The sequence below is a fragment of the Helicobacter pylori Shi112 genome, from assembly GCF_000277405.1.
In the GTDB taxonomy this organism is placed as follows: Bacteria; Campylobacterota; Campylobacteria; order Campylobacterales; family Helicobacteraceae; genus Helicobacter; species Helicobacter pylori_C.
The window spans coordinates 172,568-287,910 of the sequence record NC_017741.1; the positions used below are offsets into that span (position 1 = coordinate 172,568).

95 protein-coding genes, 1 tRNA gene and 12 pseudogenes (2 of these 108 running past the window's edge) are annotated in these 115,343 nt (G+C 36.7%); 69 read left to right on the top strand and 39 right to left on the bottom strand.

Features of this window, described 5'->3' with window-relative positions:
- The 3 genes in view from pseI to HPSH112_RS00885 are tightly spaced (at most 3 nt apart) and all read right to left on the bottom strand, a layout consistent with a single transcriptional unit that may run on beyond the window.
- Window positions 1–112 carry the start of a pseudaminic acid synthase gene (gene pseI / locus HPSH112_RS00875; protein WP_000941829.1) on the bottom strand. 917 nt of this gene lie to the left of the window's left edge, so 112 of the gene's 1,029 nt are visible here — the first part of the coding sequence; its start codon is at window positions 110–112; its stop codon lies beyond the left edge, outside the window.
- 3 nt (window positions 113–115) lie between these two features.
- The gene (locus tag HPSH112_RS00880) at window positions 116–757 is read right to left on the bottom strand and encodes an ABC transporter ATP-binding protein (protein WP_000588227.1); all 642 of its coding nucleotides are present in this window, start codon (window positions 755–757) and stop codon (window positions 116–118) included.
- Window positions 757–2,031 carry an apolipoprotein N-acyltransferase gene (locus HPSH112_RS00885; RefSeq protein ID WP_001236920.1) on the bottom strand — a complete coding sequence of 425 codons (1,275 nt, stop codon included), beginning with the start codon at window positions 2,029–2,031 and terminating at the stop codon, window positions 757–759. Before HPSH112_RS00885 ends, HPSH112_RS00880 begins: the two co-directional genes overlap by 1 nt.
- Window positions 2,032–2,280: 249 nt before the next feature.
- On the opposite strand from HPSH112_RS00885, the gene HPSH112_RS00890 reads away from it, so the two are divergent.
- The 6 genes from HPSH112_RS00890 (at window position 2,281) to HPSH112_RS08555 (ending at window position 7,509) form a co-directional block, all read left to right on the top strand.
- Window positions 2,281–2,982 (top strand): CvpA family protein, encoded by a 702-nt coding sequence (locus HPSH112_RS00890; protein ID WP_001106302.1) that lies wholly within the window; start codon window positions 2,281–2,283, stop codon window positions 2,980–2,982.
- A gap of 9 nt (window positions 2,983–2,991) precedes the next feature.
- A complete protein-coding gene (gene lysS, locus HPSH112_RS00895) occupies window positions 2,992–4,497 on the top strand; it encodes a lysine--tRNA ligase (protein WP_000492522.1) in 1,506 nt (501 codons plus the stop codon).
- Window positions 4,497–5,747, top strand: coding sequence for a serine hydroxymethyltransferase (locus HPSH112_RS00900; protein WP_000323095.1), 1,251 nt, complete (start codon window positions 4,497–4,499; stop codon window positions 5,745–5,747). The genes lysS and HPSH112_RS00900 overlap by 1 nt, the downstream gene beginning before the upstream one ends.
- Window positions 5,748–5,757: 10 nt before the next feature.
- Window positions 5,758–6,300, top strand: a complete 543-nt coding sequence (locus HPSH112_RS00905; RefSeq protein WP_000138085.1) for a DUF1882 domain-containing protein — start codon at window positions 5,758–5,760, stop codon at window positions 6,298–6,300.
- Window positions 6,301–6,321: 21 nt separating this feature from the next.
- Window positions 6,322–7,119, top strand: coding sequence for a hypothetical protein (locus tag HPSH112_RS00910; protein ID WP_001290452.1), 798 nt, complete (start codon window positions 6,322–6,324; stop codon window positions 7,117–7,119).
- A 225-nt stretch (window positions 7,120–7,344) separates the two neighbouring features.
- Window positions 7,345–7,509 carry a hypothetical protein gene (locus tag HPSH112_RS08555; RefSeq protein WP_228839890.1) on the top strand — a complete coding sequence of 55 codons (165 nt, stop codon included), beginning with the start codon at window positions 7,345–7,347 and terminating at the stop codon, window positions 7,507–7,509.
- On the opposite strand, the pseudogene HPSH112_RS00915 reads toward HPSH112_RS08555, so the two are convergent.
- Window positions 7,506–9,201 (bottom strand): annotated as a pseudogene (locus tag HPSH112_RS00915) (DUF262 domain-containing protein). The gene HPSH112_RS08555 and the pseudogene HPSH112_RS00915 overlap by 4 nt on opposite strands.
- Before the next feature lie 163 nt (window positions 9,202–9,364).
- Here HPSH112_RS00915 and HPSH112_RS00925 point away from each other — a divergent pair.
- The gene (locus tag HPSH112_RS00925) at window positions 9,365–9,898 is read left to right on the top strand and encodes a TIGR00645 family protein (RefSeq protein ID WP_000890445.1); all 534 of its coding nucleotides are present in this window, start codon (window positions 9,365–9,367) and stop codon (window positions 9,896–9,898) included.
- A gap of 5 nt (window positions 9,899–9,903) precedes the next feature.
- Here the strand turns inward: HPSH112_RS00925 and clsC are convergent, their stop codons facing one another.
- From clsC to HPSH112_RS00945, 4 genes are read right to left on the bottom strand one after another with little or no spacing between them, the layout of a single operon-like run.
- On the bottom strand, window positions 9,904–11,412 hold the full coding sequence (gene clsC, locus HPSH112_RS00930) for a cardiolipin synthase ClsC (RefSeq protein ID WP_000689085.1): 1,509 nt from the start codon (window positions 11,410–11,412) through the stop codon (window positions 9,904–9,906).
- 21 nt (window positions 11,413–11,433) lie between these two features.
- A complete protein-coding gene (locus tag HPSH112_RS00935; RefSeq protein ID WP_001282387.1) occupies window positions 11,434–12,171 on the bottom strand; it encodes a fumarate reductase iron-sulfur subunit in 738 nt (245 codons plus the stop codon).
- Window positions 12,164–14,308 carry a fumarate reductase flavoprotein subunit gene (locus tag HPSH112_RS00940; RefSeq protein ID WP_000705988.1) on the bottom strand — a complete coding sequence of 715 codons (2,145 nt, stop codon included), beginning with the start codon at window positions 14,306–14,308 and terminating at the stop codon, window positions 12,164–12,166. The genes HPSH112_RS00935 and HPSH112_RS00940 overlap by 8 nt, the downstream gene beginning before the upstream one ends.
- A gap of 9 nt (window positions 14,309–14,317) precedes the next feature.
- Window positions 14,318–15,085, bottom strand: coding sequence for a fumarate reductase cytochrome b subunit (locus HPSH112_RS00945; protein WP_001183659.1), 768 nt, complete (start codon window positions 15,083–15,085; stop codon window positions 14,318–14,320).
- 213 nt (window positions 15,086–15,298) lie between these two features.
- Here HPSH112_RS00945 and HPSH112_RS00950 point away from each other — a divergent pair, with 213 nt between their 5' ends.
- The 5 genes from HPSH112_RS00950 (at window position 15,299) to HPSH112_RS00970 (ending at window position 20,319) form a co-directional block, all read left to right on the top strand.
- On the top strand, window positions 15,299–16,003 hold the full coding sequence (locus tag HPSH112_RS00950) for a triose-phosphate isomerase (protein ID WP_000160975.1): 705 nt from the start codon (window positions 15,299–15,301) through the stop codon (window positions 16,001–16,003).
- 9 nt (window positions 16,004–16,012) lie between these two features.
- Window positions 16,013–16,840: an enoyl-ACP reductase FabI gene (gene fabI / locus HPSH112_RS00955; protein WP_000506179.1), complete on the top strand. Its 828-nt coding sequence runs from the start codon at window positions 16,013–16,015 to the stop codon at window positions 16,838–16,840.
- A gap of 9 nt (window positions 16,841–16,849) precedes the next feature.
- Entirely contained in the window at window positions 16,850–17,860 is a 1,011-nt protein-coding gene (gene lpxD / locus HPSH112_RS00960; protein ID WP_000777056.1) for a UDP-3-O-(3-hydroxymyristoyl)glucosamine N-acyltransferase, read from the top strand.
- A 571-nt stretch (window positions 17,861–18,431) separates the two neighbouring features.
- Window positions 18,432–19,085 carry an IS607-like element IS607 family transposase gene (locus tag HPSH112_RS00965; protein WP_001042542.1) on the top strand — a complete coding sequence of 218 codons (654 nt, stop codon included), beginning with the start codon at window positions 18,432–18,434 and terminating at the stop codon, window positions 19,083–19,085.
- Window positions 19,060–20,319 (top strand): RNA-guided endonuclease InsQ/TnpB family protein, encoded by a 1,260-nt coding sequence (locus HPSH112_RS00970; RefSeq protein ID WP_001274344.1) that lies wholly within the window; start codon window positions 19,060–19,062, stop codon window positions 20,317–20,319. The genes HPSH112_RS00965 and HPSH112_RS00970 overlap by 26 nt, the downstream gene beginning before the upstream one ends.
- A gap of 22 nt (window positions 20,320–20,341) precedes the next feature.
- Here the strand turns inward: HPSH112_RS00970 and HPSH112_RS00975 are convergent, their stop codons facing one another.
- From HPSH112_RS00975 to HPSH112_RS01020, 12 genes and pseudogenes are all read right to left on the bottom strand, one after another.
- Window positions 20,342–22,150 (bottom strand): hypothetical protein, encoded by a 1,809-nt coding sequence (locus tag HPSH112_RS00975; RefSeq protein WP_014662189.1) that lies wholly within the window; start codon window positions 22,148–22,150, stop codon window positions 20,342–20,344.
- 77 nt (window positions 22,151–22,227) lie between these two features.
- Window positions 22,228–23,880 carry a hypothetical protein gene (locus HPSH112_RS00980; protein ID WP_000118378.1) on the bottom strand — a complete coding sequence of 551 codons (1,653 nt, stop codon included), beginning with the start codon at window positions 23,878–23,880 and terminating at the stop codon, window positions 22,228–22,230.
- A 3-nt stretch (window positions 23,881–23,883) separates the two neighbouring features.
- On the bottom strand, window positions 23,884–25,455 hold the full coding sequence (dnaG, locus tag HPSH112_RS00985; protein ID WP_000705261.1) for a DNA primase: 1,572 nt from the start codon (window positions 25,453–25,455) through the stop codon (window positions 23,884–23,886).
- The gene (locus HPSH112_RS00990; RefSeq protein ID WP_000429246.1) at window positions 25,452–26,627 is read right to left on the bottom strand and encodes an RAD55 family ATPase; all 1,176 of its coding nucleotides are present in this window, start codon (window positions 26,625–26,627) and stop codon (window positions 25,452–25,454) included. The genes dnaG and HPSH112_RS00990 overlap by 4 nt, the downstream gene beginning before the upstream one ends.
- 10 nt (window positions 26,628–26,637) lie before the next feature.
- A complete protein-coding gene (locus HPSH112_RS00995; RefSeq protein ID WP_228839891.1) occupies window positions 26,638–26,817 on the bottom strand; it encodes a hypothetical protein in 180 nt (59 codons plus the stop codon).
- Window positions 26,735–27,091, bottom strand: coding sequence for a hypothetical protein (locus tag HPSH112_RS08685; RefSeq protein WP_228921618.1), 357 nt, complete (start codon window positions 27,089–27,091; stop codon window positions 26,735–26,737). The genes HPSH112_RS00995 and HPSH112_RS08685 overlap by 83 nt, the downstream gene beginning before the upstream one ends.
- Before the next feature lie 4 nt (window positions 27,092–27,095).
- The gene (locus HPSH112_RS01000) at window positions 27,096–28,046 is read right to left on the bottom strand and encodes a helix-turn-helix domain-containing protein (protein ID WP_001106767.1); all 951 of its coding nucleotides are present in this window, start codon (window positions 28,044–28,046) and stop codon (window positions 27,096–27,098) included.
- Window positions 28,043–28,351, bottom strand: a complete 309-nt coding sequence (locus HPSH112_RS01005) for a hypothetical protein (RefSeq protein ID WP_000191219.1) — start codon at window positions 28,349–28,351, stop codon at window positions 28,043–28,045. Before HPSH112_RS01005 ends, HPSH112_RS01000 begins: the two co-directional genes overlap by 4 nt.
- Before the next feature lie 2 nt (window positions 28,352–28,353).
- Entirely contained in the window at window positions 28,354–28,560 is a 207-nt protein-coding gene (locus HPSH112_RS01010; RefSeq protein ID WP_000037340.1) for a hypothetical protein, read from the bottom strand.
- Window positions 28,557–29,706, bottom strand: a pseudogene (locus tag HPSH112_RS01015) (site-specific integrase). The gene HPSH112_RS01010 and the pseudogene HPSH112_RS01015 overlap by 4 nt, the downstream one beginning before the upstream one ends.
- Window positions 29,700–29,828: a hypothetical protein gene (locus tag HPSH112_RS08860; RefSeq protein WP_000917456.1), complete on the bottom strand. Its 129-nt coding sequence runs from the start codon at window positions 29,826–29,828 to the stop codon at window positions 29,700–29,702. The pseudogene HPSH112_RS01015 and the gene HPSH112_RS08860 overlap by 7 nt, the downstream one beginning before the upstream one ends.
- Window positions 29,815–30,114: a hypothetical protein gene (locus HPSH112_RS01020; RefSeq protein WP_001249252.1), complete on the bottom strand. Its 300-nt coding sequence runs from the start codon at window positions 30,112–30,114 to the stop codon at window positions 29,815–29,817. The genes HPSH112_RS08860 and HPSH112_RS01020 overlap by 14 nt, the downstream gene beginning before the upstream one ends.
- Before the next feature lie 298 nt (window positions 30,115–30,412).
- Between HPSH112_RS01020 and metK the strand changes: the two genes are divergently transcribed.
- The 7 genes from metK (at window position 30,413) to HPSH112_RS01055 (ending at window position 35,023) form a co-directional block, all read left to right on the top strand.
- Window positions 30,413–31,570, top strand: coding sequence for a methionine adenosyltransferase (gene metK, locus HPSH112_RS01025; RefSeq protein ID WP_000655143.1), 1,158 nt, complete (start codon window positions 30,413–30,415; stop codon window positions 31,568–31,570).
- Between the two features lie 66 nt (window positions 31,571–31,636).
- Complete coding sequence (gene ndk / locus HPSH112_RS01030; protein WP_000813725.1) at window positions 31,637–32,050, top strand: nucleoside-diphosphate kinase; 414 nt, start codon at window positions 31,637–31,639, stop codon at window positions 32,048–32,050.
- 24 nt (window positions 32,051–32,074) lie between these two features.
- On the top strand, window positions 32,075–32,431 hold the full coding sequence (locus tag HPSH112_RS01035; protein WP_001159237.1) for a DUF177 domain-containing protein: 357 nt from the start codon (window positions 32,075–32,077) through the stop codon (window positions 32,429–32,431).
- A 15-nt stretch (window positions 32,432–32,446) separates the two neighbouring features.
- Window positions 32,447–32,593 carry a 50S ribosomal protein L32 gene (rpmF, locus tag HPSH112_RS01040; RefSeq protein WP_000290428.1) on the top strand — a complete coding sequence of 49 codons (147 nt, stop codon included), beginning with the start codon at window positions 32,447–32,449 and terminating at the stop codon, window positions 32,591–32,593.
- A gap of 67 nt (window positions 32,594–32,660) precedes the next feature.
- Window positions 32,661–33,680, top strand: coding sequence for a phosphate acyltransferase PlsX (plsX, locus tag HPSH112_RS01045; RefSeq protein WP_014662192.1), 1,020 nt, complete (start codon window positions 32,661–32,663; stop codon window positions 33,678–33,680).
- A 23-nt stretch (window positions 33,681–33,703) separates the two neighbouring features.
- Window positions 33,704–34,699 (top strand): ketoacyl-ACP synthase III, encoded by a 996-nt coding sequence (gene fabH, locus HPSH112_RS01050; RefSeq protein ID WP_000397790.1) that lies wholly within the window; start codon window positions 33,704–33,706, stop codon window positions 34,697–34,699.
- Between the two features lie 21 nt (window positions 34,700–34,720).
- Window positions 34,721–35,023, top strand: a complete 303-nt coding sequence (locus HPSH112_RS01055) for a hypothetical protein (protein WP_012443284.1) — start codon at window positions 34,721–34,723, stop codon at window positions 35,021–35,023.
- A gap of 296 nt (window positions 35,024–35,319) precedes the next feature.
- On the opposite strand, the gene HPSH112_RS01060 is transcribed toward HPSH112_RS01055, so the two are convergent.
- Both HPSH112_RS01060 and HPSH112_RS01065 read right to left on the bottom strand, forming a co-directional pair.
- Window positions 35,320–35,703 carry a hypothetical protein gene (locus HPSH112_RS01060; RefSeq protein ID WP_000473927.1) on the bottom strand — a complete coding sequence of 128 codons (384 nt, stop codon included), beginning with the start codon at window positions 35,701–35,703 and terminating at the stop codon, window positions 35,320–35,322.
- Between the two features lie 45 nt (window positions 35,704–35,748).
- Window positions 35,749–38,875 (bottom strand): annotated as a pseudogene (locus tag HPSH112_RS01065) (AAA family ATPase).
- Between HPSH112_RS01065 and HPSH112_RS01070 the strand changes: the two are divergent.
- Complete coding sequence (locus tag HPSH112_RS01070) at window positions 38,840–40,081, top strand: Mrp/NBP35 family ATP-binding protein (protein ID WP_000249696.1); 1,242 nt, start codon at window positions 38,840–38,842, stop codon at window positions 40,079–40,081. The pseudogene HPSH112_RS01065 and the gene HPSH112_RS01070 overlap by 36 nt on opposite strands.
- 15 nt (window positions 40,082–40,096) lie before the next feature.
- On the opposite strand, the gene HPSH112_RS01075 is transcribed toward HPSH112_RS01070, so the two are convergent.
- Window positions 40,097–41,089 carry a glycosyltransferase family 8 protein gene (locus HPSH112_RS01075; protein ID WP_324185934.1) on the bottom strand — a complete coding sequence of 331 codons (993 nt, stop codon included), beginning with the start codon at window positions 41,087–41,089 and terminating at the stop codon, window positions 40,097–40,099.
- Between the two features lie 50 nt (window positions 41,090–41,139).
- Window positions 41,140–41,259, bottom strand: coding sequence for a glycosyltransferase family 8 protein (locus HPSH112_RS08690; RefSeq protein WP_001156401.1), 120 nt, complete (start codon window positions 41,257–41,259; stop codon window positions 41,140–41,142).
- Window positions 41,260–41,416: 157 nt separating this feature from the next.
- Here HPSH112_RS08690 and hofA point away from each other — a divergent pair, with 157 nt between their 5' ends.
- Together hofA and htpG are read left to right on the top strand one after the other, a co-directional pair.
- Window positions 41,417–42,769 (top strand): outer membrane beta-barrel protein HofA, encoded by a 1,353-nt coding sequence (gene hofA / locus HPSH112_RS01085; protein ID WP_014662194.1) that lies wholly within the window; start codon window positions 41,417–41,419, stop codon window positions 42,767–42,769.
- A 51-nt stretch (window positions 42,770–42,820) separates the two neighbouring features.
- Complete coding sequence (gene htpG / locus HPSH112_RS01090) at window positions 42,821–44,686, top strand: molecular chaperone HtpG (protein ID WP_000070505.1); 1,866 nt, start codon at window positions 42,821–42,823, stop codon at window positions 44,684–44,686.
- A gap of 190 nt (window positions 44,687–44,876) precedes the next feature.
- Here the strand turns inward: htpG and hcpA are convergent, their stop codons facing one another.
- From hcpA to mnmG, 3 genes are all read right to left on the bottom strand, one after another.
- On the bottom strand, window positions 44,877–45,635 hold the full coding sequence (gene hcpA, locus HPSH112_RS01095; protein ID WP_000901629.1) for a Sel1-like repeat protein HcpA: 759 nt from the start codon (window positions 45,633–45,635) through the stop codon (window positions 44,877–44,879).
- A gap of 85 nt (window positions 45,636–45,720) precedes the next feature.
- Window positions 45,721–46,902, bottom strand: a complete 1,182-nt coding sequence (gene dapE / locus HPSH112_RS01100; protein WP_000339204.1) for a succinyl-diaminopimelate desuccinylase — start codon at window positions 46,900–46,902, stop codon at window positions 45,721–45,723.
- A gap of 10 nt (window positions 46,903–46,912) precedes the next feature.
- Window positions 46,913–48,778, bottom strand: a complete 1,866-nt coding sequence (mnmG, locus tag HPSH112_RS01105) for a tRNA uridine-5-carboxymethylaminomethyl(34) synthesis enzyme MnmG (RefSeq protein ID WP_000238020.1) — start codon at window positions 48,776–48,778, stop codon at window positions 46,913–46,915.
- A 95-nt stretch (window positions 48,779–48,873) separates the two neighbouring features.
- On the opposite strand from mnmG, the gene HPSH112_RS01110 reads away from it, so the two are divergent.
- From HPSH112_RS01110 to HPSH112_RS01130, 5 genes are read left to right on the top strand one after another with little or no spacing between them, the layout of a single operon-like run.
- Complete coding sequence (locus HPSH112_RS01110) at window positions 48,874–50,532, top strand: SLC13 family permease (RefSeq protein WP_000427541.1); 1,659 nt, start codon at window positions 48,874–48,876, stop codon at window positions 50,530–50,532.
- 12 nt (window positions 50,533–50,544) lie between these two features.
- Window positions 50,545–51,345 carry a phosphatidate cytidylyltransferase gene (locus tag HPSH112_RS01115; protein WP_000656910.1) on the top strand — a complete coding sequence of 267 codons (801 nt, stop codon included), beginning with the start codon at window positions 50,545–50,547 and terminating at the stop codon, window positions 51,343–51,345.
- Window positions 51,346–52,452 carry a 1-deoxy-D-xylulose-5-phosphate reductoisomerase gene (gene dxr / locus HPSH112_RS01120; protein WP_000260815.1) on the top strand — a complete coding sequence of 369 codons (1,107 nt, stop codon included), beginning with the start codon at window positions 51,346–51,348 and terminating at the stop codon, window positions 52,450–52,452.
- A gap of 50 nt (window positions 52,453–52,502) precedes the next feature.
- Window positions 52,503–52,802 carry a hypothetical protein gene (locus HPSH112_RS01125; protein WP_000523438.1) on the top strand — a complete coding sequence of 100 codons (300 nt, stop codon included), beginning with the start codon at window positions 52,503–52,505 and terminating at the stop codon, window positions 52,800–52,802.
- Window positions 52,803–52,813: 11 nt separating this feature from the next.
- Complete coding sequence (locus tag HPSH112_RS01130) at window positions 52,814–53,644, top strand: beta-1,4-N-acetylgalactosamyltransferase (protein ID WP_041199786.1); 831 nt, start codon at window positions 52,814–52,816, stop codon at window positions 53,642–53,644.
- 15 nt (window positions 53,645–53,659) lie between these two features.
- Here HPSH112_RS01130 and HPSH112_RS01135 read toward each other — a convergent pair whose 3' ends face one another.
- Window positions 53,660–54,211, bottom strand: a complete 552-nt coding sequence (locus tag HPSH112_RS01135; RefSeq protein WP_000846558.1) for a YbhB/YbcL family Raf kinase inhibitor-like protein — start codon at window positions 54,209–54,211, stop codon at window positions 53,660–53,662.
- A 144-nt stretch (window positions 54,212–54,355) separates the two neighbouring features.
- Here HPSH112_RS01135 and HPSH112_RS01140 point away from each other — a divergent pair, with 144 nt between their 5' ends.
- The 16 genes and pseudogenes from HPSH112_RS01140 to HPSH112_RS01215 form a co-directional block, all read left to right on the top strand.
- Window positions 54,356–54,817, top strand: coding sequence for a helix-turn-helix domain-containing protein (locus HPSH112_RS01140; RefSeq protein ID WP_014662195.1), 462 nt, complete (start codon window positions 54,356–54,358; stop codon window positions 54,815–54,817).
- Between the two features lie 172 nt (window positions 54,818–54,989).
- Window positions 54,990–56,153: a NifS family cysteine desulfurase gene (locus HPSH112_RS01145; RefSeq protein ID WP_000941704.1), complete on the top strand. Its 1,164-nt coding sequence runs from the start codon at window positions 54,990–54,992 to the stop codon at window positions 56,151–56,153.
- A 21-nt stretch (window positions 56,154–56,174) separates the two neighbouring features.
- Entirely contained in the window at window positions 56,175–57,155 is a 981-nt protein-coding gene (locus HPSH112_RS01150; RefSeq protein WP_001051963.1) for an iron-sulfur cluster assembly scaffold protein NifU, read from the top strand.
- A gap of 155 nt (window positions 57,156–57,310) precedes the next feature.
- A complete protein-coding gene (locus HPSH112_RS01155) occupies window positions 57,311–57,544 on the top strand; it encodes a ribbon-helix-helix domain-containing protein (RefSeq protein ID WP_000450342.1) in 234 nt (77 codons plus the stop codon).
- A gap of 112 nt (window positions 57,545–57,656) precedes the next feature.
- Window positions 57,657–59,003, top strand: a complete 1,347-nt coding sequence (radA, locus tag HPSH112_RS01160; RefSeq protein ID WP_014662196.1) for a DNA repair protein RadA — start codon at window positions 57,657–57,659, stop codon at window positions 59,001–59,003.
- A 122-nt stretch (window positions 59,004–59,125) separates the two neighbouring features.
- Window positions 59,126–60,205: a peptide-methionine (R)-S-oxide reductase MsrB gene (gene msrB, locus HPSH112_RS01165; RefSeq protein ID WP_000866564.1), complete on the top strand. Its 1,080-nt coding sequence runs from the start codon at window positions 59,126–59,128 to the stop codon at window positions 60,203–60,205.
- A 152-nt stretch (window positions 60,206–60,357) separates the two neighbouring features.
- A complete protein-coding gene (locus HPSH112_RS01170; RefSeq protein ID WP_001140588.1) occupies window positions 60,358–61,146 on the top strand; it encodes a hypothetical protein in 789 nt (262 codons plus the stop codon).
- A gap of 2 nt (window positions 61,147–61,148) precedes the next feature.
- Window positions 61,149–61,373 carry a hypothetical protein gene (locus HPSH112_RS01175; RefSeq protein WP_000188956.1) on the top strand — a complete coding sequence of 75 codons (225 nt, stop codon included), beginning with the start codon at window positions 61,149–61,151 and terminating at the stop codon, window positions 61,371–61,373.
- On the top strand, window positions 61,370–61,849 hold the full coding sequence (locus HPSH112_RS01180; RefSeq protein ID WP_000571647.1) for a hypothetical protein: 480 nt from the start codon (window positions 61,370–61,372) through the stop codon (window positions 61,847–61,849). The genes HPSH112_RS01175 and HPSH112_RS01180 overlap by 4 nt, the downstream gene beginning before the upstream one ends.
- Window positions 61,846–62,136 (top strand): TrbC/VirB2 family protein, encoded by a 291-nt coding sequence (locus HPSH112_RS01185; protein WP_000736104.1) that lies wholly within the window; start codon window positions 61,846–61,848, stop codon window positions 62,134–62,136. Before HPSH112_RS01180 ends, HPSH112_RS01185 begins: the two co-directional genes overlap by 4 nt.
- Before the next feature lie 9 nt (window positions 62,137–62,145).
- Entirely contained in the window at window positions 62,146–62,409 is a 264-nt protein-coding gene (locus tag HPSH112_RS01190; RefSeq protein ID WP_001177721.1) for a hypothetical protein, read from the top strand.
- Between the two features lie 11 nt (window positions 62,410–62,420).
- Complete coding sequence (locus tag HPSH112_RS01195) at window positions 62,421–62,657, top strand: hypothetical protein (RefSeq protein WP_000806906.1); 237 nt, start codon at window positions 62,421–62,423, stop codon at window positions 62,655–62,657.
- Window positions 62,657–63,540: pseudogene (locus HPSH112_RS01200) on the top strand (VirB4 family type IV secretion/conjugal transfer ATPase); the annotation flags it as partial. The gene HPSH112_RS01195 and the pseudogene HPSH112_RS01200, both read left to right, overlap by 1 nt.
- Before the next feature lie 189 nt (window positions 63,541–63,729).
- Window positions 63,730–64,167 carry an IS200/IS605 family transposase gene (gene tnpA, locus HPSH112_RS01205; protein WP_041199789.1) on the top strand — a complete coding sequence of 146 codons (438 nt, stop codon included), beginning with the start codon at window positions 63,730–63,732 and terminating at the stop codon, window positions 64,165–64,167.
- Window positions 64,130–65,277, top strand: a pseudogene (locus tag HPSH112_RS01210) (RNA-guided endonuclease InsQ/TnpB family protein). Before tnpA ends, HPSH112_RS01210 begins: the two are co-directional and overlap by 38 nt.
- A gap of 75 nt (window positions 65,278–65,352) precedes the next feature.
- Window positions 65,353–66,081 (top strand): annotated as a pseudogene (locus HPSH112_RS01215) (VirB4 family type IV secretion/conjugal transfer ATPase); the annotation flags it as partial.
- A 45-nt stretch (window positions 66,082–66,126) separates the two neighbouring features.
- Here HPSH112_RS01215 and HPSH112_RS01220 read toward each other — a convergent pair.
- A complete protein-coding gene (locus HPSH112_RS01220) occupies window positions 66,127–67,386 on the bottom strand; it encodes an RNA-guided endonuclease InsQ/TnpB family protein (protein ID WP_001274344.1) in 1,260 nt (419 codons plus the stop codon).
- Window positions 67,361–68,014, bottom strand: coding sequence for an IS607-like element IS607 family transposase (locus HPSH112_RS01225; protein ID WP_001042542.1), 654 nt, complete (start codon window positions 68,012–68,014; stop codon window positions 67,361–67,363). Before HPSH112_RS01225 ends, HPSH112_RS01220 begins: the two co-directional genes overlap by 26 nt.
- An 85-nt stretch (window positions 68,015–68,099) precedes the next feature.
- On the opposite strand from HPSH112_RS01225, the pseudogene HPSH112_RS01230 reads away from it, so the two are divergent.
- The 16 genes and pseudogenes from HPSH112_RS01230 to HPSH112_RS01300 form a co-directional block, all read left to right on the top strand.
- A pseudogene (locus HPSH112_RS01230) lies at window positions 68,100–69,062 on the top strand (TraM recognition domain-containing protein); the annotation flags it as partial.
- A 1-nt stretch (window position 69,063) separates the two neighbouring features.
- Window positions 69,064–69,198 carry a type IV secretion system protein VirB7 gene (locus HPSH112_RS08695; RefSeq protein ID WP_080024685.1) on the top strand — a complete coding sequence of 45 codons (135 nt, stop codon included), beginning with the start codon at window positions 69,064–69,066 and terminating at the stop codon, window positions 69,196–69,198.
- Entirely contained in the window at window positions 69,191–70,357 is a 1,167-nt protein-coding gene (locus HPSH112_RS01235) for a VirB8/TrbF family protein (RefSeq protein WP_000067669.1), read from the top strand. The genes HPSH112_RS08695 and HPSH112_RS01235 overlap by 8 nt, the downstream gene beginning before the upstream one ends.
- Window positions 70,354–71,991: a TrbG/VirB9 family P-type conjugative transfer protein gene (locus tag HPSH112_RS01240; RefSeq protein ID WP_000198989.1), complete on the top strand. Its 1,638-nt coding sequence runs from the start codon at window positions 70,354–70,356 to the stop codon at window positions 71,989–71,991. The genes HPSH112_RS01235 and HPSH112_RS01240 overlap by 4 nt, the downstream gene beginning before the upstream one ends.
- Window positions 71,988–73,186, top strand: a pseudogene (locus tag HPSH112_RS01245) (DNA type IV secretion system protein ComB10). The gene HPSH112_RS01240 and the pseudogene HPSH112_RS01245 overlap by 4 nt, the downstream one beginning before the upstream one ends.
- Window positions 73,170–75,368: a hypothetical protein gene (locus HPSH112_RS01250; protein WP_000730445.1), complete on the top strand. Its 2,199-nt coding sequence runs from the start codon at window positions 73,170–73,172 to the stop codon at window positions 75,366–75,368. Before HPSH112_RS01245 ends, HPSH112_RS01250 begins: the two are co-directional and overlap by 17 nt.
- 12 nt (window positions 75,369–75,380) lie before the next feature.
- The gene (locus tag HPSH112_RS01255) at window positions 75,381–76,322 is read left to right on the top strand and encodes a hypothetical protein (protein WP_000366896.1); all 942 of its coding nucleotides are present in this window, start codon (window positions 75,381–75,383) and stop codon (window positions 76,320–76,322) included.
- 17 nt (window positions 76,323–76,339) lie between these two features.
- The gene (locus tag HPSH112_RS01260; RefSeq protein ID WP_000883382.1) at window positions 76,340–76,615 is read left to right on the top strand and encodes a hypothetical protein; all 276 of its coding nucleotides are present in this window, start codon (window positions 76,340–76,342) and stop codon (window positions 76,613–76,615) included.
- 4 nt (window positions 76,616–76,619) lie between these two features.
- Window positions 76,620–77,564 (top strand): CpaF/VirB11 family protein, encoded by a 945-nt coding sequence (locus tag HPSH112_RS01265; protein WP_000365304.1) that lies wholly within the window; start codon window positions 76,620–76,622, stop codon window positions 77,562–77,564.
- Window positions 77,561–78,079, top strand: a complete 519-nt coding sequence (locus HPSH112_RS01270; protein ID WP_000760569.1) for a hypothetical protein — start codon at window positions 77,561–77,563, stop codon at window positions 78,077–78,079. The genes HPSH112_RS01265 and HPSH112_RS01270 overlap by 4 nt, the downstream gene beginning before the upstream one ends.
- Window positions 78,076–80,217: a type IV secretory system conjugative DNA transfer family protein gene (locus tag HPSH112_RS01275; RefSeq protein ID WP_000783796.1), complete on the top strand. Its 2,142-nt coding sequence runs from the start codon at window positions 78,076–78,078 to the stop codon at window positions 80,215–80,217. The genes HPSH112_RS01270 and HPSH112_RS01275 overlap by 4 nt, the downstream gene beginning before the upstream one ends.
- A 100-nt stretch (window positions 80,218–80,317) precedes the next feature.
- Window positions 80,318–88,243 (top strand): SNF2-related protein, encoded by a 7,926-nt coding sequence (locus HPSH112_RS01280; RefSeq protein ID WP_411155630.1) that lies wholly within the window; start codon window positions 80,318–80,320, stop codon window positions 88,241–88,243.
- A 122-nt stretch (window positions 88,244–88,365) separates the two neighbouring features.
- Entirely contained in the window at window positions 88,366–88,614 is a 249-nt protein-coding gene (locus HPSH112_RS01285; protein ID WP_001105118.1) for a hypothetical protein, read from the top strand.
- A gap of 3 nt (window positions 88,615–88,617) precedes the next feature.
- Window positions 88,618–90,678: a type IA DNA topoisomerase gene (locus HPSH112_RS01290; RefSeq protein ID WP_000655368.1), complete on the top strand. Its 2,061-nt coding sequence runs from the start codon at window positions 88,618–88,620 to the stop codon at window positions 90,676–90,678.
- Window positions 90,679–90,732: 54 nt separating this feature from the next.
- On the top strand, window positions 90,733–91,200 hold the full coding sequence (locus HPSH112_RS01295; protein WP_000965782.1) for a hypothetical protein: 468 nt from the start codon (window positions 90,733–90,735) through the stop codon (window positions 91,198–91,200).
- Window positions 91,170–91,961, top strand: a complete 792-nt coding sequence (locus HPSH112_RS01300) for a nucleotidyl transferase AbiEii/AbiGii toxin family protein (RefSeq protein ID WP_000377513.1) — start codon at window positions 91,170–91,172, stop codon at window positions 91,959–91,961. The genes HPSH112_RS01295 and HPSH112_RS01300 overlap by 31 nt, the downstream gene beginning before the upstream one ends.
- 292 nt (window positions 91,962–92,253) lie before the next feature.
- Here the strand turns inward: HPSH112_RS01300 and HPSH112_RS01305 are convergent, their stop codons facing one another.
- Window positions 92,254–92,622 (bottom strand): hypothetical protein, encoded by a 369-nt coding sequence (locus tag HPSH112_RS01305; protein WP_000365690.1) that lies wholly within the window; start codon window positions 92,620–92,622, stop codon window positions 92,254–92,256.
- A gap of 40 nt (window positions 92,623–92,662) precedes the next feature.
- On the bottom strand, window positions 92,663–93,331 hold the full coding sequence (locus HPSH112_RS01310; protein ID WP_000150792.1) for a ParA family protein: 669 nt from the start codon (window positions 93,329–93,331) through the stop codon (window positions 92,663–92,665).
- Window positions 93,332–94,139: 808 nt separating this feature from the next.
- On the opposite strand from HPSH112_RS01310, the gene HPSH112_RS08560 reads away from it, so the two are divergent.
- From HPSH112_RS08560 to HPSH112_RS01335, 6 genes and pseudogenes are all read left to right on the top strand, one after another.
- Window positions 94,140–94,310 (top strand): hypothetical protein, encoded by a 171-nt coding sequence (locus tag HPSH112_RS08560; protein WP_000046010.1) that lies wholly within the window; start codon window positions 94,140–94,142, stop codon window positions 94,308–94,310.
- Window positions 94,307–95,350: an ArdC family protein gene (locus HPSH112_RS01315; protein ID WP_000649249.1), complete on the top strand. Its 1,044-nt coding sequence runs from the start codon at window positions 94,307–94,309 to the stop codon at window positions 95,348–95,350. Before HPSH112_RS08560 ends, HPSH112_RS01315 begins: the two co-directional genes overlap by 4 nt.
- Window positions 95,350–97,175: pseudogene (locus tag HPSH112_RS01320) on the top strand (hypothetical protein). The gene HPSH112_RS01315 and the pseudogene HPSH112_RS01320 overlap by 1 nt, the downstream one beginning before the upstream one ends.
- A gap of 9 nt (window positions 97,176–97,184) precedes the next feature.
- Complete coding sequence (locus tag HPSH112_RS01325) at window positions 97,185–98,618, top strand: hypothetical protein (RefSeq protein ID WP_000323426.1); 1,434 nt, start codon at window positions 97,185–97,187, stop codon at window positions 98,616–98,618.
- Window positions 98,618–99,874, top strand: a complete 1,257-nt coding sequence (locus HPSH112_RS01330; protein ID WP_001161914.1) for a type IV secretion system protein — start codon at window positions 98,618–98,620, stop codon at window positions 99,872–99,874. The genes HPSH112_RS01325 and HPSH112_RS01330 overlap by 1 nt, the downstream gene beginning before the upstream one ends.
- Before the next feature lie 11 nt (window positions 99,875–99,885).
- Window positions 99,886–101,137, top strand: a pseudogene (locus HPSH112_RS01335) (hypothetical protein).
- Between the two features lie 3 nt (window positions 101,138–101,140).
- Here HPSH112_RS01335 and HPSH112_RS01340 read toward each other — a convergent pair.
- Window positions 101,141–101,791, bottom strand: a complete 651-nt coding sequence (locus tag HPSH112_RS01340; protein WP_000636430.1) for a hypothetical protein — start codon at window positions 101,789–101,791, stop codon at window positions 101,141–101,143.
- Between the two features lie 220 nt (window positions 101,792–102,011).
- Here HPSH112_RS01340 and HPSH112_RS01345 point away from each other — a divergent pair.
- Both HPSH112_RS01345 and HPSH112_RS01350 read left to right on the top strand, forming a co-directional pair.
- Window positions 102,012–102,695, top strand: a pseudogene (locus HPSH112_RS01345) (CAAX protease).
- Window positions 102,696–102,815: 120 nt separating this feature from the next.
- A complete protein-coding gene (locus HPSH112_RS01350; protein WP_014662200.1) occupies window positions 102,816–103,604 on the top strand; it encodes a Fic family protein in 789 nt (262 codons plus the stop codon).
- Between the two features lie 287 nt (window positions 103,605–103,891).
- On the opposite strand, the gene HPSH112_RS01355 is transcribed toward HPSH112_RS01350, so the two are convergent.
- Both HPSH112_RS01355 and HPSH112_RS01360 read right to left on the bottom strand, forming a co-directional pair.
- Window positions 103,892–104,959, bottom strand: coding sequence for a tyrosine-type recombinase/integrase (locus tag HPSH112_RS01355; protein WP_000933814.1), 1,068 nt, complete (start codon window positions 104,957–104,959; stop codon window positions 103,892–103,894).
- 958 nt (window positions 104,960–105,917) lie between these two features.
- A pseudogene (locus tag HPSH112_RS01360) lies at window positions 105,918–107,957 on the bottom strand (relaxase/mobilization nuclease domain-containing protein).
- An 862-nt stretch (window positions 107,958–108,819) separates the two neighbouring features.
- Here HPSH112_RS01360 and HPSH112_RS01365 point away from each other — a divergent pair.
- Window positions 108,820–109,101 (top strand): DUF3519 domain-containing protein, encoded by a 282-nt coding sequence (locus HPSH112_RS01365; RefSeq protein ID WP_000776551.1) that lies wholly within the window; start codon window positions 108,820–108,822, stop codon window positions 109,099–109,101.
- Between the two features lie 121 nt (window positions 109,102–109,222).
- Here HPSH112_RS01365 and HPSH112_RS01370 read toward each other — a convergent pair whose 3' ends face one another.
- Both HPSH112_RS01370 and sabA read right to left on the bottom strand, forming a co-directional pair.
- Window positions 109,223–110,056 carry a sulfite exporter TauE/SafE family protein gene (locus tag HPSH112_RS01370; protein ID WP_000392956.1) on the bottom strand — a complete coding sequence of 278 codons (834 nt, stop codon included), beginning with the start codon at window positions 110,054–110,056 and terminating at the stop codon, window positions 109,223–109,225.
- Window positions 110,057–110,262: 206 nt separating this feature from the next.
- On the bottom strand, window positions 110,263–112,350 hold the full coding sequence (gene sabA / locus HPSH112_RS01380; RefSeq protein WP_000694349.1) for a Hop family adhesin SabA/HopD: 2,088 nt from the start codon (window positions 112,348–112,350) through the stop codon (window positions 110,263–110,265).
- A gap of 253 nt (window positions 112,351–112,603) precedes the next feature.
- Here sabA and HPSH112_RS01385 point away from each other — a divergent pair, with 253 nt between their 5' ends.
- Window positions 112,604–113,761 (top strand): SulP family inorganic anion transporter, encoded by a 1,158-nt coding sequence (locus tag HPSH112_RS01385; RefSeq protein WP_014534196.1) that lies wholly within the window; start codon window positions 112,604–112,606, stop codon window positions 113,759–113,761.
- Window positions 113,762–113,795: 34 nt separating this feature from the next.
- On the opposite strand, the gene HPSH112_RS01390 is transcribed toward HPSH112_RS01385, so the two are convergent.
- Window positions 113,796–113,870: transfer RNA gene (locus tag HPSH112_RS01390), tRNA-Asn, on the bottom strand.
- Between the two features lie 130 nt (window positions 113,871–114,000).
- Window positions 114,001–115,343 carry the 3' portion of a porin HopA gene (gene hopA, locus HPSH112_RS01395; RefSeq protein ID WP_000751101.1) on the bottom strand. The gene runs 109 nt beyond the window's last position, so only the last 1,343 of its 1,452 coding nucleotides appear in the window; the start codon falls outside the window, past its right edge; it ends in the stop codon at window positions 114,001–114,003.

Genomic DNA, 115,343 nt, shown 5'->3' on the forward strand with positions numbered 1-115,343 from the left:
TGACAAAATCCGCCCCGCTTTCCTTAATGGCATGAAGGCTTTCTTTAGCGAGGTTTAAATCCTGGTTATGATTAGCGCTCAATTCGGCGACAATTTTAGGGCGTTGTAACATTTCTTATTTTTCCTTAATCAAAACTTCTTTTTCTAAGCGATAGACTTGAGAGCAAGTGAAAGCCAAATGCTCATCATGCGTGGCTAAAACTAACGCCCCTTCTTTTTCTGTAATGTAATTTTGCAGCATGCTGATGACTTGATTAGCGCTAGTGGTGTCTAAATTCCCGGTGGGTTCATCAGCGATAATGATTTTAGGTTTTTTAGAAAGCACTCTGGCGATACTTAAGCGTTGTTGCTGGCCACCGCTCAATTCACCCACGCCTTGTTTTAGGGTGTGGGCTATGCCTAATTGTTCTAAAAGGGAATGATCGATTTCTTGCTTGGCTAGGATGGAAGCGACTTGCAGGTTTTCTAAAGCGCTAAAACCCTTAAAAAGGTAATGCGATTGGAAGACTATACCCACTTTTAAGCGCCGTAATTCCAAAAGCTTTTTGGAATTTAAAGCATAAATATCTTGGTGTTCTAACAAACTAATTGTTCCGCTATTGGGTTTTAACATGGTGGCTAAATGGCTTAAAAGCGTGCTTTTACCGCTCCCGCTCACGCCTAAAATCGCCAGGCTTTCTTTGGGCTTGATGTGCAAATTCACGCCGTTATAAAGGGGCTTTTCAAAAGCATGAGAAATATTAATCGCTTTAATCATTATCGTTTCCTAAAAAGAATATCGCCTAATAAACTAGGGTTTAAAATGTAAGAAGTTGAAAAGTTCGCGCTGTGCAAGATGATTTTATCATAACGCCTTGCATAGTATTTTAAAAGCGTTTTTTGCAAAGTGGGTTCAATGCTTGGGCTAAACCATGCGTTATTGCTCATCACGATAAAAATTTTTGAAGAGCTGTTTGAGTAAGCGGGTTTGGAAGTGCCTTCATAGCAAATCAGGGGGCGAAAAGTAAAATCGTCTAATGTAAAATCGCTGAAATTGGAAGCGTTGCGGTATAAATAAGCACTCTCGCCAAAAAAGAGCTTTTCAAGGGGTTTTTGAAGAAACTCCGGTAAAGGCATTGTTTCGCCAAAGGGGGCTAAAACCACTTTATCAGCGATCTGAACGCTTTCTTTAGAAAATAAAAACGAGCTGTTATAAAGGCTATAGCCTTGAGTCCGTAATGTCCCTATTAAAATAGCAATATTACCGCTTAAATCTTCTAGCTTAGCTTTAAAGGGGGAGTTTTCTAAAGCGATGGGGTAGGCAGTCTCTGGAAAAACGATCAAGGTTTTTTGCTTGCTTTGAGCGAGCTTGATTTCTTTGAGAATGTTGTTTTCAATATTGTTAAGGTAGTTTGAGTCAAATTTCAAATCTTGGGGTGTTTTTGTAGAGATTAATTCAATATTTCCAACCTTTTTTAAATCGCTCGTTTTAAAACCATTAAAATCCAACGCACTCAGTAACAATAAAACCGCTATGATCCTGTATTTTTTGAATTGTTTAGCGCTCAAAAAAATGCAAGCCAAAAAAACAAGCCCTAGCGATAATTTATCCACCCTAAACACACTATAAGAAAAAAAGCTATCCGGGACTAACCAATCAAATCCAAAGGGGTGGATAAAACTAGAGCCTAAAAAACTCAAAAGCCTGAAGTAGGGGTTTTCAAAATAGAGCAACAAATAAAATAAAACCCCATAAACTAACGCTATTAAAACAATGATTAAGGGTAATAAATAAGTGAAATCCGAGTAGCGGAAGCTTAAAGCGCACCAATAAAACAATAGCACCCCCACAAAAAACCCCAAAGCAAAAGCACTATTCTTTGGGGTTTTTAAAAACGCTAGCATGCTTAAAGGGGCTAATAGGCTTGTGAGTGTGATAGAAACATAGGGGTTTTCAACCGCATAAGCGTCTAAAACAGCGTTCGCATACACGCTTGAAACAAACGCGCACGCTAATAAAAAAGCGTTTTGATTGAATAGAATAAGACGCATGGCTAAATTTTGAAACCTTGAGATTGTTTTAGTGTATTATAGCTATATTTTAATTTAAGAATTTTAGATTGATTTTTTTAAGGGTAGTTTTTTTTAAGTTGTGTTATTATTTTCAAATTTCAAGTCTAAAGAGCGTGGATTGATAGCGTTAAAAATCATGAGCGTTTTTTTTTGGGGTGTTTTTGGGGCGTTTTTGAACGCTCGCTATCTTTATGCGAGATATATGAGAGAAAGGTTTGGGTTTAGGGTTTGAATTATATTGATTTGGCGTTACTTGTGGTGGTGGTAGCCTTTGGGATTAGGGGATTTTATCATGGCTTCGTGAGTGAAGTGGCGGGGACTTTAGGGATTGTGCTTGGCGTGTATTTAGCGTCTCGCTATTCTGTGGCTGTTGGGCATTTATTTTCAGAGCATTTGTATGATTTAAGAAATGAAACCATGACGAATCTCATCGGTTTTTTGTTGGTGTTAGCGTCTATTTGGGTGTTTTTTTTAGCTTTTGGAGTGTTGCTAGGCAAGGTGTTAGTCTTTAGCGGGTTAGGCATTATAGACAAAGCGTTAGGGTTTATTTTTTCATGCTTGAAGACTTTTTTAGTGCTTTCTTTCATCCTTTATGCGCTCTCTAAAATGGAAGTGATGAAAGACGCTAACGCCTACTTGCAAGAAAAAAGTGCTTTTTTTTCTACCATGAAAAGCGTTGCTAGTAAGATCATGCGTCTTGATGGCGTCAAACATGTGGAGCAAAACCTTAAAAACAACCTTGAAGAAATGAGCGATGGAGTCAAAAATAAAGAATCCCTCAATAAAACTAAAGAGTCTTTTGATAAAGCGATAGATAAGGGCATGGAAGCTTTAAAAGAAAAGGCTAAAGACTTGCCTAAAAACATGCTAGATCCAAAAGCTAACCAAACCCCACCAAACCACACCCCATCCAATAAAGAACCCCTATAAAGGCATAACATGTTTTCTAACCAATACATCCAACAACGCATCCATAAAGCCAACAGCTTGAGAGAAGAAGGGAAAAACCCTTATAAAAACGGCTTGAAACGAAGCCTTACAAACGCCGCTTTTTTAGAAAAATACGCTTATGTTAAGGGTTTAGAAGAGCCTAAAGACAAGGAAAAATGCGAAAGTATTGTAGGGAGGGTCAAGCTTTTGCGTTTAATGGGTAAGGCTTGTTTTATTAAAATTGAAGATGAAAGCGCGATTTTGCAAGCTTATGTTTCGCAAAATGAATTGAACGATGAATTTAAAAGCCTGAAAAAGCATTTAGAAGTGGGCGATATTGTGTTGGTGAAAGGTTTCCCTTTTGCTACCAAAACCGGTGAATTGAGCGTTCATGCCCTAGAATTTCATATTTTAAGCAAAACCATTGTGCCTTTACCCGAAAAATTCCATGGACTGAGCGATATAGAATTGCGTTACCGCCAGCGCTACTTGGATTTGATCGTCAATCCTAGCGTTAAAGATGTGTTTAAAAAACGCAGTTTGATTGTTTCTAGCGTGCGGAAATTCTTTGAAACGGAAGGGTTTTTAGAAGTGGAAACCCCCATGATGCACCCCATTCCTGGCGGGGCGAACGCAAGGCCTTTTATCACTTACCATAACGCTTTAGAAATTGAAAGGTATTTAAGAATCGCTCCAGAATTATATCTCAAGCGCTTGATTGTGGGGGGTTTTGAAGCGGTGTTTGAAATCAATCGCAATTTCAGGAATGAGGGCATGGATCACAGCCATAACCCCGAATTTACGATGATTGAGTTTTATTGGGCGTATCACACTTATGAAGATTTGATTGAACTTAGTAAGAGATTATTTGACTACTTGCTAAAGACTTTGAACTTACCTTCAAAAATCATTTATAACGATATGGAAGTGGATTTCAACCAAACGAGCGTGATTTCCTATTTGGACGCTTTAGAAACAATAGGGGGCATTAGTAAGGATATTTTAGAAAAAGAAGACAGGCTTTTGGCTTATTTGTTAGAGCAAAGTATTAAAGTAGAGCCAGATCTCACTTATGGCAAATTGCTCGCTGAAGCGTTTGATCATTTTGTAGAGCACCAGCTCATTAACCCCACTTTTGTAACCCAATACCCCATTGAGATTAGCCCCTTAGCCAGACGCAACGATAGTAACCCTAATATTGCTGACAGGTTTGAATTGTTTATTGCCGGGAAAGAAATCGCTAACGGCTTTAGCGAGTTGAACGATCCTTTAGATCAATTAGAACGCTTTAAAAATCAAGTGGCTGAAAAAGAAAAAGGCGATGAAGAAGCCCAATACATGGATGAAGATTATGTGTGGGCGTTAGCCCATGGAATGCCCCCCACTGCAGGGCAAGGCATAGGCATTGATAGATTAGTGATGCTACTCACTGGAGCTAAAAGCATTAAAGATGTGATTTTATTCCCAGCGATGCGTCCTGTTAAAAACGATTTTAATGTGGAGAGTGAAGAATAATGGCGTATTTTTTAGAACAAACGGACAGTGAAATTTTTGAGCTTATCTTTGAAGAATATAAGCGGCAAAATGAGCATTTAGAAATGATAGCGAGCGAGAATTACACTTTTGCAAGCGTTATGGAGGCTATGGGGAGTGTTTTAACGAATAAATACGCTGAAGGCTATCCTAACAAGCGCTACTATGGAGGCTGTGAAGTGGTGGATAAAATAGAAAGCTTGGCCATAGAAAGGGCTAAAAAGCTTTTTAATTGCCAGTTCGCTAATGTGCAAGCGCACTCAGGTTCACAAGCCAATAACGCTGTCTATCACGCTCTTTTAAAGCCTTATGACAAGATTTTGGGCATGGATTTAAGCTGTGGAGGGCATTTAACGCATGGCGCTAAAGTGAGTTTAACCGGCAAGCATTATCAGAGCTTTTCTTATGGCGTGAATTTAGATGGCTATATTGATTATGAAGAAGCACTAAAAATCGCTCAAAGCGTTAAGCCAGAAATCATTGTGTGTGGGTTTTCAGCCTATCCAAGGGAGATTGATTTTAAGAAATTTAGAGAAATCGCTGATGAAGTGGGAGCGTTACTATTAGGCGATATAGCCCATGTGGCAGGACTTGTGGTAACCGGTGAGCATGCCCATCCTTTCCCGCATTGCCATGTGGTTTCAAGCACCACTCATAAGACCTTAAGAGGGCCTAGAGGGGGGCTTATTTTAACCAATGATGAAGAGATAGCGGCTAAGATTGATAAAGCGATTTTTCCAGGAACTCAAGGCGGGCCTTTGATGCATGCAATTGCTGCTAAAGCGGTGGGGTTTAAAGAGAATCTAAAACCAGAATTTAAAGCTTATGCACAATTAGTGAAATCTAACATGCAAGTTTTGGCTAAAGCGTTACAAGAAAAAAACCATAAGTTAGTGAGTGGTGGCACTTCTAACCATTTGCTTTTAATGGATTTCTTAGACAAGCCTTATAGCGGGAAAGACGCTGATATTGCATTAGGGAATGCCGGAATCACCGTGAATAAAAACACCATTCCTGGCGAAACGCGCAGCCCTTTTGTAACGAGTGGGATAAGGATTGGCTCAGCGGCATTGAGCGCAAGGGGCATGGGAGCTAAGGAATTTGAAATCATAGGGAATAAAATATCAGATATTTTGAATGATATTAATAATGTTAGTTTGCAATTGCATGTGAAAGAAGAATTGAAGGCCATGGCCAGTCAATTCCCTGTGTATCAACAACCTATTTTTTAAGGGAGTCAAGATGACAGAAATGGAATTAAAGCTCATTAAGATAGACACAAGCCATTATTTTGAAAAAAAACCAGGCTTGGGGGAGAGGGTGGATTATGCGGGGCGTTGCTTCTATAATAAATTCCAAAGAGTGAATGCCATGCTCACAAGCTCGCTCATTCAAAAGCATTTGAAAAAAGAAATAGAAATCGCGCACAACCTCATCTTGCGTAACGATAAGGTGGAAAATATTGTGTTTGATTATAACGGGAGGAACCCGGAGCGTTTTTATCATAAGGTGCAGTTATTGCTTCGTGAGGAAGGTTTTATGAATTTTACCGCTTATAACACGAAGACGCCAGGGCATTTGCATTTGTATGTGCATAAAGGGCATACGGAATTAGGCGAGGGTGAAAGGTTGGTTAAAACTTTGTCTATGAAATTAGCGCAAGGGTTGCCTAAAGAATGGAGGGTCTTCCCTAGCAATGAATGGCCTAAGGAATTTAATATTTTAGCTTTACCTTATGAAGTGTTTGCAAAAGAGCGAGGGAGCTTTTGGGCGAAGCATTTATAACAATTTTTGAAAGGATTTTTGATGTCAGAAAAAGAAAGACTGAATGAAGTGATCTTAGAAGAAGAAAATAATGGGGGTGGCACTAAAAAGGTGTTTTTGATCGTGGCTATAGCCATTATCATTTTAGCGGTGCTTTTAATGGTGTTTTGGAAAAGCACGAGAGTCGCTCCTAAAGAGACTTTTTTACAAACCGATAGCGGCATGCAAAAAATAGGCAACACTAAAGACGAGAAAAAAGACGATGCGTTTGAAAACTTGAATTTGGACCTTTCTAAACAAGAAAGCGATCTGGACAAAGTGGCGGATAATGTTAAAAAGCAAGAAAGCGATGCGTTTAACATGCCCACCCAAACCAATCAAACTCAAACGGAGATCAAAACAACAGAAGAAACGCAAGAAGCTAAAAAAGAATTAAAAGCTGTTGAGAACACTCCCATGAGTACTCAAAAAGAATCTCAAGCTGTGGTTAAAAAAGAAACCCCCCATGAAAAGCCTAAAGTAAAAGATAAGGAAGCTCATAAAGATAAAGCTAAGCATGCGGCTAAAGAGCCAAAAGCCAAAAAAGAAGCTCACAAAGAAGTTCCTAAAAAAGCCAATTCTAAAACCACTAAAGGGCATTATTTGCAAGTGGGGGTTTTTGCACACACGCCTAACAAAGCGTTTTTGCAAGCGTTTAACCAATTCCCCCATAAGATTGAAGATAGGGGAGCAACGAAGCGCTATCTCATAGGCCCGTATAAGAGCAAGCAAGAAGCCTTAATGCATGCTGATGAAGTCAGCAAAAAGATGACTAAACCGGTTGTCATAGAAGCGCGCTAGGGGTTTTGAGCTAGAAATTCTTATTTTTTTCTTGGGCAGTTTTTAGCGGATTGCCCAAGCATTAAAACGAGGCAACTTACTCCATCGGCTCGCATAATTTTAACAGAGAGTCAAGATAAGCGGATTTTTTGATCAATATACCTATTTGGTCTTTGAGGAATTCAGATAATCCTTGCGTTTGAATTCAGTCTTAAAGAGCATTCATTCGCTAAAGACATTTGTTTGTTGTTTGAAAACTATGGGGGCTTTAAATCGTATGAAATTATTGTTTGTTGTTTGATAACTCCCCTAACTCTCCAAGAAGAGAGCGGTTTGAAACTAGCCTTATGGGTGGATATGGTGGGGCTAGAAGCAAGAGAGCAAGCGCGCTCACGCTTCTTTAATCCTTAGTGGGTGGCGAAATCCTTAAAAAAGGTGTTGATCAGCCACTCTCGCATTTCATCATTCCTTGCTATCAAGACCTTTTTGCTGAAACCTTTTACATTAAAGCGCCTATTGAAAGGGATCTCACTACTTTTGTAGATTTCATCTTTTCCATACAGATCCTTATCGCTTGCCTTAAGATTGAGCGAATTTTCTAGGGAGATGAGATTGCCGTATGTGTCAATATAGTCTTCAAGATCTTTCTTGCCTTCAAAACCAAGTTTTTGGATCTCAATTTCATTGTCCAATTTTAATAAATTGATGGGGATGATGCGCTCTTTTTCTTGGGAGAGTTGCTTCCCTGGGATCAATTTTTTGAGATCGGCAATCCCCATCTCCTGGCAGTTCTTTTCAAAGAAGATATAGTGGAAGTATTTTGAGTTTGATATGTTTCTCACAAGCTCCTGAGAAGCCGACTCTATATCATTTCTGCATTGGGCGATTATCTTGCTATTCAATCCCTCTTTGCCCTTTTGAAGATACTCCTCAATCAGATTATAAGCCACTGAATCCGATCCTTTGCGACCTTTGGAAAGCAAGATATCGGTTTTGGCAAAGAGTCTCAGCGTTTCATCGTCTAGCTCGTTGTTGATTTTCAGGCGGATGAGCGAATTGAAAAAAAGCGGGTTGATCGTGTTGATGAGCATGACTTTAAAGGTGGTTGGGTTGGTGTCAATCTCGATCAATAGATCAAGGAAAGCCTGATAGAAATTTTTCAAATCGCTGACATAGGATTGGATGAAACTTTTCAATTTTTTGCTTTTTTTGATTTCTTTTAATTCATCTTTGAGTTGTTCGTATGTGTCTTCTGTGCTTGTTCTGTAGTGCCCTAAAAAATCGATCCCATCAAATCTTTGACTCCCTGCGTGGTAGCGGAAGATATCGCCTTCATCTGAGCCTCCAACGCTGGAGATGTGGTTGCTCTTTTTGATCTTGGCAAAGATCTTAAAGATCTCTCCAAAATGATCGTTGATGAACTGGTCTAGCCCCCTTTTCCCATTGCAAAAAGTGTTGGAGTAATAGATGAGAAGGGATTTTAGTTTGTCTAGCAAGAGGAGAGGTACGCCTCTATCATTCACGCTCTGAAAGGTTCTGATAGCTCTTCTTAGGATCGGGCTCTTCAAGCCGCATCAAAACCGTTTCCAACAGTGCCTCCAAACGCTCATTTACTTCTTCTTTATTCAATTTGCTGACTTTGTCCAAGATGGCCTTCAAAACCTCAAAGAGATTTTGCTTACCCTCGGTGTCTGCATCTTTTTCACAATGGCTGATATTCCCCTTTTCTGCCGCTTCCAAGAGCGCTTTGAAGAAGCTTTGGTTTTGAGGAGCGACTTCTAATTTTAATTCCCCCTTTTGGTATAGATATTTTCTTGTCTCTTGCTTGTCTTCCTCATTTTGCTTGTTCGCCAAGACATGCAAGAGCATGAATATGGTGGTCGTTCGTTGCTGGCCGTCAATGATGTCATACAATTTTTTGTTGTCTTCATTCTTAGCGACAACCATGGTGCCTATAAAATGCCCCTGACCCTTGTAATCTATCGCTTCTTCTAGGTCTTCTCACAGATTCCTAAAGTTTTTGTCCTTCCAGGCGTAATCCCTCTGATAGTTGGGGATGCTGTATCCTTCCGCTTGAAAGATCTCTTTTATAGTGGTTTTCATTCGCTTCTCCTTTGTTGCATGCAGCAGTCAAATTTATACCATAAATACCATAAGAATGGCTTGAAATTCCACTCCATCAAGGCATTCTGTTAGCCACTCGGGGGCGTTTATTAGCTATAATCAAGGGTTTAAAAAAGACATAATCCTTAAAAAGAGTTTGAACATGTTAGAAAAATTGATTGAAAGAGTGTTGTTTGCCACTCGTTGGTTGCTAGCCCCTTTATGCATTGCCATGTCGTTAGTGCTGGTGGTTTTAGGCTATGTGTTCATGAAAGAGTTGTGGCACATGCTAAGCCACCTAGACACGATCAGCGAAACGGATTTGGTTTTATCAGCCTTAGGATTAGTGGATTTGTTGTTTATGGCCGGGCTTGTTTTAATGGTGTTGCTCGCCAGTTATGAAAGCTTTGTTTCTAAATTAGACAAGGTGGATGCTAGTGAAATCACTTGGCTAAAGCACACGGATTTTAACGCTTTAAAATTAAAGGTTTCACTCTCCATTGTGGCGATTTCGGCGATTTTCTTGCTCAAACGCTACATGAGCTTAGAAGATGTTTTATCCAGCATTCCTAAGGATACGCCCCTATCGCATAATCCCATTTTTTGGCAAGTGGTGATCCATTTGGTGTTTGTGTGTTCAGCGCTTTTAGCTGCTGTTACCAATAACATCGCTTTTTCGCAAAATAAAGGGCATTAAAAGTTTTAAAGCTCTCTTTCAGGAAGGACTTTAGACCATTCTTTAATCAAGCGTAAAAAGAAGGAAGTATCAGGCGAAGTTTTTTCATGGATTAAAATCCCTTCTTCCACCGCTTCCCAAATAACCCTATGCCGATACACCACCAAATGCCATGATTGTTGGGCATGATCTTTAAGCGACAAACGCACCCTTTTAGCAAAAGACGGGTTGTCAAACAAGACCGCGCTTTCAGTGTTGATGTATGCAGAACGCGGATCAATATTAAAACTCCCTAGAAGCGTCAAATTGTCATCAAAAACAATCGTCTTGCCGTGTAAGGAATGTTTGGTGCTAAAGCGCCCTTTAATCTGGCGGTTGAAAAAATCGTTTCGTATTTCATAAACATTCGCACCCATTCGCACTAATTGGTTGCGATACCTTTCCCACGCCCCATAGACCACTATCGCATCAGTAGATGAAAGGGAATTGGTAAGAATATTCAATTCAATCCCCTTAGAAATTTGATTTTTAAAGATTTTCATCATCTTTTTGCCTGGAATAAAATACGATGAAGCGATAAAAACGGAGTCTTTAGCGTTTTTAAGGGCTTTCTCAAAAGCGATTTTGATAGGCGAATACAAGGGCGTGTCAATTTTTTTGGGTGAATCAGCTAAAAAAATGGCATTCCCATAATAAATGGGGTATTGGTATTTTTGGAAGCGTTCTATAAAATCATTGACTTTTTTTTTAAACTGGTTTTTGTCTTCAGCGCTGATAGGGATTTTTTCATGGAGTTTAGCGATTTCTTTAGCGTTGTTTTTGAGTCTTTTATGGGTTCTTAGTAATGAAACAGGGATAGAGCGGTGGAATCTCCAATAGCGTTCAAAGCTTTCTTTGGCTTTTGAAGCAACCCCCCCAAAAAACAAAGCGTCTAAATCTAAAAAATTCGTGTCTAAATCGTTATCAAAATAATTATCCCCAATATTGCGCCCCCCTATAATGACAGCGAAATTATCCACGATGAAAAGCTTGTTGTGCATGCGTTTTTTAATGCGCTCATAATCCGCAAGCATTTCAAAATAACGCAAGCCTTTATTGCGGATATAGTAGGGGTTAAAAATTTTCACTTCAATATTTTTATGGAAATTTAAGAGCATAATATCTGAAAAATCCGAATACACTCCGTTATCGTCTAAAAGGATGCGCACTTTTACCCCACGATTGGCCGCATTTAAAAGTTCTTTGGCGATCACTTGAGAGGAAAGATCGTTCTTATAAATATAAGTTTGCATGTCAATGCTTTTTTGGCTCATTCTAATAAGTCCCACTCTATGCAACAAGGCGTCAAAGCCGTCTTCTAAAAGAATGGCCGCGCTATGGTTAGGGTTTTCTTTTAATTTTTCAGCATACAAGCTCCCAATGGCGGTAGTGTAGGGATCATAAGAGATAGGGGGGCTTGAAATGGGAGTCTTATAGACTAACCCAAAGCACCCATTAAAAAAAAAGACGCTTAAAAGGACTAAAAAGATTTTCAAAAACGACCCACTAAAAAGAAATTAGCGGCTTTTACCCACTTTCAACATCCTATTACGCAAAGTGGCGATACTGCTTTGCAAGGGTAATTCTTTAGGGCAAGTGTCATGGCAAGCGATCAAGCTCATGCACCCAAAAACACCATCATCATCGCCGACTAACTCATAAAAATCGTCATCGCTTCTTTCATCGTGGCTGTCAATCATGAAACGCATGGCTCTGTTCATGCCAGCAGCTCCAATGAAATTAGGGCGCATGAGTTTAGTCCCGCAAGAAGCGATACAGCACCCGCATTCAATACACCTGTCTAGTTCAAAGACTTCTTGGGCTTCATCAGGCTCAATCCTTTTTTCCGGCTTAGTAATATCCACTTCTTCTTTAGAATGCGCCCAACTCTCCACCCTTTTAGTCATATCGCCAAACCAATCGCCTGTATTCACGCTCAAATCTTTAATGAGCGTAAAACTGGGCATGGGCATAAGCGTAATCATCCCGCTTTCAAAGCTAGAAGTTAGAGTTTTACAAGCCAATCTTGGTCTCCCATTAACCATCATCGCGCAAGAGCCGCAAATCCCAGCGCGGCACACAAAATCAAAGCTCAAATCCGGATCTTGATGCTCTCTGATGAGGTTTAAAGCGATAAAGAGCGTCATGGATGGGGTTTCTTTCAATTGATACTCTTTAAAATGCGGCTTACTCACCGCGCTTTGAGGGTCAAATTTTAGCACTCTGATTACAATCGTTCGTTCATTATCACTCATGGTGTTCTCCTTTTAGGTTAGCGTTGTGTTTGTCTAATAAATCATGGACATTGAAAGAATACAAATGTTCCCCCCTAGCTCTCACTTCTTCATCTTCTAAACGCATGTTCCTAGCCTTGTATTTTTCTTGCAATTCAAAAGGCATGAGCGCATGTTGGACTTCTATTCTGTCTTTCCCAAGCTTTTCTAATTCTAAAATCGTTTTCAAAATCTCAGCGTCGCGCTCTTCTTTTTTGGGGTGGGGAATGAAATTGCCCTTTTTGCCATAGCCCCTAAAATCAGGGCTGATTTCCATTTTCATCACATCTAATTCTTCGTATTCAATCGTGGGCATGTCTTGCTCAGCGCTAGGCCAGCTCGCTAAAGTCCGATTAAGCCATTTTTCATCGTCTCTTTTAGGGTAATCAATCCTAGTGTGAGCCCCTCTGCTTTCAGTGCGCAGTAACGCTCCTTGAGTGATGCAAAGCGCGAGTTTGAGCATTTTTTTGGTGCGGTAAGCGTCTTCTAATTCAGGGTTATTGTGCAAAACCTTGTTTTTCACGCAAATGTTTTTGGAGCGCGCATAAAGCTCTTGCAATTCTTTAAGGGCTTCTTCTAGCCTTTTGCCTTCTCTAAAAACGCCCACTTTTTCATCCATGACTTCTTTCATGCGTTCTTTAATTTCATACACATCTTCCTTGCCTTCATTGTGCAATAAAAAATGCATATAATCTTGGCTTTCTTTAATGAAAGCTTCAACTTTTTGCGTGTTGATTTCAATTTGCGCTTCTAAACAATGCGAAGCGAAATAATCCCCTATGATCATGCCAGCGACCACCGCTTCACTCACGGAATTACCCCCCAAGCGGTTAAACCCATGCAAATCCCAACATGCCGCTTCACCCGCACAAAACAAGCCTTTTAAATGGGTTTCGCCTTTAGGGTTTGTCCTAACCCCACCCATAGAATAGTGTTGCATGGGTTTTATGGGGATCCAGCCTTTTTGCTTAGCCATCGCTTGCCCGTATTCAGGCTCATTTGCGGGCATTCCTTGCATGTTGTCTTTGGTTTGCTCTTCGCTATCAGCCGGATCAATGCCTGCAAAAGTCATGGCAATATCGCGCACATCCCTTAAGTTTTTTTCCACATGGTTACGCCCTAAAATAGCAATATCCAGCCACACATGATCCCCATAGGGCGATTTGGCTCCATAGCCTTTTTGGATATGCTCTAAAATCCGCCTTGAGACCACATCCCTACTTGCAAGCTCTTTTTTCTCCGGCTCATAAGCGGGCATGAAGCGTCTGCCGAACTTGTCTCTTAAAACCCCGCCATCGCCCCTACAGCCTTCGGTCATTAAAATCCCGCTTGGCACTAAAGCGGTAGGGTGGAATTGCACCGCTTCCATGTTGCCTAATTTAGCCACACCAGTTTCTAAAGCGCTCGCCGCCCCGGCTCCATCGCAAATCACGGCGTTAGTGGTGTGTTTATACACGCGCCCATAACCTCCGGTAGCTAAAAGCGTGCCTTTAGAAACATACGCTGAAATTTCGCCTGTGATCAAATCCCTTACCACCGCCCCGTAACATTTATTATCATGATGGATGAAAGCGAGCATGTCTTTTCTGTCTTGAATATCCACTTTGTGGTGTAAGGCTTCATTAGCGACCGCATAAAGCATGGTATGCCCTGTAGCATCAGCCGTAAAACATGTGCGCCATTTTTTAGTGCCGCCAAAATCACGGCTTAGAATATAACCATGCCTGTCATCTCTTTCAGTGATCGTAACATGCTCACCATTGACGACCGCAGGCCTATCGCCCTTTTTAATCCTAGTCCAAGGCACCCCCCAACTGGCCAATTCCCTAATGGCTTTAGGAGCAGTGGTTACAAACATTCTAGCCACTTGCTGATCGCATCCCCAATCGCTCCCCTTAACCGTGTCTAAAAAGTGCAAATCTTCATTATCGCCCTCGCTTTTTTTAGCGTTCGCAAGACTCGCTTGCATGCCCCCTTGAGCGGCTGCAGAGTGCGAACGCCTGACAGGCACTAGGCTTAAAACGATGGTGTTTAAACCCTTTTGTTTGCATGCGATACTAGCCCTTAACCCGGCCAATCCGCCTCCAATAATTAGCGCATCACAATATGTTATTTTCATTTTCTACCCTTATTCTTTGTGGAATTTCCCATCAGCTTCTATGGCTTCTTGCATGGTTTTAATGCCATTGTCCTTATTTTCTAAACCTTTTTTAATGTAAGCCCCATAGGTGCAAAGCCCTAAAACAATAAAAAACACGCTCATCGCCCATTTGACTTTCCTCAAGCCTTGAATGCTCACATTCTTAAACCACCCCCATTTAATCGCTAAGCGATACAACCCAATAGAGCCATGCAATTCTACGGCAAACAATAAGAAAATATACAAAAGCCAAAAGTTTTGCGTTACAAAACGATAGCTTGAGCCATGAGGCCCGATACTTTCAGGCTCTGTGAGCATGACAAATAAGTGGATACTCGCTAAGAAAAACATCGCAAACCCGGTGAGGGCTTGAATAAACCACAAGCTCGTATCGCCATGTTTCATCAAATGCTTATGGGTTTTAAAAACCTTGTATTGCCTGTAATTGATAGGGAATTTCCTTAGCGCCAAAAAAGCATGCACGACTAAAATAAGAATAATCCCTGTTGCAACCACGCTCACAATAGCCGGCTCGCCTGCTTTTAAAAACAAGCTCCCTTCAAAAAATTTTGCCACTTTATACATGGCTTCATCGCTAATCAAGATGCTTGAGACCAAAAACATGTGCACTATCATAAAGAGCGCTAAAATCAATCCCGTAGCGCTCTGTAAAAAATCCAGCTTGGCATAAATACCGCTCTTTTTAAGCCCTTTGCTAGCGCCATAATAACCCTCTATAATCTCTTCTTGTTGCATAAAAACTGCTCCTAAAAACTCTAAAATTAACCTGAATCGCTTGACGCAAAAACACTGCCTTAATTTTACTACATTTGAAATAATTTTTCTTATAAACAAAACCTAAATTGAGAAAAAATGCAATTCAAGGGGGCTATTGTTTAAAATTTACATTTTTTAACGCTATTAGATATAATAAGGGATAGTTACCACCTATAAAATAAGGATCATTCAATGACAAAAATTGCTATGGCTAATTTTAAATCCGCTATGCCTATTTTTAAAAGCCATGCGTATTTAGAAGAATTAGAAAAGACTTTAAAACCGCAGCATTTTGATAGGGTGTTTGTATTCCCTGATTTTTTGGGGTTATTGCCTAATTCGTTTTTGCATTTCACTTTAGGGGCGCAAAACGCTTACCCTAGAGATTGTGGGGCTTTTACCGGTGAAATCACTTCACAGCATTTAGAAGAACTCAAAATCAACACGCTTTTAATAGGGCATAGCGAGAGGCGATTGCTTTTAAAGGAAAGCCCTAGCTTTTTGAAAGAAAAGTTTGATTTTTTTAAAAGTAAAAATTTTAAAATTGTCTATTGCATTGGCGAAGAATTAACGACCAGAGAAAAGGGTTTTAAGGCTGTAAAGGAATTTTTAAACGAGCAATTAGAAAATATTGATCTTAATTATCCTAATTTAGTGGTGGCGTATGAGCCTATTTGGGCGATTGGCACAAAAAAGAGCGCTTCTTTAGAAGAGATTTATCTCACGCATGGTTTTTTAAAGCAAATTTTAAATCAAAAAACGCCCTTGTTGTATGGGGGGAGCGTGAATGCGCAAAACGCTAAAGAAATTTTAGGGATTGATAGCGTGGATGGCTTGTTGATCGGGAGCGCGTCTTTGGAATTAGAAAATTTTAAAACAATCATTTCATTTTTATAAAGGAAAATCATGGGATTTTTAAAAGGTAAAAAAGGGCTTATTGTAGGGGTGGCAAACAATAAATCCATCGCTTATGGGATCGCTCAATCTTGTTTCAATCAAGGGGCTACTTTGGCTTTCACTTATTTGAATGAGAGTTTAGAAAAGCGCGTGAGGCCTATCGCACAGGAATTGAATAGCCCCTATGTGTATGAATTAGATGTGAGCAAAGAAGAGCATTTCAAGCCGCTATATGATAGCGTTAAAAAGGATTTAGGCTCATTGGATTTTATCGTTCATAGCGTGGCCTTTGCCCCTAAAGAGGCTTTAGAGGGGAGTTTGTTAGAAACTTCTAAAAGCGCGTTTAACACCGCTATGGAAATTTCTGTTTATTCTTTAATAGAGCTGACAAACACCCTAAAACCTTTATTGAATAACGGAGCGTCTGTTTTGACTTTAAGCTATTTAGGCAGCACCAAATACATGGTGCATTACAATGTGATGGGGTTGGCTAAAGCGGCCCTAGAGAGTGCGGTGCGTTATTTAGCGGTGGATTTAGGCAAGCATAACATAAGAGTGAATGCCCTATCGGCTGGGCCTATTAGGACGCTCGCTTCTAGCGGGATCGCTGATTTTAGAATGATTTTAAAATGGAATGAAATCAACGCCCCTTTAAGAAAAAATGTGAGTTTAGAAGAAGTGGGCAATGCCGGGATGTATTTGCTTTCTAGCTTGTCTAGTGGGGTGAGTGGGGAAGTGCATTTTGTGGATGCTGGCTATCATGTTATGGGCATGGGGGCTGTGGAAGAAAAAGATAATAAAGCTACGCTATTGTGGGATTTGCATAAAGAACAATAAGGGGTATTGATGAAATTAAGCGAATTGTTAAGCGCCTATTCTATTGAAACGGAATTTTCAAACGATTTTGAAGTGCATGCTTTAGCGGAATTGGATAAGGCCACGCCTAATGATATTAGCTATATTGACCAAGCGCGCTACCTTAAACTTTTAAAAGATTCAAAAGCCGGGGCGGTGTTTATCCGTAAAAAAGAATCTTCTAAAGTGCCAAAACACATGCAAGCTTTAATCGTGGATAACCCGCATCTAGCCTTTGCTAAAGCTTCGCATGCCTTTAAAATCCCTTTTTTTAAAAACCCAGAAAGCGTGAATGAGCCTAAACATTTTAAAAAAGTAACGATCATGCCTAATGTTATAATTGGAGAGGGCGTAGAAATTGGCGAAAACTCTTTGATTTATCCGGGCGTGGTGATCGCTGATGGGGTCAAAATCGGTAAAAATTGTATTTTGTATCCTCGTGTGATTTTGTATCAAAACACGATTTTAGAAGACAATGTTACTATCCATGCAGGCAGTGTGATTGGAGGCGATGGCTTTGGTTATGCACACACCGCTTTAGGAGAGCATGTCAAAATTGAGCATGTGGGGATTGTTAGGATTCAAAAAAATGTAGAAATTGGAGCTAACACGGCGATTGATAGGGCGGTGTTTGGTGAGACTTTGATTAAAGAGGGCGTTAAGGTTGATAACCTGGTTCAAATCGGGCATAATTGCGTTTTAGGCGAGCACAGCATCGTTGTTTCTCAAGTGGGCTTGAGCGGCTCTACAACCACTGGCCGTAATGTGGTTTTTGGCGGGCAAGTGGGCATTGGGGGGCATTTGCATGTGGGCGAATTCACTCAAATTGGAGGTAAAAGCGCGGTGGGTAAAGACTTGCCCCCTAACACTAATTTTGCCGGAGCGATCCCTGCTATGGAAATCCATGAATGGCACCATTTCCTGGCTCATTTAAGAACGAATTTTAGAAAACAGCAAAAAACGAGTTTGTTGCAAAAAGCTAAAGGGTTTTTTAAGTCTTAAAGAATGAAATAAGCTATAACCACGCCATCGCAAAAAAAACACCCACAAGCCCAAAAACACGCTATAAATCTTTTTAGGTTTTTAGCTTTTTGTATGTCTCAAAAAACATATTCTAAAAGAATACTTCAATTATAGTCCTTTTTTGGCTTGCTTGTCAAGTGCCTTTAAACATGCTTAGCAAAGGCGTATATATGTTATAGCGTGCGTTTTGTTTTTCTTTTTGTATGATTTTTAAACATACTTAAATTTTTTAACATTTTAAAAATATTAAAAAAACTTGAATAATTTAACATAAATTAAAAATACACAAAAAAACAAATATTTTTTTTTAAATCGTTTCAAAATCAAAAAACAATTGAAATCAAAAAACAATTGAAATCAAAAAACAATTGAAATCAAAAAACACTAATTGAAATTTAAAAACACTAATTGAAATCAAAAAAATAAGTTTTAAAAATCTTTGTAGAATAACTAGGGGCTAGGGTTACAAACAGAAACTAAAATCCTATAATAACCTATAAAATACTATAATTTTTGTATAGGTTATTAAGTTTTGTGTTATACTGCTTGCATGAATAAAAGAATGCTATCAATCGGTCAAGCGAGTAAGCTTTTGGGTGTAACTATCCAAACCTTACGCAATTGGGATAAAAAAGATTTGTTAAAACCTGATGAACTCACTAAAGGCGGTGAAAGGCGTTACAAGTTAGAAAGTTTAAGGCGTATCAATAGAAACGCAGTCTTTAATCAAGATGAATTAAAAACAATAGCTTATGCTAGAGTAAGCTCGCATGACCAACAAGAGGATTTAATCAGACAAGTTCAAGTTTTAGAGCTTTATTGCGCTAGATGCGGCTTTAACTATGAAGTGATACAAGATTTAGGGAGTGGCATGAACTACTATAAAAAAGGCTTAACCAAGCTTTTAAACTTAATCTTAGACAATCAAGTCAAGCGCCTTGTATTAACGCATAAAGACAGATTATTACGCTTTGGAGCTGAATTGGTATTCAGTATTTGTGAAGCTAAAGAAGTAGAAGTGGTTATCATCAATAAGGGTGATGAGAATGTGAGGTTTGAAGAAGAATTAGCCAAAGATGTTTTAGAAATTATAACCGTCTTTAGCGCTAGATTGTATGGCTCTAGGTCTAAGAAAAACAAAAAACTCTTAGATGAAATGCAAGAAGTCATAACTAACAATGTCAGCTATCTCAATCACGCATAAAATCGCTTTAAAGCCTAATAACAAGCATATTACTTACTTTAAAAAAGCTTTTGGGTGCGCTAGGTTCGCTTATAATTGGGGGTTAGCTAAATGGAAAGAAAACTACCAACTGGGTATTAAAACTAACCATCTACAGCTTAAAAAAGAATTTAACGCTCTTAAAAAATCGCAATTTAATTTCGTTTATGAAGTAACTAAATACGCCACCCAACAGCCTTTTATCCACTTAAATCTAGCCTTTAATAAGTTTTTTAGGGATTTGAAAAAAGGTTTAGTGAGTTACCCTAAATTTAAAAAGAAAAGAGAGTTTCAAGGTTCTTTTTATATAGGGGGCGACCAAATTAAAATCATTCAAACAGCTAATACTGGTTATTTAAAAATACCTAACTTACCACCAATCAAACTCACTGAAAAACTAAGATTTCAAGGCAAAATCAATAACGCTACCATCACTCAAAAGGGCGATCATTTCTATGTTTCAATCTCTTGTGGTGTTGATGAGAGTGAATACAAACGAACCCATAAACTCCAAGAGAGTCATAATAAACTAGGGGTTGATATAGGGATTAAATCCTTTGTGAGTTTGTCTAATGGCTTAAATATCTATGCCCCTAAGCCCTTAGATAAGCTTACTAGAAAGCTTGTAAGAATTAGCAGACAACTGAGTAAAAAAATCCACCCAAAAACCAAAGGGGATAAAACCAAGAAATCTAATAATTACTTAAAGCATTCTAAAAAGCTTACCCACTTGCATGAAAAAATCGCTAACATCAGACTTGATTTTTTACACAAGCTCACAAGCTCTCTTATAAGACACTCAAACTCGTTTTGTTTAGAGAGTTTGAAAGTCAAAAACATGTTTAAAAATCACAGGTTGGCTAAATCTTTAAGCGATGTTTCTATGTCTGTGTTTAACACGCTATTAGAGTATAAAGCTAAATACTCTAATAAAGAAATTCTAAGAGCTGACACTTACTATCCAAGCTCTAAGACTTGTTCTAATTGTCAAAAGGTTAAACAAGATTTAAAACTTAAAGATAGGATTTATCAATGCCTAGAGTGTGGCTTTGAATTAGATAGAGATATAAACGCTGCTATCAATCTTTTAAAGCATTTAGTAGGTAGAGTTACTGCCGAATTTACGCCTATGGACTTGACAGCTCTGTTGAATGATTTATCCAAAAATCGTTTAGCAACTAGCAAGGTTGAACTAGGAATACAACAAAAACCCTAAATTAAGAGAATTTTATAGCTCTTTATAGGATTTTATAGGTTTGTAGTAACGGGTTATAAACATTTTCTTCAATCTGCCTCAAAAAGCTTTTAGCTTGCGGATCGATCTCGCCTTGCGCTTTAAGATCGTTCAAAAACTTTTCAAGATTAGTCGCATCCTGCACGCTTTCTCTTAAATTCACCTTGTAGCTGTTATCGTATAGCTTTCCTATGATTTCGTTCAAGGCTTTATCATAACTTTCCTTAGTGCCTTGTTCTAAATTATCAAAAACGCTTTTTATTTCATAATCTTTCAAATCAAACTGCTTTAAGGATTTGGTTAAGTTCTCAGTCGTTTGGTTAAGAATGGATTTTAAACTAGCGTTAGCTTTAGGACTTAAATTAGCGGCTTCAACCAAAAACGCTAAAGTGTTACCGGTTTCATCGCTTCGTATCGCTCTTATAAAGGCTTGTTGCTGTTCTTTGTGGTTGTCTAGCGTTAGGATTTCTTTCACTTTATCATAAGCGTTCAACTTGCTTTCATCGCCTTTAAAAACGCTCTTTATCTTCTCTCTTAAAAAGTCGTTAGCGTTGTTAGTGTTGATCTTGGTTTCACCACCAAATCGTGCGCTAAATTCTTTTAAGGCTTGTTGCTGTTCTTTAGATAGCGTGGTTTCTATGATCTCGCTGGCGCGCTTGGCGTTACCGGTGAAAAAGTTTTTAGTGAATTGAAAAGGCATGCTCATCTCGGCTAATTTTAACGGCGCTTTAGCAAGCGGTTTTAAAACCTTACCGGCTCCTAACATAAGCGTATCAGTCGCTAACGATAAAGCTCCATCACTTAACGCATGCCTTATGATTTCATCGGCTTTATTCTCTCGATCTAGCGCTAGATTAGTTATAATCGCATCCGTAGCCGCTCCTGTGGTCGCTCCTAAGGCTGCGCCTGCGATCGCTCCTCCGACTAATCCTAAAGCTCCGGCACTCTTTCCGTATTTAGCTCCTGCTAAACCACCGGTAACACTTCCTGCTATAGAAAACTTATTATTTAAAAGGCTTTGCGTGAAATTGTCTATAAAACCATCGTTAATTTTATAAACCTTATCGCCTTTGACTACAAAAGGTTCATTTTTTTCATTGTAGATCACGCTGTCAAAATGATAGAGGTTTTTAGCGATCGTTTCAAAATCTTTCTTAGCTTTTTCTTGCGCTTCTTTATCTTCGCTAGTGAATAAGCTAAAAAAATCCTTGTTCTTGTCAATATTGCTAAAAGCTGAATAGGCTTTCTGTATTTCTTTTGTTATATCTTTGGCTTTTTCTTTTTCCTTGTATTCCTTAAGCTTATCCGCTTCGCTTGCACCTGTGATAAAATCCAGTGCATTATTAAAAAAACCATTATCATTATCTATTAGGTCCTTATCGCTTTTCGTGAGTTCTTGGCTGGTTTTCTTTAATATTTCTTTTCTTTGTAAGTCTTTTTGATAGTCTTCTTTGGCGATCTCGTTCTTGGTTTTAAGCGGATTAAAAAGGCTCGTTTCTGCGTTATTGTAATATTCATCTTTAAGCGCATTAGGTAAATCTTTAAAATCTAGCTTGTTGTCTATAGCTTGCGTTTTAAGGTCAGTTAGCTGTTTTTCTCGATCTTTGGCGTTTTGTGTTTGGTAACCTACAAAACCTCCTAACTTATCTAATAAACCTAATTCGGTGAGTTCTTTTGATTTTTGGTTGAGATCTACAATAAGTTCTTTTCGTTTTTGTTCTAATTGTTCGGGCGTTAAAGTAGGATTTTTTAACGGATATAGCGGCGTGCTTGGTAAGTTTTTTAAGTCAATGTCCATGTTTTCTGCTTGCATGCCTTTATCCTAAAATGTTTTATTATGCATTTAAGCAAAATAACGGCTTGATTTTAAGGGTTAATTCTTTTTAAATTTTAATTTAACATCAATAAAGCAAGCTCATTCTGCACCGCTGGGCTTAATTGTAAAAAGCGTTGCAAAATCCGTTCATCGCTTTCTCCGATTCTGTAAAATCCTAGAATGTTTTTAATTTTGGTTTCTACTTCATAATATTCTTTTATGCTTTTGTTCTTATCACTAAAAGCCGCTCTTGCGTAAGTTCTTCCTGTGTGGTTAAAATAAGGCTGTATTCCTAAAAAATTGTCTTTTGTACCTAATTCTTTAATCGTTAGTCGTTCGTTGCCTATAGCGTTAATTTCGTTATTTAGGTTCTGTCTTTCTTGTTCTTTCTCTCGTTTAGCATTTTGTTGGTTCTGTCTTTCTTGTTCTTTCTCTCGTTTAGCATTTTGTTGGTTCTGTCTTTCTTGTTCTATAGGATTTTTTGCGTGTTCTTTTTGATTTATAGCGTTCTTTAGCGCGTTAATATAGTTTTGCTTGGCTTTGATGCTTTCTTTAAATTTTAGGGCGTTTTCTTGCTCTTTTTGTAGGTCTTGCGTTAAAGCGTTCAAGTCTTTGTCGTTTAAGCGCTCTTGCTCTTGTTTAATGGTTTTTTCTAATTCTTCAATCCTTTTTAAATTTTTCTTGCTAGTTTTAGCCGTTAAGATCTTAAGCCTTAAGCCTTTGGCGTATTGGGAGATCTGTTTGAAAAATAAGGCGCTTTGTGTATTCTCGCTTTCTGGATGGTAATTCAAAACCAAATCATAAAACTTCAAGGCTTTCACTTGTTCTATAGAGCCTAAAGCGTTGTAGCTATCATTACCGGGTAAAAACTTTTGATAGCTGTTATCTAAAACCTGGTTTAGTGCATTGACTTTAAACTGGTTATTGATGCCGTCCATGTTGTTAGGAGCGTTTAGAGCGTTGTAGGTTTCTTTGCCGGGATTATGATATTCGTAGATAAAGCCTTTAGGTAGTATCGCATAAGGATCAGTTAAAAAAAAGTTTAAAAAAGCTGCGTGTTCTTGGCTTGCTTGTAAGGCGCGTTGCTGTTTGGCTTCTTTATTAGAAGAGTTGTCGGTCAAAAAATTAAATTGTTTCTTCCATTTGGATTTTTTTTTAAGCCGTTTGAGTTCTTCTTTAAGTTTTTCTAATTTTTTCAAGCTTTCTTCAATTTGATTTTTATTACTCGTTTCTAATTCTAAAGCGTTTAATTTTTCTTGTTCTTGTTTGATTGCATTCTTTAGCGCGTTAATTTCGTTATTCAAGTTCGCTATTTCTTGGTTTAGGTTACTTATCGCTTGGTTTTGCTTGTCTATTTCTTGGTTTATGTGGTGTATTTCATTATTCAGGCTGTTAATGGCGTTTTCTTTATCCATTATTTCTTGTGTGAGTTGGTTGATGCGGTTTTGATGGTTTATAAGGCGTCCAAAAGCGTTTTTTAGCCGTTCATTAGAATAATAGTTTTTCTGCGCTAAGAATTTTCTACTCACGGCGTAATAGCCGTTAGGATCATCATAGTATCCTACGATTTGATCGTTTTCATTGCTTAATTGCCTAGGAAATCCGCTAATACCACCAAAATGCGCGTTATTTAAAGCATTACCTAAAGACTGGATAAAACCGCTTAAAATAGCGTTAGAGCCTTGAGAGCTAGATCCAGGACTTACGCTTATATCAATCCAACTCATGCATTAATCCTTTTGAATTTCTTTAATTTTAGCGTTTATCGCTTCAGCTAAAGCGTAATCCTTGCAATCTAGCGCAACCGCTAAAGAATTTTTTAAGCCTTTGGTTTTGAGCCACACTAATGAGCTTTTTTGATAGCTTTCAGGAATAGTTTTAAATTTTTTCAAAAAATCTAAACCTCTAAAATCACTGCACACAATCCTTTTAAAAAATGTAGGATATTTAACATCGCTTGGCGTTAAAAAGCGCCTTGCAATGTACCTAAACTCTTCGCTTTCAAGCATTGTTGCATAAACTCTCGCTTCTAGTAGATCTAATTTACCGGGTAAATTTTTCTGCTTAACGGGTTTAACGCTTTTTTGCGCTAAAAATGAATTTAATATTTTGAGTAAATCCGCTTGCATGAAAGGTTCAAAAGCTTCAAGGATCTTTAAAATATTTCTGTAGTTTAAATCCTTTTGTGGCGTGGTCAGTTCTGCTCGTAACAAATAGGAGCAATAGAATTTAAAGCCGTTAATTTTGGCTAGGTTAGGGCGTCTGTTAAGTTTTTGATAATCGCTTAAATCCTTAACACTTGAGTCTTTGATCTTAATAACGCTCATGTTGGTTACATGGTTTTTCAAACACAAATCAAGCGCTCTAATGGTGGCTTCTGTTCCGGCGTTATCGTTATCAAAACTAAAACACAACTCCACATTAAGCTTATTTAAAAACGCTAAATGTTCTTTAGTGAATGCGGTACCGCTTGTACAAATTGCGTTTTTATAATAAAAATGTTCGTACGCTAACACATCAAAAAAACCTTCACATATAATAACCTGCTTCTTTTCTTTGATAGATTCAAGCGCTCGGTGGTAGTTATACAAGAAAAATGTTTTATTATAGAGGCTTGTTTCTCTGCCGTTAAGGTATTTAGGAGCGTTGTTAGCTTTTAGAAGTCTTGGTATACACAAACGCGCGCTAAAGCTTCTAATTTGGCCTTTGCTATCCTTTAACGGAATTGTAATGCGGTAGTTGCAAAAACTTCTTAATTCTTTGTCTTCGTTTTTGTTAGAGAAAAGACCGCATGCGATCAAATCATCAGCATTAAAGCGTTCTTTCAAAACTTCTAAATCACCATGCAAACAATAACCTAAATCATAAGCTTCTATCATTTCTAAACTAATCGCGCGCGTTTGCGTGAGGTAGTTCAACACTTTCGGCTCGTTTTTTAGCCGTTCTTTAAAAAGATTGTTAGCGTAAGCTAAAATTTCTTTTAAATGGTTGTTGCGTTCAATTTTAGCATCGGTTTCGTATTCTAAATGATAATTATAGATTTTAGCCACTTCTTCAACGGCTTCAAGAAAACTTAATTTTTTGTATTCTTGCAAAAACTTCAAGGCATCACCGCTCACACCACATCCAAAACAATGATAAATATTTTTTTCAGGACTTACGATAAAACTTGCACTTCTTTCATCATGAAAAGGACAGCACGCTTTGAAATTCGCTCCAACTTTGTGAAAATCAATATAACTCTCCAAAACTTCCATGATTTGAATACGATCTTTTAGTGGCGCTAAATTAGTGATTTTCATATTAAGCCTCCGTATTCTTCATGTTCGTCATGTTGGAATTGTTGTCCAGATCCGTTATAATCCACTTCAAAAAAACGATAATCAACATTTTTAACATACCTATAACCGCTTAAACCTGTTTGCTTGTTCTTTAGTATAACAATTCTTCGGTGCTTAGCTCGCTCGTTAAAGTCTTTAAGGTGTGGTAACTCGTTCCTTTTTATCCGTTCTATGCGAATCATCAAATGCGCTTCATGACCACCTTTGCGTGATCCTGTTGGCGTGTAGCTGTCGTTTTTAGAATTTTGCACAATGAGAATAATCAACACCTGCAAGCTCCTAGCGGTTTCACCTAAAGCGCTAAATTTAGAAGTTTCTATTTCTTCAATAGTCCTTCCTACGATTGGCGCTTGGATCTTCATTTGGCTGTCTATTAAAAAAACCTTATGTCCCTCTTTGGATAGCGATCGTATTTGAGAAATGAGATCGTTTAGTTCGCAACTTTGATCGTCTATAAAATAGTTATCCGCTTTAATATTAAAATTTTTATTCCTTAAGGTTTCAATGTGCTTCCTAACGCTAAATTCAAAACCAAAATAAGTTACCTTGTGTTGTTGTTGCGCGTTCATTAAAAACTGCACACCTAAAAGCGTTTTACCGGCTTCTGGATCGCCGCTAAGTAAAACTATTTGTCCTAATTCGATTCCTCCTTCTGTGATGATGTCTAAATAGTTAATACCAGTTTCTATCTTTTCAATAGGAGGCTTATTTTTAAAATACTCCTCCCATTCCCAAAAATACTTACCACTTCTAACGATTCCTAGGTTGATGTATTTATTCAAAAATTCATAATCAAAAACTTCACTTTTGCGCGTGGCTTCTTTAAGTTTGTTGGCGAGATGTTCTTGCATTTGAAAACACAAATACGTTTTAAAATCGCTTTTCAAATTCAAATAATCCGGGTAGCTATCCGCTTCTAAAATGCGTTTAAACTCTTCGCTTTGAAATTCCTTTTCTGCGATCCTAAGCTTGATCGTTTCAAGCCTTGGTACTTGGTTTCTTTGGTTCATTTCAATTAAAACCTTGATGAGTTTTTGATTAAATGGATTAAAACTTTTAACGCTGATGTCTTTTAAAAAATCCTCTATGTGTTGCGGATAGTCTAAAAAACTTTTCATTATCAAATTTTCCATGCCGTTTCCTTTATCGTTTCTTTTGGTTTTTTTCTTCTAAAATTTCTAAAAAGCTGTCAAATTCCTTTAAAGTCAAATGCACTAAAAGATTTTCATTTTTGAATTGCTTAAGACCTTTCAAAATAGCTAAACGCACGATTTGCGCTAATTTGTAATTGTTTTTTCTTTTCAGCCTTTTTAATTCTTTCAAGTTGCTGTCTCTTAAGCTTATTTTTTTTCGTTTGGTTAATAAGAGTTCTTTTATAAGCGCGGTTCGATCGTTCCCATGCCTTCTCATTGCTTTGTCCTTTCTGCGTTTCTAAGTAAAAAATAATCAAGCGCTCTGTTATCTGGCTTCGAGATCGATTCTCTATGATTTTAAGCAATTCTAAAATCTCTAAAAGCCCGTTTTCTATTAGAATACTATTCGTCCATACCTTTGGCTTGAAATTCTTGTTAGCGTGCTTGTAATTCCACGATCGCATGATTTCACCTACCAAAAATAAAGCCGTTATAGCAATCGTTGTATTCAAACTGATCCATGACTTCTTCGCCTTTGGCTTTGCTTTGGCAACTTGGCTTTTCAAAATGCATGACCTCATAGATTTCATTATAGTTTCGGCGTATGGATTGGTTGATACAAGCCACTAAATCGTATCCTTGCGCTTTCAAGGCTTCGCATTGGTGCAAAAGCGCTTTTTTAGTGCTATAGCTTAATTTGTGCTTCTCGCTGCGATAATTCAAAAATTCTTCAAAAGCTAACCTTTCGTATTGGTTCAAGTGTTTCGTGTCTAAATTTCCTAAAATAGAGCTAAAAAAAGCGCTAAAACGATCAAATAAACTAAAATTAGAAATATTTGAGCTTTTAAGAGAAGAATCTTTGACGGAATCTTTTAGATCTCGATCGTTTGAGAAGACTTGTTGTTTTTCATCAAATTTTTTCGTTGAAAAATTTTCACTTGAGCGTATATTTTCATGTTTATTTTTATTTTTTCTTTTTAATGTAAACGATGGAAAATAAGTACTCATGGATTGAGCTTCGGTATCATCGGCGTTAGAGGCTTGTTTTTGCGGGTTTATCCAGACGGAAATATTTTCCTTGTGGATAGCGTCTTTTTTGGCTGATTTTTGAGCTTGTTTTTTAGAAAAATTTCCCATGATAAATCTAAAAAATTTAGAAAATGTGCCGTCTTTTTTTCGCTCTCTTTCAAATTCAATATAACCTAAATCTTTTAATTCGTTTAGGTACTTGTAAATCGTTTTTGTGTTCCTATTGAATCGTTTGGCTATGTCTTCAATGCAGAGCTTAAAAGTGGTTGCGTGCTTTTTGATATAAGCATAGATCGCTATCGCTATGTCAGAGACTCGTTCGTCCTCGCAAATTTCATTAGAGATTTGCGTATAACCAAATTTCATTGGTTGTTTTAGGATGTAGTTCATTGTTGATCCTTTTTTTTGGTTTTAACGCTTTTTAAAGCTTTTAAATAGGTGCATAGATCTTTCCCAAAATCGCTTAAACAACAAACCTTGTAATAGTTGTTTTTCTTTTCTTTTTCTTTCTTTTTATTGATAATCCACTGAATGCATAAGCCTTTAGCTTCAAGCTTTTTAAAAATATTAAGCGTGTAGTAGTAATCAATTCTGAGATCTTTTGAAATCTTGTCGGCTGTTTTAGGCAAATACGCTTTCTTGTTGAGCGCTATTAAAACTTCTAAATCGATCGGTTTTAGTTTTTCTTGTGTCATGTTCAAACCGCTTTTTTTTGGAGTAAGATTGAATAGCTCGTTACGCGCTTATTTCTCACATTGCAAACGCTGGATCTAATCGTATGCGTTTTTTGGAGTTTTTCTAATTTTTGGATGAAATCAAAAAAACTTAAATCCGTATTGCTTTCTTTGATCGTTTGGTAAGCTAGGTATTGAAAAATTTCCATGTTGGTTTCCTTTTTACTCATAATAATTCCTTTGTGAATTTCGCTCGTTCTTTGTCTTGTTTAGGTATGTAGTGGCTGTAAGTGCTGTAAGTCGTGTTCAAATCTTTATGACCTAGAGTTCTGCTGATCCACATTGGTTCTTCGCCTTGGCTTAGCATCAAGCTTGCAAAAGTGTGGCGTGTGGTGTAAAGCTTTCTGTCTTTCAAGTTCAAGGCTTTTAAAAGTTTTTTGAAATGCCTTTGAAAGATACTTGATCGCTTTGGCATGTCTATGAAAACGAATTTTTTAGTATCCGGTTCGCTTTCTTTAAGCTCTTTTAGGATTTTCTCCACTGGCTCTAATAGATCAACTTCTCTAATGCTTGGCTTGTTTTTAGGACTTGTGATTTCTCCTAGTTCGTTTAAGGACTTGTTAATAGTGATCGTTTTTTCTTTAAAGTCAATGTCTTTCCATTGTAATGCTAACTGCTCGCCGGTTCGTGCGCCTGTAAAAAACGCTACTACTAAAAACGCTTTTAAGCGTAATGTTGGAGCGTTCTCTATGAGCGTTTTAACCTCTTCTAAACTAAAAGGCTCGATCGCTTTGGCTGCTAGCGCGTTTTTAAGTGTGATCGTATAATAAGGATTTTGAGGTAAAAACCGCTCTCTCTCACAAAACGCTAAAAAGCTTTTTAGATTAGCGTTAAAGTTGTGGATCGTGTTCTTTCTGTAGAGTGTTAGCGTGGCTTGGTGGTATTGTGCGATCTTTTCTTTAGTGATCTTTTTGAGCTTGTCGCTTTCTTTTAAGCCCATCACGCTAAAAATGCTATTGAAAACATTTTCTAAAGAATTAAGGCTCGTTTGTTTTAGTCCTATTTTTAACGATAGAAAACGATTTAACGCTTGAAGTATGGGTGATCTTTGACTGAATCCTATGCGTTTGTTTTTCGGCGTTTTTAACGCGCTTATTGGCGTTTTTTATCGCTTCTAAACGATTAACAAAAGCTAAGATCTCTTTAAGCTTTTTGTCTTTGAAATATTCTAAGGCTGTGTCGGTATCCATTTTTAAGCAATCCGTGGCTTTTCTTAAGCTCACTCTAAAACGCTTATTCTTGTTATCGTGATAGTTGAGATATAGAGTCGCTTCGCCCTTGTAATCTCGTGTGTATAGTGTGAAGGTGTTCATAATAGACTCCTTAAAGCGTAAGCTGTAGCTAGAATCAAGCTAAACGCTATTATTAACGACCATTCAAAACGATCCGCCATTTTTTTTTCTAAAGGCCTGTTAAGTTTTTTATTAGGCTTTAGCATTGTTGTCTCCTTTTTGGTTGGCTTCTTTGGTTTTAGTCCTTGCGTTAGCGCTTTCTTGTATTGGCTCTCTAATCGTGGTTTTTTGTCTCTCGCTAAAGGTTTTTTTTGTAGGCTTTAGAACGCAATTTCCTTGTGCGCGCCTTTTAGGCTCTTGAGCCGCGCGTTTAGGTGTAAGTTCGCTCACATTGGCGTTTTGGTTAGTTTTAAGCGCTTGATGCGCTTGAATGCTTTGAGTGATTTCCTTAAGCTGGTTAAAGCTTGTTTCTGTCTCTCTTTTTTGTCTCATATTTTGATGCTCCTTTCGTGTTTTAACGCCCTTCTATAGGCGTTTATAAGTTTAAAATGCGTTAAGCTTTTAAAAATATTTGTTTTTTTGTGAGACAAAAAGTTTAACCCCCGACATGGGTTTTTGAGTGTCAAAAATTACTTATTTTTTTCAAATAAGCTCCCTATCTTGTGGCTCTTAAAAAAGATTTTTGTTTTTGTATTTTTTAGGTTTTTAGTGTGTGGTTTTGTTGAAGTTGTGAAATAAGCTATAATAAGCCCATTTTGAATACGAATGATTATTTTAATAAGGACAATCAATGAAAGATAGTTTTCTTTTCACTTCTGAATCAGTAACCGAGGGGCATCCTGATAAAATGGCTGATCAAATCAGCGATGCGGTTTTAGATTACATTATTGAGCGCGATCAAAAAGCCAAAGTCGCATGCGAGACTTTAGTTTCTAACGGGTTTTGCATGATCACTGGCGAGTTAAAAACTTCTGTTTATGCCCCTATGCAAGAGATTGCAAGAGAAGTGGTTAAAAAGATTGGTTATACAGACGCTCTTTATGGCTTTGATTATAGAAGCGCGGCGGTTTTAAATGGCATTGGCGAGCAAAGCCCTGATATTAATCAAGGCGTGGATAGAGAAGATGGCGAGATTGGGGCGGGGGATCAAGGGCTTATGTTTGGTTATGCGTGCAAGGAGACTGAAACGCTCATGCCCTTACCCATTCATTTAGCGCACCAGCTCACTTTCGCTCTGGCTCAAAAAAGAAAAGACAACACTCTGCCTTTTTTAAGGCCTGATGGCAAGTCTCAAGTGAGCGTGCGTTATGAAAACAACAAGCCTGTAAGCATTGATACGATTGTCGTTTCCACCCAACATTCCCCAGAAGTTTCGCAAAAACATTTAAAAGAAGCCGTGATTGAAGAGATCGTGTATAAGGTTTTACCCAAAGAATATTTGCATGACAATATCAAGTTTTTTGTCAATCCTACAGGAAAATTCGTTATTGGTGGGCCGCAAGGCGATGCGGGCTTGACGGGCAGAAAAATCATCGTGGATACTTATGGGGGGAGTTGCCCGCATGGGGGGGGAGCGTTTAGCGGGAAAGACCCTAGTAAAGTGGATAGGAGCGCGGCTTATGCGGCCCGCTATGTGGCTAAAAATTTGGTAGCGAGTGGGGTTTGCGATAAAGCGACCGTGCAGCTTGCTTATGCGATTGGGGTGATAGAGCCGGTGTCTGTTTATGTGAATACGCATAACACGAGCAAGCATTCAAGTGCGGAGTTGGAAAAATGCGTGAGATCGGTTTTCAAACTCACACCAAAAGGCATTATTGAAAGCTTGGATCTGTTAAGGCCCATTTATTCGCTCACTTCAGCTTATGGGCATTTTGGGCGAGAATTAGAGGAATTCACTTGGGAAAAAACCAACAAAACCGAAGAGATTCAAGCGTTCTTTAAGCGTTAAAAAAATGTTTTAAGGGTAATATTTTAAAAAATTTTTGTATAATCAACAATTCACAAGGAGTTTAAATTGAAACAAAGAACGCTGTCTATTATTAAGCCGGATGCACTTAAGAAAAAAGTGGTAGGCAAAATCATTGATCGCTTTGAGAGTAACGGCTTGGAAGTCATTGCGATGAAACGCTTGCATTTGAGCGTTAAAGACGCTGAAAATTTTTATGCGATCCACAAAGAGAGACCCTTTTTTAAAGATTTAATAGAATTTATGGTCAGTGGTCCGGTGGTGGTTATGGTTTTAGAGGGCAAAGATGCGGTGGCTAAAAACAGAGATCTTATGGGAGCGACTGATCCCAAACTCGCCCAAAAAGGCACTATCAGAGCGGATTTTGCTGAAAGCATTGACGCTAATGCGGTGCATGGGAGCGATAGCTTGGAAAACGCGCACAATGAAATCGCTTTCTTTTTTGCCGCTAGAGATCTTTAAGATTTAAGGGCGTTTTAAGTAAGCATGCAATTTGAAATGCGTAAAATCGCTTTTAATGTGCCTAAAGCGTTTTCTTTAGAGCATGAGGGAGTGGTTTTAGAGGGCGAAGTTGTGCGAGTGGGGGCGAAATTGTTCCGCTTGGAAGCACGCCTTAAGGGTGAATTGATGCTTGTTTGCGATACAAGCGGTAAAGAGTTTAAAAAGAGCCTTGATGAGTCGTTGGTTTTGCATATTTCAGACGGGTTGTGGGATACGCAAAGCCAAAGTTTGGATTTTGATAATTTAGATGTTATTGAATCTTTCAATGGTTTTATTGATTTGAGCGAAATTTTACGCTCTGAAGTGGAGTCTATTAGATTAGACTACCATTATGCAGATTGAAATTAAGGAGAATTTATGGCAGTACCTGATAGAAGAGTGAGTAAGACAAGAGCGGCAAAAAGGCGCACGCATTATAGCGTTAAGTTGGCTAAGCCCATAAAAGCTAAAGATGGCACTTGGAAGCTTCCCCACCACATTAACAAATTTACTAAAGAATACTAATATAAAAGCTATCTTTAATGATAGAAAGTATTTTAAAGGATTGCAACAAGCCTTTTAAGGACGCATGATGAAAATTGTAATAGACTTAATGGGGGCTGACCATGGGGTTTTACCCATTATTGAGGGAGTCTCAAGGGCTTTAGAAAATAAGAGTTTTAGTGCGGTTTTAGTGGGGGATAAAGACAAAGCGACCCCTTTTATTTCTAAAGAGTTAGCCAGCAAAGTGGAAATGATCCACACGCAAGATTACATTAAAATGGAAGAAGCCGCCACTGAGGCGATCAAGCGTAAGGAATCTTCCATTTACTTGGGTATGGATATTTTGAAAAATGGGGCTGACGCTTTGATTTCAGCGGGGCATAGTGGGGCAACTATGGGTTTAGCCACCTTGCGTTTAGGGCGTATCAAGGGGGTTGAAAGGCCTGCTATTTGCACTTTAATGCCAAGCGTTGGCAAACGCCCTAGCGTGTTATTAGACGCAGGAGCGAACACGGATTGCAAGCCTGAATATTTGATTGATTTTGCTCTTATGGGGTATGAATACGCTAAAAGCGTGCTGCATTATGATAGCCCTAAGGTGGGTCTTTTGAGTAATGGCGAAGAAGATATTAAAGGGAACATGCTCGTTAAAGAAACGCATAAAATGCTGAAAGCTTACGACTTCTTTTATGGCAATGTGGAGGGGAGCGATATTTTCAAAGGGGTTGTGGATGTGGTGGTTTGCGATGGCTTTATGGGGAATGTGGTCTTAAAGACGACAGAAGGGGTCGCTAGTGCGATAGGCTCTATTTTTAAAGATGAAATTAAAAGCTCTTTTAAATCTAAAATGGGGGCTTTGATGCTTAAGAATGCGTTTGATATTTTAAAACAAAAAACCGATTACGCTGAATATGGGGGCGCGCCGCTTTTGGGCGTGAATAAAAGCGTGATCATTAGCCATGGCAAGAGCAACGCTAGAGCGATTGAATGCGCGATTTATCAGGCTATTAGCACTGTTGAAAGTCAGGTTTGTTTGAGAATCACTAAGGCGTTTGAGAGCTTGAAGCCTAGCGTTTCTGTGCCTCAAAGTGATCAGCAAGACGCTTAAAAATAACTATGTAAAGGGATTGAATGGAATTTTACGCCTCTCTTAAATCCATTGCGATGCATGTTCCAAGCGAGCGTGTGAAAAATGCAGAGTTTCAGCAATTTTTGGATACCAGCGATGAATGGATAGAAAAAAGGACCGGTATCAAAGAACGCCGTTTCGCTAACGATGAAGAAAAAAGCAGCGATTTAGGGGTAATAGCGGCTAAACAAGCCATAGAGAGAGCGCATTTAACCCCAAAAGACATTGATTTGGTGGTTGTAGCGACTTTAAGTCCTGATTTTTTAGCCATGCCTTCAACCGCTTGCGTGTTGAGCGCGAAATTAGGCATTGAAAACAAGCCGGCGTTTGATATTTCAGCCGCTTGCACGGGTTTTATCTATTTATTATCGGTGGCTAAGGCTTATGTTGAGAGCGGGATGTATGAAAATGTGCTGATTGTGGGAGCGGAAAAAACGAGCAGCGTGTTAGATTTTAAAGATAGGGGGACTTGTATTTTATTTGGCGATGGGGCTGGGGCGTGTGTGATAGGCAGAACCAAGCGTTTAAAAGAGAGCGTTTTAGATGTGCAAATTTCAGCGAACGGGAATTTTTCTAATTATCTCTATACGCCAAGAACTCTAAAACCCACGCCCTTTAACGCTAAAGAAGAAGCTTCAGAGCCTTTTTTGTGCATGAAAGGCAATGAAGTGTTTAAACTAGCGGTAAAAACGCTTTTAAAAGATGTGGAAATGATTTTAGAAAAAAACGCTCTCAAACCTGAAGATGTGCGTTTGTTTATCCCGCATCAAGCTAATTTTAGGATCATTCAAGCGGTGCGAGAGCATTTGGATTTTAAAGATGAGCAAGTGGTTTTAACTGTGCATAAATACGGCAACACTTCAGCAGCCAGTATCCCTATGGCCATGTGTGAAGCTTATGAAGAGGGGCGTTTGAAAAAGGGCGATTTAATGCTTTTAGACGCTTTTGGTGGGGGATTGACTTGGGGTTCAGCGTTGGTGTATTTTGGAGGAAGTTAGGAAAAGATTGAAGGAGTATTGATGAAAAAGATGATTTTTTTATTTTTAGTGGTGTTGGGGGGTTTAGAAGCGCAAAGCACTTATTGCAGCGATCATTGCGAAGGCACGCCAGATAGCCGTATCCCTCCTATGGGGTTTTATTTTAGTTTTGCGCATTCAGTGAAATATTACTTGCAAGATCCGCAAGAGCGCGATCACAAGCTTGAAAAATGCCACAAAGCCTTTGATTCGACTCTTAAGGTTAATTTTATTACGAAGTCTTTTAAAAAGGATTGCAAGCATGCGCAAATGGCTTTAGAGCAGTCCCAACAAAAAACTCCATGAGAGGTTTTGGCCGCTTTGTGGCAAAACTCTTTTTTAAATTTTATCCCACTAGCGCAAAAAACTCTGTCCTTTAGGGTGCAAGATGTAAGTGCATGGCCGTTAGGCTATATTCAAGCTAAAATAGGTTAAAATCCCCCTAGTCTTTTATAGGGTAGGAAATGTCCATGCAGACTTTAAAGAGCCTTTCGTGTTAGCGTTCAATGGAATGCTTTAGTTAGGAAGCTCCTTTCTTTAGAAAGGGGCACTCTCACGAAGTGGTCTAGCTAGAAAGCCCCTTGTTTGAGGAAGGGGCGGTTTTATTGAGAAAATTTGTGGTAATACTCGCCCTTGTCCGTGATGATTTTAACTTCTAACAATTGGTTAGGCTTGCAATTTAGGCGGTAAAATATCTGTTGTGAATACTTTAATTCGTGATCAAAGAGTTTTTCTTTTTTAAACTTATCGCCCAATTTGGGTTCCACTTTTTTAGTCGCTTCGCATGAATTTCCCCTATTGACAATGAGATTTTTAATCACCACCGGTTCATCGTTCATGGAAGTGATGCTTAAAAGGCTAGAATCTGTCATTTTCCCCATGAGTTTCCCCCCAGTTGCGCGATAATCCAATTTGAAATCTAAATCCTTTGCCCCCACACAAACACTGCTTATCATTAGCAAGCTTAAACACATTTTTTTAAACATCAAAATCCTTTCACTTATAATATTGTGGGGCATTATAATCAAATTTTATGCATTATTTTTTAACCGGTTTTTTAAGCCATTGCATTCTTTAGTGATCCACTCAAACAAATTTTTAAAATTATTTTTTGTTTCTTCAGTCACCACATCGTCTTCTTCGCTATACAAGAGCTTGGTTTTGAACGCCATGGCTAAGTTTCTTTTTTTATTGTTCAATAAATACTTTTGCCTATCTTCTTTGGTAAACAAATATTCAATTTGTTTGAAAGTTTTGTTGCATTTTGAGAGCTGTAAAATCGTGATGGGTTTAAGTAATTCTTCATTAGCTGTTTTAAAATGTTCGCTAAATTCGTTCTCAGATCCTCTGTCATCATCTATCAAAACAATAGGGTTGTTGTCCAATTCGCGGAGTTTTTGAATGGTTTTTTGCCTGTCTGTTTGATTGTCTTTAAGCCCTGAAATGGGTAAGAAAGTGAAAACAATGGGGTCGTTTTTGAATTCTCGCTCATTGAAATACAATTTAAAAGCGCTCAAATAGCAATAATCGGTGATGCCTTCCACAAAGATGATTCGGTGTTTTTGGGGGTTATGAAAAACATGCTGACTCACCCCTAAAGAGCGTTTGATTTGATGCAAGGCATCGGAGTCTTTGCTTGCATTATTTAGGGAGTAGTTAAAGTTATCCTTAATCGCAGAGCCTTCTGTTTCTTTTTCTACGATCCTTATTTCATCCAAATGATCCATATCCACTAAAAAGGGGTCATGGGTGGCTAAAACAAAAGTAACATTATGTTTATGAGCGTATTCTTTTAAAAGTTTCCTGAACCCTCGTCTTCCTGGCACGCTCAAATGAGTGGCTGGCTCGTCCATGACATAGATGATATTATGGTTAAAACTAAAATTTGATCCCACATTGTAGAGAAAACCAAACATGAAATTAAACGACCATTGAAAACCGGTGCTCTGTTTTTTTAAGATGACTTGTTCGTCGGATTTTCTGCAATCATAAATTTCAAGTTTTATTTTGTATGCCGCAGGTTTATACTCTCTAAGAAACTTACTGTTATGTCGGACATGAATTTTTAATTGGTAATTATCTTGATGGTCGTTTTGAGCGATCGCTAAAAGCTTATTAAATTCTTTTGCGATTAAAGAATCCATCTTTAATTGCATGTTGTATCCCATGATTTCTGCAATGTTTTCTAATATTTCTGTAAAATTTATTTTAAATAAAAGAGAGTTTTTATCATTAAAAAATTCAAGTTGCCCTACATTGTTATTGTGTTCGCCTTTTGCTTCAATATTAAAAGGATATTTTGATTGTTTGATTTCTTTTAGTGATTCTTGGTTGATTTCGTGCAAGTATTTTTTAGAAATAACAAATGGTTTATCAAGACCAGAATAAACTTCTAAATCATTATTTTTATCAAACATTATTTCTAATGCTTGTTCATATTTTAAGTTTTTTTGATCAAAATTTTTATAATTCAAAATTTTCCCAAAAGTATTCCAAATTGTATTAGGATGAAAATCCATTTTTCTAAATAATGAATTTCTAAAGAACCAGTCCGATTCAAATTCAGAAGGGGAAGAATAATCATTGCAAGTAAATAATGCAGTCTTAAGGTCGCTATCTGTAATTTTTAGGTCTTTATATTCTCTCATGTTTGGCACAAATTCATCCAATGAATGATCTTTCAAAGGAAAATTAACTCTGTTTCTTAAACCTTGAAACGCTGTATAAGGATTGCACTCTCTGCAATGTCTTATAATTTCTGAAACGCTCTCACTTTGTTTGAATTTTTCCTTGTTTGCTTCAAATTTTTGCTTGATTTCATCAATATTTTTGGGGAACAAATGAACGCCACTTTTTTCATCTAAAGTTTTTATACTCTCCCACAGAGATATTCTTGCTGATTCCAAAAGATCATCGTATTGGTATCGCCTAATTTTTGAATTTGATAACAATCCTGTTTTCTCCAAATAAAGCTGGCACATCATGTATTTCATATCTTTAGACTCATCACTAGTAACATGGCTTGCTGCATACTCTTTGCATATTTGGTAGATATTATCCAGCAAAACATCATAATTAAACTTTAGCGTTTTTTGATTTTTGCAGTAATATTCAATTTTTCGGATCAGCGACTCTTTTTTTTCGCTCAAAATCTTCTCTTGTTTTGTCAAGATCTTTTAAAGAATTTTTAATTTTCTTTTTAACGCTGATCATATTTGATCGGAATGTTCTAAATTGCTGTTTAAAATTTTCATTGATAGGGTATTTTTCGTCTATTTCTTTAATAATATCCTTAATAAATTCTGACAATCTTTCTTGAGATCGTTCATTTTGTAAAATTTTAATTCTTGGTGCAAATTTTGTATTAAAGTCAGTAGTTTTAAAAATCTCATCTAAACTTTTTATTTTTTTTGAAATATATCTCACATCTTTTGTTTTAATTTCATTTTCACTAAGTTTTTTAAAACGAGAATAAATTTCTGATAACTGATTTTGTTTGTGTTTCCCTATTATAAAAAATTGATTGGGTTTGTGATTTTTATTTGGAGTATTGCACTCTATGATTTCTCTTACACACTGACAAAAATTTTTAATAAGTTCGCTATTGCCGCTTAAATGTTTGATTAATTCTTTGTAAAAATGTAAAAATGGTTTTAACTGGTTGTAAGAGTCGATAAGATTTGTCAAATTACTCACAAAAGTGCAAATATTTGAATAGTCGTTATTGTTAGAGAGAATAAAAACGATGTTACTGCATTGTTCTCTCAAAGCTTCTACATGTTTTTCAAAAGGATAGACGATTAGCGTTTTTGATAATTCCTTTAAACCCTCGCCAATCTCTTTAGTTTGCATCTTCAAATCCACGCAAGAAAAATCTATGGTTTCATGATTAAGGATTGTTTCTTCTTTCAGGTTCAAAACGGTGTCTTCAGATTCATGGGCTTTGAAATAATCGTTCTCATTACAGAGTTTGATGTCTGTATCATTAAACGCCTTCAAGGCTTCTAAAATATTGCTCTTACCCACATTATTTTCCCCCACCAAGATCACCAAACCCCCATGCTTTTCAAAATTTGAATTTAAAAGCAACTCCGTAGGCAAGTTTTTACCCAAATTCCTAAAATGGTGCAATTTCAAAACACGCTTATAAAGTTTCATGCCTTACCCTTTTTTAAAAACTCAAACTTAATTTATAATGCAAAATTAAACAAAACATGCTATAAAGAAAATTCAAATACTATCATTTTAAGGATTAAAATGCTCACCCAAGAAGATGTTTTAAACGCGTTAAAAACGATTATTTACCCTAATTTTGAAAAGGATATTGTCAGCTTTGGTTTTGTCAAAAACATCGCTTTGCATGACAACCAATTAGGGCTTTTAATAGAAATCCCCTCAAGCTCTGAAGAAACGAGCGCGATTTTAAGGGAAGATATCTCCAAAGCGATGCAAAAAATAGGCGTGAAAGCTTTGAATTTGGATATTAAAACCCCGCCTAAACCGCAAGCCCCAAAGCCCACCACTAAAAATTTGGCTAAAAATATCAAGCATGTAGTGATGATAAGCTCCGGTAAGGGCGGTGTGGGTAAAAGCACCACCAGCGTGAATTTAAGCATCGCTCTAGCGAATTTAAACCAAAAAGTGGGGTTACTAGACGCTGATGTGTATGGCCCTAATATCCCTAGAATGATGGGCTTACAAAACGCTGATGTGATCATGGATCCTAGCGGTAAAAAACTCATTCCTTTAAAAGCTTTTGGCGTTTCTGTGATGAGCATGGGGCTTTTGTATGATGAGGGGCAGAGTCTCATTTGGAGAGGGCCCATGCTCATGCGAGCGATTGAGCAGATGCTAAGCGATATTATTTGGGGGGATTTAGATGTTTTGGTGGTGGATATGCCCCCAGGAACAGGCGATGCGCAACTCACGCTAGCCCAAGCTGTGCCTTTGAGTGCAGGAATTACTGTTACTACGCCTCAAATCGTGAGTTTGGATGACGCTAAACGGAGTTTGGACATGTTTAAGAAACTACACATTCCTATTGCCGGCATTGTAGAAAATATGGGGAGTTTTGTGTGCGAGCATTGCAAGAAAGAGAGTGAGATTTTTGGCTCAAATTCCATGAATGAGTTGCTAGAAGCTTACCACACGCAGATTTTAGCCAAGCTCCCTTTAGAGCCTAAAGTGCGTTTAGGGGGGGATAGGGGCGAACCGATTGTGATCTCTCACCCTAATAGCGTGAGCGCTAAGATTTTTGAAAAAATGGCGCAAGATTTGAGCGCTTTTTTAGAGAGAGTAGAAAAGGAAAAACTAGCCGATAACAAGGACATCCAACCCACACAAACCCATGCTTGCTCGCATTAATTTTAAAAGGGTTTTTTAAACCCTTTTAATCAATCGCTTCACTTTTTGTTTGGCTTTAAAAAGCAAAAATTCTATAAGGAGTTTAGAAGAAAGCCTAGGCAGAAGAGATTCAAAAGAATGCCGTTTGTCTGAAAAAGACAGGATTTTATTAAGAGCGTGGATTTCTTTATCCCTGTTTTGAAGGGATTCAAAGAGGTGATCTAAAAAGGGAGCGTTAAAATAGGCGTCTTTAAACGGCGTTTGAATCAACGCTTCATGCCATTTTTTTGCGCCAATGACGCTGAAGAGCTTCCAGGGTTTATCGCCCCAAAAATGCAGCATGCGCGCTTCTTTAACGCTAGGGAATGAGGGCGTATCAAGGAAACTAGGGTGGGCATTGTATGAATAAGGCAATTCTAAAATCCTACCACGGCACACAAAACACAGAGTATCTTGATCGTTAAATAAAAGTTTTTCATTTTTCAAAAGGAAAAATCCAATCAATTGGTTTTCAAGATTTTCTTTACGCCATGATTTTAAATTTAAGGCTAAAAACCCGGCGTTAAAGTAGTTGTCAAAAAGGATTTGAGCTTCTTTTAAATTGGGGAAAGCGTCAGCGACACCAATGGTTTTGGCGTGCATTTGGCGTAATTCGTATAAATCCTTAGCCGAATTCCTGTTCATAGCGATCAAATCTTTTTCTCTCACAGCCCCAAAATAATGATCATCAAGGGGGATAAAAAAACTCTCGCTAATATCGCCCACAAACAAAGTATCCACATCAAACATGATCATCTTTTCGTATTGGGGGAAAAGGGAGGCAAAAAAGAAACGGCACATGATCATTTTAGAAAAGCGTTTTTGCGAAAAAGAATTGAGTTTTAAATACAATTTTTTAATTCCACCAGCTATTAAAGGATCAAGCTTGTAATAATTATGGCGTGGTTCTAATTCTTCATCGGTAATATCCAAAAACTCTATACTAGAAAAAGCGCTAAAAGGAGCGATCGTTTCTTCTAATTTGGCCACATTCTCTAGGCTTAAACCCTCCACCAAACAATGGATTTTATAAAAGAGTTTTACTCTCTCTCTCTCTCTCTCTCTCGTTTGGCGTTTGCTAGCATGGAAAATAAGCTCACGCCAGCAGGGATGCAATAATTGTTATCAAAAGTCACAACAATAGGGACAATCTCTTGCATGTGCGATCCTTAAATCTTTAAATTGAACCCGCTAAAAAGGGGGGTTTGTGATTGTATCGTTTTTTTTTTTTTTTTCAAAACTATAATGAACGAGCGGCTTGCGAGTTTGTTTTATGGCATAATATCAGAATTCAATAAAAAGGTGTTTGATAAAAGGGTGCTTAATCAAAAAGTTTGGCTAGGGCTTTTAGCTTTGCATGGGGTTTTTCTCAACGCTTTTGAGTACCAAATCAGCGCGAGAGTGGGATCATTTTCGCGCATCGCTTTCAACCAGTCGGTTATCAATTCAAAAAAAGGGATTTATCCTACAGGGAGTTATGTAACCACTACTGGGGCTTTACAAGTTGATTCTAGTTTGCTCCCTAAAGGGATTGAAAACCACAAACTGGGTTTTGGGGTGGGGGGCGAAATCGGATCGTTAGCTTATGATTCCACGAAGTTTTTGATTGATGAAGCCGACCCTAAGGCAGGGTTTCAGCCGGCGAACTGGTATTACATGGGGCGATGGGAGGGCTATTTGATGCAACACAGCCAAAATTGGACCAGAGAGCAAAAGGCGCAAAACGCTAGGCCTTATGTGCTATATAATTTGTATTTAGATTATCAATATAAGGATATCTTTGGGATTAAATTAGGGCGTTACCCCTCTAAAGCTTTGTTTTTGAGCGGGTTTAATCAAGGGTTTGAGCTTTTTTACCGGTGGAAAAAGTTTAGGATAGAGTGGTTTAGCACCTTTGGAAGGGCTTTAGCTAATGAGCAATCCATCAGAGATTTTTACGCTCCTGTCAATTACAAGCAAAAAACCAACTACGGCATGCACAATTTAAACCTCATTTACGAAAATAAATACATTAGGGTTGCGCCTTTTATTTGGTTTTACCCTAAGAATTTTAACGCTCCTGGATTTGAAATCACCCATGATACAAAGTCTTATTGGAAATCTGATTGGCGCATCCAAACGACTTTTTACGCATGGTTCCCCCTTTATAGCGATTATTTGTCTAAAGATTATTACAGAGCTTCGTTAATAGGGAAAAAAAGCGCGAGTTTGTTTGTGTTTCAAAGGGTGCATTTTCGATCTTATCGTTTTGGCTGGAGCGTGTATAAGAATTTTGGGAACGGGAGCGCTCAATTAGGCTGGAACGGCTCACCAGTGGATCCTTTTTATGACACTAAAGATGACACCCCTTATGAAGACGCTTATTCCAATTTTTACAACGCTAATTCCATAACCATTAACGCTTTTATAGGGAAGAGTATTAAGAATCTTTTGGTGCAATTGTATGGGAAATTGACCTATTCCCCAAGGGCTGATTCGCAAAGCTTAGGGGTTACTTTTAAATATAACCTTAAAAAACATATCTATTTAATGCTAATGTTTAATGGCTATCAAATCACGATGCATAAGGGTTATAAGGTAGGGTTTTTTACAAGCGGTTATAACCCTGACTTCGCTCAAACCATTCAAGATAGAAGCTATTTTATGAGCTCTATGAGCTATCGTTTTTAAGCGCGCTTTTATTGTATAATCTTAAAAATTTTATTTAAAAGGAAAAGATCAATGTCTAATCAAGAATACACCTTCCAAACTGAAATCAACCAGCTTTTGGATTTGATGATCCACTCTTTGTATTCTAATAAAGAGATTTTTTTAAGAGAGTTGATTTCTAACGCGAGCGACGCTTTGGACAAGCTGAATTATTTAATGCTGACCGATGAAAAATTAAAAGGGCTGAATATCACGCCTGGCATTCATTTGAGTTTTGATAGCCAGAAAAAAACCTTAACGATTAAAGATAATGGTATAGGCATGGATAAAAACGATCTCATTGAGCATCTAGGCACGATCGCTAAATCAGGCACAAAGAGTTTTCTAAGCGCTTTGAGCGGGGATAAGAAAAAAGATAGCGCACTGATTGGCCAATTTGGCGTGGGCTTTTATTCAGCGTTTATGGTAGCGAGTAAGATTGTCGTTCAAACCAAAAAGGTAAATAGCGATCAAGCTTATGCATGGGTGAGCGATGGTAAGGGCAAGTTTGAAATCAGCGAGTGCGTCAAAGAGGAGCAAGGCACAGAAATCACCCTCTTTTTAAAAGATGAAGATTCTCATTTTGCGAGCCGTTGGGAGATTGATAGCGTTGTTAAAAAGTATTCTGAGCATATCCCTTTCCCTATTTTTTTAACTTACACCGATACGAAATACGAGGGCGAAGGGGATAATCAAAAAGAAATTAAAGAAGAAAAATGCGATCAAATCAATCAAGCGAGCGCTTTGTGGAAAATGAATAAGAGCGAGTTAAAAGACAAAGATTACAAAGAGTTTTACCAATCGTTTGCACATGATAACAGCGAACCTTTGAGCTATATCCATAATAAAGTGGAAGGCTCTTTAGAATACACAACGCTTTTTTACATCCCTAGCAAAGCGCCTTTTGACATGTTTAGGGTGGATTATAAGAGCGGAGTCAAACTTTATGTTAAAAGGGTGTTTATCACTGATGATGACAAAGAATTGCTGCCGTCTTATTTGAGGTTTGTTAAAGGCGTGATTGACAGCGAAGATTTACCCTTGAATGTGAGCCGTGAAATCTTGCAGCAAAACAAGATTTTAGCCAATATCCGTTCGGCTTCAGTGAAAAAGATTTTAAGCGAGATTGAGCGCTTGAGCAAGGATGAAAAAAATTACCATAAATTCTATGAGCCTTTTGGGAAAGTGTTAAAAGAAGGCTTGTATGGGGATTTTGAAAACAAAGAAAAACTTTTAGAATTGTTAAGATTCTATTCTAAAGACAAAGAAAAGTTGGTTTCTTTAAAAGAATACAAAGAAAATTTAAAAGAAAATCAAAAAAGCATTTACTACCTTTTAGGCGAAAATTTAGACTTACTAAAGGCGTCTCCGCTTTTAGAAAAATACGCTCAAAAAGGCTATGATGTTTTGTTATTGAGCGATGAGATTGATGCGTTTGTGATGCCAGGCGTGAATGAATACGATAAAACGCCCTTTAAAGACGCTAGCCATAGCGAGAGCCTAAAAGAGCTTGGTTTGGAAGAAATCAACGATGAGGTAAAAGAGCGGTTTAAAGATTTAATGAAAGCGTTTGAAGAAAATCTTAAAGATGAGGTTAAAGGCGTAGAGCTTTCTAGCCATCTCACTTCAGCGGTGGCTTTAATAGGCGATGAACAAAATGCGATGATGGCTAATTGGATGCGTCAAATGGGCCAAAGCGTGCCTGAAAACAAGAAAACTTTAGAATTAAACCCTAACCATGCGATTTTGCAAAAACTCTTAAAATGCGAAGATAAAGAGCAGTTGAGCGCTTTTATCTGGTTGCTTTATGATGGGGCGAAGCTTTTAGAAAAAGGGGCTTTAAAAGACGCTAAAAGCTTTAACGAACGCCTAAATAGCGTGCTATTGAAAGCGCTGTAGGGGATAAAACCCTTTTAAGGGTTTGAATAAACTTATTTTAAACCCTTCAAGCGCTAATCTAAAAACGGCAACGAATGGGTGTGATAAAAGCCTTATTGTGATTAAAAGATTAATTCGTGGGGTTTATGCTTTCATTGAAACATTAAAAAGCGTAAAAGCCAGCTAAACACGGCGTTTAAGCTTAACTTCATTAAAACCAAAGTTCTATTTTTAATTCCTTGAGAGCGTCGCATGCTTCTTTAACGCCTGATTTGCAACCTTTTTTAAAGTTTTCTACCGCTTGCTTTTCGTCCTTTGCTGTGCCTTGTCCATTATATTGCATAACCCCTAAATTATAACACCCCCTACCATCATTCAACTCGCAAGCTTTAGAATAACGAACGATAGCCTCCTTAAAATTCTTTGCTATACCATATATGTATCCTGCGTTAATACACCCTGGGCTATCTTTTAAATCGCAAGCTTTTTCATACAAATCAAGAGCCTTTCTTGAATCCTTAGGCGTGCCTACGCCATGATGGTATAAGCTTCCTAATACCATACACCCTTCAGCATGGTTTAATTCGCAAGATTTAGAGTAATATTGTGAGGCTTTTTTGGCGTCTTTAGGCACGCCTTGTCCGTTATAGTATAAATTGCCTAACAGACGGCACCCATAACCATCATTCAATTCACAACCTTTAGTGTAAAATTGAACGGCTTTTTTCAAGTCTTTTCCCACTCCTTTCCCTTCTTCATAGAACGCCCCTAAAAAAACACACCCAAAGCCATCTTTTAACTCACAAGCTTTTTCAAAATGCGTTTTAGCTTGAGTGAAATCTTGCTTCTTTGCGCTCTCTATGCCTAAATTAACAAGCTCTTTAGCGTCTGGCTCTGCCATTAACCCTCTCAAACACAACGCGCCCAAACACAAGACCCCAAAAAGGGTTTTTTTAACACTTCCTAGCATGATATATCTCCTATCAAAGAAATGTAATCCTTTATAATTATAATCAAATATTGACGATTAAAGCCTTATTGAATGCCCCTTGGTTCTATTTCTCGCTCAAATTCTCTAAAACCCCCAAAAACACTTTTTCTAAAAGCTCTAATTCTTTCAAGCTCACCCTTTCATCAATGGCATGGATTCTGTCATTAATAACGCCAAATTCCACCACTTCTATGCCATGAGCGCTAAAAAACCGCGCATCGCTCGTGCCGCCTTTGGTGTTTAAAAGGGGGGTGGTATGGCATGTCTTTAGAATATTTTCTTTTAAAACGCTGGCAAGCTTTGAATGAGAAGCCGTGATGAAAGGCGAACTGCTTGATTCTAATTCTAAAGCGTGAGGCACGCTTTTTAAAACCTTTTCTAAATATTCTTTCAAACTCTCTTTGGTGGTTTTTAAAGAATGGCGCGCATTAAAGATGATTTCTACGCTTGCGGGCGTTACATTATTCGCTCCTAACCCTGCATGCAAGTTGGTGATAACCAATTTTGAAGGATCAAAATATTCATCGCCATCGTCTAAATGGACTCCTGAAATCAAGGGCAAAACAGAAGCGAGCGCATCAATGGGGTTTTGGCATTTTTGCGGGTAAGCTACATGCCCTTGAGTGCCTTTTAAAATGAGTTTGCCATTAATAGAGCCTCTTCGGCCAATTTTGATGCTATCGCCTAGGATTTTTTCGCAAGTGGGTTCAGCCACAACCGCCATGTGAGGGAGCAAATCTTTTTCTTTGAGTTTTTCTAACATAAGCCTAGTGCCAAAAATCCCTGGCCCTTCTTCATCGCTTGTGAGTAAAACAGAAAGCATGAAAGGGGTTTTAGGGTTAAAATTTAAACTCGCGCTCAAAAACGCCCCCACGCCTCCTTTCATGTCTTGCGCCCCACGGCCGTATAAAAACCCCTCTTTAATAATAGGTTTAAAGGGATCGCTTTGCCAATGATTTCCAGGAGGCACGACATCAATATGCCCTGCAAAGCAAAAGTGCAAGGGTTTAACACTTTCTTTTGCATGCTCTTTTTTTGCATGCTTTTCTTTTGCATGCTTTTCTTCTGTATGCTCTTTTGGGGGGTTAAAAATGCGGTATAAAAAAAGGTTTTTCACGCCATTTTCTCCACACTCTAGAGCTTTAAAAGTAGGAAAAAGCGATTTAATGTATTCAAAAATACCGCATTCTTTGGGCGTGATGGTGGGGTAACTGATGAGCTTTTGGGTGATTTCTAAAGCGTCCATTAAAAATCCTTTAAGAGTTTTTTCGCAAATGGATGTATAAATGCAAAACATCTAAATTCGCCGGGGTGATCCCGCTGATTTCTGAGGCTTCAAAAAGGCTTTTAGGGCGGAATTTTTCTAACTTTTCTACCGCTTCTAAGCTTAAGCCTGGAATGCCTTTAAACACAAAACCTTTAGGGATAGAAACTTTGAGCATGCTATCCATTTTAGCGATATTTTCGTGTTGCTTTTCAATATAAATATTATATTTGCATTCAATTTTAATCTGCTCTAAAACCCGCTCATTCAAAGGCGTTAAAAAGCTGAAAAAGGAGCGCATTTTTTCTAGATTAAAACTATCGCGCGCTAACAAACTAACGCCATCAACCTTGTCATTGATAGGGTTTTCGTCTAATTCATTCAAGCGTTTTAACACTTCTTTACTGGGGGTAAGGACGCATTCTTTAAGGCGTTTGAGATTGTCTTGTATCTCTTGTTGGTCTTTTTTCAATCCCTTATAAAAATCCTCTTCCATAAGTCCTAAACGATAGGCATGTTCGCCTAACCTAAAAAGCGTGTTGTCCTCTCTTAAAAGCAAGCGGTATTCGGCTCGGCTGGTAAACATTCTGTAAGGCTCATTCGTGCCTTTAGTAATCAAATCATCAATCAAAACGCCGATATAAGCTTCATTGCGCTTTAAAATAAAGGGGTCTTGATTCTTTAAAGCTAATACCGCATTAATCCCAGCCATAAGCCCTTGAGCCGCCGCTTCTTCATAGCCGGTAGTCCCATTGATTTGCCCGGCCAAATAAAGCCCCTTGATTTTTTTGGTTTCTAAAGTGTGGGTCAATTCCGTGGGCTGGATAAAATCATACTCTATCGCATAGCCGTAGCGCGTGATGAGAGCGTTTTCTAAGCCTTTGATAGAGTGAATGACCTTTTCTTGCACATCTAGGGGTAAAGAGGTGCTTAAGCCGTTGATATAATATTCGCTTTTGTGGATGGTTTGAGGCTCTAAAAACAGCTGGTGGCGTTCTTTTTCGCTGAAACGGTTGATCTTATCTTCAATGCTAGGGCAATACCTTGGGCCTATGCCTTCAATTTGACCGCTAAATAGGGGAGCTCGGTGGAAATTATCCCTAATGATTTGGTGGGTAATAGGGTTGGTGTAAGTGATAAAACATGAGAGTTGGGTGGGGTTAAAATCTTTGGTTTTATAGCTAAAATAGGGAGGGTTTGTGTCCCCAAAATGCTCTTCTAAGCCTTCAAAATCAATGCTATTGCCTGCCACTCTTGGGCAAGTGCCGGTTTTTAACCTTTCCACCTTAAAGCCAAGCTCCCTTAAATTCAAGGCTAAAGAATTAGAAGCGTTTTCCCCAAAGCGCCCGTTTTGGTTTTGGTGCTCGCCAATATGCACCACCCCTTTTAAAAAAGTGCCTGTGGTGATGATCACTTTTTTAGCCTTATAAGTGTTGTTAATGTTCGTGGTTACGCCCACCATCTCATCATTTTCAATGATTAAACTTTCAGTCATTTCTTGAGAAACGCTCAAATTAGGGGTGTTTAAAACAAGATTCCTTGCAAAAATGCGGTAAGTATCCATATCAATTTGCGCCCTAGTCCCTCTAACTGCCGGCCCTTTAGAAGCGTTTAACACACGATATTGCAAACCGCTATTATCCGTAATAATCCCCATAGCCCCCCCTAAAACATCCACTTCTTTAGTCAAATGCCCTTTACCCAAGCCTCCAATCGCCGGGTTACAGCTCGCCAAACCGATCGTGTCTATGAGCATGGTGATTAGATGCACTCTAGCCCCCATTTTGGCTGCAATCAAGCTCGCTTCAATGCCTGCATGCCCCCCACCAATCACTAAAATATCACTTTCTTTTACCACTTCTTTTCCTGTTTTGATATGATTTTTCTAAAATCTTAGTTTTGAAAAAGTTTTATTGTAGCATGGAGGTTAGTAATTTTAAAGGGTAAAATAAAATGGAAAATCATTCGCATGCCAATACGCATACAGATACGCGCGCCGATGATAAAAGCACTAAGATCGTGCGCTTGTTGGGGTTAATAGGAGGGGCGTTGATCGCGCTTATTATCTGTTACGCTTTAAACGCTCAACTGCCTCATATTGTAGAAGAAATCCCCAAGCTCAATTCCTTAAATTATAAGGCGATGCCTGTTGTGGCTGGGGTGGCTGTTTTAATGGGGATATGGTGGATGACTGAAGCCATTGACCTGCCCGCAACCGCGCTTTTACCTTTAGTGCTTTTTAGCGTCTTTAGCGTGGATCAATTCGCTAGCGTTAGCTCTTCTTACGCATCGCCGATTATCTTTCTTTTTATGGGAGGGTTTATTTTAGCTTTAAGCATGCAAAAATGGAATTTGCACACGCGCATCGCTTTAAGCATTATTTTATTAGTAGGCACAAGCCCTAGGAGGTTGATTTTAGGTTTCATGATAGCTACAGGCTTTCTGTCTATGTGGGTGAGCAATACTGCAACAGCAGTGATGATGCTCCCTATTGGCATGAGCGTTTTGCAATTAGTCGCTAAACTTGTGGGCAAAGAAAACGCCTCTAATTCATGGCATCAAAAAGAAGAAATCACCAAAGCGCATGGGGGTATTATGGGCAATATCGTGCATAAGGGCAAAGATATTACCCAAGTCATTCAAGAAAAGACCATCATTTATCGCACGAATTTCAGTATTTGCTTGATGCTTGGCATCGCTTATGCGGCTTCTATTGGCTCTTTAGGCACTCTTATTGGCACGCCGCCTAACGCTTTATTAGCCGGCTATATGAAAACCGCTTTCAATATTGAAATTGATTTCGCTCAGTGGATGGTGTTTGGGACGCCGTTAGCCTTCATCATGCTCATTTTATCGTGGCTCTTGCTCACTTATGTGATTTTCCCTTTAAAGATTAAAGAAATCCCAGGGGGTAAGGAAGTCATTAGGGTAGAGTTAAAAAAATTAGGCCGCTTGAGTTGGGCGGAAATCTCTGTGGGCGTTATTTTTATTTTAGCGTCTTTAGGGTGGATTTTTTTAGATACGATTTTAAAATCTTGGGGCATTAAGATAGATAAAATTGATTCAGTGATTGCGATGGGGGTTTCTGCACTCTTATTCATTTTGCCCGCTAACCATCATGGCGATAGGCTCATTGATTGGGGTGTTGCTAAAAAACTCCCTTGGGATGTGTTGCTTTTATTTGGCGGCGGGTTAGCCTTGAGCGCGCAATTTTCTAAAACCGGGTTGAGTTTGTGGATCGGGCATTTAGTTTCTGGCTTTTCGCATTTACCGATTTTATTCATTATTTTCATGGTCACTTTAATGGTCATTTTCTTAACCGAAATCACTTCTAACACCGCCACGGCTGCGGCGTTTTTACCGGTGATTGGAGGGGTTGCGATGGGCATGGGTTATGAAAATCATCAAAGCTTGTTATTGACCATTCCTGTAGCCTTGAGCGCGACTTGCGCGTTCATGCTCCCTGTAGCCACCCCACCCAATGCGATAGCTTATGGCTCTGGGTATGTTAAAATAACGGATATGATTAAAGCCGGTTTGTGGCTTAATTTAGTGGGAGTTGTTTTGATTAGCGCGTTTAGCTATTTTTTAGTTTCGCTGGTATTTAATTGATCAAGGAAAAAAGTGAAAGAAGAGTTATTTAAAGAAAAATCTCGTTACATTACAGGGTTTGTTTTAATCATTGTGGCAGGCTTGATTTTGTATGCGGACAATTTGTTGTTGTTTTGGGCAGTTTTAGGGGGGATTTATGTGGTAGGGTTTTCTGAAGCGTTAAGACTATTTCAAGTTAAAGCGAGCTTTAGTTTGTATCTTATTTTAGTGTTGTCATGGGTAGCGGCGTATTTTAACGGGCGCTCTATAGAATGCGCTCTTATTAGCGCGATGGTCATGGCTAGTATCATCGCTTATCAAAAAGCGCACCATAGCGAAGCCATTTTACCCTTTTTATACCCGGGCGTTGGGTTTTTTGCGCTTTTTGGGGTTTATAAGGATTTTGGTGCGGTGGCGATCATTTGGCTTTTAGTCGTGGTGGTTGCAAGCGATGTGGGGGCGTTTTTTGGAGGCAAGCTTTTAGGAAAAACCCCTTTCACGCCCACTTCGCCAAATAAAACCTTAGAGGGTGCGTTGATTGGCGTGGTTTTGGCGAGCGTTTTAGGATCGTTTGTGGGCATGGGGAAATTGAGCGGGGGCTTTTTTATGGCGCTTTTATTCAGCTTTTTAACCGCTCTTATGGCGGTGTTTGGGGATTTGTATGAAAGCTATTTGAAACGAAAGGCTGGGATCAAAGATAGCGGTAAGATTTTGCCCGGGCATGGGGGCGTTTTAGACCGATTGGATTCCATGCTTTTTGGGGCTTTAGGCTTGCATGCGTTGTTGTATTTTTTAGAAGTTTGGAAAGAGACGGCGGTGTTTTTGGGGGATTGAATGGTTGTTTTAGGAAGCACCGGCTCTATTGGGAAAAACGCCCTAAAAATCGCAAAAAAATTCAAGGTAGGAATAGAAGCCTTAAGCTGTGGGAAAAATATCGCTTTAATCAATGAGCAAATCAAAGTTTTCAAACCCAAGAAAGTGGCGATTTTAGATCCTAACGATTTGAATGGTTTAGAGCCTTTGGGCGCGAAAGTGTTTGTGGGGCTAGAGGGCATTGATGCGATGGTAGAAGAGTGCGTTTCAAATTTAGTCATTAACGCCATTGTGGGCGTGGCTGGATTGAGGGCGAGCTTTAAAAGCTTGCAAACTAACAAAAAACTAGCCCTAGCGAATAAAGAAAGTTTGGTGAGCGCGGGGCATTTATTAGACATTTCACAAATCACGCCCATTGATAGCGAGCATTTTGGTTTGTGGGCGTTGTTGCAAAACAAGGCTTTAAAGCCTAAATCCTTAATCATTAGCGCGAGTGGGGGGGCTTTCAGGGATACGCCTTTAGAACTCATTCCTATTCAAAACGCGCAAAACGCGCTCAAGCACCCTAATTGGAGCATGGGATCTAAAATCACTATTGATTCAGCGAGCATGGTCAATAAGCTTTTTGAAATCCTAGAAACCTATTGGCTTTTTGGCGCGTCTTTAAAGATTGATGCGCTGATTGAAAGGAGTTCTATCGTGCATGCTTTGGTGGAGTTTGAAGATAACTCTATCATTGCGCATTTGGCGAGCGCGGACATGCAATTACCCATAAGCTATGCGATCGATCCGAAGTTAGCTTCTTTGAGCGCGTCTATCAAACCCTTAGATTTATACGCTTTAAGCGCGATTAAATTTGAACCCATTAGCATGGAGCGCTACACTTTGTGGCGTTATAAAGACTTGTTGTTGGAAAACCCAAAGCTTGGCGTGGTGCTGAATGCGAGCAATGAGGTGGCGATGGAGAAGTTTTTAAATCAAGAGATCGCTTTTGGTGGGCTTATCAAAACCATTTCTCAAGCCCTAGAATCATACGCTAAAACGCCTTTCAAGCTCTCTAATTTAGATGAAGTGCTGGCGTTGGATAGGGAAGTTAGGGAGCGGTTTGGAAATGTAGCGAGAGTGTAGTATAATAAGATTTTGCTTTTAGTAGCGTTTTATTTCAATCAGGAGTTTTTATGGGGTTAAAAAATAAAATCAAGGGTTTTATTAAAGAGAGAATGCCTTTTGTGGTCAGATATGTTCGTAGTTTAAAAGGGGACAAAAATATTTATGGTGAAATCAATCATGAAATTAAGGAAATGTTAGAGGCTAAAAAACTTCATTCTCTTCAAGAAAAAGCTTTATTCAACCATGACCATCAAGAAAGCGTGTTTTTGGCTATCGCTTCTTTAAATAATGAAAGTTTCATTGAACGCAATAAGAGTATTTATAAAAATAGTTCTCTTAATTATAATTATGGGGGGGGGGGCATTTAGAAGATAGGGTTATCCATCCTACTTTAACTCTGCCCAATCCCACGCATTTGGGTTATTTTGACTATGATAAAGAAAGTCAAAACCCTAAAAGCCCTCTAAACCCATGGGCTTTTATTAGAGTCAAAAATGAAATCGTTACTTTAGAAGAGAATTTGTTTTCTATGCTTCCTGCCATTCAAAGGGGGGTCATTGGTTTTAATGATTGCGATGATGGCTCTAAAGAAGTGATTTTAGAGTTTTGTAAAAAGTTCCCCTCATTTATCCCTATCAGCTATCCTTATGAAGTTATACTAAAGGATTGCCCGAGTTTGTGGCACCAGTTCTATCATTACTGTAATTATACGTTTTCTTTTATCCCTAAAAATGAGTGGGTTATCAAAATTGATTGCGATCATATTTATGACGCTAAAAAACTTTATGAAAGTTTTTATATCCCTAAGAGCATTAAAGAGGTTGTGATGTATTCGCGCATTAATTTTGTGGTGCGGGATTTTGAAGTGTTTGTGCGTAATGATGGGGATTTTGGGTTTTTAGATGCATGGGGAGATCATTGGTTATTTTATAACGATTGTGAGCCTTTTGAAATTTGGCAACATAATGGTGATTTTTATGAAATTTTAAAGCTTAAAGATAAACACCATATTAAAGATAAAGAACTCATGCAATGGCACTTCCCTTTAGCTAAAAAGAGGCGAAACGCTATTGTTGATAATGATTTAATCCCTTTAAAAGATTTTAAAAAGCACCATGCCGATTTGATAGGCACAAGAATTGAAGAAAGCATGCTAGATGAAAAGAGAATTTTAGAAATGTATCAAAAATTCAATTTAGCGAAAGAATAGCTACAAGCATGTAGCCTATTTCCTCACAAACTGCTTGTATAAAAATTCCTTTCTCCCTATGGCGATGATATGCCCACGCATTTTGTCATGCAAATCGCCTAAGAAGAAAGGGGCTTTTAAGGCGAGTTTAGGAATGTCTAGGGCATACACTTGAATCAAGTAATGGTGATCGCCATTAGGGGGCATGGGGCCGATATAGGTGCTGTTATTGAGATTGGAGCGTTGTTTTTCGCTTTCATTGAGAGAAGAACGGATAAAGCCTTGAGTGAGCGAATTGACCCCTTGAGCAATCCTTTTATCCATCATGGAAGCGTTTTCTTCTAAAACATTATAAGAAATATTGCCCACGACCCAATGGACAAACGACATGCCACACACTTTTTGAGCGTCATGATCGATGAGTTCTAACGCATAGCTTTGAGCGCCTTCTACTTTTTGCCATGAGATTTTAGGCGAATAAGTGGGTAAGCCGTTTGGATTGAGAAACCCTCTAGGAGCGTTACCGCCAAATTTAGCGTCCAAATACCCTTGCGAATCGGTTTGAATCATTACTTCAAAAGTTTTCATTTTAAGCCCTTTTTCTTTGAAATCATTTTGCGTTTTTTATTGTAGCATGATCATAAAAACACATCTTAATTTGGAGCATGGTATTAGAATAATCATTTTTAATGATTAAATAGCTATTTATTTTTAGTGGTTAGTATTGAAGGCATGGAAAGTAAAATAAATCGTTTGAGCGCCAAGATAGACGCACTATTGGAACAGCAAAAAAGAGTGATTTCTTTACTAGAAACTTATTTGAGCGTTTATCCCACCCAAGAGGTTTCAAATAAGTTTTTTAAAGGCGTTAGTCAAGGGATGGAGTTAGCCCCAGAAATCGCGCAAGAAGATGAAGAAAAACGCCTTTATGTGTTGCAATATTTAAGCCATGTGGATATTACTAAAAACAAGCAAGACTCCCAGCTCAAAAAAGATTGTTTGGAATTTATCCAAAGGTTTAATGTCCCAAAGCCCATTATGGTTACCGCTCTTTATAACCTTAGGGGCATTAAGCCCACTAAAAAAGAAGTGGCGAAGCAATTGCAAAAACTCTATGTGTGGGGGAAGCGTTACCAACAAGGGGGGATAGACGCCTTAAAAGACAGGCGTGGGAGACCCCTTAAAAAACCTTAAGAGAGTTGGTAGTGGCTGTTGTTGGTTTTTGATAGGGGGATGTTCGCATTTCTCAAAATGTTTTCAAAAATTCATCTTATTTTAAGTTAAAATTAAGAAAATATCTTGTATTTAATCATAATTTAGACCTAGATAAGAAAATCTATGTAAAATTTTTAAGGAGAACACTCATTTGTTACAACGAATCTATTTAGACAATAACGCTACAACTAGGATTGATCCTAAAGTCAAAGAGATCATGGATCCGTTTTTAAGGGATCATTACGGGAATCCTAGCTCGTTGCACCAGTTTGGCACAGAAACCCACCCAGCCATTGCAGAAGCGCTAGACAAGCTTTATAAGGGCATTAACGCTAGGGATATAGATGATGTGATCATCACTTCTTGCGCGACAGAAAGCAATAATTGGGTTTTAAAGGGCGTGTATTTTGATGAATGCTTGAAAAAAGGCAAAAACCATATTGTAACCACGGTTACAGAGCATCCGGCGGTGCGATCCACTTGCAATTTTTTAGAAAGCTTGGGGGTGGAAGTTACTTACTTGCCCATTAATGAGCATGGGAGTATCACCGCAGAGCAAGTCAAAGAAGCGATCACAGAAAAAACCGCTTTAGTGAGCGTGATGTGGGCGAATAATGAAACCGGTCTCATTTTCCCTATTGAAGAAATTGGGGCTATTTGTAAAGAAAAGGGCGTGTTGTTCCATACCGATGCGGTGCAAGCGATTGGTAAGATCCCTGTAGATGTGTTAAAAGCGAATGTGGATTTCCTTTCTTTTAGCGCGCACAAGTTTCATGGGCCTAAAGGCATTGGGGGGTTGTATATTAGAAGTGGGGTGGGATTGACCCCTCTTTTTCATGGCGGGGAGCACATGAATGGCAGGCGTAGCGGGACTTTGAATGTGCCTTACATCGTGGGCATGGGCGAAGCGATGAAATTAGCCGTAGAGCATTTAGACTATGAAAAAGAAGTGGTAGGGAAATTGCGCGACAAATTAGAAGAAGCGCTTTTGAAAATCCCTGATGTGATGGTGGTGGGGGATCGAATCCATCGTGTGCCTAACACGACTTTAATCAGCGTGAGAGGGATTGAAGGAGAGGCCATGCTGTGGGATTTGAATCGCTCTAATATCGCCGCTTCCACAGGGAGCGCGTGCGCGAGTGAGGATTTAGAGGCTAATCCTGTCATGGTGGCGATTGGAGCGAGTAAGGAATTAGCTCATACCGCTATCAGGCTTTCATTGAGCCGTTTTAACACGGAAGCTGAAATTGATAAAACGATTGAAGTTTTCTCTCAAGCGGCTACAAGGTTGAGAAACATTTCAAGCTCTTATTAAAAAGGATATAAAGGAATCAAAATGGCAAAACATGATTTAGTGGGATCAGCCCTTTGGGACGCGTATTCTAAAGAAGTTCAAAGGCGCATGGATAACCCTACGCATTTAGGGGTCATCACCGAAGAGCAGGCTAAGGCTAGAAACGCTAAGCTCATTGTAGCAGATTATGGCGCAGAAGCATGCGGTGATGCGGTGAGGTTGTATTGGCTTGTAGATGAAAGCACGGATAAGATTGTTGATGCGAAGTTTAAAAGCTTTGGTTGCGGGACAGCGATCGCAAGCTCAGACATGATGGTGGAATTGTGTTTGAACAAAAGAGTCCAAGAGGCGGTAAAAATCACGAATTTAGATGTGGAAAGAGGCTTGAGAGATGAACCGGACACGCCGGCTGTCCCTGGGCAAAAAATGCACTGCTCCGTGATGGCGTATGATGTGATCAAAAAAGCTGCCGGCATGTATTTGGGGAAAAACGCTGAAGATTTTGAAGAAGAAATCATCGTGTGCGAGTGCGCTAGGGTGAGTTTAGGCACGATTAAAGAAGTGATTAGGCTCAATGATTTAAAAAGCGTTGAAGAAATCACTAACTACACCAAAGCCGGCGCTTTTTGTAAAAGCTGTGTGAGGCCTGGAGGGCATGAAAAAAGGGATTATTACCTGGTGGATATTCTTAAAGAAGTGCGCGAAGAAATGGAAGCTGAAAAACTTAAAGCCACCGCTAATAAATCTCAAAGCGGGGAATTGGCTTTCAGGGAAATGACTATGGTTCAAAAGATTAAAGCCGTGGATAAAGTCATTGATGAAAATATCCGCCCGATGCTTATGATGGATGGAGGGGATTTAGAGATTTTAGACATTAAAGAAAGCGATGATTACATTGATGTGTATATCCGCTACATGGGGGCATGCGATGGGTGCATGAGCGCGGCTACTGGGACTTTATTTGCCATTGAAAACGCCTTACAGGAATTATTGGATCGCAGTATCAGGGTGTTACCGATTTGATTTGAACTTTTTAGGGGGTGGAAGCCTTTTTCAAGCGAAGCGCTAATAAACTCACAATGAGAAATGATTAGCACTTGCAACATTATTCATTATACGCTACTTTTATGCTAATATGCTATTTTGAAGCGATTTGCGATGATGATTGAAGGAACTTGATGGAAACGACAGAAAACACAGATGAAACTCGCTTAAGGGGCGCTAAAAATAAACTAGGGCGCAAACCAAAAGCAGACGCTAATAAAAAAACTCGTGCTGTAAGCTTGTATTTTTCTGATGAGCAATACCAAAAACTAGAGAAAATGGCTAGCGAAGAAGAAGAAAGCGTGGGATCTTATATCAAACGCTATATTTTGAAGGCTTTAAGAAAAATAGAGCAAAATGGCGCTTGATAACTTTTTAACTTGTTTTTGAGTTTAGCTCCACGAGTTTTGCTATAAAACAAAACTAAAACCCTATTTTTATCCAGTATTTAGCTGTGTGGTTTTAAAAAAGAGAAATATTTTGGCTAAAAAAACTTCTTTATTTGAGTGTCAGCATTGCGGTTTTACAAGCCCTAAGTGGCTAGGCAAGTGCGTTCAATGCAACGCATGGGAAAGTTTTATAGAATTGAACCAAGCTCAAAAGGAAGTTTTAAACACGCTTAAAAATCCGATCCCAAAAGCGCAAAAAAGCGTTTCTATCGCTGAAATTGAGCATGAAGAAGTGATCAAGTTTTCTTCCACTCAAAGCGAGTTGGATATTGTTTTAGGTGGGGGGATCGCTAAAGGGGGGTTGTATTTGGTGGGGGGGAGTCCTGGGGTGGGGAAATCCACTCTGCTTTTAAAAGTGGCTTCTGGCTTAGCCAAAAACCAGCAAAAGGTTTTGTATGTGAGCGGGGAAGAGAGCTTGAGCCAGATTAAAATGCGCGCCACTAGATTGGATTGCATAGAAAAAGAATTGTATCTGCTCAATGAAATCAATTGGCCTGTGATTAAGGCTAATATTGAAAGCGAAAATTATTTTGCTTGCGTGATTGATTCCATTCAAACGCTTTATTCGCCAGAGATTTCTTCAGCACCCGGCTCTATTTCGCAAGTGCGAGAGATCACTTTTGAGCTCATGCGTTTGGCTAAAACAAGAAATATTGCTGTTTTTATCATCGGTCATATCACTAAAGAAGGGAGCATCGCAGGGCCTAGAGTGTTAGAGCATATGGTGGATAGCGTGCTGTATTTTGAAGGCGATCCCAGTAGGGAATTAAGGATTTTAAGGAGTTTTAAAAACCGCTTTGGCCCTACGAGTGAAATCGGCTTGTTTGAAATGAAAGAGCAGGGTTTGGTGAGCGCTAAAGAAGCTTCAAGCTTGTTTTTTTCTCAAGAAGAGCCTATGGAGGGGAGCGCGATCACCATCACTTTAGAAGGCTCAAGGGCGTTGATTTTAGAGATTCAGGCGTTGGTGAGCGAGTGCAGTTTCGGAGCGCCCAAACGATTAGCGAACGGGTTTGACACCAACCGCCTTAACATGCTCATCGCTTTATTAGAAAAAAAGCTAGAAATCCCCTTAAACCGCCATGATGTGTTCATTAATGTGAGCGGAGGGATTAAGATTAGCGAGCCGGCTTGCGATTTAGCGGTCATTGCCAGCATCCTTTCAAGCTTTAAAAACAGAAAAATTGACAATAAAACGGCGTTTTTGGGCGAAGTGAGTTTGAATGGCAGGATTTTAGAAGCCCCTAATTTGAACGCCAGATTGAAAGAAATGGAAAATTACGGCTTTTTAAAAGCCATTTTGCCTAAAAAACCCAGCCAAAAAACCTCGATCAAATGCTATGAAGCCAATGCGGTGGGCAAGATTGTTGAATGGATGTGATTGGAACTTTTGTTACCTAACAGAACAGAGCCTTATTGAAATTTAAACTTAATTTAAAGAGTAACTACCATTTTTTTTAGTTATAATGGCGAACACCATTAAAATTAAAACAAAGTTATTCAATGAAAGTATTATCTTACTTGAAACATTTTTATCTTTTTCTACTAATAGGAGCGATTATGCAAGCGAATGAAAGCATGGGATCTCAACACCAAAAAACCGATGAAAGAGTGATTTACTTGGCTGGGGGGTGCTTTTGGGGGCTAGAGGCGTATATGGAGAGGATTTATGGCGTCATAGACGCAAGCTCTGGTTACGCTAACGGCAAGACTTCAAGCACGAATTATGAAAAGTTGCATGAAAGCGATCATGCTGAAAGCGTGAAAGTCATTTATGATCCTAAAAAAATCAGTTTGGACAAATTGTTGCGTTACTATTTTAAGGTGATTGATCCGGTGAGCGTGAATAAGCAGGGTAACGATGTGGGCAGGCAGTATCGCACAGGGATTTATTATGTTAATAGCGCGGATAAAGAAGTGATAGATCACGCCTTAAAAGCGTTACAAAAAGAAGTGAAAGGCAAAATCGCTATTGAGGTGGAGCCTTTAAAAAATTATGTGAGGGCTGAAGAGTATCACCAAGATTATTTGAAGAAAAATCCTGGTGGTTATTGCCATATTGATTTAAAAAAGGCGGATGAAGTGATTGTGGATGATGATAAATACACCAAACCAAGCGATGAAGTTTTAAAGAAAAAACTCACCAAACTCCAATATGAGGTGACTCAAAACAAACACACTGAGAAACCCTTTGAAAATGAGTATTACAACAAAGAAGAAGAGGGCATTTATGTGGATATTACCACAGGCGAGCCGTTATTTTCTTCAGCGGATAAATACGACTCCGGTTGCGGGTGGCCAAGCTTTTCTAAGCCTATCAATAAAGATGTGGTGAAATACGAAGACGATGAGAGCCTTAATAGGAAACGCATTGAAGTATTGAGCCGTATTGGTAAGGCGCATTTAGGGCATGTGTTTAACGATGGGCCTAAAGAATTAGGGGGCTTAAGGTATTGCATTAATAGCGCGGCTTTAAGGTTTATCCCCTTAAAAGACATGGAAAAAGAGGGCTATGGCGAGTTTATCCCCTATATCAAAAAGGGTGAATTGAAAAAATACATCCAGGATAAAAAAACGCATTAAGGGGTAATGACTAAGCCCCTAATGGGGGTTAAAATGGGGGGTTAAAGCGTTATCTTAAAAACGCTAAAAACCGCTCGCTGATTTATTTTCAACCATTCTTACTAGAATGTTAGTTTTTGTCTCTAAGTCTCATAGAAAGGGACTTAAAAACTATGGCAAAAACTTTAAAGCCTAATTTAGATAAAGATGAGTTAAACACACTTTATAAGTCAAATCTTTCTTATGCTAAAAATACGCATGAGCATTTTTTCAAAACTAAAAAAGACTTAGACTACAAATTATTTAATCCTAGCATTATGCATGAACAAGGCTATATAAGTTTTATGGGCGGACAAGGGGCTAAGCGATTACTAGATATGCTCTACAAACTCGCATTTAATGCTAAGTCCAATAAAATTGCTCTAGATAGACATTACGCCAAAACATTTTTACAAATTGTGGCAAGAACCTTAAGAAAGAATGTCAATATATTAGAAGAGCAAGGCTTAATTGAAGTCATTAAGAACAAACAAAGATACTTGTATGTGTATCTCAAGGACTACAGAGAATTAGAGGGCTACAACTCAGTAGGAGCGAATAAAAAGAACAATATCCCGTCGCCCTTTTTCTTACAGATTATGCGTTTCTTGGAAAAGTTTGCTAAAGCAATTGAGAGAGTAACAATCAACAAAAAAGAATGCATTATACACATTCCTAGCCAAGAGCTTATGCAAAGAGCTAACAATGTGGTTTTAAAATTCACGCCTATTTTTAATCCTAACACCACTTACACTCTAACTTACAAAGACTTAACAAACAAAGATATTCCAAGCAATTTGTGTTTTTATCAAACAGCCATTGTGAAGAAAAATCTCTTAAAAGCCTTAAAAGACAGAGAGTGTGTTGGCGAACCTATTAACAACTCACCCAAAGTTTCAAATTACTTTCAAGAGAGTGCTTAAAAATGACACCAAGCGATATTTTGAATATTTGTTTTGATTTGAATGAAAAAACTTTACAAATTGATTTTTCGCAGACAGACACAGAAACGCAGAACAAAATTTTAGAAGAATTGTTTGGAAAAGAATTGTTGCAAGAGAAGTTAAAAGGTCATGTTTTAAAAATACTTGAACTAACGAGCAACATTTTATTTCAAAGCCAACCATCTACAAAGAGAGAAAGACAATGATTGAACTAACCCTAGACAAAAAGTCCATACAAATTGATGAAGAATTGCTAGACATTAAAAAGCATTTAGAAAAGTTTTATTCAAACAAAGAACAAGAGATAATCGCAAAAACATTAGAAAGTGAAACAGAGCTTACTTGTAGTTATTTATGGGATAAAGACTTCTTGTTGTTAGAGCAACTTTTAGAAAACAATTTAGGGCATTTTACCTTTGAGAGCGAGTTTGCCCTACTAAAAGACAGAGAGCCTTTGAATTTAGATCAAATCAAGCAAATGAGTGTTTTAAAGGTTCTAACCTACGAAATGACACAAGCCTTAAAAAATCAAATCATTCATTTATCACAAGTTGTCAATGAAGAAAGTTTAGAAAAAGATGAAGAGCTTGTTGTTTATCACTTGGATTTTAAGCTCAATCAACAATCTTATAAAGTGATAGCTCAATTTTGCGTGATTAAAAAAGAAAGGAACATTGCATGAAAAAATTAAGACATTTTAGAAAGCTTATCGCCTTTTTAGGTTTTTCACCACTTTTATTACAAGCGGATATGACTACATTTTTTAATAGCATTGAACAACAACTCCAAAGCCCTACAGGTAAGGGCATTTTAATGATTATATTCATTGCTATTGGTATTTTTGTGTGGAAAAACTTAGATAGATGGAAAGAAATCTTATTAACTATTTTGGGAGTTGTTTTAGGAACGCTGATATTTTTTAAAGCCCCAGCCTTAGCTCAATGGTTTATGACTAGTGTTGGTAACTAAGGCTTATCAATGCAATTAGTCGGTATTTCAGTTTCTAATCTCAAAGAAATCAGTTCCAAAGAAAAGTTTCTTTGGCTCAATGCTAAGAGCTTTTTGCTCTCAAGTTTTGTTCCATTTGTGATGACACCTTGGCTAGATATATTGAACTCTCTTATGCTGTATGCATGCTTTTTATTGGTTTTTAGCATAGCGGAGTTTTTTGATGAAGATATAAGCGACATTTTAATCGCTCATTCCAAGATTAAAACCAAATCTAATTCATTTTATGCTTAAAAGGAAAGAATATGAAACAAGAAATCGTAGTAGAAAAACCTAATAAAATGACCATTACTTACAACTTAGAGCAAACTATCTCTAAATTGAAAGAGAGTGTGAATTTATTAGAGAAAAACGAGCAATATAATGACGCTTATACTCTTGTTTGTGGTATTAAAAGCATTGTAGATGATTTTCATAAAAATGTAATTTTGCATGTAAGCAATAATTCTAAGCCCCCTAAAAGAAAAGGAAAGTCTTCTTAATGCTAGAAAACGCTTTTAAATATTGCAAAGAGAAAGCCATAGAGCTTTTAACAGGTTTTGTGCCAAAAACCTATTCTATGGCAGAGGAATGCAATATTTAGGCTTGTATGATGATACTTTTATTATCACCAAACAAGAAAATTTAGTCGCTATTATGTCTTTACAAGGACTAAGTTATTCTAATTTAATGCAAAAAGATTTGGAGGGCTATTTTGATACAAGACAAAATGTTCTCAATACCATTAGTAAGGACATTCAATTAAGGATTGTGGCTAAAAGGCGTAAAGAATTTATCAATCAAAGCCCCAACATTGACAACCCTTATGCCAAAGCCATTATCACACAATTTGAAAGCAAGGAAATCTATAAAACAGAATATTTTTTAGTGTTTGAGAGCATTACTTCTAATGTCAAATCTTTCTTTGAGAAAAAGAAATTAGAAATGACTACTTCAATCAATGAAGAATTAGAAGAAAGCTCTAAAGAGAATGAAAATAACTCCAATGAGACCCATTCAAACACAAGCTCTAAAAAAGACAAGAAAAAAAAGTTCAAAAAAAAGACAACCTTTAGCGCCACAAGTAAAAGAGCCTTACTCATTCAAACCATAGAAAGAGTGAAAAACGCATTAAGAGAGTTTAAACCCACTCTCTTAAATTCTAAAGAAGTGTTGAATTTCTATGCGGAGTATATCAATGGCAAATACATCGCCTTTAATCCTAAATTAAAGCGACTAAGTGATAGCTATATTGCTAGTAATGTGCATTTTAAAAAAGATTACTTTGTCATTGAATTTCAAAATCAAAGCACCTTTTGTGCGTGTGTGGGTATTAAAAACTATGAGAGTGAAGAAATTTCTTCTCTCCCCATTTCTACCCTTTTACCACCTAACGCCGTAAAGCCCCTAGCTTTAGCTATGGGGATACAAGGCGAAACGCATTAGGCGTTAATAGCGTATCAGTGTTGTCGTTATATCCAAAAATAATGCTAACGCTATCAATATCTTGTATCAGTTATTTTTTTAAATATAATACAAATATGAGACGCTGTTTTATACAAAAACAACCACAACATTGTCTATTCTTGCAAATACCATATTGTGTGGTGTCCTAAATACAGGCGTAAGGTATTAGTAGGAGCTGTGGAATTGAGATTGAAAGAAATCATTCAAGAAGTGGCTAAAGAATTGAGAGTGGAAATCATAGAAATGCAAACTGATAAAGACCATATCCACATTTTAGCTGATGTTGATCCAAGCTTTGGAGTGATGAAATTCATTAAAACCGCTAAAGGTCGTAGCAGTAAGGTATTAAGACAAGAATTTAACCACTTAAAAACAAAACTGCCTACTTTATGGACTAATTCTTGTTTCATTTCAACAGTGGGTGGTGTGCCTTTGAATGTTGTCAAACAATACATTGAAAACCAACAAAACAGCAACCGCCCTAAGCAAAAAGAAAAATGGAAAAATTATGTTGATAACCTACAAACAAAAGCTCTACACCAATGATAAGACTAAGCATATAGACACACTATTAAGGCGTTATGGGGTGCTGTATAATCATTGTATCGCCTTGCACAAACGCTATTACAGGCTTTTCAAAAAGTATCTAAAACTTTACGATCTGCAAAAACACATCACCAAGCTAAAAAAGACCCATCGTTATGCTTTTTTAAAAACACTAGGCTCACAAACCATACAAGATTTGGCTGAGAGGATAGACAAAGCGTTCAAAAAATTCTTTAACAAACAAGCCAAACTGCCACGATTCAAAAAAGTAGCCAACTACAAGTCTTTCACTTTTAAGAGTCAGATTGACAAAAAGACAGGATTGAATAAGGGAGTGGGGTTTGCATTAAAAGACAATGTTATTTCTTTTAATGGTTATAGATACAAGTTCATCAAAACTTATGCGTTTATAGGGAAAATAAAAACTTTAACCATTAAGAGAGACAACACAGGCGATTATTTCTTGTGTCTAGTCTGTGAATTAGAAAACCATCCTAACAAGCAAACCGCATGCGATAAGAGCGTGGGTTTTGACTTTGGGTTAAAGACTTTTTTGACAGGGTCTGACCACACTAAGATAGAATCGCCTTTGTTTTTCTCTAAATACTTGCCTTTAATCAAACGAATTAGTAGAAACCTTAGCAAAAAAATTAAGGGTTCTAATAACTTCAAGAAAGCTAAAAAGAAATTGACTCAGTTGCACCAAAAAATCAAATGTTTAAGGACCGATTTCTTCCATAAATTGGCTTTGAAGCTGAGCAGAGAATACCAAACGATCTTCATTGAAGACTTGAACATGAAAGCCATGCAAAAACTTTGGGGCAGAAAGGTGAGCGATTTAGCTTTTAGCGAGTTTGTGAAGATCCTTGAAAATAAGGCTAATGTCGTTAAAATTGATAGATTTTATCCCAGTTCTAAGACTTGTTCTAATTGCCTGTTTGTCAATGAAGAAATTAATAAAGATTTCAGAAAAAGCGGCAAGACAGGTGATGAATACCATTGCAAGCATTGTGGCTTGGTGATAGATAGGGATTTGAACGCAGCTATCAATATTCGCAGGGTAGGGGCATCTAAACCCTAGGTGTAGAATTTGTAAGACCTACTTGTTAGGCAGAATTTGCTTGATACCAAAAGAAGTCCCATAGCTTTAGCTAGAATCCCCTAGCTTTAGCTATGGGGAGTATGTCAAACACGCAAATTGAATTAGATTTAATCTTTCATATCCGTTCATTAGGGCAGTTTGAAAGCTTGAATTTTCTAAAAACCAAGAAAAAACTCACGCTTTCTAAAATGGTGAAAAATGATATTGATGATTATATAGAATTGGTGCAAGCCAATCGTTTGAGTATGCAAGAGTGCGCCTTAAACTTAGTTATAAGAGCTAAGAGCAAAGCCAAATTAGACAAATCTTTAAAAGAGATTTTATCCTTGCTTAATAACGCTGGACTAGGCAGTGTTACAGAAACCATAGGGCTAAAACCCTCTTATTTTTCATTCTTCCCTAATAATGCAAACATTAACCCTAGAATGAGAAATCAAACTTCCCAAGTGATAGCCTCTTTAATCTTGTTTGAAAAAAATAATACAGGTTTTAGGGCAAATTCTTGGGGTGATATGCCTTTATCTGTGTTTAAGAACCTAGACCATAGCCCTTATTTGTTTAACTTCCACAACCAAGAAGTCAAACATAAAGGCGTGTTAGCCCATAATGTTGCACGAGTGGTAGGGCATACGATGATTATAGGAGCAACAGGAGCTGGTAAAACCACGCTCATTAGCTATTTAATGATGAGCGCTTTAAAATACTCTAACATTGATATTCTAGCTCTTGATAGATTAAATGGTTTGTATTCTTTTACCAAGTATTTTGATGGGATTTATAATCAAGGCGAAAACTTTCATATTAACCGTTACTACAAACCTATAAAATCCTATAAAGAGCTATAAAATTCTCTTAATTTAGGGTTTTTGTTGTATTCCTAGTTCAACCTTGCTAGTTGCTAAACGATTTTTGGATAAATCATTCAACAGAGCTGTCAAGTCCATAGGCGTAAATTCGGCAGTAACTCTACCTACTAAATGCTTTAAAAGATTGATAGCAGCGTTTATATCTCTATCTAATTCAAAGCCACACTCTAGGCATTGATAAATCCTATCTTTAAGTTTTAAATCTTGTTTAACCTTTTGACAATTAGAACAAGTCTTAGAGCTTGGATAGTAAGTGTCAGCTCTTAGAATTTCTTTATTAGAGTATTTAGCTTTATACTCTAATAGCGTGTTAAACACAGACATAGAAACATCGCTTAAAGATTTAGCCAACCTGTGATTTTTAAACATGTTTTTGACTTTCAAACTCTCTAAACAAAACGAGTTTGAGTGTCTTATAAGAGAGCTTGTGAGCTTGTGTAAAAAATCAAGTCTGATGTTAGCGATTTTTTCATGCAAGTGGGTAAGCTTTTTAGAATGCTTTAAGTAATTATTAGATTTCTTGGTTTTATCCCCTTTGGTTTTTGGGTGGATTTTTTTACTCAGTTGTCTGCTAATTCTTACAAGCTTTCTAGTAAGCTTATCTAAGGGCTTAGGGGCATAGATATTTAAGCCATTAGACAAACTCACAAAGGATTTAATCCCTATATCAACCCCTAGTTTATTATGACTCTCTTGGAGTTTATGGGTTCGTTTGTATTCACTCTCATCAACACCACAAGAGATTGAAACATAGAAATGATCGCCCTTTTGAGTGATGGTAGCGTTATTGATTTTGCCTTGAAATCTTAGTTTTTCAGTGAGTTTGATTGGTGGTAAGTTAGGTATTTTTAAATAACCAGTATTAGCTGTTTGAATGATTTTAATTTGGTCGCCCCCTATATAAAAAGAACCTTGAAACTCTCTTTTCTTTTTAAATTTAGGGTAACTCACTAAACCTTTTTTCAAATCCCTAAAAAACTTATTAAAGGCTAGATTTAAGTGGATAAAAGGCTGTTGGGTGGCGTATTTAGTTACTTCATAAACGAAATTAAATTGCGATTTTTTAAGAGCGTTAAATTCTTTTTTAAGCTGTAGATGGTTAGTTTTAATACCCAGTTGGTAGTTTTCTTTCCATTTAGCTAACCCCCAATTATAAGCGAACCTAGCGCACCCAAAAGCTTTTTTAAAGTAAGTAATATGCTTGTTATTAGGCTTTAAAGCGATTTTATGCGTGATTGAGATAGCTGACATTGTTAGTTATGACTTCTTGCATTTCATCTAAGAGTTTTTTGTTTTTCTTAGACCTAGAGCCATACAATCTAGCGCTAAAGACGGTTATAATTTCTAAAACATCTTTGGCTAATTCTTCTTCAAACCTCACATTCTCATCACCCTTATTGATGATAACCACTTCTACTTCTTTAGCTTCACAAATACTGAATACCAATTCAGCTCCAAAGCGTAATAATCTGTCTTTATGCGTTAATACAAGGCGCTTGACTTGATTGTCTAAGATTAAGTTTAAAAGCTTGGTTAAGCCTTTTTTATAGTAGTTCATGCCACTCCCTAAATCTTGTATCACTTCATAGTTAAAGCCGCATCTAGCGCAATAAAGCTCTAAAACTTGAACTTGTCTGATTAAATCCTCTTGTTGGTCATGCGAGCTTACTCTAGCATAAGCTATTGTTTTTAATTCATCTTGATTAAAGACTGCGTTTCTATTGATACGCCTTAAACTTTCTAACTTGTAACGCCTTTCACCGCCTTTAGTGAGTTCATCAGGTTTTAACAAATCTTTTTTATCCCAATTGCGTAAGGTTTGGATAGTTACACCCAAAAGCTTACTCGCTTGACCGATTGATAGCATTCTTTTATTCATGCAAGCAGTATAACACAAAACTTAATAACCTATACAAAAATTATAGTATTTTATAGGTTATTATAGGATTTTAGTTTCTGTTTGTAACCCTTTTTCATTAGAAGATAGCGCAACTAATAGAGCCTTTTTATTGCATTTTTATGCCCAAATGGCAAAAGTGGATAGCTATGATGACCATAAAGATAAAGTAGAAGATAAAACAGCCCTAATAAATGCTATTGATACTATGTATAGAAATTATAACGATGAAGTCAAACAAGCCAAATTTAGCAACCAAGAATTACCCCTTCCTTTTGACTTAAAAGAGTTTGTCAATACCATTGTTAAAACTAATACAAACATTTTAGATAGTAGTTTTGAAGACTATTTAAAATCTTCCTTATTTTCTAGCCGAATGGATAGCTTAGATTTTAAAACTCGCATTAGCACCATAAATACCGATAGCATTTTACATAATGATGATGACGCTGGGCTTTTAGCCTACTATGTATTTCATAAGATGATTGATAGAGCTTTGAAAATCAATCGTGGTTTTTTATGCTTTATTGATGAATTTAAATCTTACGCTCAAAATGAAATGATGAATAAAAAAATCAATGAAATCATTACCCAAGCCAGAAAGGCTAATGGGGTGATTGTTCTAGCCTTACAAGACATTAACCAGCTAACTGAAGTGAGAAACGCTCAAAGCTTTATTAAAAATATGGGGCAGTTGATTTTGTATCCCCAAAGAAATATTGATACCAAAGATTTAAACGATAAATTTGGCATTAGACTGAGCGATACTGAAAAGCATTTTTTAGAAAACACCGCCGTTAATGAATACAAAGTCTTACTCAAAAACATGAATGATGGCTCATCTAATATTATAGATGTGAGCCTTAGCTCTTTGGGTAATTACTTACAAATCTTTAGCTCTAATTCTAGCATGGTAGAACACATTGAAAATCTCATTAAGCATTACCCTACTACTTGGAGAGAAGTCTTTATCAATAACACCTATCAAAAATTTGATGATAAAAAACACTTAGAAAAAGTGCTTGCCTAACATGAAAAAGATGCAATACCTAGCTTTTATATTAGTGGCTGTGATTTTAAACGCATGCTCAAATAAATTCATAGAGATGAAAAAATCCCCTTGTGCGTTAAATACACCCATAATTCAAGGGGGCTTGTATGTCTAATTTACAAGAGATAAGAGAGCATTTAAAAGAATTAGAAAATTCCTTTGAGATAGGCTCTTTTTCTAAAGAATACATCAAAGAATACGCTAAATGCTTTTTTATGGGATTAAGCATGTTTTTAGTCCAACAAAAAGAAGAGCAAGATAAAGAGAATAAAGAAGAAGATTGCCATAAAGAAGCGCTTTTAAATCAAGATGCCAAAGAAAATAAAGAAGAGCTAATTAAAAACATTCAAACAAACATTGCTAAAAACCAAGAGCTAGAAAAAATCTCTTTTGAAAAATGGGCGAATAAAATTCAAGAAAGGGTATTGCCTGAGTTAGAACGCATTGTTACGCACAAGCTTAAAGATAATGTTATGCCAAAATTAAACACTCAGCTAGAGAGTTTTAAAAAAGATGAATTAGATTTATCTAGCGTGTTTGAAATACAAAGAAAGAACACTCAAATGGCGTATAGACTAGCTATAGGAGGTTTAATAGGAGTTATCTCTTTAAGCGTGGCTCTAGCTTTTTTAATGCCTTTAAAACAGATTGAACCTTATTTTGTGGATTTTGCCAATAGCGATAAACATTTTGCAGTGGTGCAAAAAGCAGACACTAAAGTAGATTATGGCGAGGCGTTTTTAAGAAATCTAGTCGGCTCTTACATTATGGGTAGAGAAACTATCAATCATATTGATGACAAAATCCGCTTGAATGAAACCATAAGAGAGCAAAGCTCTGATGAAGTGTGGAAGACTTTAGAGCAGTTAGTATCAGGCAAGGGCAGTATCTATTCTAAGTCCAATATGGATAGAGAAATTAAAATCATCAATATTTCTATCTATAAGCAAGGTAAACAACAAAATATCGCTGTAGCAGATATTGTGGCTAAGGTCTTTGATAAAGGCTATTTAATCTCTGAAAAACGCTACAAAGTGTCTTTAATCTATCATTTTAAGCCCCTTATTCAATTTGATTATAGTTCTATGCCTAAAAACCCTACAGGCTTTATCGTAGATAAATATTCCTTGAGTGAAATCGCAAGCATTAAAGCCCTAGATAAGACTTATAAAAAAGTAGAAAGACCCCATTCTAAAATTGAATACAAAAAACCTGAACCAACTAACCCTCAAAACAACCCAGCTAACGAGCCTAATAATAAGGGAGAACAATGACTAGAGTATTTGGGGGAATTAGTTTTGCAATATCACTCTTAGCTCCCTTATTAGCAGAAAATAACATTCAAAATTATAATGAGCCAATGGATTATTCAAAAGGCGATGTTTCCTTACAACCGTTTAATAACCAAACTAACCAAGAAACACAACCTAGCGCTAACCACAACACACAGCCTAATTCTATGCAAACACCTATGCCAAATCAAAACTCTTATTCACAACCCACTACACCTATACAAAATAACCAACCAAATAACGCACAAACTCAAACAATGCTAAATAACGCCAAGCAATTCACTAATAACGCTCTTAATAACACTAAGCAAACTATCACTAACACCACTAATTATGTCAATAACAAGCTTAGTCCAAAACCTAATGATGTGCCTATTAGTGCGTTTAAAGACAATAGAGACCTTAATAATCAAATAGAACCTAATACATCAAATCATGAAACTAAAGAAAGCGATGAAAATAGCGATAGCACCCTAAAACCCATGACTAATTTTAACGCTATCCAAAACAACTTCTTTGCTAAGAACCGCTCTATCAAAGATAACGCTCATTTTATCCATTACACCATAGGCGATACTTTCAATATTCGCCTAAGATACGCCATGACAACCACTTTTATCTTTGATGAACCCATTGCTCAAGTAGTCTTGGGCGATGATATAGGTTTTTCCACTAAAATGCTAGGCGAAGATAAAGAGCATTTGATTTCTAATATTTTGCTCATTAAGCCTTTGCAAATTGGAGTGGATAGCAACCTTACTATCATTGGAAAAAGCGGTAAGGTGTATAGCTTTTATGTGTTTTCAACCACTTATACGAGTTCTAAAAACCCAGCCTTAATGGTGTATGTGTCTTCTAAAGAGTATTTTAAACATTTCACTAGCTCCAAAAAAGAAACTAATAAAGAAATTAAAACCACTCATAGCACCCCAAACAAAGACATTAAAGTAAGCCACGCTCCTAAAAAGATAGCTAAAAAATCACCAAGCATTAAAGAACAAAACCTAAAGTCAAAAAACCCTACTACCACTAAAACAGCAATAGAAAATGCTCCCCTTTCTTTAAATCGTTTCAAATCCCCTAGTTATCCCCCTAGTAACGCTCTAGCTAATTCTAGAAAGGCTTCAGAAAATTTTAAAGTGATTAGTAATAGCGCTAAAACTTTTAAAGAGCATAGACACAGCCAAGATGAAATGAAATATGTGGATTACTCCGCCAAAATCAAAGATGATGGCAAGTTCATTAGGATTGGGGATAATGTCAATCACATCTATATCAACAAGAAAAAAATGGAATATGGTTATGTCATCATAGACAAGAAAAAACGCAAATGGTATTGCTTATGGATGTGCAAAAAGGTTGTTAAATCTAAATACAAAGATGATTTACCCACTCAAATCTTTAATGATGAGCAATTCACCTATTTTAAGTTCAACCGCTCTAATGCTAGAAGTAAATTCCCTGTGGTTTATAAGGTTGTAGATGGCTATGATAATCCTGTTAATAGCAGAGTGGTAGGCGATTATCTAATCGCTGAAGATGTTTCAAATCAATGGAATTTAAAGCTTGGTAAAGCCTATCTTTGCATAGAAAAGATAGCAAAGAGAGCAAAATGAATAAATCCTTGCTTAAAAAGATAGGCTTAGTTATAGGGGGCTTTGGCGTTTTAATGGCATTAGGACTGCTTGCTAATAAAGGCTCAAACAATAACAATAAAGAAGAAATCTTTCAAACAAGCGAGAGTAAATTCCCCCTAAGTGATTATTTCTTTGAAGAAGTCAAAGAAGAACCTAAAAAAGAAGAAAGCCCCAAAACAACAACCACGCCACAACCTACAGCTCCAACTACTGCTAATGTTTCAACTAATCCTATCGTTACAGATTATAGTCATCTTAACAATAATCTAAACAAGCAACATAACACCCTTACGCATTTACAACAAGTTTTACAAAGCCCCCCTAAAATAAAGCCTAAACCAAAACATACTAAAGAGCAATTAGAGTTTTTAAACACACGCCTTAAACCCTTAGAGCCAACTAAACCAGCTACTAAGCCTGAGACGGAATATGGCGTGGATAGTTTTACTAATTTAGAATATAAAGACATTGGCACTAATGAGCATAAGCTCTTAAGAACTATAACCGCCGATAGAATGATACCAGCCTTTTTAATCACGCCTATTAGCTCTCAAATTGCTGGAAAAGTAACCGCTCAAGTAGAGAGCGATATTTTTGCCTCTATGGGTAGAGCGGTGCTAATCCCTAAAGGCTCTAAGGTTATAGGCTATTACAACAACAATAATCAAATCGGACAATACCGCTTAAACATTGCTTGGACTAGAATTATCACCCCTCAAGGCATAAATATCATGCTCACTAATGCAAGAGGGGCTGATGTGAAAGGCTATAATGGCTTAGTAGGCAAATACATTAGCCGAAATTTTCAACGCTATGGTATCCCCTTACTCACTAACACGCTTTCTAATGGGCTTTTAATAGGAATTACTTCAGCCTTAGCTAATAACCAAAACAAAAAAGGTAATGGTAACCCTTTTTTGGGGATTATTTGCTTATGCAACTCACTAGAAACACAGGCATGGGGATTAACCAAGTCATCAATCAAATGCTAAGACAATATGGATCGCAAAACCCCATTATCATCATTAGAGAGGGGAGCAGAGTGTTTATTAGCCCTAATTTAGACATTTTTATCCCTAAACCAAAAGATGGGGAGGTTCTAGCGGAGTTTTTTAAAGAGAAAAAACCCCTAATCAAAACAAAAGAGGAAGTTAACAATGAAGAAGAAATCTAATGTTTTTAAAATTTTAATGAGTTTATGTTTAGCGCTATCAACTAGCCAAGCCCTTGTGATACAGACCATGCAAGATTGGAATTTAAGAAAAAATAGCGAATTTAAAGCTTTGGTAGTTGTGAGTAATAAGGTGCAAGAAAACACTCTTGCTATGGGTCATTACAAGGTTTCTAAGAATAGGGCTAATCTCTCTATTATGGTAACTCATATTAAAAAGGGTAATGATTATAAGACCTTACAAAGCCCTCCAAACGCTATTAAAGAGATTAAAGGCAAATTAGTGCTTAAAAAAGGTACAAGGATTGTCTTAGGCGGCGAGAATGATAGCGAGATGTCTAGTGCCATAGGTATAAATAAAAACACTTATACTTCTAGTAAAAATGGCAAAGGTTTTAGTGGGAGTGGAGCAAGTGGCATGGGATATGCAAGTGGTTATGGAGACACAGGAAATAACACTAGCTCTAATGGGTCTAATGGCTCTAGTATGAGTGGAACAAGTGGCACTAATGGTTCTCGTGGTGCTAATGGAAGTAATGGAACTAATGGCGCAAACGGCTATCAAGGCGTAGGTTCTAACCCATTCCCCCCAATTGCTGGGAGTGGTAGTGGCTCTAGTGGGAGTTCTAATAGTGATTATACCCCTTTTACAAGCTCAGGGGGAGGCATGGGGGGAGGCTTTATCCCTTTCCCTTATTCGCCCGGACTTCAAAATGGTAGTGGTGCTAATGGAATTAATGGCACTAATGGGGCTAATGGCACAAACGGAGCTAATGGGAGCAACAGTGCTAATGGAGGCACTGCTAGTGCAGATAGCCATTATACCAATGAATTTTGCACAGCTCCTGTTAGAAATGGCAATACGATGAGTTTAGATATTGTAGATAGAAATGGCTCTTGCTTTAAAATGCAAGCCTTTAGAAACGACAATGTCTGTCAATACAGCTATGACTTTGAAAACATGAAAGCCATTAAACAAACGCAATTTTACTTCATTAACAGAGAAAATAAAAGCGTGAATATTGGCGGTTGTGTGGATTTAGTAGGCAAACAATTTGAATTTCCTATGTATGAAGACGCTAATAGATGCAAACTAGATACTACGACAAATAAAGGCTATGGGAGTGGGAGTGCGAGCTTTTTTCAAACAGAGATTTTATTTCGTGGACTTGATAATTTAATCCATGTGGCTAAAAGTTGCACTGATTTTGCAGGGGTGCAAGAACAATTAGTCAAATACGATAATGACCCTGCCACTAGAACGGTTCAAAGAGTGATCAATCAATACTATATTGACCCTATCACTAAACAAAAGGTTTTTATCAGTCATAATGTGGTTAGTCCTTTGAAATTTAGTTATCAAACTTATGCTTGTGGGAAGTGGCAGTTTGATGATGCTAAATTAGAAGCTTATCGCCCCACTCAAATTCGTATCTTTGATACGGTAGCTAATCAATACTACAATGTAACAGGCTGTGATTACACTTCTGATATGGGTAAAGTGCCTAAAATTGTTCAACCTTACACCAAAATCAGTGTTGCAAGTTCAGTTAAAGGCGAAGAAGTGGGTGATTTAAATTTACCACAATACACTACCTTTGAGATTCAAAAAATGGCGTTAAATAGCAGCGATTTAACCACCACTTCTTATTGTAATGATGGCTGGGGTTCTTGGACTAAAACCCATTCTTACACAGGCTATTCTAATGGAGGCTTAAGAACCTTAGCTAAATGGGTTACACAATATAAAACTATCAATCAAGGCACAACCATTGAATATATCCGCCCTAGAAATGAGGGCGATAGTGATGCAGTGTATGACACTTACAAATACTATTATGTCTCACAAGCTCAAAAAACGCTCCAACGCATTCCTTTAACTATCTATATCAATAGTATTAATTTGAGCGATGAATATCGTAAAAATTTTGAACTCACTACTTTAAGCCAAAAGCTTAATCTCAATAATGGCGTTAAGCAAATCATTAACACGCAAGATTTTACCAATTGGCAAGCCACTTATTACCGCCCTAATGGGAATGGTAATTTGTGTATGTCTTATAGCTTTAGCTCTGGCAGTCCTTGGAAATCTAGCAATAAAGGCAAGTATTGCTCATGGGCGCAAACGCCTAATGCTAATTATTCTTGTGCCTCACACAATAATTGGATTGTCCCTAACCAATAAGAAAGGAAAGTAATGGATTTATATTTAAAGAAAGCCTTGTTTTTAGCTAGTCTTAGTTGCTTGAATGCGAATGAAAGCTTTGTGGATAATAGCGATTTTTTAGCCATTATGCCTAGTGAGAAAGAAGAAGACATTTCACAAGAACAAAAGCTAGAACAAAAGCTAGAACAAAAGCTAGAACAAAAGAGCGCTGAGTTGTTGCAAAGTCAGGTTAAAAGAGAATTTAAAGAAAAAAAGAAATCTCAAAAACATTTCAAAGCTATGCAAACTAAAAATGGCTTTTTCTTAGGCTCAGAGATTGCCATTACAAGCACAAGTTTAAAACAAAGTTTAAGCCTTATCTCTAATGCTACAGATGATTCAATCACTTATAGCCACACTTCTAGTAACGCTAATTTTAATATGGGCGTTTTAATGGGCTATCAGCATTACTTTGGAGCTACAAAAAGACATGGGATTAAGTTTTCAACGCATTTATATGGAGGTACACCTAGTGCTGTAAGCACCAATATAGACATTTACAATTCTAAGGTTAGCACTAATTACACGCCCTTAAACTTTGGACTAGATATAAAGTATTTGTTTGATTTTTTAAATGTCATTAAAAAGAACCGCCACACACTAGGATTAAGTGTAGGCTTTGGCTGGCGTATGCAATATTATTTTGCAAAAATAGACCCCATAAAAACCATGCGTAGTGAGTTTATCACCAATAAGCCTAAAGATATTTTTAGTCATGGTTTTTATCCTGCCATTGGACTTCATTATTACTTAAATCATCATCAATTTGAAGTGAATTATCGCTTTGGAGGGGCAATCAATTATCAATCCCTAACTCCTAGCAAAATTGTCGCTCAAAACGGGAATTTTAAGGGCGAAGTCTTATTTTCTAATTTTATTACCAAAGCGACTAATTCTAGCTACATAGCGTTTAACTACACCTATTTATTTTAATTTTTAAGGAGCCAATGATGTTAGATGAAATCACACAAAAAAACGAGTTAGAACCTATCTCAAATAAGCAAAATCAAGAACCAAAGGAAGTAGAAAAAATGCCATTGAATAATATTCAAAAAGCTAAGGAATTAAAAAACAACGCCAATTTAATTGTTCGACGCACTGATGAATTAGACAAGGCTATCAATAAGCGTGAAAGCTTGCAAAGAGAGTTTGAAAGACGCATTAAGCACTTGGATAACAAGATTGAAACGCTTAGTAAAAAGATTGAAGAATTAAAAAGAAAGTAATTTGATGGACTTAAACAAACTCAAAGATTATAGGGCTTTAAGAAACGCTATTTTAAGGCTCTTGCCTTATTTAGATAGCGGTATTACAGAGCTGATTATGAATAAAGAAAAAGAAATTTGGCTCTATAAGCTTGATGGAACTAGAGAAAAAGTCTTTGATGAAAATTTAGATAAAGCCTTTATGCTTGGTTTTGGGGAACAATTAGCGAGTTTTAGAGATTTGTTCTTTAATGCTAATTACCCCACCCTTAATACTTCCATTCCTACTTCTAGATACAGAGTGAGCATGAACCACTTTGCTATTAGTGCGGATAATGAATTGAGTTTGAATATTAGAGTGCCTAGCGAGAAAAAGTTTGATTTAAAAGCTTTCAAGCTTTCTGGTGTGTGTCAATACGACTATGAGTATTTACAAAAGCTGATGATTGAGGGTAAAAACTTACTCATTAGTGGAGGAACAGGCAGTGGAAAAACAAGTTTTTTAAACGCTCTGATTGAATTTATCCCTAAACACACACGAATAGTGAGTGTAGAAGATAGCGAAGAATTAGATTTAAGAGCGTTTGAAAATCATAAATCCTTGTTAGTGGATAAAACTGAAAGCTCTAAATTTACCTATGAAAACGCCTTGAATATGGCAATGAGAATGAGTCCTGATAGACTTATGGTAGGCGAGATTGACACACGAAATGCCTTGCTTTTTTTAAGGTTTGGCAACACAGGACATAAGGGAATGGTTTCTACTTTACATGCAGATAGTGTGCATGGGGTCATAGAGGCGATTGCTTTAAATCTACAGATGAATAAAAGTGGTTTAGATGTCAGTGTAGCAAGAAAATTCTTTGAAAGCAGTGTAGATATTGTCGTTCAAATTGTGCTTGATAAAGCCACTAACACTAGATATATTCAAGAAATCTTACCCACCAAAGAATTAGAAAGTAGCTTATGAAAAAGTATCAAAACAAGCGAAAATTGGGTAAGCGTATCAATTGCTTTATTTCAAATGAATGTAAGGACATTTTAGAAAATTATTTAAAAGTCAAAAAAATTAGCGTTACTGAGTGTATAGAAAGCCTTTTATTAGCCCTAGACCCTAGCAAAGAAACACTAAGAGCAAGGGATTTTTATGAAAGCTTGTTTAAAGTCATCAGTCTTAACCAACATGTATATAAAGAACTCATGGCTAATGGTAATAACATTAACCAAATAGCCAAGAACACCAATATTGCCATTAAGTATAACAAGCCCTTTTATTTGCAGAATTTAGCATTCTTAGAAGAGCTTTTTAAGACTATGGATACGCTCAATAAAAACATAGAAGATTGCAAAAAAGTCTCTTTGGAATTGTTGCTTCAAATCTATAAAGAACAAAAAAGCGAAACAGAGCTTAACACCATCTCAAAAATTCTCAATGCCCTTAATGAAAAACAATCTGCTACTGGGCCAAAAAAGGATAATGAATGAAAATGCAATTTGTGAAAGCTTTTTGCGTGCTTTTTAGCATTTTACTTATCCCCTTATTTTTTATCTTGGCAAATTATTATGTTTTTGATGCCATAAAGTCGTTTAGACAGGCTTATTTCTTTTCTCAAAGCGTGTTTATAGGGCTTTATAAGGGAGCGAGTATCTTAGATTTAAAATTTGAAGTCTATATCACTATGATAATGTCTTTAATGCCCTTAGTAGCTACGATTTATATGAGTATTCAAAAGACTAAAGAAACTTCGCATGGCTATGCGAGATGGGCTAATGTTAAAGACATAGAGTGCTTTAAAATCTTTAGTAAAGAGGGCTTTTGTAAGGTAGTGCATAGATTAGGGGTGCAATTTGACAAGGGATTTATTCTAGGTAAATTTGGTTTTCCAAAACTTAGAGATGTGTGTTATGACAAGCCCTTAGGAGCCATGATTGTTGCACCACCTGGAGCTGGTAAAACCGCATGCGTGGCTTTACCCAATTTATTGACTTTGCCTAATAGCTGTATTATCACTGATATTAAAGGCGAACTAAGAGATAAGACTGCTGGATATAGACAAAAATTCTTAAACAATAGGATTTTAATCTTTAATCCCTATGGTGATGATAATACTTGTTATTTTAATCCTTTTGATAAAAGGATTGTAAAACCCATGAACTTTGACCAACGCCTAAGACTTGTGCAAGAGAATGCTAATAATGTCTTTATTAGCGAAGAAAAGGGCGAAGACCATTGGGTATCTAAAGCGAAAGATTTGTTTAGCTTTTATGCTTTGCATGATGTTTGTTCCAAAGATGAAACAAACTTTTTTGATGTGGCTATGGGTCCAAATAGAGACTATGTCAATTTAATTGATAAAAGAAGTCGCTATTACAAACAGCTCTATCAGCACGACAAAAAGACAGGCGAAATTATCCTAGACCCACAAACTAATGAGCCTATTTTAATTCCTAATGTGAATGCGAGAAAATTGTGGTATTTGCAAGTTTCAGAGCAAAAATACGCTGACCCCAAAGACCCTAGAAATTTTGACCCAAATGAGCCTGAACCAGCCCCTAGAAGTGAAGGGGCGTTAGATGAAATTGTAAGAAATGATGCAAGAGCGTGGGCTAATAGTGCTGAAGAAGAATTTGCAAGTATTATTTCTACTTTCAATCGCTTTGTGTCTGTTTTTAAAAGCAATCAAGTAAGAATTGCTACTTCTAAAATGAGCTTTGATTATGAAGAATTAAGAACAGACAATATCAGTCTTTATATTGTGATTGCTCAAAAAGACATCAACACGCTTGCCCCCTTAGTTAGAGTGATTTTAGAAAGTATTGCTAAAAACTTACTAACTAATGAAAGTTCTAAAAAAGAAGAACGCATTTATATGATTTTAGATGAATTTGTTAGATTTGGTAAGTTGCCTTTCTTGTTAGAAATGCCTGCACTTTGTCGCTCTTATAATGTCGTTCCCTTATTCATCACGCAAGATTATGCGATGATTAGAAAAAATTATAGCGATGATGATTTGAAAATCTTAAAAGGCGTGGTGCATTATAACATTGTCTTTAAGATGAATAGTGCTGAAGATGCTGAGATTGTTTCTAAGGAAGTGGGCGAATTCACTAGACAATCTAAAAATTATTCTACTGAAAAGGGTCAGCTAGTCTTTGGAGGCAGTTCTTCTTATAGCCATGAGGGTAGAAATTTACTCACAGCTCAAGACATTATGAATATAAAATCAGATGAAGTTATTGTCATTGTTACAGGAGCTAAAGCGACCCCTTTAAAACTTAAAGCTAATTATTGGTTTAGAGATAAAGAGCTTTTAAAAAGAGCTAACTTGCCTATTGATTTAGAAGTAGAAAGAAAAAGATTTAAAGAGTCTGTGCAACCCACTACTTCACAAAAAGAGAGTGAAAATTCAAATCTAACAGAAAGCGAGAAAGATAATGAAAACCCCACTACTTCACAAGAAAAAAACAAGAATGAAAACACAGAGCAAGAAAATCACAATGAAATTGATGAGATTTTAAAAAAGCCACTGAGTGAAATCAGCATGGAAGAAAAAAGAGCCTTATTTAAGAAAATGCAACAAGGCGATGAACAAAGCGAGCAAGAGAAAGACACCCAAAGTTAAATTTTAAAAGGAGCAACAAATGGCATATAAACCCAGCAAAAAGAAACTTCAAGTTTTAAGAGAATAACCGAATTTATTTAGCATCTTAGATAATGGCGATATTGCAACAAACAATCTTGCTGAAGAATCAGACAAGGTCAATGAAACACAAGAGCCACTCCCTTATGTCGTAAAAACTCAAATCAATACAGCAAGAATGATTTCTAGAAATCCTATTGAATGGGCAAGGTATTTAAGCTTTGAAAGACGAGTGCATAAGGATAATAGTAGAGAAGATGTCAATTTCTTTGCTAATGGTGAGATAAAAGAAAGTTCTCGTGTTTATGAAGCGAATGAGAAAGGGTTTGAAAGGCGTATAACTAAAAAATACGATCTGATTGATAGAAATAAAGAATTTTTTTCAAAAGAAATTGACATTTTAACCTACAAAAACAGCTTAGAAGAATTGAAAGAGCAAGGTTTAGAAATCCAATTGACCCACCACCATGAAACGCATAAGAAAACCTTAGAAAATGGCAATGAAATCGCTAAAGAATACGACTATCTTAAAGATATTTATCACGAAGTAGAAAGAACAAAAACTGGTGAATTGGTAAGAGGAATAATCCCTAGTATTTCTAGCGCTGAGTATTTTAAGCTCTATAACAAACTGCCTTTTGAATCCATAAACAATGAAAATACCAAACTGAATACTAATAACACTATTAAAAATACAATAGAGACTAATGCTTCTAACAATATTATTCAAAATAATGATAATAATAATCCAAATTTAAGCATTGCTGATTTAGAATTAGAGCAACAGAATTTAGGAGAACAAAATGGAAAAGAAAGAACAAATCGCGCAGATGAGCCGAATAGAACTAGAGCAGGAATTCCGCAAGAAATTCACCGCAGAAGCGAACATGGAGGACAGCAAGAGGGAGTGGAGCGATCGAGTGATGAAGAACTTTTACACCAAGACTCTAGTTTATTTATTGAGCCTAGAGAGCAGGGAGGAACAAGAGGAGTTTATAGATCTAGCGACCAACAGGCAGTTTCAGAAAAATCCCATAGAGAGAGAGATAAACTACATGAACATGTATCTAGAGGAGATGGAGTATCAGCAAGAGCAGATACAAGAGCAGATAGCAATGGAGCATCAAGTCAAGCAAGCCGAATGGAAAATGGAGCAAGAAGCGAAGAAAAGGGGGATAATCCCAGCGATGAGAGAGGAGTATCACCCACACCGCAATCCCCATCTCATCAACAAAATAGCTCCAGAGATTTGGGGCTTTCTCTCTCTAGAGAACAGCCAGGACAGACTGGACGCTTACGCCTTTTTGATCATGGACAGATGGGCTCATTATTTCCCACAGACCATGAAAACCAAAGATCAAAGAACGATAATGAGCTTGATAGAAGCAGTAATAGAACAAACGAAAATGGAGACAAAAGCCCTAGACAGAATGGAAGCGCAAATCAAGAGAGCGCAAGGAGTGAGCGATATGGAATTGCTCAAGGAAGCTCAAGTCAATCAGTATTACCACTTGCTCAAAGCCGATTACATCATGCAGGACTCAGCACACCAAATGGACTTGGAAACCTTGAAGAAGACAGGGATCAAGAGAGAGGACTTTTATCAAATTTAGACCATTTAGAAAGCCTGCTTAACGCTATTAGAAACAACACCATAGCGAGTGAGCCTGACTTTAGAACTAGGCTCTTAGAAGCCATTCAAAACAACGAGCCTTTAAAAGATAGCATTGTAGGGATGCAGCTCCTTAAAGACCCTACGACTAAAATCTTTTATGACAAATTCCAATTAAAAATCAGCCCTAAAAAAGTATTAGAGATTTTAGAAAATCGCATTAAAAAATCCATTGAAACAGCGAATGAAACGCTAAACGCATTCAACGCGCTGGATAGTCAAGCCATTGATGGAAACGCTATTTCTAATAGTGTAGGATTAAATCCCACACAAGAGAGTGGGATAACAGACAATAGCGTAGAGTTAAATAACGCTCAAGAACAAACCGCGCAAGAGCAAGACACGCAAGAAAACGCGCAAACCACGATAAAACAAGAAACACCAACCGCACCAGCCATCCCCCTTAATCCTAAAATAGATTTTAAACCGAGCGAAGAAGTTTTAATTAAGGGAGCTAAAACTCGCTACAAGGCTAACATAAAAGCCATTGAGCTTTTAAAAGAATTGCAAGCCAAACAAGAGATCTTAAAAGGCGATTATTACGCCACTCAAGAAGAGCAAAAAATCCTAGCGCAATTTAGCGGATGGGGTGGGTTAGAAAGCTACTTTAAAAAGGATCAACGCCCTGAAGAATTTAAGGAATTAAACGCCTTACTCACTAAAGATGAATTCAGAAGAGCTTATTCAAGCACAAGAGACGCTTACTACACCCCTAAATTAGTTATTGATAGCATTTATCAGGGATTAGATCAATTAGGGTTTAATAACGACAACCATCAAAAAGAAATCTTTGAACCCAGTTTAGGCACAGGCAAATTCATCGCTCATGCGCCAAGCGATAAGAATTACCGCTTTATGGGAACAGAATTAGATCCTATTAGCGCTAATATTTCTAAATTCCTTTACCCTAATCAAGTCATCAACAACACCGCTTTAGAAAACCACCAATTCTATCAAGAATACGATGCGTTTGTGGGCAATCCTCCTTATGGCAGTCATAAAATCTATAGCTCCAATGACAAAGAATTGAGTAACGAGAGCGTTCATAATTACTTTTTAGGGAAAGCTATCAAAGAATTGAAAGATGATGGCATAGGAGCGTTTGTGGTGAGTTCTTGGTTTATGGATGGTAAAAACCCTAAAATGAGAGAACACATCGCGCAAAACACCACTTTTTTAGGAGCGATAAGATTGCCTAATAGCGTGTTTAAAGCAACAGGCGCTGAAGTGAGTAGCGACATTGTGTTTTTTAAAAAAGGCGTTGATGGAGCAACCAATCAAAGCTTCACTAAAGCTATGCCTTATTATGACAAGATCATTGATAGCTTGGATAATGACACCCTTTTTGCCTTGCAAAACAACCGCTTTGATAGTTTTACTCCTAGCGATCAACTTAAGATTGTCAATGCGATTGCAAGCCATTTTGGTTTCAAACAAGAAAAATTGCAACGCTGGTATGAAAAAATAGACACCGCTAACTTTGGCTACAGAGAACAAGACTATAAGATCATCAAAGGCTTCATTGATAAAGTTGGCGAGAATAATATCAATCTCAACGAACAAACCTTAAATGAATACTTTATCCACCACCCTGAAAACATTCTAGGGCATTTGAGTTTGGAAAAAACCCGCTATAGCTTTGAAATAAATGGCGAACAAATTTACAAATACGAGTTGCAAGCTTTAGAGGATAAAAGCTTAGACTTATCCCAAGCTCTTCATCAAGCGATAGAAAAATTGCCTAAAGATGTCTATCAATACCATAAGACTACCTTTAAAACAGACGCTCTCATTATTGATGCAAATAACGAACGCTATCAAGAAGTTCAAAAGCTTATCAAAAATTTAGAAAGGGGGGAATTAGTCAAGTGGGATAATCTTTATTTCCAACTAGAACAAAATAATGAAAGGGGCATTTTTTTAAAACCCACTAAAATCAACTCTAAAGTCCAAGATTCACGACTAAAAGCCTATTTTAAAATTAAAGACGCTTTGAATGATTTAACGAGTGCAGAATTAAGCCCCTTAAGCTCTGATTTGGAGCTAGAAAGTAAAAGAGTTAGGCTCAATCTTGTTTATGATGAATTTGTCAAGAAATTTGGCTATCTCAATGAGAATAAAAATCGTAAGGATATCAAACAAGATTTGTATGGCGCTAAAGTCTTAGGATTAGAAAAAGACTTTGAAAAAGAAATCACCCCTAGAAGCGCCAAAATGCAAAACATAGAGCCAAGGCAAGCTCAAGCTAAAAAAGCTCAAATCTTTTTTGAAAGGACTTTAAACCCTAAAAAAGAACTTATTATCACTAACGCCAAAGAGGCATTAATTGCAAGCATCAATCAAAAAGGGGGTTTAAATTTGCATTTCATTAGAGATCATTTCGCAACCCAAAGCTTAGAAACCACGATTAAAGAACTTTTAGAGCAAAAACTTATTTATAAAGACCACAAGGATAATGGCGACTATGTTTTAGCGAACGATTATTTGAGCGGCAATGTGAAAAGAAAACTCAAAGAAGTTAAAGAAGCCATCAATCAAGGCGTGGAGGGATTAGAGGCTAATGTGAAAGATCTAGAGCTGATTATCCCTAAAGATTTGAAAGCCACTGAAATCATGGCTAATATCAACAGCCCTTGGATACCCACTCAGTATTTAGAAGAGTTTTTAATAGAATTAGCCGCTAACCATTATGAAAAGCAATACGGCGATAAAATGACAGATTACCAACTAGGCAATCTCAAAGAAGGCATCAAAGTAGAACACCTAAGCGGTGCTTATGAAGTTTTGGTTAGAAACAATGAATTAAACGAGCTTTATGGTATTAGGCATAAAGACAAACCGCATTCTTATAAAGCGCCTTTTGAAAGCCTTTTAATAAAAGTCTTAAACAACAAGGATTTGAGCGTTAAATACGCCCAAGTTGATCCTAATGACCCTAAAAAAGAAATCTTTATCACTGATGAAGAGCAAAGCAATCTCGCTAGACAAAAAGCAGAAGAATTGAAAGAAGCTTTTAAAGACTGGATTTATAAGGATTATACAAGAAGAACCCATTTAGAGCAAATCTATAATGACACTTTCAACAATTCTGTTTTAAAAACCTATGATGGCTCGCAATTAGAACTAGAGGGCTTTAACCACCATATCAGCTTGCGCCCCCACCAAAAGAACGCTATTTTTAGAACCATCCAAGACAGGGCGGTGTGTTTAGACCATCAGGTTGGAGCAGGCAAGACTTTGTGCGCTATAGCCAGTTGCATGGAACAAAAACGCATGGGGTTAGTGAATAAAACGCTCATTGCCGTGCCTAACCATTTAACCAAGCAATGGGGCGATGAATTTTATAAGGCTTACCCTAACGCTAATGTGTTAGTTGTTGATAGCAAGGACATCACTGAAAAAGAAAGAGAGCTTTTATTCAATCAAATCGCTAACAACAATTATGACGCTGTGATTATCGCGCACACCCATTTGGAATTATTGTCTAACCCTAGAGGAATCATAGAAGAATTGAAAGAAGAAGAACTAGTGAATGCCGAAAAAAACTTTGAAAGGCAAGAACTGGCTTATAAAAATAACCCTAGAGAAACTAAAAAACCCAATGAAAGAGCCTTTAAAAGCAAGCTGGATAAAATCCGTGCTAAATACGATGCGATTTTAGAAAAACAAGGCTCTCATATTGATATTAGTCAAATGGGGATTGACAATTTGATTGTGGATGAAGCCCACTTATTCAAAAATCTAGCCTTTGAAACTTCTATGGAAAAAATTGCAGGGCTTGGTAACCAACAAGGCTCTAATCGCGCCAGAGATTTGTTGATTAAAACGCGCTACTTGCATCAAAACAATAAGAAAATCATGTTTTTAACCGGCACGCCTATAGCTAATTCCTTGAGTGAAATGTATCACTTGCAACGCTACCTGACCCCTGATGTGTTGGAAGAAAGAGGGTTAGAATTCTTTGATGATTGGGCTAAGACTTATGGGGAAGTGGTGAATGATTTTGAATTAGACACTTCCGCTCAAAGTTATAAAATGGTTAATCGCTTTTCTAAATTTAGCGATGTGCAAGGCTTAAGCACCATGTATAGAGCTTTTGCGGATATTGTCTCCAATGATGATATTTTAAAGCATAACCCCCACTTTGTGCCTAAAGTGTATGGGGATAAACCTATCAATGTGGTGGTGAAAAGAAGCCAAGAAGTGGCTCAATTTATTGGCGTGGCTGATGAAAATGGCAAATATAATGAAGGCTCTATCATTGATAGGATGCAAAAATGCGAGGGCAAGAAAAGCAAAAAAGGGCAAGACAATATCCTTTCTTGCACCACAGACGCTAGAAAAGTGGCTCTGGATTACCGCTTGATTGACCCTAACGCTAAAGTAGAAAAAGAATTTTCTAAAAGCTATGCTATGGCAAAAAATATCTATGAGAATTATTTAGAAACTAATGCCACTAAAGGCACACAACTTGGTTTCATAGGTCTATCCACACCCAAAACCCATAGCCAAAAAGTGAGTTTAGAAGCGCTAGATAACGCTCATGAGATAGAAAATAAAAATCCCCTAGATGAAGCTCAAGAACTTTTAGAGAGCTTGTCTAGTTATGATGAAAATGGCAATCTTATCGCTCCTAGCAAGAAAGAATTAGAGAACGAGCTCAAAGAGAAAGAGGCTAAAAGCGTCAATTTAGATGAAGAGCTAGCTAAAGGCTGTAAGTTTGATGTTTATAGCGATGTTTTAAGGCATTTAGTCCAAATGGGTATCCCACAAAATGAAATCGCTTTCATCCATGACGCTAAAACCGAAGAGCAAAAACAGGATTTGTTTAAAAAGATTAATCGTGGCGGAGTCAGGGTATTATTGGGCAGTCCCGCTAAAATGGGCGTAGGCACTAATGTGCAAGAAAGATTAGTCGCTATGCATGAATTAGATTGCCCATGGAGACCTGATGAATTGTTGCAAATGGAAGGGCGTGGGATAAGACAAGGCAATATTTTGCACCAAAACGATCCTGAAAATTTTAGAATGAAAATCTATCGCTACGCCACTGAAAAAACTTATGATAGCCGTATGTGGCAAATCATAGAGACTAAATCTAAAGGCATAGAGCAATTTAGAAACGCGCACAAATTAGGCTTGAATGAATTAGAAGACTTTAACATGGGGAGTTCTAATGCGAGTGAGATGAAAGCAGAAGCAACAGGTAATCCCTTAATTATTGAAGAAGTCAAATTGAGAGCTGAAATCAAAAACGAAGAAGCAAAATACAAAGCTTTCAATAAAGAAAATTACTTCAATGAAGAGAATTTGAAAAACAACTCCTCTAAATTGGATTATCTTAAACAGGAATTGAAAGATTTAGAAACGCTTCAAAGCTCTGTAATGATCCCCACTCATACAGAGATCAAGCTCTATGATTTGAAAAATGAAGAGAGTAAGGATTATGAGCTTATCAAAGTTAAAGAAGTAGAGCCTTTAAAAGAAAACGCCTCTATGAGTGAAGAATTAACGCACAAAAAACTCAAAGAACAAAACAAGCAAATAGCCGAACAAAATAAAGAAAAGCTAGATGCTATTAAAAAGCAATTTGCAAGCAATTTGAACGACTTGTTTTTCAATGAGGAAAGAGATTGTAAGCTTTTAGAATACAAGGGCTTTGTGGTGAATGCTTATAAAACTAAGTATCAAGTGGAGTTTAGTTTAAACCCTAAAGACAATCCAAATATTGCCTATAGCCCTAGCAATATGGTTTATAAAAACGATACTGCCAACATGTTTAGCTCTTATAATTTCTGCGGCGAGATTAAATTTGATGGGTTTTTAAAAAGATTGGATAACGCTATCACTAAACTCCCTGAAAAAATCAAGGAATTAGAAAACTCCATTAAAATCACTCAAGAAAATATCGCTAAATACACAAGATTAGTGGAACAAAAACCTCCTTACCCACGACTAGAATACTTGCAAGCTTTAAAATGGGATCATAAAACTCTAATAGATGATTTAGCTAAAATGAGCAAAGACAGAGATTATAAGCCTGTGTTCAACCCTAAATCTCAAGAAGTCTTAGAGAAAATGAACGCTGAAAAAAGAGCGAGTTTAGAGAATGAGGGTAAAGAAATGACTGAAATTAAAAACAGCAATAAAGAGCAAGAGATTAAGAGAGATATAAAGAGCGATGATGAAGTAAGACAACATATAGAGCAAGTGATTGAGAAAGAAATAGAAAAAGGCACTGAAAATATTTCTTCTAGTGAGCTTATAACCACTAACAATATTGATTACTACGAGAACGAAGAAGTAGAAATCATTAAATCAAGGGGTAGAAGATGAAAAACCAGTCCAGCAAAAAATCTAACAAGCTCTTCAGCTTTTTAAATGGCATTAAGTGGCGTGATTTAATGCTAAAAGAACTCTTACAAGAACAAAATCTACAAAAGAAAGGAGTTTAAGTAATGAATTACGATGTTTTAATGGGGTTTTTAGCACTAATAGGGCTAATTCTTTGGTATGGATATGGATTAAGGCAATATCTTAAATTAAAAGATGAGAATAAGAGATTAAAAGAGAAATTACAACGCTGTAATTGTAATATTAAAATTCCTAGTATTCTTGAAGTAGTGAATAGACCTATCATTATGGATATTAAGGGGGAATTACCACATCTTGCAAAGAACTATAGAAACAATCAAATTAAGGAGTAGAAAATGAAAGATAGCGTCATCATTATTGAAAGCCCTAATAAAGTGGCTAAGATTAAAGAAATCACAGGAGCTAGTGTTTTTGCTACCATAGGACATTTTATGCAACTAAAAAGCTATGATGAAGATAATAATTTTAAGCCGACTTTTGAATACGACCCCCAAAAGAAAAAGCGTATTTTTGAGATAATAGAGGCGTGTAAAAACAAAAAAGTTTATATTGCCACTGACCCTGATAGAGAGGGTTATGCTATAGGCTATCATTTTTATGAAAAAATTAAAAGGATAGCAAGTTCTATTTATAGAGCAGAGTTTTTTGAAATCACTCCAAGTGGGATTAACAAGGGCTTACAAAACGCTTCTTTATTTGAAAACACTAATAAGCAAATGTATCAAAGCGCTTTAGCAAGGCGTGTGGCTGATATGCTATTAGGTTTTACGCTCTCCCCTTATTTAGGCAAAGCTTTAGGGCAAATGAAAGGCTCTAGTGCTGGAAGAGTGCAAACCCCTTGTTTAAAGCTTATTGTGGATAGAGACAGAGAAATTGAAAAATTTAAGGCTTTACCTGAAAATGAGAAAGTAAGCTATCAAATCCAAGCTAAGATTAACGACAATGCTAATAAAGAAGTCATTATCAAGCATTGTGATGAAAATGGCGAAGAAATTAAATTCAATGATAAAGAAGAGGCTTTAAAACTCTTTGAAAGTTTGAAAGACAATAAAGCTTGTCTTTTAAAAGATTTAAAAAATTCTGTTGCAGAGACTAAACCTAAAAAGCCCTTTATCACTTCTACTCTTTTAGAGAAAGCGAGTTCTGAGTTAGGTTTAGGTATTAGCGAAGTGCAATCTTTAGCTCAAAGTCTTTTTGAAGCTGGGCTTATTACTTACATTAGAACGGACGCTGAAAGTTTGAGTGTGGAGTTTTTAAATGAGGCAGAGAACTTTTATACACCCATTTATAAAGAAGTGTATCTAAAAAGAGAATATAAAGCTGGTAAGCAAAGTCAAGCAGAAGCTCACGAGGCGATTAGGATTACGCACCCCCATACTTATGAAAACTTAGAAAGTGTGGTCTATAATGCTGGCATTACTAATCAAGACGCTTTAAAACTCTATCAACTTATTTTTGAAAGGACTATTGAAAGTCAAGGCAAGAATGCTATTTATGACAAACAAGACTTGCTCTTTAAAATCAAAAATGAGTATTTTAAGTGTAGCGTTAAGAGTTTAAAAAGCGCTGGGTTTTTAGCAATGTTTTCTAAAAAAGAATTAGAGAGCGATGAAAGTAATGATGACAAAGATGATAAAGAAAAAGACCAAAACGCACAATTTAATCTAAAAATTGATGATGTGTTAAGTCTAAATGACTTAGTTTTAGCTACCATTAAAAGAAATACCCCAAGCCCTTATAAAGAGGCAGGCTTTGTAAAGCTTTTAGAAAATAAAGGCATAGGAAGACCTAGCACTTATGCTACCTATTTGCCTGCGCTTTTAAAAAGAGAATACTTCAGCATTAGCCAAGATAAAAAACACACCATTACACCCACGCATAAAGGCAAAAGAGTAGTAGAAGTGTTTGAAAATGCTTATCAATTTATTATTGATTTGACCTACACTAAGCAAATGGAAGAAGTGCTAGATGAGATTGTAGAAAATAAAAGCTCTTATGTAGATTTTATAAGTAATTTAAGTTCTAAATGCCCTAAGATTGAAAAGCTAGAAAGAAATGATGATGAGATAAAGCCTAGTAGTGAGGGGCAAATCACTTATATGGAAAATATTTTAAGAGATTTACAATTAGAACTAAGCGAAGAGTTTAAAAACTACAAAGAAGACAACAGGGTAGCTAAAGCGTTTTTGGATAGATATATTAAAGAGCATGAGTTCTTTAAGAAAAACAATAAAAAGGCTAGTAGCTCTAATAATGATGAAACTAGACCTGCTACACCCAAACAAATTAGATTTGCTGAAAGCTTGGCTAAAAAGCATCATGTCAAGCTCCCTAAAGATTACAAAAGCAACATGAAAGTGTGTGGGGATTTTATCAATGAGTATAGTAAGAAGTAGTAAGTAAAATTTTGCTAAACTAGAACCTAGTTAAATTGAATTAAGGAGTTTAGCATGCTCTATATTCCGCCTACTTCTAAAGAAGTCTATGTTAGTTCTATTGTAGCTTTAAATATCCACTCCCCACAAGGCACAGGAGATTGGCATAGCTCAAGGGCTTTAATGCCTAATGCTATTGATTTATGCTATTACATTTATGGCAAAGACCAAGAAAGAAATACTAATCATTTATTAGGTGATTTAGGCATTATAGATGGCACAGAAAGATTAAATAAAATGGGCTATTATCCAGAAAATTCTCCCACTTATATTGCAGAGCATCCAAGAGCTTGTGTGGATTATCTCTATATGGCAGTATTAAAAACAGGTTCGCTAGGTAGAGTTATGCTAGATGAATGGTTTCCTAGCATTGAAGATAAGAAAAGCGTGTATGCACTCATAGAAGTGATGAAACCCAAATTAAACAAGCAAGAAAGAGAGAATTTAGATAAATGGATAGCAAGAAACCCTATTACCGAGTGATTTTAAGCGAACAAGAAATCTATCATGAAAGATTGATGAGAGCCATCGTTAAAAATCTAGTTGATACACCTATGGTTTTAAAGGGCGGAACTGCCCTTTATTTAGGCTATGGTTTAAATCGTTTTTCAGAGGATTTAGACTTTGATTGTCATAAAAAAATCAATCTTTTAAGCAAGGTAAAAAGTGCTATTCCTAGTGGCATTATTTTGAATGACATTCACATTAAAAAAGACACTAATAGCGTGGGGCGTTATATGGTGCGTTATGCTACTAAGGGCAATAAAGAAGAACAAACCTTAAAGTTAGAAGTCTCTTATAGAGACGCACCAAAAGAGAGCGAATTCAATGTCATTGAGGGAATGAAAATTGCCAAAGTGGAGCGTATTATTGACAATAAACTCTGTGCTTGTTTTGATGGGGAGCATACAAGAACTAAAGCAAGAGATTTATTTGATTTGCATTTTTTAGCCAAGCATTATGAAGAACACTTTAACTTAGACTTAGCAAAGCGTTTAAAAGAATTTAGCAAAGACCCTGATAAATTAGCGAGCAATTATTTAGAAGATAAAAATGATGATATTTTGCTTAACAAGATTATGGACTTAGAAGAAACAGCTTTAGAATTAAGCATTATGGCTCATCTCATTCATAAAAAACTTGAAAAGCAATCTTATTCCCTTAACACCTTGAAAGAACCTAATGTTTATAATAGCTTAGATAATTCTAATGAAAACACCCACACATCTAAGCATAGGAGGTAAATAATATCATTAAGTGTGTATTGAATAGTTTTTGGTTGTTTTTATAGTGTCATGTTAATTATACAGCACTTAATAGTTTTTCTAAAATCATTAAAAACCTATCTCTTTTTTAAACCCAACAAGGTTTAGTTAATACGCCTGCTCTCTAAAATCTCTTTAAAACTTTCTTGTAATTTCTTAGAAAATAACTCTTTTTCTTTGTCATAATCCTTTCCTAAACTGACATAAAGCGTGGTGTCTTTAAAGTGGTCTTTAAGAGTTTCTTCTGTAGGTTCATAACTCCAAAAATTCTCTAATCTCTTTCTTTGTTTTGTAGTTTTTCAATTTGCTTTAAGAGTTTTTGCTCCTGGGTGTTTTTTCTATGTTTTAAATGCCTAATAAGCGCTTCTTCAATAAAAGTGCTTCGTGTCTCTTTAAACGAGCCAAATTCTAACAAAAATTCATCAAGTTCTTTTATGATGGAAGGACTAAAAGAGACATTAAAGCTCTTTTTCTTATCTTCATCTAAAATAGATTTTTTACGCCCCCTTTTTTTAGGGGTTTTTACTTCTTTTGTGTTAGGCTCTTGTTCTAAATGATTTTCTAACTCACTGACTTGTTCTTCTTTATTCAAACTCTCTTCAAGCTTTTTTTCTAAATCATCAATTTGTTGCAAATCCATATTTGTATACTCCTTGTTGTATTTGTGTTTTTTGACTCTTCTAAAGTGCATGTTTTTTCTCTTTTTCTAAATAGCCTTTTAATTCATTGTAGAAATTAGCCCATTCATTGATAGCCTTTTTATCGCTATATTCTATAACGCCTAAGCCCTCACTCACGCTACGCTTATAAACAATGCGTTCACTCAAAGAATTTTCTAAAAGCGTGATTTTATCGCTAGGGTTGTTTTCTTTGATAAATTCTATTAAAGCCTGTCTTTCTTTAAGCGTAGGGATAGTAGGCATTCTATTGATGATGATTAAGGCTCTTAGGTTTTCATTAAGCTCTTGGAGTTGCTCAATTCTTTCTAGCATATTAGCTAATACTTCAGTATCTAATTGACTAGGAGTTGTAGGCACTAGAACAATATCGCTTAAAAGCATAGCTTTTTGAGTTTCTTTGCTATATTCCCCCTTAGTATCAATGAGAATGTTTTCATACTTAGATACCATTTGTTTTAAAGTATCGCTAAAGCCACTACTACGATTAAATAAGCTAAAAGTTTTATGTTCTTTTTGAGTGCGAATTTCAGTAAAAACTTCCATAGATTTTTGGCTATCTGTATCAAAGACAATCACTTCTTTATTGTCTTTGAGTAATTGCACCGCTAAATTTAAACAAAGCGTGCTTTTACCACTTCCCCCTTTTTCATTAGCAATACAAATGGTCATGCTATTTTCCTTAATTTAGTTATTTTATAAGTATAGCATAATTATATGGATTTTGAATTAACTTTAAAGATTTTAATTATTAAGATTTTCTATAGTAGATGTAATTATCAATTAAATTTAGTAAGGGATAATAAAATTATTTCTATTTGATGAGTATTTAATCTTTAATTTAATATTATGATATTAAAAGAATTTATATTTATTTAGCTTATATCATTAAAACTATTAAGAAATTAAGCTATTAATTAAATTTAAAGCATTTTAAGTGGGTTTTTTAGTTTGGTGTTGTTATGTGATAACTAGCACCCCTTTTTTATTTACTTGCACCTTCTATACCGCCAAATAAATCTTACATTAGAGATAATGCGAGAAAATAAGGGCTTTTTAGAATAAAAGCGAATGCTTTTAATAGGCTTAATCAGTAAAATACAAATAAGCATCTAGGTTGTCTAAGATTTTTATGTGAAATTTATAGATGTGGTTATAAAATTTCTTAAAAAACTTTTTAAAATAGTAAAAAACTATCATTTTATCTTAAGATTAGCTTAAATTTTAACTTTTTTTCATTAAATTTTTAGGCTTATTTACTTTTCATTTACTTTTAGATTAAGTTACGCATTTTAGGGGGTTGTAGAGTTTGAGCCTTCAAAATGTGTGCGTACACATTTGGGTTTTTTGCTTAATTTTAGCTTAAAAAGTGGCATATGTGTGCGCACACACTTTGAAATAGTAAATAAGTCAAGACCTTGATTTTTTTGCAATCTTAATGGCATTCTAAAAAGATTTTTTAACAACAAGGACAGACAAAATGGCACAAGATTTTTTAGAACTTACAGAGGGAAATTACCCTATGAGTGAGGAGCAAATGTTAGAGTTTATGCAAATGGGAGTAGAACCTAAAAGCGAACAAGAAGTGAAAATGGAGCTAGAAAATTCATTAGAAAATACCAATAATAGTAGAGAGGAAGATTCAAAATGAAAGCGTGGAATGAAATGGATATTAAAGAGCAAAAAGAAATTTTTGCTCAATTTTTAGCGAATGAAATTGCACAAAGTCTTAATGCAGGACTAGAGTTTAAAGCCAATAATAGAGCTTATAATGGCAATGTGGGTAATGCTTATAATGGCTTAAACGCTCTTATTTTAGATGCCAAGCAACATGAAAATGGCTATGAGAGTAATGTGTGGGTAGGTTTAGATGATGCCTTAAAACTTGGGGCAAACCCTAAAGAAGTGGAGTTTATTAAAAACAACACTAAGAGCAAAAATAATAAGGAGGGCATTTATGATAAGGCAAGTATCGCTTATATTAGAGATTATGAAATGCGCTATGTTAAAGCAAGAGACAAAGAAGGCAATTTAATCCCCCTTAAAGACAAAGAGGGCAATGCTAGGCGTAATGCTAAGGGCGAAATTATCTATGAATATGAAAAAGTCCCCCAAAGAGACAAACTTGGCAACATCAAGTATATGCAAGATGGCGTTACACCCTTTTATGAGTTTAAAAAAGAAAAAATAGATATAGAGCCGACTTTAGAAATTAAAAATCTCTACAATGTCAATATTTTTCAAACGCTAGACAAAACTAAGCTTAAAGAATTAGACCCTAAAACTTTAAGAACGCAATACATTAGCCATACTTTCTCTATGGATAATCAAAACTTAGTGATTTATGATTTATCCAAGCATTTAAATGAAAAAGAATATAAGAAAGTGCTAGATTATGTGGAGCAATATGGTGCAACCCATTCTGAAAAAAGCAAGCAATACAACATTTCTCAAAGCTACCAACAAGAACCTAAGGTTGAAATCGCTCCTAGCACAGAAAATAATGTCAAAGAAAACAACGAAATGAATATGGAGCAGTTTAACAAAATGCTTGAAATGGCTCAGAATAATCCGCAAATGTTAGCTATGTTACAACAAACTCTTAATAAGGGAGCAGAGCAACAAAAGCATGACAACTATTTTGCTAATGATGAAGCAGCACCCACTCAATCTAAGGGTAGGGGCAGATAATGCAAGATTTTACCAATGGATTTCTTAAAGCTTGGAAAGCGTGGAGTGATGATGGTAAGGACGCTTTTTTAGAGAGTTTTTTAGATGAAGTTAAAAGCGCTCAAAATGACCCCTCTAACTTCTTAGGCATTTTAGAACAAGAAATCAAATCTTTAAGCCAAGAGGGCTTACAAGATGACATGTCTTCTATGCTAGAAGTGATTGAGAGCATGAAAAATGAAATCTCTAATTCAAAAGACAACGAAAATGTGAGCGATTTTATGAATGTCTTGCAAAATGAAATCTCACAAGGACAAAACAACTCTAATGATAATCCAAATGAGTTTGTAGAAAGTTTAGCCCAAGCCATTACTGAGACACAAGAAAATAAAAACGAGTTAGAGCAACAAGAACCAGAAAGAAAAGAGTCTGATCTTGAAAGTAAGGCATTACAAGATTATGAAGAAAACCAAATCAAAAGAGCCGAAGAAATTAGTCTTACAGAGCATGAAAATGAGTTAGCCAAACAAGAGCTAGAAAAATACGCCATAGAGGGCGAAAATAAATCATTAGAACAATATGATGAAAATTTAGAGCTTTTAGAGAGCTTACAAATCATAAGAGATGAAACAAACGAAGTTGCCAACTCTCTAAGAGCTAATGAGATCATTGAATTGCTAAGACCTACAGGTGAGAATACTACCAGCAAAATTGCCTCTCTTGCCTTAGAAGAAAATAACAAGCTTAATGAAAAAGAAACTAACACACAAGAACAAAATACAGAAAAAGAGCAAGAAAAACCTAAGATTGGTAATGATATAGACTTTAAAGACAAATACGCTAATTTACATAGCTTTTTCAAACAAACCGAGCTTGATATTAAACAAAAGCGTATTAGACTAAGCTTGATTTTAAAGAGAGCTTTTTGAATTACGCTAAAAACCACATGAATGAAGATGAATTGAAAGTCTTATTAGTGGTGAGCCAAAAAGAACCCACCAAGCTCACTAAAGAGCATATCAATTTGATTAAAGATTGCTTAGAACAAGCGCATGGCAATAAACATATGCAAGATAAGGGCTTACAATTAAGCGTTAAATCAATCTTGGGACACGAATTAGAAAAAGAACACCACGAAGCGTTAAAAGATTATATACAAAAAAGTAAAGACAGCTTAGAACCTATGGATAACAGAGTGTATGAAGTGATGCAAAAACACTTAGACAAGCAACAAGAAAAAGCGCCCAAAAATTTAGATAGCACCACTCAAAGTGTGGGAGTGGATGCTATTAAAGAGCAAAATAAGGCTAATGAAAACGCTCAACAAGAAACAAAAAGCTCACAAGCACAAGAGACTACTAGCTCACAAGCTTATGGAAGCGTGTCTCAAGCAAACACACAAGATACTACTCAAGCTAATGAGAGTATTAAGCCACAAACTAATAACACAGCTACACAACAAGAAAACACAAAAGAAAGCCAAGTTACACAGCAAAATAGCACTATTCAAGCTCAAAAAGAGCCACACGCTAAAGAAGAACCTAAGAAAGTCTCACACCCTGATGAACCATGGCTAGATTATGACCCTAAAAATCATGCGGGATTAAAGGAACGACAAGAGAACCAAGAAAAAACACCAAGTAAGGGGAATGATGAGCCTTGGATAGAGCATGGCAAACGCATGCAAGAAAAAGCTAAAGCCCACTATCAAGCTTGTTTAGAAAAAGAGCGAGCCAAGCAAAATCAACAAAATACCCAAAACACCATAGAGAACCAAAACAAAGAAGTTCCAACCATAGACTATGGCTATACACAAAATACGCCAGCTAAGAGCAGAAGGCGCTAGGAAAGCATTATGGCTTACATTCCTAATCTCACTGCCTTGCCCTTACATGAGATTTTGCTAGACAATGGCTACACTTATAATAAAAACAAGACAAGCAAGAATAACCCTTGCTTAAAACATGAAAATGAAGAGGGAAGTTTAGTTATCTTTAAAAATCAAAATAAAGATGGCTCTATTAGTTACACCTACAAAGAAACCCACACAGATAAAGTCGGTAATATCATCACTTTTTGTAAGGATAGAAACATTAGTGTGGAAGATTTAATCGCTGGAAAGTTAGAAGATTATCTTAACAAGCAAGACAATCTCAAAGCAAGGAATAACACACAAGAGAATAACGAAGAAGTTCAAAAAATAAGAGAGGAGTTTAACAACCTTAAACCCTATGATTTAGAAAACGCTACACTCATTAAAAAGCGTGAGATTGATGTAAAGCTATTAGAACCTTACAAAGAGCATTTAAAAACCGATAGCCTTAACAATCTAATCTTAGCGACTTACTTAGCTTTTGAAGATAAAAGACTTAATGTCATACCCATTCATCAATATGGCATTAACAAACGCTTAAATACGCCCTTAACTACAGACAAAGAGGGCAACATAAGAGACAAACCTTTAAAATCTATCGCACAAGGAAATAAAGGCATAGAAGTCTTATACCCTAATGACTTAAACTTAGTTAAAAATGTCATTGTTACTGAAAATATCTTTGATAGTCTCGCTTATTTAGAATTACAAGATTTAGATCCCAAAGAAAGCGTTTTAATTAGCACTGCAGGGCAATTTAACGCACAAAAATTAGAACTCTTTTTTCAAAGCTTTTTTAAGCAATTAAAAAACAGACAACAAGGAGCGTATAACAATTATCTAAGACAAGAAGAACAATGGCAAGAGCTAGTGAGACAAGGCAAGGCTAATGATGATTTTAAGAGTGTGGTCGTAGAGACCTACACTGACATTATTAAAAACTATCAGAGAGGAAAGAACACTCCCATTTATAATAAAAGAGTGGAAAAAACTAGAGAGTTTAGAAAGCCACAACCTGTCAATCAACCACAAGAGAGCTTTAATGTGGTGTTAGCCTTTGATAATGATGTTAAAGGCAAAGGTTATAGAGAAAAATGCGAGGGTATTTTATATGCTCTATTACAGCAATTCCCCACTATCTATACGCCTTTTTCAAAGGATTGTAACGATGATTTGAAACTAGCTCACATTATAGAAAATAAGGCGATTAACATTGACATTATGGCGGAGTTTTTAGAAAGTTCTTTAGAGAAATTAAATAACAACGACACACCTATACAAGAAAAGGAAAATATTATGGATAAATTAGAACAAATTGATAGCCTTAAACCTTTTAGTAAAGAGTTTAAGGACATTTTAGAAAATATTAAAGAAAATTTACAGACACAGAGTTATGTTAAAGGGAGGGGGAGATAATGCAAGGTAATAGTCTAAGTATTTATGAAACGATTTTATCGCTATTTAGCGACCCAACAAAAAAAATATTTTACAACATAGCAACTCAAACAGCAGAAGTTTTAAAAGCTCAAATGATAATTAATGCTGTTTTGGTAATTTTATTTATGATATGGGCTTATAAGCGAGTGAAAGAGGGCGATATATTTCAGTTTAAAACCGCTATGGGCGTGGTTGTATTCATAGTGTTTATGGGAGTTTTAAATTGGGCAATGGATAATCCAACAACTTACATGAATATGCTTAAAGACACCATTTTCTACCCTTCTAATAAGCTCACTGAGATTATCACAAACAGCATGACATCATTGCAAACATTGACAGGAAAAAATGATTTAACCTTAGGCTCATTGATAGATAAGTCCTACTATTCCATAACACAATTATACAGAGAAGTATTTAGTGATTTAAGCTGGAAGACATTTTTTACTATGTTTCCTATGTTAATCATTTTTCTTTTGTTAGTCCTAGCTCAAATTCTTTTAATTGGACTAATTTTAATCATTGTTCTAATCACTCTTGTTGAAACTCTTACATGGCTATCATTGGGCTTTGCAGTTTTACCATTAGTGCTATTCCCACAGACTAATGGTATGCTCTTTAGTTATCTCAAAAAACTCATTTCCCTTACTTTTTATCAGCCTTGCATTATGGTAGTATCTTTTTTAAATTTTTCAATGATAGAAAGTATTACTTTAAAAATTCCTACCCAAGCAGAAATAATCAATGGGTTCTATAACAAAGGACACATAGTTGACCAAATGATAGAAAATGGTTCAAATCAAGCAATCAATAATTTTCAAAATGCTATGGGAGCTTATACTAGCGTATTAGGATTTTTTATTATTTTAATTTTAGGCTCTGTAATTTGTTTCTTTCTAATCAAACGAGTGCCTGATTTTATCAACAATATCTTTGGCACAAGTGGAGGCGTTGGGGCAGTAACAGAAATGATGCAAAAAATTGGTATGACAATAGGCGGAGCAGTCGTAGGAGGCTCTATGGTTATGGTAGCTAATCAAGCTAAACAAGCTTATCAGAGTGCTGGGGGCGGATTAGCAGGACTTCAAGCTGGAGCAAGAGCGATGTTTGGGGCTGGACTAAGCGGAGGGATTACCACTATGGCAAATGCAAAAGGAGCAAAAGCTGGTGTGAGACACTTTGTAGCGAGTGTGAAAAGTGGCTTTGGACTTGATAATGATAGAAACAACAAATGAAAGATTTTATAATGAAAAAATTAGTTTTTAATATAGGTTTTAGTGTGCTTTTATATTGCAATAGCGTGTTTGCAGAGGGGGAAACTCCTTTGATTGTCAATGACCCAGAGCTTCATGCTGGTCAAGCCACTGTGATAGGTAAAATGGTAGATAGCATTAAAAAATATGAAGAGATTATCTCTAAAGCTCAAGCTCAAATCAATCAGTTGCAAAAAGTCAATAACATGATAAATACGACTAACTCTTTGATTAGTAGCAGTGCTATCACTTTAGCAAACCCTATGCAAGTGATACAAAACGCTCAGTATCAAATAGAGAGTATTAAATATAACTATGAGAATTTAAAGCAAAGCATAGAAAATTGGAACGCAAGCGATTTATTAAGGAATAAATACTTACAGCAACAATGCCCTTTTTTTGATTTTAACAAATTGACTAACAAAAAGATTGTTAATTTAAGCAATCTTAACAATGCTATTACAAAAACAGGCAAGCAAACCGCACAAGTGAAAGATATGCAAAATTTAATCCAAGCTCTAAGTAATAGGCTATGAAAACTTGCAGTCTCTTGCTGGGCAATTAAGCGGTAGAGATATGGGATTGATTTTATGCGAAGAGCTAATCAAAGATGAAAATCAAGCAAGGTATAACCAACTATCAGCAGAAGCTAGTTTGGATATTCTCAATGGTAACTATCAAGCATATAAAATGAAAATATTTCAACAAGATGCGATGAAATTAACAGAAAGGATTAAAAAACAAAAAGAAATTAATGCAAAAGCAGATTATCTAAAACACAGACTAGCTGATATTCAACAACAATTAGGCGTAAGCGACCCCACAGCTAACCATAATAAACAAGGGATACATTATTGCAAAGAAAACAAAGAAAATGGCACTTGCACGCCATTAGCCCTAGAAAAAACTCGCCTAGACAACGAGCTAGAGCAAGAAATCCAAACTCTCACACTTGATTTATCTAAAGCTCCTAATAAAGATGCTCAGAGCCAAGCCTATGCGAATTTTAATCAAAGGATTAGGTTACTCACGATAAAGTATTTAAAAGAGATCACCAATCAAATGCTCTTTTTAAATCAAACTATGGCAATGCAAAGTGAGATTATAGCAGACATATACAAAACAGACTATGGGTTTAACACAAATTTAAAGGGGGCAAAATCAACCCAATACCAAACAAGAGAGCAAATCTTAGGCAAGGTAAAAACAAACCAATTTGGCTTTCCAGAAATTGCTCCCGATTGAAAATCAAGGCTGTCTAACAGCTCTTTTTATTTCTAATTTTGGGTGCATTATGGCTAGACTTGCAGCTTTTGAAAGGCATTCATGGTCAGCTTGATTTTGTTCGTTTTCAAATTTTTCTTCAAAGTGTGAGCCACTATAAGTCCACCATTTGGGTTTTGTGTCTCCATAGGCACTATAAAAAGCATTGCTATAACACGATATTTTACCATCTTCACTTTTGCTACAACGATTTTTTTTAAGAAAGTTACTTTCCGCTTTTTTACGGCTTTCTCTAACATAGTTTCTACAAGCAACTAGCCACTCTTCATCTTTTTTAATTTGCTCATTTCTTTCATCTATTATTTTCTGTAATTCTTGTTCTTTTTTAGATAGCTGTTTTTTATTAACACAAGAAAGAAAAGCGGTTTTCCATTCTTGTGGAAGATTTTTTGATAAATTCCAACCATCATTCAAATATTTAGAACCATCAATTTGAGAATTACAATCAATGGCGTATTCTTTCTTAATATTGCTTTTAGATTTGCTGAGATAGTCAATTAAGTTAGCATCTGTAAATAAAGGTTTCGCCATTACATTAAGTGGGGAGCACACCACCAACGCTCCAACTAATAACCCTGTCCTTAAAATTTTATCTAATCTTTTTAAAACAATCATTTTTTATTCCTTTTAACCTAAAATTACAACTTTAATCATTATAACATAAAGTTTTAAAAATATATCAATAACAATCAAGTATTTAATTATTTTATAAGTATTGAGTTAGTTTTGATTATTTGAATTACTGATTAAGTATGTTATTAACAATTAATAACAATGTCTTATAGCTAATTTTATTTGTGTTATAATCGATTTAACAAACCATTCAAGAGACACTATGCAAGATTTACAAGATTTTAAAAACGATATTACGCTCATTCTATCCAAAGATAGATTAGACACTTATGACAACCTAGAACAATATAAAGAAAACCTAAAACTAATTAGTTCAATCACGCCTAAAATCTCTAATCTAGAGATTTACTTACGCAACGCATTAGATTATTGTCTCACTCAAAATAAGGGGAGTGAATGGGTGTTTGATGAAAATTCTTTAATCCCTTTAATAGAAGAATTAAAAAACAAGAAAAAAGAAATCTCGCATTCTTTAATCTTGTCTAAAATGTCTTTGGGAGCAGTGATTAAGCTTATCTTTTTTTATAAATTAGAAAGCTCGGTTTTAAATCTAAGGCATTTTAATTTTAAAAAATACTACCAAGATAACAAAAACACTTTGCTTGTTAATGACAGAAAACAAAGTCTTTATGATTATATTAAGGTTCATATTGCCCTAAGTTTACTATGAACAATTAGAAATCGTGCGTATCATTGGGAAAACCTACTAAAAATCAAGCCAAACAACCGCCCACGCATTACGACTTATTTTAATGGTTTAAGAGATGATAATAAACCTAAAAAACCCATGAATATAAGCGTTGAGTCCAGTAAAATCACTCTATTTTTAGATGATTTAATCAAAAGCATTGGGAATAAAGATTTAGAAGAGTTGAGTAACTTATAAAGAAGTGGGCTAACCGAAGCCCATTGAATGTAGGTGTATTATAGTCAAACAATCACTATAAGTCAAACCAAAACCAACACAAAATTTGCTAAACTAGAACAAATCAAACAAAGAAAACCTATGAATTACAAAGAACTGCTAGAATTTGATGATTACGCTATGGATCTGACCATTAGAATGGCGCATCATAGCACCGCTATTGAAAACAACCCTTTAAGTCTTGCTGAAACCATAAGTATTTTAACCGCTGAATACATTCCTAGAGAAATGCCCCAAAGGGCATTCTTTGAAGTGAAAAACTATCAAAATATGCTCCCCTTTTTATTAGAAAATTTGAAGAAAGAACAAAAGATTGATAGCTTTTTTGTGAGAGAATTGCATGGAATTTTAATGAATTTTTTACTCCCTAACAAGGGAACTTTCAAAACCACTGATAACATGATTTTAGGGGCTAGTTTTGAAACGACCCCATCATTTCAAGTGCCTATGGCTATGAAAGAGTGGTGCGACAATCTCCATTATAAAATGAATACCTTACAAGGTGAAGAAGAAAAACTAAAAGCTATTTTAGAACAGCATATTCTATTTGAAAGAATACACCCTTTTAGCGATGGCAATGGCAGAGTGGGTAGAGCGCTAATCCTTTATAGCGTTTTAGAGCAAAATTTAGTGCCTTTTGTGATTACCAAAGATCGAAAAGAAGCTTACATCAAAGCGTTGGACACGCACAATATAGAGAGCTTGTATCAACTCGCTAAAATATTCCAAGAATTTGAACTCACTCGCATACAAGGGCAAATGGTGTTGAATAAGAATAAGCAAGAAAATGACAACACCGATGATTTAGGTAATAATGACTACTTAGAAAATACTAACGAATACACCGTTACACCTAAGCATAGGCGATAAATAATATCATTAAGTAAGTATTTGATAGTGTTTAGTTATTTGTATTGTTTATTAAGTATTTTCTTAATGAATAACAACAAGCAATAATTACATTATTTTTAAAGTGTTTTATAGCTTAAGCTAATTCTATAAAATCTCAATGATTTTAACAAATATTATAAAACTAATTGTTTTTAATGCAATAAAACATTAAATAGTTGAGTAAAAACTATCTAATGTTATACTATTTATTCTAATTAGACTATTTAGAGTAACTACATTAAACCAACTAATCAATTTTAACCCCCTTACTTCTTATTATCTATCAAACTATCAAATACAAGAGCTACTTTCTTGTTATGCTCTTGTGTGGTATGGATATAAATCTTAGTAGAGAGTAATGAGCTATGCCCTAAAGCTCTTGAAGTTAAAACTAAGTCTTGGGTCTCTTGATAGATAAGCGTAGCAAAACTATGCCTAAATAGATGTAAGCCTGTGCCATATTGTTTGTAATGTTTGATTTGGGCTAATTTAAAGATTAAGGGGATAAAATTATAAAGAGTTAAAGAATTTTGTGATTTTTGCTTATCCTTTTTAAAGAGATATGCTCCATTGAAATATTTTAATCTGTAATCATCACTAAGCCAAGCATTCAAGCTTGGTTCTAACAAACTCTTTTTGATATAAGCTTTTCTTTCTTTCCTACCTTTACCTTGAATTAAAATAGAGTAGTTTTGTTCTTCTACTTGAATGTGTTTTAACTCTATGTTTAACACTTCGCATTTTCTAAGCCCTCCCAGTATTACAATGAGTAAAACACACTTATTGCGCTTTTCAAAGCTAGTGGTTGGCTTATATTCTAAAAGTGTTTTTAAAAAACTCTTTAAATCCTTGTAGTTTAAATGTCTGGGTAAGCTTTCTTTGGTCTTAGCAAAGGCTAGGTTTTTAAGAGCAAAGTCAAAGTTATAATGCTTTTTTCTATCCAAGTAATCAAAGAATTGCCTTAAATACATCACATACTTGGCCATAGAGCTTGGTTTTCTATTTTGAGCGAGTTCAAAAAGAAAGTTAATGACTTGCTCTTCACTAAGCATTCTAAAACTTCTTAGTTTCAGATTGTCTCTAAAGTATTCAAAGAATAAAAACAAGCCTTGCATCATTATGGTGTGTTTGATACCTTGATTATAAAGAATATGACAGAGTTGTCTTAATTGCTCAACATTATTGCATTTTAAAACTTTGTTTTGCGTATTTAATATCAAAGCCATATCATTCACATCTTGAATAGGTGTGAAATTTTTAACCTTAGTGTATAAAAAGACTTTGAGATTATCAAAAAGTTCTCTTTGAGATTTGGTGAGTTTGTTATTTAGCATGTTGCTCCCTTATTTAAAATTCAAAAATAAATCTTAAAGAATGAGAGTTTTATGTCTTTTAATTTGCTTGGTTTTAAAAGCGGTATTTTTAACAATTCCGCATTTGAAAATTAGCTTTAAGCACTTTTTAAGATTAGGAAGTGCGTGCTTATGGGTATTAGAGATAAAATCGGAACTTAAGTTCCGCATAGTTATAAAGATATTAAGGGAAAGAAAGGTTTACCTTTCTTTCCTTACCTATTCAGTGAACATGTTATAAGTAATATCATGTCATGAGTGTTTTTCTTTTTTTTAAAAAATATTAAATCATGTAATGTGTTTTTGCTAAAAAAAGAAAAAACTTTTTAATTTAAAGAGGATAAACTAATTGGAGTTCCCATAGGATAGTGTAATGCTTAGTTAAGGGTAGGGTTTTAGTTTAAGATTGATAAGGTAAGAACAAAAATCAAAAAGAAAAGAAAACTAAGAATTACTTATCAATGAAATATTTGTTGTGGGGGGAATGATTAGGATTAGGTTGTATTGTTAAGTTGTAAGGGTTTATTGGTTTATTGTTTAGTGTTCTAGGATTAGAAAGAGTTAAGTTTAAAATTATTGAAGGTTAGGTTTGTTTCTAGCTCTTAGCATTAAAAGATTTGAGTTTGAGTGATAGCTAGGTTCAAGGGATAGATTAAGAGCTTGTTTTATGATAATGTTTGAGAAAACTTTAAGGTTAAGAAATTTCAGCGCGCCGCTTAAGAAAAAAATAAGCTAATAAAAGCGTTTTAAGGCGTTTTTGATTGTGAGTTAATGGTTTGTCTTGTCTTATGGCTTTATTTTGATTGTGGGGCATTTTATAGTAATCTATTTGAGTGTTTGTTAGAGTTAGCTATTTTACAAAAAGAACAAGCAAAGAAACCCACTTAATCAAGGGGCATACTATCTTTTTAAGGGCATTAAATTAAATTACTTCAGAGTATTACCTATTACGCCCTTTAGAATTTGTATTGCTATCATTTTCTTTCAATCCAGCATGAGCTTTGGGGTCATAATCAAGCTCATTAGGGTGTAAGGTTTTCTTTAGCTCTTTAGCTAATTGTTTAGCTTTTTCTTTTTCTACCATAGCTTGATAATGGGCTTTAGCTTTAGCTTGTATTTGTTTGCCATATTCAATCCAAGGCTCATCGTTGTTAGGTTCTTTGGTAATAGCTTGAATTTGTTTTTGCTCTAGATTAGTGTCTTTGGCGTGTTCTAGGACTTTTTCAAGGTTTAGGTTGTCATAGTGGGTTAAGAACCGATTAGCCCCTATGATTTCATTACAGATATAGACAATATCCTTAGAAAGTTTAGAAAATTGCTTAGTTTGTTTGAGAAAGTCTTGTTTTTCTTTTAAGAGTAATGAAAAAGTCTCTTTATAGCTTTCTAGGGCTTTGAAATAGCTCTCTTTGGCTCTTTCAAACTCTTCTTCTTTTTGCTTTAAATCTTGTTCTAAAAAGAGTAGTCTTTCTTTGGCGAGTAAGAGCATAGTCTTTTGATAGTCTTGTAATTGCTTACCCACTAACTCACAAGTATTGTCATTAAGCTTATAGGTAGGGTCATCTTGTTTAGATTTAAAACTTTCTAGCATAAATTGATATTTTCTAGCACTAAAATAAGCGTTTTTAAAGGTTTTGAGAGTGGGGCGCTTGTCCTTAGGAAGTTCTAAGGCTTTGGCTAAAAAAATAGGATTAGTTAAATTATTGTATTGTGTGTTGTTTTTAGTTCTCACTTCATTTCTTAATTGAGCTAATAGTAGGTGTGAGTTTTTATCCAAAGGGCGTTTGTCTAGGCGTTCTAGCTTACTTAGTAGCATTTCTTTTTTCTTTAACACAGAAAAGCCCTTAGTCTCTCTTTCAAAGTTTTTGTCTAAATCATTGAGAATATGAAAATTCTTAAAGGTGCAATGTTTTTGTTTTTTATCTAATTCTTTTTGATAAAAGCCTAAGAGTTCGTATAGCTCGTGTTTACCCGTGTTTTTTAAGTGTTCGCTCACTGGCTTTCTTTTGTCTATTCTGTCAATATCTAGGCTTTCTTTTTCATCATCGCTTGTGTCTTTGTGGTTAAAAAGAGCGATTTTAAATGCAGAAATCTTTTGTTTTAAAGGAGCGCTTTGGTTGTTTTGAATGTCTAAGGCTTTTGCTTTGTTTTTGTCTTTGAGAGTTTGTAGGTATTCTTTTTGTAAAGCCTTGTTTAAATCCTACTCATCTTGTGGGGTTTTAATTTGTTCTAAGGCTTTTTCTTCTTTTTCCAAGTCTTGTAATTGCTGTTTGATATTGTCTAATTCTTTGAGCTTAGGCTCATTGACATACAGGTATTCTTCGCTTAATAAATGGTTATTCAGTCGGTAAACAAACTCATTTCTTAATTCGTTAAAAAATTCTTTGCAATCCTCACGCCCTTTAAAACGCAGTCTTCTTCGTGTTAGTTGATTAGTCTTGTTGATGAAACAATGGATATGGGCGTGGTCTTGGTGTGTATGGGGGACTAGAGCAAATTTATATTCAGGTAACCTTACTTTTAAACTTTCCCAAGTGGAATATAAAAGCCCTTGCATTATCTCCTCATCTGGCTTGTCTTTGATAGAAAAAACTAAGTGCATAGCTTCGTTGTAGTCGTTAGTCAAATCAAAGTCATTGAGCCAAGTCTCTAAGATGAATTGCTTGTCGCACTCCATAAACATTTCATTATAGGCTGTTTCGCTGTTTTCTAAAGCATAGCTTAGGGCATTTTCTAAATGGGAGCGTTTCATTTGCCCTATGTTTTTAATCAGCACAGGACTAGTGCTCTTTGTGCCAACTAAATTAGATTTAATAGACTTTTGACTAGAACTAAATTGATTGAATTTAACGAGCAATCTTTTATCCACTTTATCGCTATCGCTGGGTCTAGGCTTTCGCATATGCTCTAAAATATCATCTAAAAAAGATAAATCCATAGGGCGATTATCCAGCTTAGTATCTTTTATAGCTCCATCTAGCATACGAACCCTTCAAGACTTAATAACAAAGTTAAAATTTTATCTAATTCGCACGCTTTCAAATTGACTTCATTTCCCTTACTAAGAAGAGCGTTAAAAACGCCCAAATTTTAAACAAGCTAAATGCTTATCTTGTAGCATAGCACAAAGAATTAAAAAGACCTAAATCAAAAATAGGTGCAGGATAACACCATGTGTATGTACACATTAGGTTAAAACTTCGTATTCAAGGGGCTTGGAGCTAGATTTTTAAAAAATAAGGATTTTTGCTAACTTTTTTCAAAAAGTTTTAAAGAGAGTGCTTTGATAGATGAGATATTTTTTAATCTAGTCAAGGGATAAAAATTTCATTCAAAAACTTACTTCCCTTACTACAAAATTTAAGAGCAAGAACTTGTTAGTAATGCTATAAAAACTTAGAGACTTTTATTGAAAGAACTTGTAGCCAAATATTAAGAACTAAATAGCTAAATGATAAGAACTTAGTTGCTAACAAAAAAGAACTTACAGCCCACTGATACGAACTTGTAAGCAAAAATTAGAGAACTAGGGTAGCTACACGATAAGAACTAAGAGCCACAAGTTAGAACTTAATAGCTCACACCCATAAAGAAACTCAGGGAAATAGATTAAGAACTTGTTTGCTCTAATGGTATGAACTAGGTTGCCTACACGATTAAAAACTAGAATGACACCACATTAGAACTTACTAGAAACTCGCTTGATAACTTACAGCTAGAACCAAAGAACTTTCAGTTCATTTCATAAGAACTTGTAGCTAATGCTAAAGGAATGAAATTATTCTTTAAGCTTTTGTTTAAAAAGTTTGTGTTATATTTCCAAATGATTTTTAATTGAATTTAACTTGAAACTTAGAGAACGCTTAAAACTTACATTCTTATTCAAAAAACAGCCCCTATACAAGTGCATGCGAGTAGGACTTAATGATAAGTGGGATAATCAAAAACTAGAGAATAAGTGGGTAATAAGCAGTTATGAAATTTATAATAGTGAGGGTGAGCCACCGAGCCTCCTTATGGCTCAATTACAAGGAGTAGGTTTGGGAACCCCTAAACTCACTGAACCTAATCTTACCACAAATGCACTAAAAAATCAAGAGTCCTATAAAATGGTTTTTATGCCTTAAAAGAAATGATTTAAAATAAATAGGGATAATTAAAGCTTTTTTTAAAAAGCTATCCTTTGATTAAATCAAGCTCCTTTGCTGATTGATCTTTAAAAATGCCCCTTGAAGCGTTTTTAGATTTTTACCCCATAATGAGCTTGTGCAAAGTCGCTAAAATGCTTAAAGCATAAATGAGGAGCAACAGGATTTTATGCACCTTTTCATTAGCCAAAGCAATAAGCTTAATGCCAATGCCCACGCCTAAAAACGCTCCAATACCGGTAATCACCCCCGCTTGAACGCTTATATTATCAAGAACCCTCCCGTTATAAAGAGAAATGACCCCGGATAAAGAAGCGAACACCACAAAAAACAGCCCCAAAGGCACGATTTTTTTAGAATCGTATTTCAAAAAATAGCCCAAAAACGGCACCATTAAAATCCCCCCACCCATGCCTAGCGGGATAGAAAAAATGCCGGTAACAAAACCGGCGAGCATCAAAACCCCATGCGTTCTGTCCATAGACACAAAAGGGATCGGGCGCTTTTTGTCTGGCGTTTTGTTATTCGCATGCAAATCAAAATGCATTTCTTCAAAATGTTCTGGTTTCTTGTTGTTAGAAAAAGCGTATTTGATAAAGGTGTAGCACACCACCACCACAAACACCGCCATTAAAATCTTATCGTCAATGATTTTTAGAATAAAGCTCCCTAAAATCGCCCCCATTAGCCCTCCAAACGCAGCAAATGAGCCTTCTTTCAAATCCAATAAGCCCTTTTTGTAATTGATGATAGAGCCGACCACTGAAGAAAAAAGCATTTGCATGAGCGAAATACCCACCGCATGGCTATAGCTAAAATGCGCAAAAATCGCGCTAGGGACGACAATCTCCCCCCCACCAATACCAAAAAACCCGGCGGTAATACCGGTGAATAGCCCCACAAGAGCCAAAATAAACGCTGTTGATTCTTCCATGAAAAACTCCCTAAATTCTAAATTATTACTTTATCAAAAAAGAGTGATAATCTTTAAAAAATTTTTCTTTAATGATTACAAAAACAGGGTTTTGATTAGTTTTATAGCTTGAGAGCGATTGCAAGAGATAAGCCCTCTTTATAAAGCACTTAATTTTAAAAATGCCTTCAAGCGTTTTAAACAAGCCCCTTTTTTTAAAGAGGGTTTTAATAAGCAAACACATAATTCAAATACACGCTATAGAGCCTTCTGTATTTGAGTTCAGCGCCCATGAAAGAATAATAATCCGTGTTAATGGTAGGGATTTTCACGCCTAATTCCACGCCATGCTGTGCGGCATGATCGCTGTCTTTTTTCTTAGACCTGGCGAGATTCATTCTCAAGCCTAAATTGAATAAAAATTGGAAATTCGCCACATTCATCTTAGCGCTATAGATATTACCCACCACATTCAAATTCACAAATTCAGAATTAAGCCACGAAGTCCCGGCTAATGCAAAGCCACCAAAAAGCCCCACGGAGAGCTTGTTATTCTTGCCTAAAAAGTTGGTGTTTTTATCGTTAATGAAGTTATAAAGCGCATCCATTCCCACCCCATAGGTCCAAACATCAGAAGCGGAGTTGAAAAAGCTGGATTTGATGAACGCATGGTTATAGTCAAAAAAGCCGTAATACCTTAACCCCCAATTCCTTTTTTTACCAAAGAATTGTTTGTAGCCCATTTGCACGCCGATCCCGTTCATCGCACCGTTATTGGTTTGAGAACTAATCATGCCAAAGCGCCTGAAAGGGTTTTTGCCTAATTCTTGCGTGGTGGCTTGGAGCTGGTTGTATTTGTTTGAATCCAAAGAATAAGTGAGCAAACCTTCTGGGGAATTAGGGTTTTGAGTGGAATGCGTCATGTTTTGAAGAGATTTAGCGTTAGGCAAGCTAGAGATAGCGCTATTGATCGCTTTTTGGTCGTTGTTTAAAGTGTTAAGGGCTCCTTTAAAATCCAAAATGGTTTGAGCCAAAGCTTTCTCTTGATTGACCTGGTTGCCGTAATAAGTGGCGTGTTGCTCTAAAGAATTGAGGGTTTCTTTCACAAACGCGCAACCTGAACCATAAGTTTTGTCGTTAATCACACCAGCTGATCCTGCCAAACATTCTTCTAGATCTTGTTGGATAGGCCCTTGAATGCTGTGGAAATTGTTCGCTACTTGTTGGGCTAAGCTTAAAATTTCTGCTTGAGCGTTCGCTCTATTGAGCATTTCTTGAGCAAACCCTTTGTCTTTAGAAGTGTAGGGGTTGAAATTTTCTGGTTGCGTGATTTGGGTGTTTTCATTAGCGTTAAGCTGTTTGGTTTTTTCTAAAACGGCTTGAGCGTTTTTAATCATCTCGTTAATCGCATTAAAACTCTCGCCAAAAATATCCATCACACTCCCAGTCTTACCGTGAAACCCCCATGCCCCACCGCCACCATTCACATGCGGGTTTTGAGTGGTAAGGACTTGCATGATAGTAGCGGCTTGTTGCAAAAGGTTTTCAGCGTCATTGACACTGTTAAACTTTAGCTGGATTGGGATTGCAAACCCGCCTGAATAATAATTGCCATCTCCATCGGGGTAAGTGTTTTCTGTGGTAGGGTTTCTTGTGAAAGTTTGGTTGATATTGACTACCATTTTTTTGGAGCCGTTCAAGGCAGGCATCCCACCTCCTTGACTTTGGTTTAAAGCGGTTTGGATAGTTTGATAAGCGGTATTGAGAGTCTGGTATTCACTGCTAGATAGGATACCATTTGGCCCTACATTGCTAGCTCCATTGCAAGTGGTGGTGGTCGTTCCGCTATTAGTGCTGTAGCTGTAGTTTGGCGTGTTACTAAACGATCGAACGCCCCCATTTTCTAAATGTTCTGGGCCAAGATTGGGGCCAGGACCACAGCTGATACCAAAGGCTATGACTTGCCACATGCCCACGGCGGCATTGAGCGCTAAAGCCACGGCTTGATAGGCTGGGGAAGTGGTGGTAGCGCTAGTGAGGTTGATCGCGCTTGAGCTTAAATTGTCAATCGCGCTTGTGATCGCGCTGGGCGTGCTGGCTAAATTGACTAAGGAATTTAAGTAATTGTATTGGTTTAAAAGGTTGCTTAAGTTATCGTATTTGTCCGCAAGGTTTTGCAACGCTCCTGTGTTTTTCACCATTTGAGCCGCTTCACCGATTTGATAGCCCACACTCATATAAAATCCGTCATCTTCAGCCCTTGATAATGAAGCCATGAGAGAAAGAGAGAGCAAGAGGGATTTTTTGATTTTCATGTTTTCTCCTTTTAATAGATTTTGGTTTCACATTCCCATGATAATCATGTTTATGAAAGTTCGCCATTTTACCATAAAATGCTTATTTTTAGCTTAAAATTTATATTTTGAAAAAAAAAAAAAACAATTTTAAGTATTTTTTACAATAAAATATTTAAGAAAGCTTAACGCTAAGAAAAGGGATTTTATCTGGTTTGAAATTGGTTTTTAAATCTTTGGTTACAATCAAGCCATTCTAATGAGAAAGAAAGGCATGTTTGAAAAGATACAAAAAGAATGGTTGAGTAACATTCAAAAAGATTTGTTGTCTGGTTTTGTGGTGGGGCTTTCTGTGATCCCAGAGACGGCCGGCTTTGCGATCATGGTGGGTTTAGATGTGGGCGTGGCGTTTTATACGACCTTTTACATGGCTTTTGTTTTGTCTTTTTTTGGGGCTAGAAAGGCGATGATTAGCGCAGCGGCCGGCTCAGTAGCGCTCATTTTAGTGGGCGTGGTTAAAAACTATGGGCTTGAATACGCGGGCGTGGCGACTCTTATGGCAGGGGTGTTGCAAATTCTTTTAGGCTATTTGAAAATAGGGAATCTTTTGAGGTTTATCCCCCAATCAGTGATGTATGGCTTTGTGAACGCGCTAGGCATTTTGCTTTTAATGGAGCAATTCAAATTCCTTCAAAACCAAAATGTAGGGGTGTTTATCTTGCTTGTTATTGGGATATTGATCATTTACCTCTTCCCCTTAATCACTAAAAAAATCCCCTCTAATCTGGTTTGTATCCTTATAGTGAGCGCGATTGCTTTAATTTTTGATACGCATGCACCGAATTTAGGGAGCATTGAGCAAGGGATTTCAGGCTTTCATCCCATCATTATCCCAAAAAATTTGGATTTTAAAATTTTGATAGAGTTGTTGCCTTACGCTCTTTCTTTAGCGCTAGTAGGCACGATAGAAAGTTTATTGACCGCCAAAACTTTAGACATGATTTTAAAAGACGGCGTGAGCGATAAAAATAAAGAAACTAAAGCGCAAGGCTTGGGGAATATCATATCAGGGCTTTTGGGGGGAATGACAGGGTGCGCTTTAGTGGGGCAGTCTATCATCAACGCAAAATCCGGGGCCAAAACAAGGCTTTCTACTTTTTTTGCCGGCTTTTCTTTAATGGTGCTAGTGCTAGTGTTTAATGAATATGTGGTTAAGATCCCCATCGTGGCGGTTGTGGCGGTGATGGTGATGATTTCTTTCACCACTTTTAATTTCCAATCCATTATTAACATTAAAAAAATCAAGCCCTATGACACGCTGAACATGCTCTTAGTCGTGGCGGTGGTTTTATACACGCATAATTTAGCGATAGGGGTTGTGGTGGGGGTGTTAGTCAATGCGTTATGGATCAAATCAAAAGGGATTGCGTGAAGTTTTGCTATAAAAAAAAGATGGGTTAAAAGTATGGCTCCAGATGTAGGATTCGAACCTACGACCAAGCGGTTAACAGCCGCCTACTCTACCGCTGAGCTAATCTGGAATTTCGCTCACAAAAAATAAAGAGAAATTTTAGTGTGTTTTTTGTAAAAAGTCAAGTAAAATGATGCCCTTATGCATTGAGAGCCAAAAAGTTGGCTTTGTCCTCATTAATAATGAGAACAAATTCAATATCAATAAGCCAAAACATAATTGAAATACACGCTATAAAGTCTTCGGTATGCTAATTTAGCGCCCATGAAAGAATAGTAATTCGTGTTGATGGTGGGGATTTTCACGCCCAATTCAACGCCATGGTGAATCCCTTGAAGCCTTAAACCGGTATTGAATAAGAATTGGAAATTGGTGTTGTTGATTTTAGCGCTGTAGATGCTAGTGGTGGTTTTTAAATTCACAAATTGCGAATTAAGCCATGTTGTGCCTGCTAGAGCGATGCCTCCAAAAATGCCAAAAGAGATTTTGCGGTTTTGATTGGATCCGCCATTGATGAAATTCAATAAAAGATCACTGCCTGCGCCATAAGTGAAAACATTAGAAGCGGAGTTAAAAAAGTTGGATTTGATATAGGCATGGTTGTAATCAAAAAAGGCATAATACCGGATCCCAAAAAATTTATTTTTCCCAAAGAATTGCTTATAGCCTAATTGCACGCCCACGCCATTCATCGCCCCGTTATTGCTTTGAGAGTTAATCAATCCCACGCTTCTAAAAGGGTTATGGCCAAACTCTTTGGTGGTAGTTTGGAATTCAGAATATTGTGTTTCGTTGAGAGAATAACTATGGCTAGATCGGCTCACCAAACTTTGAAACCCTTTAGAACCGGGCGTTTTTTGAATGGTGTTATAGATGGTTGCTAAATTGTCCCCTTTGAGGTAAGAGATCGTATTGTTAATAACGCTTGATACTTGATTAAGGTTTTTATTGAAATCAGCGTTGGTAAATGCGTTTGGTTGGTTTGGACTTTCTGGGTCAGTTCTTCGGGATTGTGCGGCGGCTTTTTTAGCACTATTTATCATGCTGTTTATGGCGTTAAATGTGTTGCCAAAAATATTGCATGCGTTCCCGCTTGCATTAATGCCCCATGGTTTGCCATTGCCTCCGTCTATTCCTGGGCATTGGCTTTGAAGGGTGCTAATAATGGTGCTAGCTTGAGTTAAAAGCTGTTCATAGTCATTATCAATGGTGAGATTATTGTTTTTATTCTCTAGGGTATTTTGGAGCGATTGAGAAATCGTATTGATTTTTTCGTATTCATTAGTGGGTAGCGAGTTATTGGCTAAATTAGAGGCTATCACTTGCCACATGGCTACCGCAGAGCTGAGCGCTGAAGACACGGCTTGATTGGCGCTATTAGGGGTCGTTTTTAATCTGTTAGCGCTCTCTTTTAGATTGTCAATCGCTTGAGCGGTGCTTGAATCGGTGTTAGAGGCCGTTTGTTTGAGCTCGTTATAGCGGGTTAAAAGATTGTTCAAATTGTCGTAAGCGTTGGAGACTTTTTGGATTTCGCCGGTGTTTT

What these genes read in the sequence shown, in the direction of transcription:
- HPSH112_RS00975 (WP_014662189.1), bottom strand. Translation starts at nt 22,150, where the DNA reads ATGCAAGCAGAAAACATGGACATTGACTTAAAAAACTTACCAAGCACG.
- HPSH112_RS00945 (WP_001183659.1), bottom strand. Translation starts at nt 15,085, where the DNA reads ATGCAACAAGAAGAGATTATAGAGGGTTATTATGGCGCTAGCAAAGGG.
- HPSH112_RS01370 (WP_000392956.1), bottom strand. Translation starts at nt 110,056, where the DNA reads ATGGAAGAATCAACAGCGTTTATTTTGGCTCTTGTGGGGCTATTCACC.
- HPSH112_RS01185 (WP_000736104.1), top strand. Translation starts at nt 61,846, where the DNA reads ATGAAAAAATTAAGACATTTTAGAAAGCTTATCGCCTTTTTAGGTTTT.
- HPSH112_RS01255 (WP_000366896.1), top strand. Translation starts at nt 75,381, where the DNA reads ATGGATTTATATTTAAAGAAAGCCTTGTTTTTAGCTAGTCTTAGTTGC.
- HPSH112_RS01300 (WP_000377513.1), top strand. Translation starts at nt 91,170, where the DNA reads ATGGATAGCAAGAAACCCTATTACCGAGTGATTTTAAGCGAACAAGAA.
- HPSH112_RS01275 (WP_000783796.1), top strand. Translation starts at nt 78,076, where the DNA reads ATGAAAATGCAATTTGTGAAAGCTTTTTGCGTGCTTTTTAGCATTTTA.
- HPSH112_RS01020 (WP_001249252.1), bottom strand. Translation starts at nt 30,114, where the DNA reads ATGAGACAAAAAAGAGAGACAGAAACAAGCTTTAACCAGCTTAAGGAA.
- HPSH112_RS01265 (WP_000365304.1), top strand. Translation starts at nt 76,620, where the DNA reads ATGGACTTAAACAAACTCAAAGATTATAGGGCTTTAAGAAACGCTATT.
- HPSH112_RS01055 (WP_012443284.1), top strand. Translation starts at nt 34,721, where the DNA reads ATGAAAAAGATGATTTTTTTATTTTTAGTGGTGTTGGGGGGTTTAGAA.
- HPSH112_RS00925 (WP_000890445.1), top strand. Translation starts at nt 9,365, where the DNA reads ATGTTAGAAAAATTGATTGAAAGAGTGTTGTTTGCCACTCGTTGGTTG.
- HPSH112_RS00910 (WP_001290452.1), top strand. Translation starts at nt 6,322, where the DNA reads ATGTCAGAAAAAGAAAGACTGAATGAAGTGATCTTAGAAGAAGAAAAT.
- HPSH112_RS01155 (WP_000450342.1), top strand. Translation starts at nt 57,311, where the DNA reads ATGGAAACGACAGAAAACACAGATGAAACTCGCTTAAGGGGCGCTAAA.
- dapE (WP_000339204.1), bottom strand. Translation starts at nt 46,902, where the DNA reads ATGGACGCTTTAGAAATCACCCAAAAGCTCATCAGTTACCCCACCATC.
- HPSH112_RS01325 (WP_000323426.1), top strand. Translation starts at nt 97,185, where the DNA reads ATGGCTTACATTCCTAATCTCACTGCCTTGCCCTTACATGAGATTTTG.
- HPSH112_RS01340 (WP_000636430.1), bottom strand. Translation starts at nt 101,791, where the DNA reads ATGATTGTTTTAAAAAGATTAGATAAAATTTTAAGGACAGGGTTATTA.
- HPSH112_RS00900 (WP_000323095.1), top strand. Translation starts at nt 4,497, where the DNA reads ATGGCGTATTTTTTAGAACAAACGGACAGTGAAATTTTTGAGCTTATC.
- fabI (WP_000506179.1), top strand. Translation starts at nt 16,013, where the DNA reads ATGGGATTTTTAAAAGGTAAAAAAGGGCTTATTGTAGGGGTGGCAAAC.
- HPSH112_RS01295 (WP_000965782.1), top strand. Translation starts at nt 90,733, where the DNA reads ATGCTCTATATTCCGCCTACTTCTAAAGAAGTCTATGTTAGTTCTATT.
- HPSH112_RS08685 (WP_228921618.1), bottom strand. Translation starts at nt 27,091, where the DNA reads ATGCGATCGTGGAATTACAAGCACGCTAACAAGAATTTCAAGCCAAAG.
- HPSH112_RS08690 (WP_001156401.1), bottom strand. Translation starts at nt 41,259, where the DNA reads ATGCAAGAGATTGTCCCTATTGTTGTGACTTTTGATAACAATTATTGC.
- HPSH112_RS01330 (WP_001161914.1), top strand. Translation starts at nt 98,618, where the DNA reads ATGCAAGGTAATAGTCTAAGTATTTATGAAACGATTTTATCGCTATTT.
- HPSH112_RS01060 (WP_000473927.1), bottom strand. Translation starts at nt 35,703, where the DNA reads ATGTTTAAAAAAATGTGTTTAAGCTTGCTAATGATAAGCAGTGTTTGT.
- HPSH112_RS01270 (WP_000760569.1), top strand. Translation starts at nt 77,561, where the DNA reads ATGAAAAAGTATCAAAACAAGCGAAAATTGGGTAAGCGTATCAATTGC.
- HPSH112_RS01005 (WP_000191219.1), bottom strand. Translation starts at nt 28,351, where the DNA reads ATGACACAAGAAAAACTAAAACCGATCGATTTAGAAGTTTTAATAGCG.
- HPSH112_RS01240 (WP_000198989.1), top strand. Translation starts at nt 70,354, where the DNA reads ATGACTAGAGTATTTGGGGGAATTAGTTTTGCAATATCACTCTTAGCT.
- HPSH112_RS01140 (WP_014662195.1), top strand. Translation starts at nt 54,356, where the DNA reads ATGGAAAGTAAAATAAATCGTTTGAGCGCCAAGATAGACGCACTATTG.
- dnaG (WP_000705261.1), bottom strand. Translation starts at nt 25,455, where the DNA reads ATGAAAATCACTAATTTAGCGCCACTAAAAGATCGTATTCAAATCATG.
- htpG (WP_000070505.1), top strand. Translation starts at nt 42,821, where the DNA reads ATGTCTAATCAAGAATACACCTTCCAAACTGAAATCAACCAGCTTTTG.
- lysS (WP_000492522.1), top strand. Translation starts at nt 2,992, where the DNA reads ATGTTTTCTAACCAATACATCCAACAACGCATCCATAAAGCCAACAGC.
- HPSH112_RS01190 (WP_001177721.1), top strand. Translation starts at nt 62,146, where the DNA reads ATGCAATTAGTCGGTATTTCAGTTTCTAATCTCAAAGAAATCAGTTCC.
- HPSH112_RS01010 (WP_000037340.1), bottom strand. Translation starts at nt 28,560, where the DNA reads ATGAGTAAAAAGGAAACCAACATGGAAATTTTTCAATACCTAGCTTAC.
- HPSH112_RS08560 (WP_000046010.1), top strand. Translation starts at nt 94,140, where the DNA reads ATGGCACAAGATTTTTTAGAACTTACAGAGGGAAATTACCCTATGAGT.
- HPSH112_RS01070 (WP_000249696.1), top strand. Translation starts at nt 38,840, where the DNA reads ATGGTGCAATTTCAAAACACGCTTATAAAGTTTCATGCCTTACCCTTT.
- metK (WP_000655143.1), top strand. Translation starts at nt 30,413, where the DNA reads ATGAAAGATAGTTTTCTTTTCACTTCTGAATCAGTAACCGAGGGGCAT.
- HPSH112_RS01135 (WP_000846558.1), bottom strand. Translation starts at nt 54,211, where the DNA reads ATGAAAACTTTTGAAGTAATGATTCAAACCGATTCGCAAGGGTATTTG.
- msrB (WP_000866564.1), top strand. Translation starts at nt 59,126, where the DNA reads ATGAAAGTATTATCTTACTTGAAACATTTTTATCTTTTTCTACTAATA.
- HPSH112_RS01385 (WP_014534196.1), top strand. Translation starts at nt 112,604, where the DNA reads ATGTTTGAAAAGATACAAAAAGAATGGTTGAGTAACATTCAAAAAGAT.
- HPSH112_RS00885 (WP_001236920.1), bottom strand. Translation starts at nt 2,031, where the DNA reads ATGCGTCTTATTCTATTCAATCAAAACGCTTTTTTATTAGCGTGCGCG.
- HPSH112_RS01285 (WP_001105118.1), top strand. Translation starts at nt 88,366, where the DNA reads ATGAATTACGATGTTTTAATGGGGTTTTTAGCACTAATAGGGCTAATT.
- HPSH112_RS01315 (WP_000649249.1), top strand. Translation starts at nt 94,307, where the DNA reads ATGAAAGCGTGGAATGAAATGGATATTAAAGAGCAAAAAGAAATTTTT.
- HPSH112_RS00950 (WP_000160975.1), top strand. Translation starts at nt 15,299, where the DNA reads ATGACAAAAATTGCTATGGCTAATTTTAAATCCGCTATGCCTATTTTT.
- HPSH112_RS00970 (WP_001274344.1), top strand. Translation starts at nt 19,060, where the DNA reads ATGTCAGCTATCTCAATCACGCATAAAATCGCTTTAAAGCCTAATAAC.
- HPSH112_RS01310 (WP_000150792.1), bottom strand. Translation starts at nt 93,331, where the DNA reads ATGACCATTTGTATTGCTAATGAAAAAGGGGGAAGTGGTAAAAGCACG.
- HPSH112_RS01220 (WP_001274344.1), bottom strand. Translation starts at nt 67,386, where the DNA reads ATGTCAGCTATCTCAATCACGCATAAAATCGCTTTAAAGCCTAATAAC.
- HPSH112_RS01225 (WP_001042542.1), bottom strand. Translation starts at nt 68,014, where the DNA reads ATGAATAAAAGAATGCTATCAATCGGTCAAGCGAGTAAGCTTTTGGGT.
- HPSH112_RS08860 (WP_000917456.1), bottom strand. Translation starts at nt 29,828, where the DNA reads ATGCTAAAGCCTAATAAAAAACTTAACAGGCCTTTAGAAAAAAAAATG.
- HPSH112_RS00965 (WP_001042542.1), top strand. Translation starts at nt 18,432, where the DNA reads ATGAATAAAAGAATGCTATCAATCGGTCAAGCGAGTAAGCTTTTGGGT.
- HPSH112_RS01250 (WP_000730445.1), top strand. Translation starts at nt 73,170, where the DNA reads ATGAAGAAGAAATCTAATGTTTTTAAAATTTTAATGAGTTTATGTTTA.
- HPSH112_RS01150 (WP_001051963.1), top strand. Translation starts at nt 56,175, where the DNA reads ATGGCAAAACATGATTTAGTGGGATCAGCCCTTTGGGACGCGTATTCT.
- HPSH112_RS00940 (WP_000705988.1), bottom strand. Translation starts at nt 14,308, where the DNA reads ATGAAAATAACATATTGTGATGCGCTAATTATTGGAGGCGGATTGGCC.
- HPSH112_RS01170 (WP_001140588.1), top strand. Translation starts at nt 60,358, where the DNA reads ATGGCAAAAACTTTAAAGCCTAATTTAGATAAAGATGAGTTAAACACA.
- rpmF (WP_000290428.1), top strand. Translation starts at nt 32,447, where the DNA reads ATGGCAGTACCTGATAGAAGAGTGAGTAAGACAAGAGCGGCAAAAAGG.
- sabA (WP_000694349.1), bottom strand. Translation starts at nt 112,350, where the DNA reads ATGAAAATCAAAAAATCCCTCTTGCTCTCTCTTTCTCTCATGGCTTCA.
- HPSH112_RS01175 (WP_000188956.1), top strand. Translation starts at nt 61,149, where the DNA reads ATGACACCAAGCGATATTTTGAATATTTGTTTTGATTTGAATGAAAAA.
- HPSH112_RS01305 (WP_000365690.1), bottom strand. Translation starts at nt 92,622, where the DNA reads ATGGATTTGCAACAAATTGATGATTTAGAAAAAAAGCTTGAAGAGAGT.
- HPSH112_RS01350 (WP_014662200.1), top strand. Translation starts at nt 102,816, where the DNA reads ATGAATTACAAAGAACTGCTAGAATTTGATGATTACGCTATGGATCTG.
- HPSH112_RS08695 (WP_080024685.1), top strand. Translation starts at nt 69,064, where the DNA reads ATGAAAAAGATGCAATACCTAGCTTTTATATTAGTGGCTGTGATTTTA.
- HPSH112_RS01000 (WP_001106767.1), bottom strand. Translation starts at nt 28,046, where the DNA reads ATGAACTACATCCTAAAACAACCAATGAAATTTGGTTATACGCAAATC.
- hcpA (WP_000901629.1), bottom strand. Translation starts at nt 45,635, where the DNA reads ATGCTAGGAAGTGTTAAAAAAACCCTTTTTGGGGTCTTGTGTTTGGGC.
- HPSH112_RS00905 (WP_000138085.1), top strand. Translation starts at nt 5,758, where the DNA reads ATGACAGAAATGGAATTAAAGCTCATTAAGATAGACACAAGCCATTAT.
- HPSH112_RS01195 (WP_000806906.1), top strand. Translation starts at nt 62,421, where the DNA reads ATGAAACAAGAAATCGTAGTAGAAAAACCTAATAAAATGACCATTACT.
- HPSH112_RS00935 (WP_001282387.1), bottom strand. Translation starts at nt 12,171, where the DNA reads ATGAGTGATAATGAACGAACGATTGTAATCAGAGTGCTAAAATTTGAC.
- dxr (WP_000260815.1), top strand. Translation starts at nt 51,346, where the DNA reads ATGGTTGTTTTAGGAAGCACCGGCTCTATTGGGAAAAACGCCCTAAAA.
- HPSH112_RS00990 (WP_000429246.1), bottom strand. Translation starts at nt 26,627, where the DNA reads ATGGAAAATTTGATAATGAAAAGTTTTTTAGACTATCCGCAACACATA.
- lpxD (WP_000777056.1), top strand. Translation starts at nt 16,850, where the DNA reads ATGAAATTAAGCGAATTGTTAAGCGCCTATTCTATTGAAACGGAATTT.
- HPSH112_RS00980 (WP_000118378.1), bottom strand. Translation starts at nt 23,880, where the DNA reads ATGAGTTGGATTGATATAAGCGTAAGTCCTGGATCTAGCTCTCAAGGC.
- HPSH112_RS01235 (WP_000067669.1), top strand. Translation starts at nt 69,191, where the DNA reads ATGTCTAATTTACAAGAGATAAGAGAGCATTTAAAAGAATTAGAAAAT.
- HPSH112_RS01035 (WP_001159237.1), top strand. Translation starts at nt 32,075, where the DNA reads ATGCAATTTGAAATGCGTAAAATCGCTTTTAATGTGCCTAAAGCGTTT.
- HPSH112_RS01125 (WP_000523438.1), top strand. Translation starts at nt 52,503, where the DNA reads ATGGGGTTAAAAAATAAAATCAAGGGTTTTATTAAAGAGAGAATGCCT.
- HPSH112_RS01260 (WP_000883382.1), top strand. Translation starts at nt 76,340, where the DNA reads ATGTTAGATGAAATCACACAAAAAAACGAGTTAGAACCTATCTCAAAT.
- HPSH112_RS01355 (WP_000933814.1), bottom strand. Translation starts at nt 104,959, where the DNA reads ATGCTAAATAACAAACTCACCAAATCTCAAAGAGAACTTTTTGATAAT.
- HPSH112_RS01110 (WP_000427541.1), top strand. Translation starts at nt 48,874, where the DNA reads ATGGAAAATCATTCGCATGCCAATACGCATACAGATACGCGCGCCGAT.
- HPSH112_RS00880 (WP_000588227.1), bottom strand. Translation starts at nt 757, where the DNA reads ATGATTAAAGCGATTAATATTTCTCATGCTTTTGAAAAGCCCCTTTAT.
- fabH (WP_000397790.1), top strand. Translation starts at nt 33,704, where the DNA reads ATGGAATTTTACGCCTCTCTTAAATCCATTGCGATGCATGTTCCAAGC.
- HPSH112_RS01290 (WP_000655368.1), top strand. Translation starts at nt 88,618, where the DNA reads ATGAAAGATAGCGTCATCATTATTGAAAGCCCTAATAAAGTGGCTAAG.
- HPSH112_RS01180 (WP_000571647.1), top strand. Translation starts at nt 61,370, where the DNA reads ATGATTGAACTAACCCTAGACAAAAAGTCCATACAAATTGATGAAGAA.
- plsX (WP_014662192.1), top strand. Translation starts at nt 32,661, where the DNA reads ATGAAAATTGTAATAGACTTAATGGGGGCTGACCATGGGGTTTTACCC.